The following is a 94,984-nucleotide window of genomic DNA, read 5'->3' as shown; positions in this document are numbered from 1 at the left end:
GTCTCAGCCCCGGCAGACCACCCGGTACCCCCACCGGCCCGACCACGCCCATGCGCCCGGTCCTCCGAGCCGTTCTGAGCCCAAGCCCCAGTGGCATCGGCAGCAGCCGACCGCCGCCCCCGGCGACCGTCCCGCTTGCCGGCTTGGTCGTCCTGCCAGCCGTCCGCGCGAGCACCGAATTCGGCCTCCGGGTCAGCAGCCCGGCGCCGGCCACCCCGGTAGGTGTCCTCGGTCAACTGCTCGAACCCAGCGGTACCGGCCGACGGCGTAGCACCACGCAACGGCGGCATAGCATCGCGTTCCTCGGGCTTGAAGAAGCTGAAGTCGCCGTTCTGCCCGGGAGTTATCGCAGGCGAAGCGGAACGGGCCCGCGCGGCCGCCGCAGCCCGCGCCACGACCGGATCCACCGCCCTCTCGTCCGGAACACCAGAGGCGCCGGAAAGATCCGATTGCACAGAAGGCGCACCACCAGAAGGAGCGCCAGCAGGCGAAGCGGCAGAAAGAGGAGCAGCAGGAACAGCAGCAGAAGGCCACCCCACCCCAGCCGGAGGCTCGAGCGGCCCCCCAGGCACCCCGTCCGAGGTCGCGTCGATGATCCGCGGGATGTACGCCGTTTGCGCATCACCGTCGGGCGCTCGGTGGCGGCCCGAGTTCGCGTTGCCCCCCGTGGGCGAGTCCGGCGCCATTACTCGGTGACCTCGGCGGATCGGAGGTCACTCGACCCGTCGTACGCCCGCACAGTCACGTTCCTCTCGACGGTTTCGGTATAGCCGAGGCCGAAATCGGCTACCGCATCCCGGAACTGCTGGACGCCCTCGGAGGACTCCAACGCCCGGCGCATGGCCGTGGGTTCGCCAATCGCTGTGATCTTGAACGGTGGTGAGAAAACCTGGCCGTGCAGCAGCAGCGTGTTGCCGACACAGCGTACCGCGCTCGTGGAGATCACCCGGATATCCATGATCGACATTGCCTCGGCCCCACCAGCCCAAAGGGCATTTACCACCGCTTGAACGTCACCCTGGTGGACGACAAGATCGTCGTTCTGGGGAGCATCGGCGCCGGTGTCCGTGGGGCGCCGGGACGAGTCGTTGAGGCTCACGGTCAATCCCTCACCGGCCAGCGCCGTGAAGCCCGCGGGCTGACGCATGGTGTCGGCGCGCTGACGGGCTTCCTTCACCGGTCCGTCCACCTCGGCGTACTGCCGGCCCTCGCCGTCGACCTCCGCGCGCAGCTCATTCGCCTGCTTGTCACGCTCAGCAAGACGCTCACGCTTGTCCGTGATCAGCTGCGCGAGCTGCGGGCGGCGATCGTCACGCAGGGCGGTGCCATCGGCCGTAGTGGCCGATGTCGTGAAGAGCAGACCAGCAGCAAGAGCGATCAGCGGTACGCCCACAGACCACCCGCCCCGCCGCTGTCCCTTCCGCCGCGGTCGCAGCCCACGAAGGGCCCGGCGCATGACAAGTCGCCACGAGGGCGTCCCCGTGGTGTACTCCACGTCGGTCTTCCTCCCCGAGCTCATCCGTAAAAACCCACCGGCGGGTGCCTGTTCGCGTGCCGCCTTGACTACGCTAGCTATCGAACAGTATTCGCCAAGGGCAGTTTTCGGTGTCCCCGGAGCCGCTCAGGGGTGGGTTGTTCACCACTTGTTGCCCTCAGGAGAGCGCCGTGCCGAAGTCACAGGTTCGCAAGAAGAAGGTCTACACGCCGCCGACGGACATCCGTCCGGCCTCCGCGGCTGCGTCGAAGAAGCCGAGTCCGGTCTGGCTGCCCATCACGGCTGTCTTCCTGATCGTCTTCGGCATCGCCTGGCTGGTGGTCTACTACCTCTCGGAGCAGCAGTATCCGGTTGAGGCGTGGCGCTACTGGAACCTGCTGGTCGGCTTCGGCTGCATGGTCGCCTCCCTGGGCATCCTGTCCCGCTGGCGCTAGGCCCCGTGCCGCCAGCAGCGCGGTGAGGCGTAACGCCAGAGCGCGGTAACAATCCGACTGCGCACCAAGACCCAGGTGCGCAGTCGGCGCGCATAGGGGCATTACTCACGGGTAACATGGGGCGGCACCCGACGTAGGAGGCACGCACATGGGCGTCGCGCAGATCATCGCCACCGTTCTGGCCGGCGCCATCACCGTGGTGGCCGTCGTGCTCGCGGTACGCGCCGTCATGTTGATGACTGCGGTGATCCGCCAGGGCAAGCCCGACCCGGCTCGCTTCAGCGACAAGGCCACCCGGACCAGGACCATGCTGGTCGAGACGCTGGGTCACACCCGGATGCTCAAGTGGAGCGCAATCGGCGCGGCGCACTGGTTCGTGATGGTCTCCTTCATGATCCTGTTCCTGCTGGTGCTCGAGGCCTACTTCGAGGTCGTCGACCCGGCCGGAGGCTTGCCGCTGGTCGGCCACTGGGTGGTGTACGGCCTGGTCACCGAGCTGATCGGCGTTCTCGGTCTGCTCGGCATCCTGTACCTGGTCTACCGCCGCCAACGCGACCGGCGAGCCGCGAAGAGCCGCTTCACCGGCTCCACCATGTGGCAGGGCTACTTCGTCGAGGCGATCATCGTCGGCGTCCTGATCTGCGGGTTCCTGATCCGCGGCTTCAAGGTCGCCAACGACACCTTCGAGTTCCCGTCCTGGGCGACCCCGGTCAGCCACGGCGTCGGCGCCCTGCTGCCCGCCGCGGCGAACGGGCCCACCTGGGTGGCGCTGGTCAAGCTGTTCATCTCGATGGGCTGGCTGATCACCATCTCGCTGAACGTGACGATGGGCGTGGCCTGGCACCGCTTCCTCGCGTTCCCCAACATCTTCTTCAAGCGCGCCCCGGAGAAGCCCGCCGGCTCCGGCCTGGGTGCCCTGCGGCCGATGATGAGCGAGGGCAAGCCCCTCGACTTCGAGGAAGCCGACCCGGAGAAGGACCAGTTCGGCGTCGCCCAGGTCGAACAGTTCACCTGGAAGGGGCTGCTGGACTTCTCGACCTGCACCGAATGTGGCCGGTGCCAGTCGCAGTGCCCGGCGTGGAACACCGCGAAGCCACTGTCGCCCAAGCTCCTTGTGCTGTCGCTGCGCGATCACGCGTACGCGAAGGCCCCCTATCTGCTGGGTGGCGGTGGAAAAGACCTCACCGGCGAGGAAAAGGCCACCGAAGCCCAACTGGCCCACCTGGACGTGCTCGCGCTTGCCGAGGGGAACCGCCCGCTGATCGGCACCGAGGAAGAACAGGGCGTCATCGACCCCGACGTGCTGTGGTCCTGCACCACCTGCGGCGCGTGCGTCGAGCAGTGCCCGGTGGACATCGAGCACGTCGACCACATCGTCGACATGCGCCGCTACCAGGTGCTCATCGAGTCCAGTTTCCCGGCCGAGGCCGGCGTCATGCTGCGCAACCTGGAGAACAAGGGCAACCCGTGGGGTGCCCCGCAGAACACCCGCGAGGACTGGACGAAGGGTCTGGACTTCGAGATCAAGCGGGTCGGCGAGGACGACTTCGAATACCTGTTCTGGGTCGGCTGCGCCGGGGCCTTCGAGGACCGGGCCAAGAAGACCACCCGCGCGGTGGCCACGCTGCTGCACGAGGCCGGCGTCGACTTCGCCATCCTCGGCGAGGGCGAGACCTGCTCGGGCGACCCCGCACGGCGCATCGGCAACGAGTTCGTCTTCCAGATGCTCGCCCAGCAGAACGTCGAGACGCTGACCGAGGCGAACGTCAAGAAGATCGTTGCGACGTGCCCGCACTGTTTCAACACCCTCGGCAACGAGTACGAACAGCTCGGCCTCAAGGTCGAAGTCGTGCACCACACCCAGCTGTTGCAGCACCTCGTGCAGACCGGCAAGCTCACCCCGGTCCAGCCGATCGACGGCGACGTGACCTACCACGACCCGTGCTACCTGGGCCGGCACAACCGCGTGTTCGAGGCGCCGCGTGAGGTGCTCGGCGCCTCGGCCAACGTCATCGAGATGCCCCGCAACTCCGAGCGCTCGTTCTGCTGCGGCGCCGGCGGTGCTCGGATGTGGATGGAAGAGAAGATCGGCAAGCGCATCAACGTCGAGCGCACCGAGGAGGCCCTGGCCACCGGGGCCAAGACCATCGCGGTCGGCTGCCCGTTCTGCTACACCATGATCGGCGACGGTGTCACCGGCAAGGGCGAGCAGGACAACGTCGAGGTCATCGACGTAGCCAGCGTCCTGCTGCGCAGCATCAAGGGCGACAAGACCCCCGCGTAGGTTTCGGTATCCGTTGAACGGCTCCCCCTGGTACGCCGGCGGGCGCCGTTTAACGATGAGCGGGTGAAGCGTCTGGCCCTGGGCGCGTCTTCGTGATCGACAAGCGGGCAAGCCGCTCAAGGACATCGTGCTGGGCCCGATCACGTGATCACCCGCAACCGGTTCCACGCTCACCTTCTGGGCCGCCCCTGACAACAAGAAACAGCAGGAACCGTCCACAGCACGCGAGCCCGGCCGCTACTCCAGCGACCGGGCTCGTTCGAACTTCGCGGGTGTTGCTCAGTTACCGCCCAGCAGGTCACCAAGGCCCGTGCCCGCGCCAGCGCCGTCACCGCCACCGGAGCCGGGCGGGGTGCCCGCGCTCGGGTCCGTGCTCGGCGTGTCGGAGGGGTCCGGCTGCTCCTGCTTCTGGGCGATGATCGTCAGCGTGATCTGGGTCGACTTCGACCGCTTGGACTGGGCCTTCGGCGACTGGGCGACCACTGTGCCCGGCTCGCCGTCCTCGTCGGTTTCCTCGAACGTGACATTCGTGAACCCGAACGACTTCAGCACGTTCACCGCCGAGTCGCGCTGCTGGCCCTTGACGTCCGGCACCTCCACCAGGTTGCCGCGCGACACCGTCAAAGTGATCTTCGTGCCCGGGGCCACCGCCTTGCCGGAGTCCTCGACCTCCAGCACGATTCCCGCCTGCGAGGAGCTGTCGACCTCGTTGACCACCGGTGTGAGACCGGCTTCTTCCAGGGCCTGCTTGGCGTTGTCGACCTGGTTGCCCTTGAGGTTGCTGGGCACCTTCACCGATTTGGGGTCCCGGCAGAGCTGGATGGTCACCGTCTGGTCGACAGTGATGGACGTGTTGGCCGTGGGCGTCTGCTTCTCGACCTTGTCGTCGCAGTCCTTGGTCTCGATCGCGTCGCCGACCTGGATCTTCGCGAAGCCGGCCTGCTGCAGCGCCAGACGGGCTTCGCTTTCGCTCTTACCGGTCACCTTGGGCACGGGGGCACTCGCCGGGGGCTTGTCGCCCTCGTCGTTGTTGCGGTTGGCCAGCGCCAGGCCGATGCCGAGCGCCACCACCGCGAGCACGCCGAGCGCCGCCAGGGCCGCCATCACCCAGGATGACGTCTTGCGTTCCGGCTGCTGCGGAGCGCGCCCGGGAGCCATGGTCGCGCCCGGGATCTGCCGGGTCATCGCCGCCGGGGCGCCACCCATTGCACCGGTCATCGCCATGGTCTCGGCCTCGGTCATCACCGCGGGGGCCATGACCGGGCGGCCGGCGACGGCGCGCAGGGCGTCGGCGCGCATCTCCTGCGCGCTCTGGTAGCGGTTGAGCGGGTTCTTGGCCAGCGCCTTGAGGACGATCGCGTCCACCTCGGGCGGGACGTCATGGTTGATGTCGCTGGGGGCCCGGGGCTGCTCGCGGACGTGCTGGTAAGCCACGCTGACCGGGCTGTCCCCGACGAACGGCGGGTGGCCGACGAGCAGCTCGAACAGCACGCAGCCGGCCGCGTACACATCGGACCGGGCGTCCACGGACTCGCCGCGCGCCTGCTCGGGCGAAAGGTACTGGGCCGTGCCGATGACCGCGCTGGTCTGGGTCATCGTGGTGGCCCCGCTGGCCAGCGCCCGGGCGATGCCGAAGTCCATCACCTTGACCTGCCCGTTGCCCGTGATCATCACGTTGCCGGGCTTGATGTCACGGTGGATGATCCCGTGCCGGTGGCTGAACTCCAGCGCGGCGCAGATGTCGGCGATGATCTCGAGCGCGCGGCGGGTGGGGATCCGCTGCTGGGCGGCCAGCTCCTCCTTGAGCGTGTGGCCCGGCACGAACTCCATGACGATGAACGGCTGGCGCTCATTGGTCGCGGAGGTCTCCTCGCCGGTGTCGTACACGGCGACGATCGCGGGGTGGTTGAGGGCGGCGGAGTTCTGTGCCTCACGCCGGAAGCGCTCCTGGAACGTGGCGTCCCGAGCAAGGTCGGAGCGCAGCATCTTGATGGCCACGTCGCGGCCGAGCCGCAGATCGCGTCCACGGTGCACCTCGGCCATGCCGCCGTAGCCCAGCAGCTCGCCGACCTGATACCTGCCACCGAGCAGGCGGGCCTGCGCCGTCATAGCGTCTGTCGTCCTTCGGTCGCGGGGATGAGGCTGAGCGGAATGTCAGCCTGCTTCGTAAGACGGTACGACGCCGCCGCAGCGCGTTGATCGGCCGCGCCCAGGGCGGAACTGTTGTTCCCCTCCTTGAGCAGGAAAGAAATCACGCCCGCGCAGAGCAGAACCAGCAGGGCCAGCACCACGGCCAGCACGATCAGCACCTGCCGGCTGCCCGAGTTGTCGGCCGGCTTGGCCGGAGCCATGGGCGGGTGCGTCATGGGCGGTGCGGTGGGGTGCCGGTAGGGCTGTTGCATGGGGGGTACGGACGCCGCGCCGCGAGCACCGGAGACGGGCCTCGGCACCGGCGGGTAGGGCGGCCGGCCCGCGCCGGAACCGGGCACCGGCGGCGCGGAGTTCGGGGCGCTGGAATAGGGCTGGCTGCCCGAGACCGGGGCACCGGAATGGGGACGGTTCATTATCGGGGCGCCGCCGGACTGCGGGCGGATCATCGGGGCTGACCCGTTCGCGGCCGGCTGGTGCACCTGGGTGGTCAGCGAGGCAGCGGCCTGCCGGGCGACGGCGGCCATCGCGGACGCGGTCGGCCAGCGGGCGCCAGGGTCCTTGGCCATGGCCCGGTCGACGATTGCCCGCACCGACGGCGGGATGTCGGCCGGCAAGGGCCGCGGGTGGTCGCGTACGTGCTTCATCGCGATTTCGATCGGGGTGGCCCCGTCGAACGGGCGGTGCCCGGAGAGGCACTGGTAGGCGACCACGCCGAGGGCGTACACATCGGATGCTGCCGTTGCCACGGCCCCGGAAGCCTGCTCGGGGGAGATGTAGGAGGCCGTGCCCAGCACCGAGCCGGCCACGGTCAGCTGGCCCACCAGCGCCGAGCGGGCGATGCCGAAGTCGGTGAGCACCAGGGTGCCGTTGGGACGTACCAGAAGATTTCCGGGCTTGACGTCGCGGTGCACGATCCCGTTCGCGTGCGCGGCCTGCAGCGCGTCCGCCGCCTGCGCGACCAGCGCCATGGTCCGCGCCGGGGTGAGCCGCCCCACCCGGCTGAGCGTGCGCGACAGGGCGTCGCCCTCGACATATTCCATGACGAGGAAGGCGAGCTGCTGGTCGCTGCCGTAGTCGTAGACATCGACCACCCCGGGGTGGTTGATGGTGGCCATCGTCCGGGCCTCGCCGCGGAAGCGCTCGGCAAAGCCGGGCTCGTCCAGCAGCGCCGGGAGCAGGATTTTGACGGCAACCGTCCGGCCCAGCACCTCGTCGGTGCCGCGCCACACGTCCCCCATGCCGCCGCCGGCGATCCGCTCGTCGAGACGGTACCGGCCACCGAGGGTCACCCCAGGGCTGATCATGTCAGTCCCCTCCCCCGCCGGCCGCGGCCTTCATGATGAGCCCGGAGATGCGGGCAGCCTCGGCGCTCGCGTGGCCGCCGGACACGTTCTCCAGCATGACGCACACGGCCGAAACCGCCTCGCCTTTGTCGTTGAACGCGAACCCGATGAACCAGCCGTGCGGGTCGGCGCCCTCGGCGTTCTGGGCGGTTCCGGTCTTGCCGCCCACCTCGTAGCCGTCGATCTGCGCGCGCTGGCCGGTGCCGTTCTTGACGACGCTGAACATCATCTCTTTGAGATCGGTGGCCACGTCGCTGCTGATCGGCGTGCGCAGTTCCTTGGGGTTGGCGTTGTAGATCGGCCGGCGATCCGGGCTGAGCTGCTGCTGCACCAGGTACGGACGCATCTGCTTGCCGCCGTTGGCCACGGTCGCCGCCATCAGGGCGCCCTGCATCGTGGTCATCCGGACGTCCTTCTGACCGATCGACGACTGGGCCAGGGCGGCCTGGTCGGTGGTGCCGTCCGGGTTCTGGATCGCGCCGGTGCGGCTGGCCGCCACGGACAGGCCACCGCCGTCGCTGAGGTCACCAACGGTCAGGTCGTCCTGCTCGAAGCCCCAGTCCTGGGCTTCCTTCTTGATCTTGTCGGCCCCAAGCTCGACGCCGAGCCGGGCGAAGCCGGTGTTGCAACTCTCGGTCAGCGCCTCCTTGAGCGTGACCTGTGAACCCGGGCACGTCTCGGCCTCGGCGTTGTGGATCGGCGCGCCCGAGCCGGGAGCGACGTATTCCGAGCCGGCCTGGATCTCGCTGCTCTGCGTCTTGCCGGCCTTGAGCGCCGCCGCGGAGACGATGACCTTGAACGTCGAGCCGGGCGGATAGGTCTCCGACGTGGCCCGGTTCAGCAGCGGTTTGCCCTTGTCCTCGTTGAGCTTCTTGTACGCCGCCGCGGCCGCCTCGGTGTCGTGGCTGGCCAGCGGATTCGGGTCGTAGCTGGGCATGGAGACCATGGCCTGGATCGCCCCGGTGCGGGGATCGATCGCGACAGCGGAACCCTTCTCCACGCCGCGCTCGTTGTTCGTCATCTGCTTCCAGGCGGTTTCCTGCGCCTTGGGCTTGATCGACAACACGACGTTGCCGCCGCCGCTCTGATCGCCGGTGAACATCGCGCTCACCCGGTCGGCGAACAGCTTGTCACTGGCCCCGGACAGGAACTCGTTCTCGCTGCGCTCGATGCCCGTCTCGGCCAGGTTGACGCCCTTGTAGCCGAGGATCGGGGCATAGACCTGCTTCTTGGGGTACGTCCGCAGGTACTTGTACGTGTCATCGGTCGCCTTGCTCTCGGCAACCGCCTGACCGTCCACCTCGATCACCCCGCGCGGGATCTTGTACTCGGCCACGCGGACGCGCCCGTTGTGATCGTTTGTGCGGTACGCGTCGGCCTTGTAGGCCTGCACCCAGTTGAGGTTGGCGAAGAGCAGTCCGAACAGCACGAAGATGACCACACCGGCCTTGCGCAGAGGTGCGTTCACGGCTTGATCACCTCCGTCATGGCGCCGTGCAGTTGAGCAGGGGGTTGCTTGGGTCCGGCCGGTCCCGCCGGTCCACCCGCTGCGGGGCTGCGGGCGGCGTCGGAGATCCGCAGCAGCATCGCCACGAGCAACCAGTTGGCCATCAGCGACGAACCACCCGCGGACAGGAACGGCGTGGTCTGACCGGTCAGCGGGATCAGTCCCGTGATGCCACCCAGAATGACGAAGACCTGCAACCCCAGGGTGAACGCCATGCCACCGGCAACCAGCTTGCCGAACGAGTCGCGCACCAGAATCGCTGCCCGCAGACCGCGCTCGACGATGAGCAGATACACCACCAGCAGGGCGGACAGGCCGAACAGGCCGATCTCCTCACCCATGCCGGCGAAGATGAAGTCGCTGTGCACCTCGGGCACGAGCCCCGGCGATCCGGCACCGGGCCCGGTGCCGAACAAGCCGCCGGTGCCGAGCCCGAGCAGGCTCTGCACCAACTGGTAGCCCTCCGCGTTGACGAACTGCGGCGCGAACGGATCCAGCCAGATCGACGCGCGGTCGTAGAAGTTGGCGAACGGGCCACCGACGGAGGCGCCGAGGACGTAGGCCAGGTAGACGCCGCCGAAGAACATCAGCAGACCGATGATCAGCCAGCTCGCGCGCTCGGTGGCGACGTAGAGCGTCACCACGAACAAGCCGAAGTACAGCAGCGCCGTGCCGAGGTCCTTTTCGAACACCAGGACCAGCAGCGACAGCAGCCAGACGGTGACGACCGGGCCGAGGTCGCGCCCGCGCGGGAAGTCGATGCCGAGGAAGCGCCGGCTGGCCAGCGACAGCACTTCTCGCTTGCGGACCAGGTAGAACGCGAAGAACGAAACCAGCGCCAGCTTGGCGAACTCACCGGGCTGGATCGAGAAGCCGCCCAGCTTGATCCACAGCTTGGCCCCGTTGATCTCGGACAGGCTGGCCGGCAGCACCGCGGGGATCATCACGAGGACGATGCCGACCAGGCCGAGCGTGTAGGCGTACCGGGAAACGACCTTGTGGTCTCGCACCACGACCAGCAGGATCGCGGCCAGGATCAGCGCACCCAGGGTCCAGGCGAGCTGGCGGCCGCCGATGCCCGAGAAGATGCCCGGCTCCGGCAGCTTCTTCGTGATGGCCCGGGCGATGTCGATCCGGCGCAGGAAGCCGACCCCGAGACCGTTGATCAAGGCAACGGCCGGGATCAGAACCGGATCCGCGTACGGCGCAGTGAACCGAACCACCAGGTGCAACCCCAGGAACAGCACGCCGAGTATCGCGGCCGGCACCCAGAACGAGGCGGTGATCTTGCCGTACTGGTTGGCTTCCACGGTCGCGGCGTAGAGCGCCACGATGATCATGGCGAGGGCAAGCAGCCCAAGCTCCGCGTTGCGACCCGTCCTCGTTCCCGGGACACGTGGCATCTCACCCGTGGAGGCGGGTGTGGGAGCCGGGATGGCGGGCGCGGTCAAGAAAAAATCCCCAGACTTCGGTCGGGCGCGGCGCTCAGTCGACGGGCCGGCACCCGACCGGGTCGTTGGTGACCGGCGGGTTGGTAACCGACGAAGGCTGAGCGTCCGGCGTGATGGCGGGCGTCGAGGCGGGCACCGACGACCTGCTGGTCGGCGCGGACCCTACCGCGGAGGGCGCGGGTGTCCCGGCGGACGGCAGCACTCCCACCGGGGAACTCGGCGCGCACAGCGGCTTGAGGTTCGGGTTGGACGCTTCCTCGCTGGTCAGCTCGAGTAGCCGCGCCTGGGCGTCGGACTTGCTGTCAGCGTGGATGCCCTGCTTGACCCGGTCCTGGGCGACCGAGGTGAGGTCGTCGAGGCGGGCCGTACTTGTCTGGTTGACGCTGGAAAGGTCAAGCCCGGCAATCTGCCCCGGTACGCCCTGGAAGATCGCCAGCTGGCCCTGCTCGGTGGCGCCGACGTAATACTGGTCCTGGGTGTAGCGCCAGCCACCCCACAAGCCGCCGCCGAGCACGGCGAGCAGCAACAGGACAAGCAGGCTGGTCCGGACCGGGTGTCGCTTGGGCCGCGGCTCCGGCTCCTCGCGCTCGTACGCTGCCCCCTCGGGCTGCGCCGGGCGCGGCGGTGCTTGCAGGGCAGCCGCCCGGGCTGCGGCGCTGGAGCTGTCGGCCACTGTCGAGTTGCCCCGATCCCGGGCCGCAGCGCCGCCCACGATGGGCGCCTGCTCGACGATGTCCGCGTCGGTCGCGTCGGCGACCACCACTGTGATGTTGTCCGGCCCGCCGCCGCGCAGGGCCAGCTGAACCAGCCGCTCCACGCACACCTGCGGATCCGGGATGTCGCGCATCGACTCGCCGATGGTTTCGGCGCTGACCACACCGGACAGGCCATCGCTGCAGATCAGGTAGCGGTCGCCCTTGAGCACCTGGCGCACCGAGTATTCGGGATCGATGTCCCGGCCATCCAGCGCCCGGGTCAGCAAGGAGCGCTGCGGGTGGCTGCTGGCTTCCTCGGGGCTGATCCGGCCCTCGTCGACCAGCATCTGGACGTACGTGTCGTCCTTGGTGATCTGTGCGAACTCGCCCTGACGCAGCATGTACGCGCGCGAGTCGCCGATGTGCACCATGCCGATCTTGCTGCCGGAGAACAGCACGGCGGTCAGCGTCGTGCCCATGCCCTCCAGTGCCGGGTTGGCATCCACGGTGTCCCGCAGCGTCTGGTTGGCCGTGCCCACCGCGTGGCGCAGGGCGTCGACCAGCGCATCGCCGGGAACGTCCTCGTCCAGCGGGGCCATGGCCGCGATGACGATGTTGCTGGCGACGTCACCGGCGGCCATGCCGCCCATGCCATCGGCGACGGCAAGCAGCCGCGGTCCGGCGTAGACGGAATCCTGGTTTCCGTCTCGGATCAGACCGCGGTCACTCTGGGCGGCATAGCGCAGGGTCAGGGTCATGGCCGTAACTCGAGGGAAGTGCGGCCGATCCGGATCGGCACGCCAAGGGGGACGGGAGTAGGTCCGGAGACCTTACCGCGATCGAGGTAGGTGCCGTTCGTCGAGCCGAGATCCTCGACGAACCACTGACCGTCCCGCGGGACCAACCGGGCATGGCGGGCCGACGCGAAGTCGTCCGTGATCACCAAGGTGGAATCCTCGGCACGCCCTATCGTGATCTGCGCCTCACCAAGAGTGATCCGGGTGCCGGCGAGTTGACCCGCCGTGACGACCAGTTGCCGGGCCGCCTTCCCACGCTTCGCCTTCGCCGGCCGGTCCGCAGGCGCCATGCCGCCACCCACCCCCCGGGGCGTGGCCACGATGCTCTTGGACCGGACACCGGCGAAGAGATCCTTGCGGATCACCCCCACCACGGTGAATACAAAGATCCACAGCAGGATGAGGAAGCCGAAGCGCGCGACGGTGAGGACGAATTCGGGCAAGGTCGCTAGCCGTCCACTCGGAACGTCAGTGTGGTCGTGCCCAGCTGGATCATGTCGCCCGGGTTGAGCGCCACGGCCGACACCCGCTGGCCATTGACCATGGTGCCGTTCGTCGAACCAAGATCCGTCAGCACGACCTGGCTGCCGTCATAGTCCAGCCGCGCATGGCGACGCGAGATGCCGACATCGGGCAGGCGCAGATTTGCCTGGTCCCCGCGGCCGATCACCGTCGAGCCCATCTGCAGCGGGTAGGTGCGCCCATCGCCGGACACCAGGCCGACGCTGCGCCCGTTGTGCCCATGCTGCTGATAGCCGCCACCACCCTGCTGGTCATAGGGCGAATACGCGGGCTGCGCGTCATAGGCAGGCTGCTGCACCGGAGCGACCTCGCCACCGGTGTACACCTCCGCCGTGACCCGGAACATCCCCGTGTCCAGCCCGTCGCCCCGCTCGATCTCAACGATCACGTCGCCGTAGACCGTCCAGGCCTGCTCACCGATGAACTCCGCCTGCGACTGGGCCAGCTCCTGGGCCAGTGCAGCGGCATACGGCGCCAGCCTGCTGTGGTCATAAGGCGAGAGATCGATGACGTAGCGGTTCGGCACGAGAGTCCGGCCACCGGCGAGGATAGCCTTGTGTGCCTCGGCCTCCCGCTGCATGGCATTCAGAATCTCCACCGGGTGCACGACACCCTTGAACACCTTGGCGAAGGCCCCCTCGACAAGGCCTTCCAATCGCTTCTCAAAGCGCTGCAGCACGCTCACCGGCTCCTCCTCGGGTTCCGAGGACATGATGGTATCCGGCCGCCGCTTGCGCATCTCAGCGACGAGCGGCCGGTAGCTCCTGACCCTCGTATAACGCCCCCCGACGCCGTGCTAGTCTTCTCGGCGTCGCGGGGAAACACCTGCTCGCGATGTAACGAGGGACAGCGTAGTCTGTTCCGGCTAACGCAGTGCCACGGGGATGTGGCGGAATGGCAGACGCGCACGGTTCAGGTCCGTGTGTCCGAAAGGACGTGGGGGTTCAACTCCCCCCATCCCCACGAGTTACCCGAGGGGCTCTCTGTCCGCAAAACGCGCGGACTGGAGGGCCCCTCGTCATGTCTGCTACCGGGGGCCGAGCCCCCGGAGGCCCCACGGTGCGATAGCGGGGCGCTCGCATCGGGGTGCGGGGGTTTGGTTGTTGCGCTGATCACTTCGGTCCGGCGAACGGGTTGGTGCGGGGTGTTTGGGCGCATCGGGGGCGGTTTTGCTCTTGGTCGTGGTTTTTGGGTTGGCTGATCTGTGTCCGTTCAGGCCAGGCGCCTGCGTAGAGCGCTCTGCCGGGCACGCGAGCGCCACCCCCCAACCAGACCGTCACGGGCACGGCTGCCGCCATCGGCCCGGCCCATCCAGATCGGCATGCCCGGCGCTTCAGCCACCGGGCACGCGTACCGCCGCGCACAACGCCTTCGCTGCCTGCAAGACCCTCGGCCTCGCGGCTGAGGACGTCGACCTGCGCCCACGGCGGCGCGCATCCCCCTCTGCAGCCACCTCGCCAGCAGGTCCGGTGGGCGGCGGGCCGGGGCGAGGAAAGAGCTGGGGAGCTGGGTAGGTGGGTCACCTGGGTGGAGGAATTCGGGGTTTGGGCTGCGGGTTGGAGGGTGGGGTTGGGGCGTTATGCTCGCGTCTGTTTTGCAGCCGAGACCTTGGAGATTTCCTCGTGGCCGTTGCTTTGGTAACCGGATCAGGTGGTCTCATCGGGTCGGAGGCTGTCCGGCACTTCGCGGGACTTGGCCTTGATGTTGTTGGGATCGACAACGACATGCGGCAGGAGTTCTTCGGGGCCGAGGCTTCCACCGCGTGGAACGTGCAGCGGCTGAGCGGGGAGCTCGGGGCCGCGTATGAGCACCATGGGGTAGATATCCGGGACCGGGACGCCGTTGGCAAGATCTTCAAGCGGTACGGGTCGGACATCGCTGTGGTGATTCACACGGCTGCTCAGCCCTCACATGACTGGGCGGTTCGCGATCCGTTCACCGATTTTGACGTGAACGCCGGTGGCACGCTGACGATGCTGCAGAACACGCGCGAGCACTGCATCGACGCGCCTTTCATTCACTGCTCCACCAACAAGGTGTACGGCGACACGCCGAACCGGCTTCCGCTGGTTGAGCAGGAGACGCGCTGGGAGCTCGACGCCGCGCACCCGTACTACGAGGGCATCACCGAGGACATGTCGATCGACCACTGCTTGCACTCGGTGTTCGGGGCGTCCAAGGTTGCCGCTGACGTCATGGCGCAGGAATATGGGCGCTACTTCGGGATGAAGACCGCGATCTTCCGGGGCGGCACGCTGACCGGTCCGGCGCATTCCGCGACCGAGCTGCACGGCTTCTTGGGGTACGTGATGCGCGCCAACATGGAGCGCCGGACGTACCGGATCTTCGGCTACAAGGGTAAGCAGGTCCGCGACGCCATCCACAGTCACGACGTGCTCAGCGCGTTCGAGGCGTTCTTCCGCGACCCGGGTTCGGCCAAGGTGTACAACCTGGGCGGCGGCCGGCACTCCAACTGCTCCAACCTTGAGGCCTTCGCGAGCGCCGAGAAGATCAGCGGCACCGAGATGGTCACCGAGTACGTCGAGGACAACCGGATCGGCGATCACCAGTGGTGGATCGGGTCGATGGCCGCGTTCCAGGCTGACTACCCGCAGTGGAAGCAGGTCTACGACGTGCCGATGATCCTGCAGGAGATCCACGACGCGAACGTGGGCAAGTGGGTGCCGTCGGCATGATCGACCGGGGGAAGACGAACGTCCTCGGGGTGCTGGTCGACGCCGTTGACTACGAAGCGGCCACGGCGAAGATCATCCAAGCGGCTCGGGAGCGCCGGCCGTACGCGGTGACTGCTCTTGCCGTGCACGGGGTTATGACCGGGGTGCAGGACAAGGCCCACAATGCCCGGCTCAACTCGTTCGACCTGGTGACGCCGGACGGCCAGCCGGTGCGCGGTGCCCTCAACCTGCTGCACCACGCCGGACTCAGCGACCGCGTCTACGGCCCCGAGCTCACCCTGCGGGTTCTGCGCCAGGCCGCGGCCGAGGGCCTTCCGGTCTACCTGTACGGCTCCACGCAGCCCACGCTGGACAAGCTCGTCCCGGCGCTGGAGCGGATGTTCCCGGCTCTCAAGCTGGCCGGCGTCGAGGCCTCCAAGTTCCGCACCAACCAGCCCGGCGAGAACATCGAGATCGCCGACCGGATCAAGTCCTCCGGTGCGCGCATCGTGCTGGTGGGGCTCGGCTGTCCGCGGCAGGAGATTTGGACGTACGCGATGCGCCCGCTCCTGGATATGCCGCTTTTAGCAGTTGGCGCGGCCTTCGATTATCACGCCGGTCTGTTGAAGAACCCGCCGCCATGGATGCAGAAGTACGCCCTCGAGTGGCTGTGGCGCCTCGGGCTGGAACCCAAGCGGCTCTGGAAGCGCTACGTGCTGCTCAACCCGGCTTACCTGACGCGACTGGCGCTGCAGAAGAGCGGCCTTTGGAAGGCTCGGCCGCCGGCGCCCTCCACCGCGGAAGTTTCCACCTTCGCGGTCTGAACGGCTCAAGCGGGCGGCAACGGAGTGCCGGGACCCCGGAAACACCCAGGGATCCCGGCCGACCTCCCCAGGTCGAGCCCGTCTACGACCCGACACTAGGACACTCGTCACTGCCGCAACAGAGGCCATTGTCCACTTCGCCCGTTGGGCTGAGCGCTCACCGTGATGACCGCGTTACAGCAGGTCAGATTGCGACCCCTACGGGTTGCCGATCCGGTGTTATCCCGGTTTTGTGACTTGCGCTACTGGTGAAGGCTGTCGATGTGAACACCACGACGGACCTCCTCCTCATCGGCGCCCTCGCCGCGGTCTGGCTGGCCGCCGGGCTGCTCGCCGACGCGCTCCCGGATGCCCGCACGGCCCGTGAGCTGAGGCGACGCGCCCGTCGACTGTCCACCCTGGTCGGCACCGGCATCGCGGTGTTCCTGGCCGTACCGGTCGTGACCGCTTTGATCCCCGGTGACAACGCCGCACCGGCCGCCGCGCTGCTGCCGGCCATCCCGGCCATGATCGTGCTCGCCATGACCGCCCGCCGGCTGACCCAGATTCGCCGAGGCGCAGGTACGTTTGCCGCAGCGCCGCTCACCCCCGTGCCGCCGGTGCTGCGAGCCGCCGCCGCGCACCCGTGGGTCGCCGTGCCGGTTCAAGTCACCGGATTGGCCGCGCTGGTCGGCGTACCTGTTGCCGCGGGCTTGATCGAACTGCCTGACAGCAACGTCACCGGCATCGGGATCACGGTCGCCGGTGTTGTGATTCTTGCCCTGGTCATCCGGCACGCCGTCCGGCACAGCCGGCTCAACCTCGCCGTGCTGGCCCCGATCGGCCGGGTACAGCAGGCCTCGGCTCCCCGGGCCAGCGAAAGCTGGACCCCGCTGCCCGACGAGCCCGCCGACCGCACCCTGGCCGCCTGACCGGCTCGCTTACTTGCCGCGCTTGGCCTCCTGCACGTAGAGCAGCTCCAGAATCGAGCGGGCCGCCTCGAACCAGCGGTCCAGCCAGTCCGACGCCGGCATCGTGCCGCGCGGCGGAAGCTCCAGCAGCAGTCCGCGCAGCAGCGGGTGGTCGGCCATCGACTTCGCGGTCGGCGACGGGGTCGAGCTGCCGTCAATCCAGCCGCCCGGCGGGAAAACCGGCTCACTGAGACCCTGCATGTCCAGCGACGGCAACTTGGCTCCGCGGTCAAGGGCACTGGCCGGCTCGATCGGCGTACGAGTCGGCAGCCCGGAACCCGGCAGGCTCGGCCCACCGCCGCGCGACACCAGCTCGCCGTCCCCGTTCTCCGCCGCCAGCGCCGCGTCGCGCCGGGTCTGCCGGTACGCGCTCACTCCCCCGCTGAACCGGTCCTGCGCCGTGGAGGATCCGTTGCTGAGGTTGTCGGAACCGATGGTCATGTGTTCGCCCTGCCTCGCTCTATGAAAGGGCCCCGCCCGCACCGTCACGCGAGGGAGACGGTCAGCCATCCGGGCGACGGCGGTACGTCAGTGCAGTCCGGCCCGCACTTACGGCATTCAACGAGGCTCACCCGCTAGGGCGACGGTACAAATTCGGGCAAATTAGCCTAGGTGGCGATGGGCATCGACGGCGGTTCAAGACGGCTCGGGCCTGCTGGGCGGGCGGTGAGCGGGCGCAAAACGGGCGCGGGGCTCAGGCTCTCGGCTGGGGCCGGTCGGCTCTTGGGCCGACCGGCCAGGGGTTCGGCCCGGCGCGGGGGCCGGGCCGGTTGTTCACACCGGCTGTGTTGGTGCCGGTGGTTTACCGGATGGGTGTCACAGGTCGAACTCGCCGTCCTTGGCTCCGCCCACGAAGGCGTCCCATTCATCCGTGGTGAAGATCAGCGCGGGGCCGGTCGGGTTCTTCGAGTCGCGAACCGCGATCGTCTTGTCGACGAACGCTACCTCGACACAGTTGTCGCAGTTCGGGCCGCTCCGGGTGCTCTTGAACCACTGCGCCCGGCTCAGGTCGACCCGGAAACCCTTGGTTTCGATTTCCACAATGGCTCCTCTGCCAACATTGCGATCATGTTCCTGGACTCCTCCGGGGGGAGGGCCGACGATCGGATGGCATCGAAGATGGAGTTGTATTTGAGCAGCTCGTCCGCCTTCTCCAGAAAAAGCCCGCCGGTTGCGTTCTCCACGAACACCACGTCCGGGTCCTCGGCATCCGGGAAGTCGAGGATTGCGAACGTGCCGTCCATGCCGGCGTGCGCGCCCGCCGCAAACGGCAGGATCTGCAGAGTGACGTTTGGCAGTTCGGCCATTTCGGCCAGACGAAGCAATTGATCTCTCATCACTTCGCCACCACCGACCGGGCGACTCACCACAGCCTCATCGAGCACCACCTGTAGATCGATCGGATCGTCCTGAATCAATAACGCTTGGCGAGCCATTCGGACGCGTACCCGTTGCTCGATTTGTTGGTCGCTGTCACCCACTCGGGCAGCCCCAATCATCGCAATCGCGTACTTGTCGGTCTGAAGAAGTCCCGGAATGACCTGCTGCTCGTACTGGCGGATCGACTTGGCGGCCGCTTCGAGTCCGACATAGGCGCCAGTAAGAACTGTGCTAAATGGGTGCCACCACCCCTTTTGCCGAGCTTCTCGGGCAATTTGGACAAGCTCGTCGGAGACCGCTCCGTCGACGCGATAGATGTCCAACATGTCCTTGACGTCGCGCGGGGTGGCGCTGGTGTGACCGGTCTCAATTCTGGACACCTTGGACGGTGAACAGCCGAGCCGGTCGGCCACGACATCGATGGTCACGCCGGCCGATTCGCGGTATCTGCGGAGCTCAGCACCGAGCCGGCGGCGACGGATGGTGGGGCTTCGACGCGGGTTCACGCTCACCTCCGGGGGTGCGACGGAACCGGCAAGTTGCTCCGCCGTACGGCGTTGTGTCGGTCCCAGTCTGGCGGTTGTTATCTTGATACTTCAAGCGTCGACAGTGATCTCTTCGTCACGGACGGCTGACATGCAACTTGCATCGATTGCGGGCGTGGTGCAATCTTTCGGGTATGGCGCTTGTCACCGCACTTTCGGTGACAGTGCTGGGCCCGGCGACCCGATCACCAAGAAAAGGCGATCTTGGCAAGCCGGCTCCCTACAATTGTCCTACGTGGATTGAATGTCGCGGGGTCCTGGCGGGGGCCGGTCGCGTCGTTACAGCACCGTTGTGATGATTGGCATCTTCACAAGGTTGCTAAGACGTACGAGCCGGGCACACTGGAACATCTGTGTTCACCGGGCGGCAAATCGGTTTTTGCCACCCACTCGGTTCAAGGACAGGAGATGACGTGCTTCCTCGGTCCGGCGATGTCATCCATGTGACGAAGGCGGCGAGCGTCCAATTCTCTTCGCCGATGATTTTCCGGGTCATCCGTGTCCATGACTGGCCGACGTACGAGGGCTGGATCTGGCTGGATGGTTACGAGCTCAACTCGTCCGGTGACGCCGTCGAGCGCCGATCCATCTTCGTACAGGTCAGCGGTCTGCGACAGGTCGGCAAGGCACCCGACCCGCGCACCCGCAACGGCCGCCAGCCCGGCCTCACCTCGGGCGCGATCCAGGCCCGGGCCATGCGTGCCAACCGCTGACTGGCCGCACCTCAGTCCTCGTCGAATTCGCTGGTAGGCGTCGTTGTGGACGTCGGCGGAGTCGTGGTGGCGGTCGGTTCGCTGGCGATTATCAGGTTGACGATGGTGTCATCCGGAACCTGCTGACCCTCGGCTGGATCGCTGCCGATGACGGTTCCCGGCGGTGCGTCGGTGCTGGCCACGTACCGCAATCGGTAGTTGAGGTTCTTACGGTTCAACGCCGTTTTGGCCTCGTCGAGGGAAAGCCCGCGCAACGCCGGAATGGTCACGTCGCTGGGAGAACTGGGCGGCGAGCTGGTGGGCTTGGTTGTTGCCGCCGTCGTGGTCGTCGGCGTCGTCGTGGGTGGCGTTTCCGCAGGTGCCGGCGTAGTGGCCGTAGCAGCAGGCGGTGCCTGAGAAGGGGTCGCGCCCGGGCCGGTCGGGGAATCGCCGTCGTCGCTGGACTGCACGATCAGGTAGATACCCCAGCCCAAAAGGGCCAGCAGAATCAGCGCGACTATGCCCACGAGGATGGGTGTCCACCATTTGCCGCGGGGCTCTTCCGGGGGAACGCCAGCCCAGTCCGTACCGGTGGCGTCCTCTTGCGGTCCTGGGGCTCTGACGCCGGCGCGACCCGCCCAGATCTCATCCTCTTCCGCCCAGGAACGGCCGTCATCAGCCGGCCGGTAAACGGCCGTGGCATCGCCGGAAACCGGCCGCTGAACGGTCGTCGCGTCGCCGGAAACCGGCCGCTGAAGCTGCGTGGCATCGTCCTCGGCGTCGGTCGGCGGCATCATCCGGGTCTGGTCGTCGTCCTTGCGGGGACGCCCGTTCGGCTGGTTTCCGGCCGCATTCTCGTTCTCGTCACGGAACGGGAAGAACTCGCCGGTGTCGTCGGACATCGTCGTCCTCTTCTCCCTCGTCCGGCATCTGCCGAAATCAACTTAACCAATGAGAAGCATTCAGGACGGCGTAGACCGAGGATTGAAGCTGCTGTCACCGGGATCTCGGGGTAGGTCCTGAACACCCTCGATGTTGGGGCCTTCGCTCATCGATTCGCAGGCATCGTCGGGTACCGCTACAGTGCCCGGCATGGCCGCGAAGGGCTGGATGACGCAGGTGGGAGCCGCCGCGGGAGTAGCCGCGGGGACCGGTGCCGCCCAATTGGGCCTGGGCTACGGGCTGGGCGTGGTGGTCTGGCCGACGGCCGCGATCGCCGATGACAGCGTCTGGCTGGGCAGCCTGGGCTGGGCAACGTGGATAGCGGCGAGCGCGACGGTGCTCGGCGCGGTGATTGCCGCGCGCTTGGGTCGCGCCGACGTGGGGCCTTGGCGCTTCGCGTTAGCGGCCTCAGCTGCGGTCGGGGCACTGCTGACGGTCGCGCTCATCGCGCTTCCGGCCCGAGCAGCGGTACGTCCGGACTCCGTCCCACCTCAGACGATAGCGGCCGGCTACGCCCTCATCGGCGTGGTCCTGGGCCTGGTGATCGCCTACTGGGCAGTGGTCTCGCGGCCAGCCGCAGCGAACCTGATAGCAACGGCCACGTGGTTGTGGATCCTGGCCGTCGCCGCAGTGGTCCTCGACGTCTTCTGGCACCGCCCGTCGGCCACCTACCTGGCGAGCTGGCAATTCGCGGCGACCCAGCAAGGCGGCATGATCGGGACCATCTACTGGCCGAGCGCGCTGCTCACGCTGCTGGCGGCGTTCGCGATCGGCGTGCTGGGCGCCTGGGCTGCGGCCCGGCGAAAAGACTTTGGCATCGGTACGGCCGCATCCGGCGCAGTGGGCCCGCTGCTGGTGGCGGGCGCCTTCCTGGTGCTGGCACCCCGGCTGACGAGCACGTCAGGGTCACTCGGAGCGGCATATTTGATTGCGCCGTATGCGGTGCTGGCTGGGCTCGCGGGCTCGGCGCTGACGGTGGCCGTGGTGCGGCGGTGGTCTGCCCGGCGAGCGGTAACAGGTCAGGTGGCGGCCACCGGGCGCGCCAAGGCGCCGACGGTGCCGCAGCCTCGGCCGTCAACGGTGACGCCGCCGCCCAGTAAGCCGAAGATCGCGCAGATCAACCCGCCGGGCGCCGTACCGTCAAGCAATTTCAACGCGACCCCGGCATCGCCTTCTCCCGCGTCGGCGTCTTCTTCGCCGTCCTCCCTGGCTTCGTCTTCCTCCGCGCCTCCGCCTCTTCCTGCGCAGGCTTCCGCTACTTCCGCGCACGCGGCGGCTTCCGGGGTTGCGGCTGTGCCGGCTACCCGCCCGGGAAACGCTTCCCCGCGCAAGGTGGCCTCATCCCGGAAGCCTCCAGAAGACACCGCCTCGCAGACGGTGGCCCTTCCCTTGGAGCCCGCTGTTCCCGCGAAGTCCGCGCCGGCAAAGCGTGCATCTGCCGCAAAACGCCCGACCGCCCGGAAGATTGTTTCGGCCCCGGCACCCGAGCCCGGCGAGGAACCACCCCCGGCACCCGGACCCGCTGAGAAACCACCCGCGGCCCAGTGAAGGCGCCGCCCGGTTTCGGACGGCGCCTTCACGAGGTCGTTCAGCCCTGCCGGATGGCCTCGCCCTCGATTTCGATCTTGACCTTCTTGCCGATCATGACGCCGCCGCTCTCCAGCGCCATGTTCCAGGTCAGACCCCACTCCTCGCGGTCGACTTCGGTGGTCGCGCTGAAACCGAAGACGCTTTGACCGTACGGACTGACGGTTGCGCCCTCGAACTCCACGACCAGCTCGACCGGCTTGGTGACACCCTTGATGGTGAGGTCGCCGTCGAGCACGAACTCGGCGCCCGAGTGAGATTTGATCCCGGTGCTGCGGAAGTTCATCGTCGGGTACTTCTCAGCCTCGAAGAAGTCGCCGGTGCGCAGGTGGTTGTCGCGGTCGACCTGGCCGGTCTGGACGCTGGCCGTGACAATCTCGGCGACGACCGTTGACTGCAGCGGGTCCTCGGCGATCGTGATGGTCGCGGTCGCCTCGGCGAAATTGCCGCGGACCTTGCTGACCATGAGGTGGCGGGCCACGAAGCCGACGCGCTTGTGCGCCGCGTCCAGCTCGTAGGTGCCGGCGGCCGGGATCTGCAGGCCGTCGTAGGGGCGGGTGCCAGCAGCGGTGGACTCGGTCATGACAGTTTCCTCGTCTCTCTGGTAGCGCATCGCACTGGTCGCTCAGGCCTGATCACTGATTTCGCATCGCCGGAGCACTAGTTGTCTGACGGAGCAACAATATGCCGCGCAATATTCCGCGTGTCAATAGAGCGCTGGTAGCATGGCACCTGTGGCAGCTGATTTCGATGACCCCCGATTCACCGCGTTCGGCCTCTTCTCCGAGGCGTTCACCGGGTTGACCAACCGTTTCGCCGCTCAGTTCGACGAACACCGGCTCTCCTCCGTCGAGTTCGAGGTGCTCCTGCGCCTGGCCCGCTCCCCCCAGAACCGCCTGCGCATGACCGACCTGGCCGGTCAGACATCCCTGTCCACCAGCGGCGTAACCCGCGTTGTGGACCGGATGGACCGCGGAGGCCTGATCCGCCGCGAAGCCTGCCCCACCGACCGCCGCAGCTCGTACGCGGTGATCACCAAGGCCGGCATCAAGCGCTTGGAGGAAGTCCTCCCGGGCCACCTCGAGCTGATGCAACGGTGGTTCATCGACCAGCTCTCCCCCGCCAACCTCGACCACATGCTGAACTCTCTCCGCACCATCCGAGACGCCGTAAACCCCTGCGCAACAGCCGGCAGCGACGCTCTCGATGACGAACCAGCCCCCTCGGCCGCCTGAGCAGCGGGCAGCCGGCGCCGGCCCGCACCCGGAAAGCGCTTCCACACCGCGTAATCGCCCAGCAGCCAGCCGGTGAGCATAGATGACACGGGTAGGTGAAAGACCGGCAGAACTACCGGCAGAACCGCCACGCGCCTAGGTCGAAAACCGCCTATCTACGCATTTCCGCAGCTCCCGCCGGATAGGGTGATCTCCGCAGGGGGACGCGACGCGGCCGAGGCCGGGGCGGGGCAAACGGGGGAGCCTTCGTTCTCGCCGCGTGAACTGGGGCGTTGTGACGGCCGGCGTTGTGGGGGGCACGATAGACGCCGGTCGTCCACGCCACCGGACCCCGCGCCTCCGGCCTCGGTCGAGAAAGCGCGTTCTCACTCCCCTATCTGCGCCCGCTCCCGCGCCAGCAGCGAAATACCCCCAACCCGGCATATCTCCCGCAACCTCTCCAGCGCAGCCGCCCGCTTCTTCGCATGCGGTGTACTGCGCACCAACCCGATCAGCGCCTCCACCACATCCCGCGGGTCATAAGCCCCGTCAAAAGCCTCAGCCGCGACAGCGAAGTTCTCCGCCGCCCGGTTCGGCTCACCCAGGCTGAGCGCCACCGCCCCGGCCACGATCGCCGCCGGTCCGTCGATGGCCGGTCCGCGGCGTAGCTCCTCCAGAACCTTGGCCGCCTCCTCGTGCTGGCCCGCGTATGCCAGCGCCTGCCCGACCGTGGCCAGGACCTTGCGCCGGTGGCCGGGATCGCCTACGTCTTCGAGTTCGGCGATGGCGTTGCGGCCCAGGCGAGCTGCTTCCTCGAGGTTGCCGTCGAGTCGTTCCACCTCGGCCAGGTTGGCTGCTGCGACGGCGCGGAGGCGGTGTTCGCCGCATCGGCTGGCCAGGCGGTCGACTTCGGCCAGCCGGGCGCGGGCTGCGGGCAGATCGCCTCGGCGCAGTTCGTGCCAGGTCAGGTTGTTCTCGGCTACAGCCATGTCGCGGATGCGATTGTCGGCGCGGGCGAGGTGGAGGGCTGCTTCGCCGTGGGAGCGGGCGTGGTCGAAGGCTCGGGTGAGCATGTACAGCGCCGCGAGCTGGGTGTGGGCGGTCAGTTGGCCGCCGATGTCGTCGAGTTCGCGGAAGTCGGCAAGGGCGGCCTCGGCTGAGCCGATCTCTTCCGCACCGGAGCCGTGTTCGAGAGCCATCTGGGCCAGTCCGATCTTGGCCCAGGCTCGGATGCTGGGGTCGGCATCGGCCGTACGAGGGTCAGCCAGCAATCGCCGGAGCCACTGACGCCCGCTGACGTCGCGGCCGCGGAACCGCCACCAGCGGGGCAGGCTGGCGGCGATGCGCAGAGCGGTATGGGGATCTTCCTTGGCGGCCCAGCTCAAGGCGGCACCCAGGTCACCGGCCACGTCGTCCAGGCGGCTGGCGGCTTCGGCGAGGTGGGCGCCCTTGAGCTGCGGAGCAATACCGCGCGCGAGGTCGGCCAGCACCTCGGCGTGCCGGCAGCGAGCGGCGAGGAGGTCGCCTTGACTGGCGGCCTGTTCGAGCGCGAAGTCGCCCACCACGTCGAGCAGCCGGAAGCGGAACGCGCGGGCACCACGGGCGCTGAGCAGGCCCAGTTCGAGGAAGCGGTCGAGCAGGTGGACCACGTCGGTGGCCGGGTGGCTGTCGATGATCTGCTCGGCCAGGCCCAGCGACCAGCGATTACGGAACGTTGCCAGGCGGTGCAGAGCCTTCTGTTCCTCGGTGGAGAGCAGGCGGTAGCTGGCTGCCACGGCATCGCGGACGGAGACCACGCCGCCGTCTTCGGGGCGGCCGGACAGGTCGAGAACGCGGTCGCCGTACCGGTCAAGGATTTCTGCGACCGTCAGCACCCGCCCGCGGGCGGCCGCGAGTTCCAGGGCGATCGGCAGGCCGCCCAGACGGCGGACCAGCGCGGCCATGGGCTCCACCTCGTCCTGGTCAAGGGGTGCGCCGCGAACGCGGGTGAGGCGGTCGAGGAAGAGCGCGACCGCGGGGTATCTGGCGATGTCGGCCAGTGCGGGACCGGCCGACGGAGGCGGGGCGATCAGGGGTGCGACCGGCCATACGCGTTCGGCAGGCAGGCCGATGGGGTGTCTCCCGGTGGCCAGGATGCGCAGCGTGGGGTGCTTGGCGAGCAGGTCGACGAGCGTCTCGGCAATCGCTTCCGGGGCGCGCTCGACGGCGTCGATGAGCAGCAGCGCGGCGCGCCCGGCGAAGCGGGGTGACAGGTCGTCGGGGCGACCGGCGCCAAAGACCGCAGCCACACCGCCGAGCACTTCGCCGGTGGTGGAGCCGTCGGTGAGCACGATGCCAGCCACGCCACCGGGGTGCGCCTCGGTGACCCGGTGCGCCACGGTGAGCGCGAGGCTCGTCTTGCCAACCCCGGCCAGCCCGACCAGGGTGATGCCGCGTGGACCCTCGCTGACCGGTTGCGACAGCCGGGTGACCAGCTCGGTCACGTCGGCGTCGCGGCCGATGAGGTCGCTGGCCGGGGGCAAGCGCACGAAGCGGGCCGGGGGTGGTGTGCCGGAGGGCTGGCCGCGGGAGGCCGCCAGGAACGCGAGCCGGTCGGCACCGGTCAGCCCGAGGGCGGCGGCGAGCAGCTCCACCGTGGTGCGTTGCGGGCGGGACGCGCGGCCGCGTTCCAGGTCGCGCACCGTGCGTACGCCGACCACGGCGCGGGCGGCAAGCTCCTCTTGCGTCAGCTTCGCCCGCAGCCGGTAGCTGCGCAGCACGGCGTCGAATCCCGGACCTTCCTGGTCCGCCCCGTGATCGGACGTCATGGTGTGAACCTAGGCAGCCACGTCGATGAATGCCGACTTCACGAGCCGCTTTGTCGACTAACCGACGCAAGCGCCGCCGGTTTTGGCGTCAATCCTGCCGCGGAGTCCAAGATCGTCTACAGCCCGAGCTGACGGGCGATGATCATCCGCTGGACCTCGGAGGTGCCCTCACCGATCTCGAGGATCTTGGCGTCGCGGTAGAAGCGGCCGACCGCCGACTCGTTCATGAACCCATAGCCGCCGTGCACCTGGGTGGCGTACCGGGCGTTGTCGACCGCGGCCTCGCTGGCGTACAGCTTGGCCAGCGCGGCTTGGTGCTTGAAGTCATCGCCGGCGAGCATCCGGGCGGCCGCGTCGTAGTAGGACAAACGCGCGGTGTACGCCCGCATCTCCATATCCGCGATCATGAACTGGACCGCCTGGTAGCCGCCGATCGGGCTGCCGAAGGCCTGGCGCTGCTGCGCGTAGCTGATCGACTCGTCAACGCAGCCCTGCGCGAGCCCGGTGGACAGCGCGGCAATCGCGATCCGGCCCTCATCGAGGATGCGCAGGAACTGGGCGAAGCCGCGGCCCCGCTTGCCGAGCAAGTTGGCAGCCGGCACCCGGACGTCGTCGAAGGCCAGCTCGTGGGTGTCCGAGGCGCACCAGCCCACCTTCGAGTAGCCGGGCGCCACGGTGAAGCCCGGCGTCCCGGACGGCACGATGATCGTGGACAGCTCCTTGTGGCCGTCGGGCGTGGTGCCCGTCACCGCCATGACGGTGACCAGGCAGGTGATGTCGGTGCCGGAATTGGTGATGAACGCCTTGGAACCGTTGATGACCCATTCGTTCGCCGACTCGTCGAGAACGGCGCGGGTGGTGGTACCGCCGGCATCCGAACCTGCTCCGGGCTCGGTCAGCCCGAATGCGGCCAGGGCCTCGCCGCTGGTCAATTGCGGGAGCCAGCGTTCGCGTTGTTCGGCCGTACCGAAACGGTAGATCGGCATTGCTCCGAGCGAGACCGCCGCTTCCAGTGTGATGGCCACGCTGCTGTCTGTTCGGGCCAGTTCTTCCAGGGCCAGGCAGAGGGTGAAATAGTCACCGCCCATGCCGCCGTGCTCCTCGGGGAACGGCAGCCCGAACAGACCCATCTTGCCCATTTGGCGGATGAGGTCGTACGGAAATGTCTTGCGCTCGTAGTGTTCCGCGATCACCGGCGCTACCTGCTCAAGAGCGAACTCCCGAACGCTTTCACGCAGCGCCTCCTGCTCCTCACTGAGCCGGAAGTCGACCATGTCTGTCCCTTCGAGACGATGACCTAGACGGGGGTGACCCCGTGGCGGCGACGGGAGAATGTGCGGTCCTTGCCGCGGGCTGCGGCGAACCGCCGGACGAGCTCGCCGCGCAGGTCGCCGGGCTCGACAATGGTGTCGATGACCAGTTCGCTGGCGAGGTGCAGGATGTCGATGTCGCGTTCGTATTCCGCACGGCGCTGGGCGATGAAAGCGGCGCGTTCTTCCTCGGGCAGCGCCGCGATCTTGTTGGCGTAGACGGCATTCACGGCCGCCTCGGCCCCCATGACAGCGATCTTTGCGGTGGGCAGGGCGATGGTGGCGTCGGGGTCGAATCCGGGGCCGGCCATCGCGTACAGACCGGCGCCGTAGGCCTTGCGGACAACCACGCAGATCTTCGGCACCGTGGCCTCGGAAATCGCGCTGATCATCTTGGCGCCGTGGCGGATGATGCCCTGCTTCTCCACGGCGGATCCGACCATGAAACCCGGAACATCGGAAAGGAACAGCAGCGGTACGTTGAAAGCGTCGCACAACTGCACGAAACGGCTCGCCTTGTCGGCCGAGTCGACGAACAGCACCCCACCCTTGAACATCGAATTGTTGCCGATCACGCCGATGACCTGGCCCTCGAGCCGGGCGAAGCCGATCGTCAGCTCCTTGGCCCAGAGCGCCTGGATCTCGAAGAACGAGCCCTGATCGACAATTCCCTTGATGTAGCGGCGCATGTCGAAGGCCTGGCGCTCGCTTTCCGGCACAAGCCCGGCAAGGTCCACTGTGGCGGCGGCGGTGGACTCGGCTGCGGGTGGCTGCTCGGTGTAGTTCGCGGGCAGATACGACAGATATGACCGTACGACCTCAAGCGCTTCTTGCTCGGTCTTGCAGAGGAAATGACCGACGCCCGACTCGGCGCAGTGCACCCGCGCACCGCCCATCGCTTCCAGCGTCGTGCGTTCCCCGGTCACCATTTCGACCATGCGATCGGAGCCGAGATACATGCTCGCGTTGCCCTCGACCATGGCCACGACGTCGCAGAACGCCGGAATGTAGGCGCCCCCCGCAGCGGACGGCCCGAACAGCGCGCAGATCTGCGGAATCGAGCCGGAAGCGCGTACCTGGGTGTGGAAGATCTTTCCCGCTCCCCGGCGGCCGGGGAAAAGGTCGACTTGATCGGTGATCCGGGCGCCGGCGGAATCGACCAGATAGACCATGGGTACGCCGGTGGCATAGGCGCGCTCGATGATCCGGATGATTTTCTCGACCGTGCGGGCACCCCAGGAACCGGCCTTCACCGTCGAATCGTTTGCCATCAGGCAGACCTGGCGCCCGTCAATGCGCGCGGTTCCGGTGATCACGCCGTCGGCCGGCAAACCCTCGGCCAGGCTGTTCGCGAAGAGGCCGTCCTCGACGAACGACCCCGCGTCGACCAGCAAAGCGACGCGCTCGCGGGCGAACAGCTTGCCCTTGGCGGCGTTGGCAGCGTGATACTTCTCCGCGCCGCCGGCCACCGCCCGCTTGCGGGCCTGCGCCAGCGCCTCCGCGTCGAAAACGTCCGCCACGTCGTATCCTCCCGAACCGTCGCACCTGAACGATCGTTAGGTTAGCGCAATTGCACGGGGCCCGGTAGCGGCTGCGGACATGGGAACGGGGGCCTCGCGACTGCGGAGGCCCCCGTCCGATAGATGCCGGCGCTGTGGAGGAGCACCGGTTATCTCTTCACTACCCGATGCCTTGCGGCACCGTTTCGGATCACGCCCGGGACCGGCGTAATCCGCGTCTCGCGCCGCTCGCCGGATGGCGAGGTGGCATGGGCGCAGGCCGTCCCGGTGGACGCGGGCGGCCGAAGCTTTCGTTCGCTAGTGCTAACGAGGCGAGGTGGCCGCCGGTCACGCGTCCAAGAAAGTCACACCAAGCGGGTTCGAGGACCGGCCCTCAGCACGCCCGAGGGCAACGTGCGGCCGAGCATCTTTTCTGCCATCTCCGCGACACCGATGAGCGCTTCGAGGTCGATTCCGGTGGCGATGCCCAGGTCCTCGAGCATGTGCACGAGTTCCTCGGTGGCGATGTTGCCCGAAGCGCCAGGGGCATAGGGGCAGCCGCCAATTCCGCCGGCGCTGGCATCGAACTCGCGCACGCCGAACTCCAGCGCGGTGAGGACGTTTGCCAATCCGGTGCCGCGGGTGTTGTGGAAATGCAGGAGCTCCGGACGTACCTGGGAAAGCAAGTCCTTGACCCGGCGAGGAGTCGCCATGCCGGTGGTATCCCCGAAAGCCGTGCGATCCGCTCCATCGGAGCGAACCCTTTCCACCATCGACGCCACGCGCGCGGGATCGATGTCGCCCTCGAAGGGACAGCCGAAGCTGGTGGCGATGATGACCTCAAGCGTGGCCCCGGCCTCGTGCACCAGCGGAATGAGCGCGGCGATGTCGTCAAGCGATTCGTCGGTCGAGCGGTTGAGGTTGCGCCGGTTGTGCGTGTCGCTGGCCGAAACGACGACCTCGATCTCGCGGAATCCGGCGGCCAGGGCTCGCTGCGCCCCACGGGTGTTGGGAATGAGCGCGGAATAGCGCACGTCCGGGTTGTGCCAGGCGCGGGTCCATACCTCGTCGGCGTCGGCCATCTGCGGAATGGCCTTGGGATGCACGAACGAAACCGCTTCGATCCGTCGTACGCCGGTGCGCGACAAGGCGTCGATGAGCCGCACCTTGTCGTCGGCGGGAATCGGTTTTTCGTTCTGCAGACCGTCGCGGGGCGCGACCTCGCGAATCGAGACGGCGTCCATCACATCACCTCATCCGGGCCACGATGCCCGTGTCGTAGGCGCCGGACAGGAATTCGTCGTTGTCCAGCAGCTCGGCGAAGAACGGCACATTGTTCTTGGGGCCGGCGATCTCGAACCCGGCGACCGCCGAGCGGGCCTTGGCAATGGCGTCGTCGCGGTCGGTGCCGTAGACGATCAGCTTGGCCAGCAGTGAGTCGTAGAACGGCGTGACCGTGGTGCCCGGGCCGTATCCGGAATCGACGCGCACGCCCTCGCCGGTGGGCTCGACCCAGGTGGTGACCTTTCCGGGACCGGGCAGGAAGCGCTTCGGGTCCTCGGCGTTGATCCGCAATTCAATCGCGTGCCCGCTGGTCGGCCGGGTGACGTCGAAATTGGGTTCCAGGCCGGAGGCGATGCGCAGTTGCTGCTCGACCAGATCGGTGCCGTGAATCAACTCGGTGATCGGGTGCTCGACCTGCAGGCGGGTATTCATCTCCAGGAAGAAGAACTCGCCGGTCGCCGGGTCGAGCAGGCATTCCACGGTGCCTGCATTGCGATAGCCCACGGCTTCGCCCGCTTTCACCGCGGCGGCCAGGAATCGTTCACGTAGCTCGGGACCGACGGCGGGGCTGGGCGCTTCCTCGACGAGCTTCTGGTTGCGGCGCTGCACCGAACATTCCCGTTCGCTCAACGCGATGACCCGGCCGTCGGCCAGCCCGAGAATCTGCACCTCGACGTGGCGCACGCGGGGGAAGTAACGCTCGATCAGCACCGAGCCGTCGCCGAACATCCGCTCGGCAAAGGCCCGGACTTTGTCGTATTCGCCGCGTAATCCGGTTTCACCGGCGGCGACCGCCATGCCCATGCCACCACCGCCGGCCGCGGCTTTCACCATGACCGGGTAGCCGATGGAAGCGGCCGCCTCGATGGCGGCCTCGACGGATTCGGCGGGATCCTCGCTGCCGGGCGCCACCGGCACGCCCGCCGACGCCATCAGATTACGAGCATTGATCTTGTCGCCCATCGCGCTTATCGCATCGGCGCCGGGCCCCACCCAGATCAACCCCTTTGCGTCGACGGTACGAGCAAAGTCCGCATTCTCGCTCAGGAACCCATACCCCGGGTGAATCGCCTGGGCGCCTGTCGAGGTGGCCGCAGCCAGGATCGCGTCGGCGTTGCGGTAACTCTGGGCCGGATTGGCCGGCCCGATACACACCGCTTCGTCCGCCTCCACGACGAACGGCAGGCCCGCGTCCGCCTCGGAGTGCACGGCAATGGACCGGATTCCCAGTCGCTTCGCGGTGCGGATGATCCGGCGGGCGATCTCGCCCCGGTTGGCGATCAGCAGCGACTCGATCATCTTCATGACGCCTTTCAGCGGCCGATCAACGCGTGGACCGTGGCTTCCCGCAGCAGGGCGGCGCGGCGCTCCCGATCAACTTCACCGCCGAGGAACGGGGTGGAGTTCATCAGGCCGAACGCCGAGTGCGCGAGCACGCGCGCCTCACCGGAGTCCAGCTCGGGCCGCAGCGTGGCGAGCACCCCGACCCACTCCTCCACATAGAGACGCTGCAGGCGACGGATCTGCCGGCGCGGCTCCTCAGGCAGGCGGTCGAGTTCGTGCAGGTGCAACGCGATGACGGCCGGGTTGGCCAGCGCGAACTCGACGTGGAAGTCGATCAGGTCGGTCAGCGCGGCCTGGGCGTCGTCGCGGTGCCGGCCGACGCGCTCCTTGCCGCCGTGCAGCAGGCTCTCACTGACCGGGATGAGCGCGGCCACCAGCATTGCCTCTTTGCCGGCGAAGTGGTGATAGAGCGCCGGGCCGGTCACGCCGGCGGCGGAGCCGATGTCGTCCATCGACACCCCGTGATATCCGCGAGATGCGAACAACCCCACCGCGATCTCCAGGATTTCGTCCCGCCGGGAACGCCTCCGGGGGGCGGGTGCCCCGGGACGCTGCTGCTGATCTACCGTCACCCGGTCACTCTATCCCGCTGTCAAGGGGCTACCTTAACGTACGTTCAGTCATCTCGCGTTCCGGGATTCGGACCCACCAGCGCCGCGACAGCATCGCCGCAGCACCGGCCCCCAGCGTGTTGATCAGCACGTCGTCGACGCTCGAAACGCGTCCGATGGCCAGCACCCACTGCAGCACCTCGATGCCGGTCGAGGTCAGCAGCGCGAAGAGCAGCACGCGGGGCACCGAGGCAGCGGCGGCGAAGCGCATCGGCAGGAAGAATCCGAACGCGGCCAGCACCAGCAGGTTGCCGCCCATCTGGGCCACCCCGGTCCCCAGATCACCGGAGATCCAGGACGGCAGATCGTGCAGTGGCACCAGGTCGATCGACCGCGGTGCCGGCTGCGGGGTGAAGAGCATGACCGCCCACGGCAGCGACCCAGCGACGAGCCCCACCTCGGCGATGACCCGCCGGTTGGCCCGCCACCGGCACACGGCAACGGCCAGCACGGGCAGCAGCAGCGCAGCCAGGAGCACGGTCGTCCCGTGTTCCCGCCAGACGGCTTGCATCAGGGCAGCTTGCCCGGCTCCGAACCCTTGGCGATGGGTGCGCGGACCAGGTTGCCCCACTCGGTCCAGGAACCGTCATAGTTGCGCACGTGCGAGTAGCCGAGCAGGTGGTGCAGCACGAACCAGGTGTGGCTCGACCGCTCGCCGATGCGGCAGTACGCGATGATGTCGTCGCCGGTGTCCAGGCCCAGCTCATCGCGGTAGATCTTGGCAAGCTCGTCGGCCGGCTTGAACGTGCCGTCCTCGTTGGCCGCCGCCTTCCACGGCTTGCTCACCGCGCCCGGAATGTGCCCACCCCGCAACGCACCCTCCTGCGGGTACGCCTGCATGTGCGTCAACTCGCCGGTGTACTCCTGCGGCGAGCGCACGTCGACCAGCGGCCGGCCGTCGGAGATGTGGCTCATGACCTGGTCACGGAAGGCACGCAGGGCGCTGTCGTCGCGTACCGGCACCGGATAACCGGCCGGCGGGCGAGCGGTCTTGTCGCGGGTCAGCTCACGGTCCTCGGCGGCCCACTTCTGCCGGCCGCCATCGAGCAGGCGCACGTCGCGGTGACCGAACAAGCTGAAGACCCAGAGGGCGTACGCGGCCCACCAGTTGTTGTTGTCCCCGTAGAACACGATCGTGTCGTCGCGGCCGATGCCCTTGGCTGTGCACAGGGCCGCGAACTGCTGCGGGTCGAGGTAGTCGCGGGTGAGCTGGTCGTTGAGTTCCAGGTGCCAGTCGACCTTCACCGCACCCGGGATGTGGCCGGAGTCGTAGAGCAGCACGTCCTCGTCCGACTCGACGATGACCAGCCGGGGGTGTCGAGGTGGGCGGCGAGCCACTCGGTGGTGACCAGCTTCTCGGGATGCGCGTACGCCTGCAGGGACGGCGCCGGATCGTTGGCAACGGTCATGGCGTTCACGCTATCGCGTCGATCGGGGCGAGTTCGGGTCGCTTGGCGGTGACCTCGTCGCCGGAGGAGGCACCGGCCAGCCGGCGGCGGATCCAGGGCGCCAGGTGCTGACCGGCCCAGCGCAGATCGGCACTGCGAGCGAGCAGCCAGGGCGTGGGCGCGGGGGCCGGCGGCACCAGCAGCCAGTCCTCTTGCATGCCGACGCCGAGCGCACTGAGTACGTGACCAGCAACACGGCGATGCCCGGCCGGCGAGAGGTGCAGCCGGTCCTCGCTCCACATTGCCGGGTGGTGGAAGCCGCCGTCGCCGAACAGGTCGATGACGTAACACCCGTGCCGGGCCGCGAGTTCGGCGGCGCCGTCGTTGAGAACGGCGGCGCGCGGACCCATGATGCGGTTGCCCGGCAGGTGCGAGGTGACATCGGCGAAACGGAAGAGGATCACCTCGGCCCCGGCGTCGCGCAATCGGGCGATCGCGGGGTCGATCTTCCGGACCAGATTCTGGGGTACGACCTTGCGACGCAGGACGTCGTTCCCGCCGGCCGCAAAGCTGACCAGTCCGGGCTTCATCGCGAGAGCCCGGTCCAACTGCTCGTCGAGAACCTGGTCGAGCAGCTTGCCACGGACCGCTAGATTCGCGTATCCGAAGTCCGGTCCGGCGTCGACGGCCAGCCGCGCCGCCACCAGATCCGCCCAGCCCCGGTAGGTCCCGTCGGGATAGGCGTCGTTCATGCCCTCGGTAAAGCTGTCTCCTATTGCGACGAAGTTCGTCCAACCCATGGCCGCCCCCTTTAACGACTCCTCACTTCAAGGTTCAACCGCGAGTTTTCCACCGGTGAGCGCGGTACGGCAGGGTGACGCTGACGACACTGCGACGGTTGCGCTATGGCCGTACGGGTAAGGGATTTACGGGGTGTAATCGGTATGGCAGTTGGTGACGGTACGGGGAGGTACGCGACCATGACGAGAACTGCGGTGGCGGATGTGATGACCAAGCGGGTCGTCTACCTGTCCGGCGACACCCCGCTCGACGAGGCGGCCCAGGCGATGCGGGACCAGGGCATCGGCGACGTCGTGGTGACCAACGGCCCGACGATCGCCGGCATGGTCACCGACCGCGACATCGTCGTGCGGGCCATCGCCGAAGGGATGCCGCCGAAGAGCACCACGCTGGCGGCGATCGCGTCGTTCGAGGTCATCATGGTCGAGCAGTCGGCCACCCCGGAAGAAGCGGTGCAGGCCATGCGCGATCGCGGGGTACGGCGGCTGCTCGTCTGTGACGCCGACCGAAAGGTGGTGGGCATTCTCAGCCTCAGCGACCTGGCCTTGATGCCCACCTCGACGGCTTCGGCCTAAGGTTCTGCTGTGAGTGACATGCCCGCCAAACTGGCCGAGATCGTCGACGAGTTCGCCTCCGCCCCGCGCGAGGTGGTGCTCGAAATGCTGCTGGAGTTCGCCGACGAGATGCCGGCCCTGCCCGCCGAGCTGAAGGGGCACGAGGGCATGGAGCAGGTGCCGGAGTGCCAGACCCAGTTCTTCCTGCGCGCCGAGGTCCGCCCGGATGACACGGTGCAGACCTGGTTCGACTGCCCGCCCGAGGCGCCCACGACCAGGGCATTCGCCGGCATCCTGGCCGAGGGTCTGGACGGCGCCACATCCGGCGAGATCCTCGGCGTGCCCGACGATCTGTACAGCAGGATGGGCCTCGCCACCGCGATCAGCCCGCTGCGCATCCGAGGCGGTTCGGCCATCCTGGCCCGGCTCAAGCGGCAGATCCAGGATCAGGTGGCATGAACATCGAGGTGTGGTCCGACATCGGGTGCCCGTGGTGCTACCTCGGCAAGCACCGCCTCGAAGCGGTCCTTCCACCTGACGCGACGGTGACCTTCCGGGCGTACCAGTTGGCGCCCTTGCCCGCCACCGCGCCTCCCCCGCCGATGTTCGCCTACGCCACGGAGCTGGCCGCGGCCGACGGCTTGACGCTTGACTTCAACCGAGTGGTGCTGGCGGACACGTTCGACGCCCACCGCCTCGTGGCCTGGGCTGCGACTCAAGACCTTCAGCTGATGATGATCGACACCCTGCAACGGGCCCACTTCGCCGAGGGCGTCGACCTGGGTTCGCACGCCGAGTTGGCCCGGCTGGCGGGCACGATCGGACTGGACGAGCAGGCCGCGCTGGCTTACCTCGCCTCCCCCGCCGGCACAGACGCGGTCAACGCGGACTTGGCCGAGGCGCGGCAGTTGGGCATCACGAGCGTGCCGGCCTTTGTCATTGACCGTAAGTACATGGTGCAGGGCGCGCAGGAAAAGGCAGTGCTGCTGACGGCCCTAGAGGAGATCGCCCGGCGGGAATCCGTCGAAGCCCCTCGATGATGTTCCACGTGAAACGTCATCGACAGCCCTGATCATCGCCACTCGCTCGGCCGGGTCAAGGCCGTGCTCAGCTTCCATGCTCATCAGCTCCGTCAGCTCCGGACCGGCCTGGACGATCTCGCTGAACCCCAGGCGGGCGTAGTAGGGAGCATTCCACGGCACCTCCCGGAACGTGGTCAAGGTCAGCGCGGGCAGGTCACACGCCGCCGCCCAGACCTCCACGTGGTCGATCAGGGCGCTCCCGAACCTCTTCCCGGCGTACGCCGGATCGATGCTGACCTGCTCGATATGCGCCAGGCCATCGATCAGGCTGACGAACACAAAGCCGGCCACGGTACCGCCGGAGGTTTCGAGCACCCAGGCTTGACCGGCGTGGACATACCTGATGAGTTCGCTGGCCGGGGGTACGGGGTGGGCGGCGATGTCGGGCTTGCCGACTTGGTGGAAGAGGGCACCCGCACGGTCCTCGAGAGCCCGGACGGGTTCGAGGTCGGCGGGTTGCATCGCTCGGATTCGCACGCCCGCATTCGACCAGGGTGCGGGTACGGCGTCGAGCGATTTAGCATCTCGAAACCTCAGGCCTCTCGAGCCAGCCCTTCAATCACCTGAGCCCCCGGCAACGCGCCCAATGCCGGCCCGGCGATGGCGATCTTGCTGGCTCGCACCCCCGAGCCGATGATCACGTGCGGCATCGCCACCACTCGGGCGTCCACCAGCACCGGCCAGTCCTTGGGTAGCCCGATCGGGGTGATGCCGCCGTACTCCATGCCGCTCAGGCGTACCGCGTCGTCCATCGGGGCGAAGCTGGCCTTGCGGGCGTCGAGGTGCTTACGAACCAGGCCGTTGACGTCGGCTCGGGTGGTTGCCAGGACCACGCAGGCGGCGTACCGGGTAAGTTCTCCGCGCTTGCCCGCGACGATCACGCAGTTGGCCGATTCCTCGAGCCCCACGCCGTACGCCTGGCAGAACTCCGCGGTGTCCGCCAGCGAGCCGTCAATCGGCGCAACCATGATCTGGTCGCCGTCGATGGGGGCGTCGGCGGGCCACACCTCCAGCGCGGCAGCCACCGGCGGGGCCAGGAGGTCGAGCCGGGAGATCGCGGGTTCGAGCTTCAAGTTTCCGATCACGCCGTCATCCTTCCCTGAATCCCGGGCCGGAACCACCCGATGCTCAGCTCGACGGCAATCTTGCCGACTGTCACTGGATGTGAGGGAGAGACGCAGTGCACGGGTGGGGACCGTCAGTGGTCTCGCCCTGCTCGCCGGGGGCACCGCCGTCGCCGCGGTGGCCGGTGGGACGCATTCCGTCTTCGCCACGGTTCTGCTCGGCATGCTCGCGGTCGGCATGGGCCACGCGCTGCTCACTGAGATCCAACGCCAGGCGCGCCGGCGCGGGGTCGGCGGCTGGGCCTCGCAGGACACGGTCAACACAGTGTTGCTGGCGAGCTGGTCGGGAGGCGCGCTCACCGCAACGCTCATGGCCGTCGCTCCGGATTCGGTCCGGGCCGTCGGGCTCCTTCTCTCTCTGGCGTACGCCCTGAGCTGCGCCTATTTCGTCCTGGAGCGCTACCGCACCATCTCGGTAACGCCATCCCCGCTTGAACCCGCCCCCTCTCACTCCAGTGGCAGCGCGACGATCATCGGTGGGATCGGGACCACTCCACTCAACCCGGGCTCCACCTCCGGCAGGGGCACCCAGTCCAGCCCGACCGGCTCGGGTCCGCCCACGTGGGGGCCGAGCTCGGGTTCGCCGTCGGCCACCGTGCACACGAACACCGAGGTCATCCCCGAGGGGTACGGCAAGTCCTGGAGGTAACGGGCTTCCTTGACGACCAGCCCGACCTCTTCGAGCACTTCCCGGCGTACCGCATCCTCGGCAGTTTCTCCGGGGTCGATCCCCCCTCCGGGCAGCGTCCACCATTCCCGCAGGCCCGCCCGCCGGCTCCGCTCGTGCACCATCAACACCCGCCGGTCACGCACGATGATGGCAGCGGCTCGCTTCCGTCCACTCACGAGTGAAGGCTACTCAGGTCGACTCGACCAATGCGTAACGGAACGGGTACGCAGACGCGAAGACTTCACTCAAGCCGTTCTGACACGTTTGGCCACACGGAAGTCGCGCACAAATAGTTCACACCCCGCGCAGCACCGCCTCGAACGTCTCAGGCCGCATCGGCCGGGCATGATCGTGACGGCTCTGCGCGAACGCCTCCAGCACTGTCTGCCGCTCCCGCTCGGACAGAATGCCGGCGAACGGCGAGGTCACGCGCAGCTCCACGGCATACTCGGCAGACGAAGTCAGGGCCTCGAGAACACCCTCAACACCCTGTTCGAGCACGGCATCCCAGCGATCCAGCCACTCCCAGGCTCGCCCCTCAGGATGCATCCGCCGCAGCCGGCGCAAGTTGATCGCCGCCGCCGCCAGGACTGCCCGCGGATCGCGTACGAGCCGGCCCGCCACCGCTCGGTGCAGCCACAACGTCTGCAACTGCTCCCGAGTCATCGACGGCTGAACGAGCGCCTCAACATCACACCTCCGCATCCGCCGCTGACCGTTCATGCGGACGTACGGAAGCAGCCCTCGAAGACAAAGATCCACCACATGAGCCCGCGACGAGCGCAACAAAACCGCGGTCTCCCCCGTCGTCAACCAATTCCGATCACGCATCGCCACACGTGGATATTGGCCCGCCCAACCCCAGCAAGCAACAACCGAACGGTCAATGCCTCTTTCCACCCGGCCGCCTTCCCCTATCGTGCTTGCCATGCCTGCAGCGGACTGGATCGACGACACCCGCACGTCCTACGACACCGTGGCCCCCAGCTATGCCGCTCTTCTCCGCGATGCCCTGGCAACCGAGCCGTTCCAACGCGGCATCCTCGCCCTCTTCGCCGAATTGGTTCATGCCGCCATGGATGCGGGCAGTGCCCCAGTCCCCGGCTTGGTCGCCGACATGGGCTGCGGTCCCGGCCGCCTCACGAGGTACTTGGCAGACCTGGGCTTGGACGCCTTCGGTATCGACTTGTCCCCCGCCATGATTGATATCGCCCGCCGCGACCACCCCGGTCTGCGCTTCGAAGTCGGCTCGATGACAGCCCTCGACCTGCCCGAGCGCTCCGTGACTGGCCTGCTCGCCTGGTTCTCCCTCATCCACGTCCCAGACGCCGAGGTGCCCGCAGTCCTAGCTGACTTCCACCGCATTCTGCAGCCCGGCGGCATTGTGCTCATCGGCTTCCACGCCGGCTCAGGGAGCCATCTCAAAACCTCCGGGTACGGCGACCATCCCATGACGGTGTACGTCCACCGCCGCACCCTTACCCAAACGGCATCCTGGCTGGCCGAGGCCGGGTTCACCATCGACGCCGAGATGACCCACCACGCGGCTCCCGGCATTGAGGGCGGCTTCGTCTTCGCCCGCCGCCCTCATCCTGCTCAGGGGCAAACAACACGATAGCGAGGACGCCGAGGGTCAGGACGATGCCAATCGTCCAGAAACTTCAGAGCATGACGTCCGGACTGCGTTGTTCGCCCAACGTGCTCTTAGCCATCCCGTCCACCGTCGACCCACACATCGTGGTGCGGACATGCCCCAGGGCGCCAAGGTGGAGCGCCCTACTGGACGTACGACCTTGCGCCCTGGGGCATGTCTGCTCGGCTTCGCCTGGATCGATGGTGGACGTGACGCATACCAGATGCCTGAGCGCTCCCGCCGGAGGCTCAAGACGTTTCGATCGCCAAGGCTGGACTGGTCGGTGCGCCAGCCGATCGCAGCCAGCCGCTCCGCGCTCGCGTGGCGCGGCTAGATTCAGATAAGGCTGTTTCGGCAGTTCGTCAGAGCTAGAACTGAAGAGCCAGAGCCACCTACCGCGTCTTGGTCGATACGCCGTCCGCTCGGGCATCCCTCTTGTTTGTGCTTGCCTTGGCCTGATCTTGTTATCGTCGCCGGTAGACAGACCAGGCGATGACCTCGGCGGTTCGTCGGACCGGGTCGATGACCAGGGCGTCAAACAGTCGGCGTAGTTCTTTGACGGTGATCGCGATCAGTCCGTCCGTGCTCGCCGGTGACATCCTGATGCGTGTATTCGACCCCTCCCCATAGAACAATCATGATCGTCTTTATGATGCGCGCATGGAAGATGCGGAGGAGCTGACCTTTCAGGCCCGGATGGATTCGAAGCTGGTGAAGGCGTTGCTAAGGCGTTCCCTACTTCCGGTCGGTACAGGGGCTGCAGTTGCCGCGCTGGCTGTCGCTGTGCTGCTGTACGGGGCCGGCAATCCAGGTGGTTGGGCGCCATTCATCCTTTTTGGCGGCGCTTTCGCAATGCTGTTCACGCTGTTCGCAGTGCCGCAGCAGATCGTGACGCGGGACGCCCACAAGATCGGAGGGCTGGTCGCTTATCGGATCGACGCGGTGGGTGTGCACACCTTTCATGGCTTCTCGACAAACACGCTGCCCTGGTCGGCGATCAAGGCGGTGCGTCGGGCACGCGGCCAAATTCTGCTCTCGCACCACGGGCTCTCCGACAGCAAGCTCCGGATGTCCGGTATCCCGACCGCCGACTTGACCGCGACCGAACAGGCCCGGCTGTTGGCCGTCCTCCGTTCGCGCGGGACGGCGCTCACAAACGTGTCCACCCTTTGAGCTTCCTACCGGTGCTGCTATCAAGCCGCCACCAAAGCCAGCCAAGGTGCGGAGCGAAACTCAGGGAACGGATCTCCTGCTGTAGTGCTAGCTAGTCACTCAAATGCAGCCAAGCTACACAGGGCTGGGTGCCGGGCGCAGGGCTGAGGATCAGCGTAGCGCTCGGCTTCGAAGACGGGGTGCGCTGCTTAGATGCGGAGAATGAGGAATTGCACGTTGTCCAGCAACTGCGGTACTCGCCGTGCGACTACGGCGGCTTCTACCTCAGCGAGCCCAAGAGCGGGTCGTCTGGCACCGTCGACCTGGACCCCATGGTTGCGGACGCACTCCGGCAGCACGTGAAAGAGTTTCCGCTGGTCGAAATCGAAATGCCGGACATCACGGGTGGCCCTCTGGTGCGCCGTACCGTACCGCTGCTGTTCACCACGCCCACGGCAATCCGTTTACGGACCGGACGCGGTCGGCAGAGTGGATCAAATGGCGGCGCAAGGCCGGCTGGCCTGAGGATCACAGCGGCTTCCACGCGCTGCGGCACTTCTTCGCTACGACGCTATTTACGAACCCTTCGGACCCTAAGAAGGTCCAGCGAGCACTACGCCATGCAACGCTTCAGATCACCTTGGAGACCTACGTCCACTTCTGGCCGCGCCGCGAACGGCGTCGTGGAGTCGTCGGCAAGGTTCTTCGCCAGCCCGTTCGGGACCATGCCAAGTCTGGCTGATGTGGGTCCCGATGTGGTCCCAACGATCTTGGCCTTGCGTTCGCCCTGGTCAAAGGGCGGTTACGTGGAGCCCAGGGGACTTGAACCCCTAACCCCCGCCTTGCAAAGGCGGTGCTCTGCCAGTTGAGCTAGGGCCCCGGGATGACCTATCGCAGGTCGGGTGCGGTGGTGGCTTCGTGCCAGAGAGCACGCTCGTCGCTGGAGGCCTTGACCTTCTTGGCGACCAGGGCGGTGGCGCCGACTAGGCCAGCGACGATCAGAAGCTTCTTGAACATGGCCGGTCCCCTTGGCTGTGCGGTGGAGGACTGCGTGGTGGGGCTAGCTGGAATCGAACCAGCGACCTCAGAGTTATCAGCTCTGCGCTCTAACCGACTGAGCTATAGCCCCGCGACAGCGACAATGAAGATTACCGCACCCGGCTCACGCCGCCCAAATCGGGGGCGGACCCGCCCAGCAAGTCGCATCCACCTCCAGCACGGACGCCTGATAAGTCTGGTAAATCCCGCTACGGAAGAAGGCAGCCTCGCTCAGGAACAATGGCGTGGGGACGCGGAGGCTCAAGGGCCCGGGAGACCCGATGGACCCGAGGGACCAGAGGGACGCTTAGGACGCGACGAATCCGACAGCCGATCCAGAATCTCCGGCACAGCCAGCAGCATCCGCCGCTCATCCGCGCTCAGCCGAGTAGTGATTGCCTCAGCCACCCACTGCCGCCGCGCCCCCCGGTCGGCTTCCAGCGCTTCCACCCCCGCCGGCGTCAGCGCGATAAGGAAAGCGCGCCCATCGCTGGGACTCGCCGAACGGCTCACCAAACCGAGCGACACCAGCTCCCCCACCGTACGGCTCATGCTCTGATGCTTGACTGCTCGACCGGCCGCGAGCTGGGCAATCGTCTGCGCCCCCTCGCGGTCAAGCGCGCCGAGCGCGGCAGCGTGGGTCTGCGGCAGGGTGTCCGCCTGTGCCCGCGCCATACGCACGAAGCGGCCGATCGATTGCCGCAGACGTTCGGCGATGTCTTCGTCGGTCACTCGGCTACTATACAGCAGGGCTGTATAGTTTAGTTGTACAGCTCTGCTGCGCATCTGGAGGTTTCATGCATCTGACCAAGCATGCCCACGCCTGCGTGACGTTCACCGAGGGAGGCCGGATGCTGCTGGTGGATCCCGGTGCCTTCACGCCGAACGCAGCCGAGCTCATCGCGGCCGCCGACGCGATTCTGGTGACCCACGACCATTTCGATCACTTTGATGAGGCGGCGCTGGTGGCTGAGCTACGTCGCCGCCCTGAACTGGCCTTGTTCGCCCCGGCGGACATGGTGGCAAAGCTCGGCGGCCGCGGCTCGGCGGTTAGGGACGGCGACCGCATCGAACCGGCCGGCTTCAACGTCAGCGTTCATGGGGAGCGGCACGCTGTCATTCATCCCGACCTTCCGGTCTCCGCCAACGTCGGCTACCTCGTCGAGGGGCGTGTGTTCCATCCCGGCGACTCGTATGGCGCTCCGGGCGTACCGGTGGAGACTTTGCTCGTGCCGACCAGTGGCCCCTGGACCAAGTTCGGGGAGGCCGTCGACTTCGTCCGGGCGGTTGCGCCGGGCCGGACCGTTCAGATCCACGAGCTGATGCTGAGCGAGTTGGGGCAGAACTCCGCGGGCAGGTTCCTCGGCAAGGACGGGCTCACCGGGATCGCCCTGGAGAACCTGGCCTGGGGTGAGTCGACCGAGGTGTGACGGCCAGTTCTGTTTCGCAAGGCGCCGCCGCAGCCCGGCCATCCCCTGCGAAACGGAACCTGGACCCGGACAGCACGAAACCGGGCCCGCTCGGCAAGCGGGCCCGGTCCGGCATATGTCAGTCCCGTTCGGCGAGCGTCAGTTCGACGCCGCCGACCAGGTCGGCGCAGACGTTGTAGATGAAGGCGCCGAGGGTGGCCAGGGCGGTGAACAGGACCACATTGACCGCGCCGATCAACATCGAGGTGCCGATGACTCCCCAGGCGGTGATCCGGAAACCGCCGCCGGTGTTGCCGTCGGTGCCTCCCGACGCGTTCACCAGCGACTGCAGGCTGGTGTTGACCTCGCCCCAGACGCCCATGGCGTCCAGGGCCAGGTAGAGCACCGAGGTGGCGACGACCACCACGATGAACAGGACCACGGAGACGGCGAAGGCAAACTTCATCACGGACCACGGGTCGATCCGCTTGAGGTTCAGCCGGGCGCGCCGCGGGCCGCGGGCAGCGGCCGACGACACCGTCGAGCGCGCCGAGCGGACCGCCTCGGACACCCGAGCGGCGCCCACGGCAGCGGCACCGGCGGCCGGGGCCGACCCGGACGGGCGCTTGGGGGCGTCACCGGGCCGCTGCGGGGCCGTGGCGGGCTTGGCCGGAGGCGGGGTCACGGTACGCCCGACCGGCGCACCTTGAGGACCCGTTCCTCCGCTCTTACCCTTGGTGACGATCGGCACGGTGGCCGACCCCTTTGCGACCGAGGGGCCGCCCGGCCGTTTGCCATCGGCCTGGCTCTCGGTGTCGGCGGCGGGTTCACCCGGCGGCGGGGCCATGCCCGGGGCGCGGGTGAACTTCGGCGGGGACGGGGCTTCCGCGGGGACCGACGCGCGGCCGGCCTCGCGCCCGGTCGATGCGGCGCCGTCCTTCTTCGGCTCCTCATCGACGGGACTGGCCGAAGCCCCCGCCCCCGACTTCGCCTGTGTCTCCGGCATCAACTAGTCCTGTTCGTCAGGCTCGTCGGCATTGCGAGCAAGCGCCACGATGGTTACACCTTCTGGGAGGTCCATCAGCTTGACCCCCATTGTGTTCCGATCCCGCGTGCGCCGTACAGGCTTCACGGGAGTCCGGATGACACCACCATTGCTGGTGATGGCAAACAGTTCATCCTCCGGGTCGATGACAAGCGCTCCGACCAGGCCACCGCGACGCTCGGTGATCTTCGCGGTCAGCACGCCCTTACCGCCCCGCCCCTGCACGGGGTACTCCTCGATCGGCGTCCGTTTGGCATACCCGCCGTTGGTCGCGACCAAAACGTCAAGGCCCTCGCGGACCACTTCCATCGCCAGCAGCTCGTCGGCCTCGCCGAAGCGCATGCCGATCACCCCGGAGGTCGCCCGGCCCATCGGGCGCAGCGCCTCGTCGGTCGCGTTGAACCGGATGGCCTGCGCCTTCTTCGAGACCAGGAGCAAGTCGTTCTCCGGTGCTGCCAGCGTGGCGCCCACCAACTCGTCATCCTCCCGCAGGTTGATGGCGATGATGCCACCGCTGCGGTTGGAGTCAAATTCGGTGAGCCGGGTCTTCTTCACGAGGCCATTCTTAGTGGCGAGCACAAGGTAGGGCTCGACCTCGTAGTTCGGGATCTGGATGACCTGGGCGATGTGCTCGTCCGGCTGGAAGGCGAGCAGGTTGGCGACGTGCTGACCCTTGGCCGTACGGGCAGCTTCCGGAAGTTCGTATGCCTTGGCCCGGTAGACCCTGCCCTTGTTTGTGAAGAACAGGATCCAGGAGTGCGTCGAGATGACGAAGAAGTGGCTGACGATGTCGTCCTGACGCAGAGTTGCGCCGCTCACGCCCTTGCCACCGCGCTTCTGGGAGCGGTACAGGTCGACCTTCGTACGCTTGGCATAACCCGTTCGTGTGATGGTCACCACAACGTCTTCGCGGGCGATGAGGTCCTCCATCGAGACCTCCCCGTCGAACGGGATGATCTGGGTCTTGCGCTCGTCGCCGAAGCGGCTGACGATCTCGGCCAGCTCCTCCGAGACGATCGCCCGCTGCCGCTCGGGCTTGGCGAGGATGTCCTTGAGGTCGGCGATCTCGATCTCGATCTTGCCCAGCTCGTCGATGATCTTCTGGCGTTCGAGGGCAGCCAGCCGGCGTAGCTGCATGTCGAGGATCGCTGTGGCCTGAATCTCATCCACGTCGAGCAGTTGCATCAGGCCCTGGCGGGAGTCCTCGACGGTGGGCGAGCGCCGGATCAGGGCGATCACCTCGTCGAGCATGTCCAGCGCCTTGACCAGGCCGCGCAGGATGTGAGCGCGCTCCTCGGCCTTGCGCAGCCGGAACGCCGTACGCCTGCGGATGACCTCGATCTGGTGATCGACGTAGTAGGTGATGAACTGCGCGAGGTTGAGCGTGCGCGGCACCCCGTCGACCAGCGCCAGCATGTTGGCGCCGAACGTCTCCTGCAGCTGGGTGTGCTTGTAGAGGTTGTTGAGGACAACCTTGGCGATGGCGTCGCGCTTCAGGACCAGGATCAGCCGCATACCGGTACGACCGGAGGACTCGTCTCGGATGTCGGCGATGCCGGTAAGCTTGCCCTCCTTGATCAACTCCGCTACCCGCTCGGCGAGGTTGTCGGGGTTGACCTGGTAGGGCAGCTCGGTGACGACCAGGCACGGCCGGCCCCGGGCGTCCTCCTCGACCTCGACCACCGCGCGCATCCGGATCGATCCGCGACCGGTGCGGTAGGCATCCTGGATCGCCTGCTGACCGACGATCAGGCCCTTGGTCGGGAAGTCGGGGCCCTTGACGATCTCCAGCAGGGCATCGAGCGTCGTCGCCTCGTCGGCCTCGGGGTTGTCGAGGCGCCACTGCACGGCGGCGGCAATCTCGCGCAGGTTGTGCGGCGGGATCTTGGTGGCCATGCCGACGGCGATGCCCTCGGAGCCGTTGACGAGCAGGTTGGGGAACCGCGCCGGCAGGATCGTGGGCTCCTTGGCCCGGCCGTCGTAGTTGTCCTGCATATCGACGGTGTCCTCGTCGATGTCCCGCAGCATCTCCATGGCGAGCGGCGAGAGCTTCGACTCGGTGTAGCGCATGGCGGCCGGCGGGTCGTTACCGGCCGAGCCGAAGTTGCCGTTGCCGTCGATCAGCGGGTAGCGCAGCGACCACGGCTGCCCCATACGCACGAGCGCGTCGTAGATCGACGAGTCACCGTGCGGGTGGTAGTTGCCCATCACGTCGCCGACGACGCGGGCGCACTTGACGTACCCGCGGTCGGGGCGGAAGCCCGAGTCGTACATCGCGTAGAGGATCTTGCGGTGCACCGGCTTGAGACCGTCGCGCACGTCCGGCAGGGCACGCCCGACGATGACGCTCATCGCGTAGTCGAGGTACGAGCGCTGCATCTCGACTTCGAGGCCGACCGGCTCGACGCGCTGGCCGACACCGCCGCCGGTCGCGTCCTGCGGCTCCTCGGCGGGGTTCTCGGGGATATCCGTCACAGTTAACCCTTACTCGCGGGCCAAACCCGACATTCGGGCACTAACGCCGCATCTCGCTGTGGATAACGCTGTGGAAAGCAGTGGAACGCTGTGCATAACCCGAGGTGAGCGGCTTCCTGAGACGCCGCTCACCTCGGACTCAGATGTCCAGGAAACGAACGTCCTTGGCGTTGCGCTGGATGAAGGAGCGCCGCGCCTCGACGTCCTCGCCCATCAGCACACTGAACAGCTCGTCCGCGACGGCCGCATCGTCGAGCGTGACCTGGCGCAGGGTGCGGGTGGACGGGTCCATCGTCGTGTCCCACAGCTCGTGGAAGTTCATCTCGCCGAGACCCTTGAACCGCTGGATGTCGTCCGGCTTGGCATTCGCCTTCTTCTGCTGGCGCAGGGCGATCAGGCCGTCACGTTCGCGGTCGGAGTAGGCGTACTGGGCGTCGTCGCCGCGCTTGTTCCACTTGATCTTGTAAAGCGGCGGGGCAGCCAGGTAGACGTGCCCGACCTCGACCAGCGGCCGCATGAAGCGGAACAGCAGGGTCAGCAGCAGCGTCTGGATGTGCTGGCCGTCGACGTCGGCGTCGGCCATCAGCACGATCTTGTGATAGCGCAGCTTGGCGATGTCGAAGTCGTCGTGGATGCCGGTGCCGAGCGCGGTGATCAGCGCCTGGACCTCGTTGTTCTTGAGCACCCGGTCGATGCGGGCCTTCTCCACGTTGAGGATCTTGCCGCGGATCGGCAGGATCGCCTGGATCTGGCTGTCGCGGCCCTGCTTGGCCGAGCCGCCGGCCGAGTCACCCTCGACGATGAACAGCTCCGACACCCGTGGGTCGGTGGACTGGCAGTCGGCCAGCTTGCCCGGCATCGAGCCGGACTCCAGCAGCGACTTGCGCCGGGCCAGCTTGCGCGCCTGTTGCGCGGCGATGCGCGCCCGGGCGGCCTGCGACGCCTTGGTGATGATCGTCTTGGCCTCGGCCGGGTTGCGGTCGAACCAGTCGGCGATGCGCTCGTTGGCGATCTTCTGCACGAAGCTCTTCATGCTGGTGTTGCCGAGCTTGGTCTTGGTCTGACCCTCGAACTGCGGGTTGGCCAGGGTGACCGAGATGATCGCGGCTAGCCCCTCGCGGATGTCCTCGCCGGAAAGCTTCTCGTCGCTCTTGAGGAATTTCTTCTCGGCGCCGTACCGGTTGATCGTGTTGGTCAGCGCGGCGCGGAAGCCCTCTTCGTGGGTGCCACCCTCGTGGGTGTTGATGCGGTTGGCGAAGGTGTAGACCGACTCGCCATACGACTCGTTCCACTGCATCGCGATCTCGATGGCCATGCCCTCCTCGGGCGAGTCGGCCTCGAACTCGATAACGGACTTGTGCACCGGGTTCTTCGTGTTGTTCAGGTGCCGTACGAAGTCGGCGATGCCGTTCTCGTACATGAAAGTGACTTCCCGGGCCTTGCCCTCCTCGTCGGCGGACTCGGGGCGCTGGTCGGTGAAGTTGATGGTCAGCCCCTTGTTGAGGAACGCCATCTCCTGCAGCCGCCGGTAGATCGTCTGGAAGTCGAACTCGACGGTCTCGAAGATCCCCGCGTCTGGCCAGAACTGCACCGTAGAACCGGTGGTCGTGGTGGTCTCGCCCTTCTCCAGCGGCGAGGGCTTGCTAGCGGTGTACTTCTGCCGCCAGACGAAGCCCGCTTTGTGAATTTCGACGGCCATCTTCGTGGAGAGAGCGTTGACGACCGAGACACCCACGCCGTGCAGACCGCCGGAGACCGCGTACGCCTTGCCGTCGAACTTTCCACCGGCGTGCAGCACGGTCAGGGCAACCTCGACACCCGGCTTCTTCAGCTTCGGGTGCAGGTCGACCGGGAAGCCACGGCCGTTGTCGGTGACCGAAACGCCGCCGTCGGCCAGCAAGACCACGTCGATGGTGTCGCAGTAGCCCGCGAGCGCCTCGTCCACCGCGTTGTCCACAACCTCCCAGACCAGGTGGTGCAGACCACGCTCGCCGGTGGAGCCGATGTACATACCGGGACGCTTGCGGACCGCCTCGAGGCCTTCGAGCACGGTGATGGATTCCGCACCGTATTCCTGCTTGTTCTCTGCCACCCTCGGCCACTTTCTCGCACCGGTCCCCGCAAAGGTCCCGGTCACGGGGTTGTCGGGCGGCCGGCGGACGGCAGGCGCGCAGGACTCTGGCCACAGATGAGCGAGCCGCGGGAAAGGAGGCGGACCACCGGTGGAGCCGAGCGCGCCGGTCGCCGCGGTCGTCCCGCGGATCGTGATCGGCTGGGAAATGCGTAGCGTGACGACAACTGCCGGTGCCACTTCAAGGGCATCGACGCGCAGCCACGGAACCAACTTTCCCGGTCTCCGTCGATTCTACTCCGTCGAAGCGAGTTATCGAGGGTCCGGCACCCTCGTGCGGGCACCTCAGACTGCCATACAGCCGAGAAGGGTCGCTCCCACGAGTCCCCCTACACGGATTGCGGACCGTCCGCAACGGCGAACCATCGGGAGGGTGGCTGTCGCAGCGCGCCTTCCACCGCCCGGCACAACGCACTGCGACACTGCTCCGCGACGACCGCAGCACCGCGACACTGGCTCGCGGCCACGCACGGCAGTGTCGTAACCTCGCCCGCGCGGGCCGGAGGTTGCAGCCGGCAGGTCGAGAAAGGGTGACGCCCTCATGGCTCACGACAAGGGACTGGACAACGTGGCTGTGCACTGGCCGCGGACCAACCGGTTCTACGACCCGGTGGCCCCGGCGGAGTTCGTCGACTTCGGTGCCGTCGCGGACCGGCCGGAGATCGCCGCACCCACCGGTGCCCTCGCGCTGCACATCGCCAAGACCGGCACCGTGCGCGCCACCGCCTACACCGAGCTGGTCGACCTGCTGCTCGGACTCGAAGGTGTGCTCTACGCCACTGACGCCGCGGCCGAGGACGAGGACCCGGTGATCGACCCGGACGGCTGCGCCTGGATCGCTGGCGGCCTGGAACGCTTCGTCGAGGGCCATACGCCGTACGGCGACCTGGTCACCTTTGACAGCGTCGCCGAGGTGATGCGGGCCGCGGTGGCCAACGGGCGCCTCGTCGAGCAGCAACTGCGCTGGCTGGACCACCGGCTCACCGCCCTGCGCGACGACGCGGGAAACGCTCCGCACTGGAGTTTTGCCCGCACCGAGCTTGCCGTGCTGTCGGGCTTCTACCGCCGCTGCGCCGACCGGGGCTTCGCCGTCTACGCCGACTACTAGACCGTGCTCAGCCGTACGTGTCCCGCGGTCCGCGCCCCTGCACCCTTCGCGGTCCCCGGTTCCACGACGGTGCTGCCGGGCCGTGAATGTTGAGTTTCGTCACGACGTTGTGGCCCACCTCGGCCGCGATGCTCTTGAGCAGCTTCGCGGCGAGCAGCCGTAGCTGGGTCGCCCAAGCGGTGGATTCCGCCTCGACCGTCAGCACGCCGCCTTCAAGCTTGACCGGGTTGCTGTGCTTGGCGATGTCCGCGCCGACGACCTTCTCCCACGCGCCGAACACGGTCGCCTCGGCCGCCGGCTTCTGCCAGCCGCGCTGGCGCATGATGCGTTCGAGCACCGCGCCGAACAACTGCGGGTCGCGGGGGTCGGGGCCCGGACCGGAATAGCCGCGCAGGCGTTTTTCGGAGCCTTCGGCGCTTCCGGTACGACGCCTGGGCTGCTGCTGAGCCGCCCGGCGCTTGGCGAGAGCGGCGTCCAGAACCGCGCGGGCCAGCTCCGGACCGGCCACCTGTTGATCATCCGATGGCCCTGCCGGCGCCGCTGACGGCTTTTCGGAGCTGTCCTCAGACACGGGTCACCGTTCCTGGTCCGACGTCGTAGCGGGCGCCCTGGAGGCTTGCCGGGACATCTTCCGGCACGGCGCAGGTCACCAGCAACTGTGCCGCGTCGGCGACCAGGGCGGCCAGCCGTTCGCGCCGCCCGGCATCAAGCTCGGCGAACACATCGTCCAAGATCAAGACAGGTTCGATTCCATCGGTACGGAGCAAGTCGTACGCCGCCAGCCGCAGCGCCAGCGCAAACGACCACGATTCGCCGTGGCTCGCGTACCCCTTCGCCGGCAGTTCTCCGAGCGCGAGGGTCAGATCATCGCGATGCGGGCCGACCAGCGTGACGCCACGCTCGGTCTCCGCCTGACGGCGCTCCTCCAGCGACGCCAGCAGCGCCTTCTCCAGCTCGGCACGGTCCGGCGTCAGCGTGTCACCGAGACGCGACGCATACGCGACAGAGGCGGACCGGCGACCGGCGGCGACCGCGTCATAAGCCTTCGTGACGTGCGGGGCAAGCGCCGCGACCAGCTCCAACCGGCCGGCCAGCAGTTCGGCGCCGTGATGCGCCAGGTGCTGGTCCCAGACGGCAAGCGTCGACAGGTCCTGGCCACGGTTTCCGCCGACCTTGCGGGTCAGATATGCGGTACGGAGCAGAGCATTGCGTTGCTTGATGACCCGGTCGTAGTCGGCTCGTACCCCGGCGTAGCGAGGCTGGCGGGCAACCAGCAGGTCATCGAGGTAACGGCGGCGTTCGGAGGGGTCGCCGCGGACCAGTTCAAGATCCTCCGGAGCGAACAGGACCATGCGCAGAGCACCCAGGATCTCGCGCGACCGTCGTACGGGCGACCGGTTGAGCCTTGCCCGGTTTGCCTTGCCTGGAACGATTTCCAGCTCCACCAGCAGCTCGCGTCCATCGTGGACGACAGCGCAGCGGATCACCGCCGCAGCGGCACCGGCCCGGACCAGCGGCGCATCCGTGGCCACCCGGTGACTGTCCAAGGTGGCCACATACCCGAGGGCTTCGATCAGGTTCGTCTTGCCCATGCCGTTCTGGCCGACCAGCACGGCAACGCCCGGGTCGAGATCAACCGCCACCCGCTCGTAGGAACGAAAGTCGGTGAGCTCGACCCGGCGCACGTACATGGATCAGCGCTTGACGGCGTGGCCGCCGAACTGGTTGCGCAGCGCGGCGATCGCCTTCATGGCCGGCGAGTCCTCCTGCCGCGACTGGAAGCGCGCAAACAACGACGCAGCGATCGCGTTGGCCGGCACGGCGAGGCGCACGGCCTCGTCGACGGTCCAGCGACCCTCGCCGGTGTCCTCGGCGTAGCCCCGGATGTTGGCCAGCTCGGGGTCCTCGTCCAGGGCCCGGTCGAGCAGGTCGAGCAGCCAGGACTTGACGACGCTGCCCTCGCGCCAGCTCTTGATGACCGCCGGCACGTTGTCGACCAGTTCGGCCGCCTTGAGGATCTCGTAACCCTCGGCGTACGCCTGCATCATCGCGTACTCGATGCCGTTGTGGATCATCTTCGAGTAGTGACCCGCGCCGACCTTGCCGGCGTGCGCGAAGCCGAACTCCCCGGCCGGCTTGAGGGCGTCGAAGATGGGCTGCGCCTTGGCGACGTGCTCGGCGTCACCGCCGACCATCAGGGCGTACCCGTTGGTGGCACCCCAGACGCCGCCGGACACGCCACAGTCCAGGTAGCCGATGCCCTGAGCGGCGAGACGCTCGGCTCGCGGGCCGTCGTCGGTGAACTTGGAGTTGCCGCCATCGATGATTACGTCGCCGTCCGACAGCAGGCCGGCCAGCTCCGTGATGGTGTCCTCGGTGATCTTGCCAGCCGGGACCATGGTCCATACGACGCGAGGCGCGGCCAGCTTCTCGACCAGTTCCGCCAGGTTCGCAACGTCAGAGACTTCCGGGTGGTGGTCGTAACCGACCACCTCGTGGCCGGCGGCGCGCAGACGGTCGCGCATGTTGCCGCCCATCCGGCCGAGCCCGATAAGGCCGAGCTGCATGGTGTTCCCCCTAGATGAGTGTTTCTTCAAGCCCAGTATCAGCGAGTTACCCGAATAGGCATGATCAGATAGCGGTATCCGGGCTTGATTTCGCCGTCTTCATCTGCGGGGGAGATCACAGCGGGCTTGAAAGCGTCGACAAATGAGAGTACGGCGGTCGGCGCACCCAGGTTCTGCAAACCGTCGATCAGGTACTGCGGGTTGAACCCGATGGTCAGCGGCTCGCCGGTGAAGGTGGTTTCCATGGCCTCGCTGGCCCGGGCCTCCTCGGTGCCACCGGCCTCCACGACCAGCCCGTCCTCGCTGAAGCTGAGCAGCACGGGAGTGGTGCGCTCGGCGACCAGAGCCACCCGACGGACGACCTCAACCAAGCCGGCCACGCTCACGTTCGCCTGTGAGTTGTGCGACGCCGGGAAGATCGAGCGCACCGGCGGGTAGTTGGCGCCGTCCAGCAGCCGGCTGGTCGTACGCCGAGCTCCTCCGGCGAAGCCGACCATGCCCTCGCCCGCATTGCCCTGCGAGAGCGCCAGCGTGACCGCGCCACCCACCGGTCCCATGGCCTTGGCGGTGTCGTTGAGGGTCTTCGCCGGGATCAACGCGTTCAAGCTGATCTCCGAGTCGTCCGGGGACCACTCCAGCTCGCGCATGGCCAGCCGGTAGCGGTCGGTGGCAAGCATGGTCATCGTCGAGCCGTCAAGCTCGACGCGGACCCCGGTGAGCATCGGCAGCGTCTCATCACGCCCGGCCGCAATGGCTACCTGGGCGACAGCGACGGCGAACGCCTGAGCCTCGACGGTGCCGGCGCTGGACGGCATGTCCGGTAGAGTCGGGTAATCCTCCACCGGCATCACCGGAAGAGTGAACCGGGCGCTGCCGCACACCAGCTCCAGATGCGACCCGACCGCGGCGATGTCCACCGGCTTGGCCGGCAGCGCCTTGGTGATCTCGGCCAGCAGGCGCCCGGAAACCAGAGCAGCACCGTCGGCGTCCGCCTGAACTTCCACACTGACCTGGCTCGAGACCTCGTAGTCGAAGCCGGAGACCTGCAGCTTGCCATCGGTCACGCGGAGCATGACGCCCGCAAGAACCGGCACCGACGGGCGGCTGGGAAGGCTCTTGGCCGTCCACGCCACGGCGTCGGCGAGTACGTCTCGCTCCACCCGGAACTTCATGCCATGCCCTCCGCAGTCGCTTTTCGTGACTTCTAGCTTGGTGCTTCCTCGGCCCTGGCGCTTACTCGGCCTTGGTGCTTCTAGGCCCTGGTGCTTCTATGCCTCTGGTGCTACTCGGCCTTGGTGCTTACTCGGCTGCCCGTGGTGGGCTGCTTCGCTTGGCCGCTTGCTTTCGCTCGGTCCTTACTCGCTTGGCTGGCGCCGGCTGCTTTCGCAAGCCCGCTTTGCACAACCTCGCCGAGCCGCAAGTCCCAGCAGGCCATTCTGACCTGTCGAGCCCCTCGGCTGACAGCCCCGTTCGTGGTTCCTCATGCCGTTCAACCCGCAACGGCTGATCAAGTCACTGGGTCAGTCCTGCTCAACCGGGTCGCTCAACCTACCGGGTAGCGCAAACTGCTGGTTGACGATGGTGGTGCCCTCTGAACTCTATGGCGAGGGGTCGCACGGCCTCTTCCCGACCCCTGGCTGTTTGTCGACGGCTGCGGTCTCTCGCGCTTGTGGTGGTTCTTGCTGCCTTGCGTGGGTCGGCTGGTGCCAGCTCTTGAAGACTTGCTGCTTCGCCGGTCTTACCTGCTCGCCGATCTTGCTGGCTCTTCGGGCTCTTGATGGCCCCTTGGGCTTTGCTGGTTCCGTGGCTTCTAGAAGTTCCTTGGCTCCTGCAGGTGTCTAGCTCTGGACTTCCTTCGCTCCTGCTGCTGAGAAGTTTCGAACCAGGGGTGGATCGGACCGCAAGCGGCTCATCCACACCATCCACAGCCCTGACTATTGATCTTCAAATTTTCCGAGAGAGATAACAGTCGTAATCATCGGTCCTGTGCATACTGTGGATAACTCGAGTTTTCGCAGGTCAACGAGTTATCCACCGGTGATTCACATGTGGGTAACCGGGGTACAAACCCCGGCCGGTGTCCACAGCCGTTCTCTCCACACCGGTTATCCACCGTTGTCCACTGGTTATCCACCGGATAGTCACAGGGTTTGTCCCCCGCCCTGGGGATAACGGCGGGACGATACAGCTACGTTCTCCCCAGATCCTTCAACAGGAAATCCACAGGCACCCACAGCCTGGGGACAATTTTGTAACCGACGGTGATTGTCCACATCGGTTTCCACAGCCTCTCTCCACATCTGTGGGTAGTCAAGCGTAAAGTTGTCCACCGCTGGGGATAACTTCCTGTGGATGCCTGTGGACGAGTGTGGATAACGTTGGCACGAAACCGTCCCGTCCTACCGTTGACAAACCCCTAGTCGCATGCATAGGCCCTCAGGCTTCTCGCGATGATCGCCGCCGCAAGCCTGTGGGTCAACCTGTGGATAACCAGTGGACAAGTTTGTGTTTCCGCAGCTCAACACGCCTGTTACCGCCAACCGGGGCCGTAGTTGCCCACAGAGCGCTTCTGGGCCCTCACCGCGTAGCCCCCGGTCCCGGAGTCAGCTTTTAGTGGCCGCTCGTCCATGCCGAAAGCCTGCAGACCGCTTCGACGCCGACGACCACCCTGACGAGCAGCGCCAGGTTCCGCGGTGACCGAACTAAGCCTCGATGCGTGGGTGGAACGGCGGACTCACTGCCGAGCTAAGCCCAGTCCACTCGGCTCAGGCGCTTATCTTCGGCGGCGCCATGGGCTCGATGCTGTCGGTGGCGGCAGCGTTCCGCCGGCTGCGAGGCAACGCGGGCTCAGCCCACTTGGCCCAGGCTGCGGCTAGCGTTCCGCCGGCGGCAGGGCAACGCGGGCTCAGCCGGCTCAGGTCGGGGCAGTGCTGCATCGGCAGCATGGGTGCGCAGGTTTCATCAGCCGGAGAGCCGTGGTCTGCGGGCGCCGATCCGGCGTGACACGAGCGGTGCAGAAACCCGCCAACAGAAAACGGTGGACACCCGCATCCGCTTAGGCGTGCGCAACTGGTGGCGAGAACTTCCAGCAGCAGCCTGAGTGGCGGCAGAGACAGCAGCCTCAGGTAGAGGCAGAGATAGGAGTCGAAGTATTGGTTCACCGATCCGACCGACTGCACAACCTGGCCGGTGGGGAAGGACACTGGTCGTAGCCACTGAGATCCCGCTCCGCAGCAGGGCCGGGATAGTGCCGGCCCGGCTACCTCCTACTCACGTTGGCGACAACCGTGTCTTCGACTGGGAGCAGTTGCGGCAAGAGGAAGGCAAAGGCCAGCGACGTAAAGCGCGGCTGGACCCGAAGCCAACAGGTGCAAGCCCGTAGCGCTCCAGAACCACTAGTAATAGAGCCAGCAACTAGGCCTGGCCGGCCGACCACCTCGACAATCGGAGGTCAGCACCAAATGTCCATGCCCACGTCATCCGGTGGACAGCCCACCCACGACCAAGCCCGTTATCACCCCTGAAGGCGACAAGCGACAGGCGGGAGCTGTGGGCGTACCGGATGAAGGGTTAGGTGTTCTGTTTGATGCGGTTTGTTAGTTCGGCTATTTGGTTGTAGAGGGAGCGGCGCTCGGCCATGTGCTGGCGGATTTTACGGTCGGCGTGCATGACTGTGGTGTGGTCGCGGCCGCCGAATGCTTGGCCGATCCGGGGCAGGGATAGGTCTGTCAGCTCGCGGCAGAGGTACATCGCTACTTGGCGGGCGTTGACCAGGACTCGGGAGCGGGAATGGCCGCGCAGGTCTTCGAGGCTCACGCCGAAGTAGTCCGCGGTGGAGACCATGATCTGGTCGGCGGTGATCTCGGGGCCGGCGCCGTCGGGCATGAAGTCGCGCAGGACCTCTTCGGCCAGGGAAAGCTGCACGGAGGAACGGGTCAGGCTGGCGAACGCGGTGACGCGGATGAGGGCGCCTTCGAGTTCACGAATCGAGTTGGAGACCCGGCTTGCGATGAATTCGAGCACGTCATCGGGGGCGTACATGCGTTCCTGAGCGGCCTTTTTCTGCAGGATCGCGATGCGGGTTTCGAGGTCGGGGGGCTGGATGTCGGCCAGCAGGCCCCATTCGAAACGGGTGCGCATGCGGTCCTCGAGCGTGGCCAGCTGGCGCGGAGAACGGTCCGAGCTGATGACGATCTGCTTGTTCGCGTTGTGCAGGGTGTTGAACGTGTGGAAGAACTCTTCCTGGGTGCGCTCGCGGTTCTCCAGGAACTGGATGTCGTCAATCAACAGGATGTCGACATCGCGGTAGCGGCGCTGGAAAGCCTGCGTCTTGTCGTCGCGCAGGCTGTTGATGAAGTCGTTTGTGAATTCCTCGGTCGATACATACCGGACGCTGCGAGCGTGCCCGAGGGTCGTGGCGTAGTGGCCGATGGCGTGCAGCAGGTGAGTTTTCCCCAGCCCGGAGCTGCCGTAGATGAACAGCGGGTTGTACGCCTTCGCTGGGGATTCCGCGACCGCGACCGCCGCCGCGTGGGCGAAACGGTTTGACGAGCCGATGACGAACGTCTCGAACATGTACTTCGGGTTGAGACGATTGCCGTCATTACCGCCCGGCCTGGCACTGGCGGGCTGACTTCCCAGCGGCGAACGGCCGGGACCGTTGTCGCCGCCGTGACGCATCTGCATCGTGTCGTCGCGCCGATCCGGTACGGCCATCGCCGGCCGTTCCTCGGAGCGGCGCTGATTTTCGCGCAGGTGGGCCGGCTCGTTGGCCATCCGGTGCCCGGGAGCGTCGTTCTGGCCATCCGGGTAGTGCTGAAGCTGCCGGGGCGCCTCGATTTTCGGCTTTTCCTCGGCGACGGTGCTTTTGGCCGGCTCGGGCTGACCCATGGGTAGCGGCGCGGCGAAAAGAGCCTCCTGAGCGTCGCGCGCTACGGGCACGCCAGGGGCGAACGGCACCTGAGCCGAGCCGGTGGGTCCGTCGTCGAACACGCTCGCTGACGGCTGTGGATAACGATCCAGATACGGCGGGGGTTGAGGGTCCGCATAGTGGGCCGGCGGTTGCGTGGGCGACTCGGGTGGCGGGGTCCCGTACACGGTACCGGGGCGTCCCGAACCGTCCTCGGGTGGCCGTACCGTCACAGCTACCTGAATCGGACGGCCCAGACGGCGCGACAAAGCCTCAGTGATCGCCAGCCGCAGCCGCGACTCGATCACATCGCGGGTGTACGTGTCGGGCACGGACAGCAAGGCCGTGTCTTCGACGATGGCGCGCAGACGCGTCAGCCGCAGGTACGCACGCTGCTGGGCGGACGCAATCTCATCCGCCAGTTCGTCCGTAGCCGCAGCCCAGACCCCGCCAAGGTCCACCGTGTCGGCCACCGCCGCGCCACCCCCATCGCCACCGGAAATCCCCGGAGGCCTTGTTCGGCTTCCGCCCTTGCCGCTATGCCACCCGCACGGGCGACAGACCAGCTTCCCCTCGATCCAGCACTTCGAACGTGCTGAACCCACATGGCGGCACCGGCTTGTCCACAGGTTATCCACAACCTGTGCACGCGTCGGCGGTCGCTCCCCGGCCGGATGGTCGGCAGACTTTCCCGGAGCCTGTGCTGGCGCGGTAGAACAGGCCCACCGTGCCGAACGATTCACTGCCTCGTCCGGTTCCTGTCCAGCCTTTCCGCCCAGTCCCCGGCGGCGGTTCTCGTGCACATCGCTGAAGACCAGCAAACGGGCACGCTAACAGCGCAGCCATCCCGGCATCAACCGGCGGTACCCACCCCAGGGCAGGCTTGGCACGAAAAGATTCACTCCGTGCGCACCAGCACCATCTCGAGTGACGGACGGTACCGCACGCGGCGCGCCGGATTCGGCGCACAGTTGACCAAGGGCGGGGCCCTGCGTAGGGTCGAACGGTTGCTCCGCCGCGCTCTGGTAAAGTGGCGTCTTGCAGCTTGATGCCCCCTGGACGTAGTACGAAGACGGAGTTGACGTGAGCAAGCGCACCTACCAGCCGAACAACCGCCGGCGCGCCAAGACCCACGGCTTCCGGCTGCGCATGCGCACCCGTGCCGGCCGTGCCATCCTTTCCGGCCGCCGCACCAAGGGTCGCGCCAAGCTGTCGGCCTGAGCCGACACTGGCGGGCCGGATGCCCAGGTAGTTGTGCTGGCCGCGGCGCAAAGACTGCGGCGTAGCAGCGACTTCGCCGCAGCGGTCCGTAGCGGCCGCCGAGCCGGTCGCGGCACCGTGGTCGTCCACCTGCTTCTCGACGAGCCGGCGCAAGCCCCCGAGGCACGCGCCGGCTTTGTCGTGTCCAAAGCAGTCGGCAACGCGGTGGTCCGCAACCAGGTCCGGCGCCGGCTCCGCCATCTCGTACGGTCGAGGCTGAGCGATCTCCCCGCGGGCACCTCTCTTGTGGTCCGGGCCCTGCCCGCAGCCGCCTCGGCGTCGTCCGACACGCTGGGCACCGACCTCGACGCGGCGCTGACAGCCGCTCGATCCTCCCGGCGGCGCCGGTGACACCCGTTGCCCGCCTGCTGACCCTTCCAATCGTCGCGTACCGTCGGTATGTGAGCCCGGCACTGCCGGCCCGCTGTCGGTTCTACCCATCGTGCAGCGCGTATGCCCAGGAGGCACTCGCGAAGCACGGCGCGATTCACGGAACCCGGCTGACGGTCTGGCGGCTGCTGCGGTGCCAACCTTTCCACCCCGGTGGGTACGACCCCGTGCCCGACCCGATCCGTCACCGTCCTGCCGATGTGACTGGAGCATGAATTGAGTCTCGACTGGATCTACTACGCGATTTCGTGGATCCTCCTGCGCTGGCATGCCCTCTGGGACGCGATCGGCATTCCTGACGGACCGGTGCTGGGCACCAACTGGGCCTGGATCCTCTCGATCGTCTTCCTCGTGGTGACGCTGCGCGTCATCCTTTTCCCGGTCTTCGTCAAGCAGATCAAGTCCCAGCGGGCCATGCAGGCGCTGCAGCCCAAGGTCAAGGAGCTGCAGGAGAAGCACAAGGGCGACCGCGAGACGCTCCAGAAAGAAATGATGGAGCTCTACAAGACCGAGAAGGCGAACCCGCTCATGGGGTGCCTTCCGATGTTCTTGCAGATTCCGGTCTTCCTGGGCCTCTTCCACGTGTTGAAGCGCCTCAACCCCGATAACCCGGGCAGGACGCTGTACGGCTGGACGGTCGACCAGTTCGACAGCGCCACCCACTCGGCGCTGTTCACGGTCCCGCTCCCGGCGAAGTTCGGCTCCACCGGCGCTGAGCTCTCTCAGCTCGGCTACACCGGCGGCTCGGCCACGGTGAAGATCATCGCCGGCGTGCTGGTGCTGACCATGATGGCGACCACGTACCTCACGAGCCGCCAGATGATCCTCAAGACCGGCTGGGCTGAGGACCCGCAGCAGAAGATGATCCAGCGCTTGATGCTGTACGGCATCCCGCTCTCGCTGCTGGTGTCCGGAACGCTGTTCCCCATCGGTGTGGTCATCTACTGGGTCACGAACAACGCGTTCAGCCTGGCGCAGCAGCAGTGGGTGCTGCGCAAGTTCCCGCCGCCGAAGACCGCCAACAGCAAGGCCGCCTCGGTTGCTGCCCGGCCCGCGACCGGCGCCGCCGCCGCGAAGAACGCCGGCAAGAACCCGGTGCAGCCCGCCCAGCGTGGTCTGTTCGGCCGCAAGCAAGCTGAGCCCGAGCCCACCGGCCCGGTAGTCGACACCAAGGCCCTGGCCCCCAAGCCCGGCGCCAAACCGGTGAACCCGAAGAAGGGCGCCCGACCGGCGACCAAACCCAAGGGATGACGGTGCAGCGGCCCGGCCTGAGAGCCGGGCCGCGCGCGGCCCTACGGGCGGCGACAAAGACTCCCCCGCGACGGCGATGGACCCCGCCGGCACGGGAAACAGCGGACCGCGCAGGTCCGGCCCGAGACAACGGAGATGAAACCGTGACCGACACCAGCACTCCCAGCACCGAGGAGACGGCCCCGGCCGTGACCGCGGAGTCAGCCGGTACCGAGGAGCCCAAGAAGTCGGAGACCGTGGCATCCGACTCCGACCTGTTCCGGCAGAGCGAAATCGCCGCCGACTACGTCGAAGGACTGCTCGACATCCTGGACTACGACGGCGACATCGACGAGCTCGTGTCGGCCGGTCGACCCATGGTCGAGGTCGTAGGCGGCCGCCTGCAGCCGCTCGTCGGCCAGCGCGGCGCCACGCTGGAGGCGCTCCAGGAACTCACCCGCCTCGCGATCTTCCGGGCCACGGGTTCGCCCAGCCGCCTCCTGCTCGACATCGGCGGCTACCGCGCCACCCGCCGCAAGGAACTCACAGCGGTAGCCCGTAACGCCGTCGAGAAGGTCAAGGAGCACGGCGACGCGGTCCGCCTCGAGCCGATGTCGGCTTTCGAGCGCAAGTGCGTCCACGATGTGGTCAACGCCATCCAGGGCGTGGAGAGCGAGTCGGAGGGCGTCGAGCCCAACCGTCGCATCGTGGTCCGGTCGGCCGGCTGACCAGCCCAATGACCAACCCACGCTCAGGCGAGGGACAGAACGGCCCGGGTGCTGAGCCCGGGCCGTCGCTGTCTTCTCCGGTACGTCCACAGCGCACCCCCGCGGTCAAGTCCGGTGGCCGCCGGGGCGGTGTGCCGTTGCGGGGCTTTCCTGGCCGCTCCGGTGCGGCCTCTCCTGCTGCGGCGTCCTTCGCGCCGGAGTCCTCAGACGCGGCGTCTTCCGTGCCCGAGGTCCCCGGGCCTTTGTCCGCGGTTCCTGAAGCCTCCCCGGCGCCCTCCGTTACAGAGTCTCCTGCGCCCGCGTCACCGTCCTCTTCCTCCGAGCGCGTGCCGGGCGAGTCTGCGTTTGCGCCCCCACCGGAATCCCTAGCGGCAGCGCAGCAGGTTTTCGGCGACCGCCTCGAGCTGGCCGGGCGCTACGCCCAGCTGCTGGTCACCGACGGCGTAGTGCGCGGTTTGATCGGTCCTCGTGAGGCTCCGCGCATCTGGGAACGCCACCTGATCAACTGCGGTGTTATGTCCGAAACAATCCCTTACGGTGCTTCGGTGATTGACGTGGGGTCTGGTGCCGGTTTGCCCGGTATCGTGCTCGCAGTGGCCCGGCCGGATCTGCGCATCACACTGGTCGAGCCACTGGCACGACGTACCGCATTCCTGTCCGAAGCGGTGACAACGCTCGACCTCGACCACGCTGTCACGGTCGTCCGGGGTCGCGCGGAAGACCTAGCCGGTGGGCCCCCCGCCCCCGTCGACGTCGTCACCGCCCGCGCAGTGGCACCCCTCGACCGGCTCGCCGGCTGGTGCCTCCCGCTTGCCGCGATTGGTGGCCGGCTGGTGGCCCTCAAAGGTGCCTCAGCCGCGGAAGAAGTGGCAGAGCACCGCGAGGCGATCAACCGGCTCGGCGGCGGGGATCCGGTAGTCCGGCTCTGCGGGGCCGGCGTGATCGACCCGCCCAGCACGGTCGTCGAGATCGTGCGGGAACGCGACGTCGTGGCACCACGGCCAGGGTTGTCCCAGCGGACGACCACCCCGGGCCGCTCCGCCGGCAACTCCGGCGGCCGCGGACCCGATAAGAGGAGATCGCGGAGGAACTGATGGCCAGGCGGGGCGCGCGGAAACGTACGGCAAAGCTTCCACGCACCACTCCCCCGCCCGGCAATCCTCAGCGGCTGTCCCTCGACGCCGCCGGCACCTCCGACCCGGATGCCGAGCTTTCTGGCAGTGAGCCTTCGGCGGGCAAGACCGCCGAAGCGGAATCGCGCAGGACCTTGGGTCCCGGACCTACCAGGCTTAGCTTGGGTTCGCATAGTGCAGGGATCCCGGAAGTCGGTTCGGCCGTAGGTGCCGAAGCCGGGCACGACGCGGTCAAGGATTCCGGCGCCCGGGGCGGTACGGCCTCGGGCTCAGCCGCCGGACTATATGGGGCCTCGGGTTCTATGGGCCGAACCAGCTCGACGGCGGGTGCCTCTGCCGGATCGGGCGCAGCTACCGGTTCCCACGCGGAGTCTCAACCCGCCGTAAGTCCCATGCTTGGAGGCATCCCCTTGGCCTTCGACGTGGATGTCCAAATTGGCTCGGCCGAAGGTACCGGTCCACTCCCCGCCCCTTGGTCGGATGCCACCTCTTCCTTCTCCAGCAGCGCTCGATTCGCCGAGCCGCACCTTGCCCTCGGAGTGCCGAACCCGACGCACACGCCCCAAAGCGTGCTCACCACCGAGCGTGCCTCTGCTCCGACCTCCGTCGAGGAAGCCGTTTCAGCCCCTTCCGTTAAAGGCGCCGATGATCGATCGCCTGCGCAGCACCCCCTACCCGGGGCGCCTTCGAAGGCTCTTTCGAGTGACCTCCCACACCGGACCCCCGCCAGCACTTCAGAAGGCGGCGTCGCAGGTTCTGGACTGCGGAGGTCGCCGTCGGAGGTTGGGTGGCCTTACGGGAGAATGATTCGGTACGGCGGTCGACTGCGGCTTGTAGCTGGATTCATGACCTTCGAGTCCGATAGTCGTCCGTCGGGCGCAACTCAACTGGCGGACAAGCGTGGCATGGCTCGCTCTACGGCCGTAGGCTGGCCGCGCGTCGATAGTGTGGGCCGGATGGCGGGCGCGGGTGACGCGCCGCCGCTTCCTGCCGGACCGCACGTTTGCGGTGCCGACTCCATCCAACCAGGCAGGGACAAAACGGTGCATGAGTATGGCAGGGGGCCCGACGGCGACTCTGGCTGGGACGGTGTTTCACGTGAAACCGAGCCCCATGCCGACCCCGATCGGAGCGTGAGCTTGACCGTGACCTTCAACAGTGGCGAACAGGGTGTTCCGCAGCCGCGAGCCGGCCAGGGGCAGGTGTACGGCACGCCGGTGAATGCGCCGGATGGGGGCACTGATGTACGGCGTCCAGCTCCGGCTCCGCGTTCGGCGCCGCCCGCTCCGGTAGCGGCCTCTGCTCCGGTCTCGGGTGCGGCTCCGGCTTCCGGGGGCGCACCGATTTCGGAGCGTCGGCCTGGGTTTGAAAGCACCGAAGCGGAGCCGGAGGCCGCCGCCGCGCGCGATTCGGATACGGCTTACACCTTGGCAGCCCCGGTTTCGGGTGCTGGAGCGGTAGGGGCGCAGAGCTCCGACCCGGGTATCGCTGCGGGTGGGTCTGGTTCGGGGGCTGTGGACGTACCCCCATCGGGGGCTTCGGAATCTGCCGTTGAGACGGCTCCGGATGGATATGCCGCTCAGCCGACCTCGGCGCCGGCGGATGAAAGCGATGGTTCGGCGGCGACCGAGCATGTTTCACGTGAAACGCCGACGCAGGATGAGGACGATCCACCCTTGGCCATGGAAGCGTTGCGAGCTGTGCAGATCCTCAACCCGAGCGGCGACATTCAGATGCCGCGACCCGATCACCCTCGGGTGCTGTGCGTCGCGAATCAGAAGGGCGGCGTCGGTAAGACGACGACGACGGTGAACCTCGCAGTTGCGCTCGCGCTGCACGGAAACCGGGTGCTGGTGGTCGACCTGGACCCGCAGGGCAACGCCTCGACCGGCCTCAACGTGCCGCATCACGCCGGCGTCCCTGATGTCTACAACTGCTTGATCGACAATGAGCCTCTGGCCGACGTCGCGCAGCAAGTCGAGGGCATCCCGAACCTCTTCTGCGTGCCGGCCACGATCGACCTCGCCGGCGCCGAGATCGAACTCGTATCGGTAGTAGCGCGTGAGTCCCGCCTCGCCCGTGCGATCGCCGCGCACCCGGAAAAGTTCGACTACGTCTTCATCGACTGCCCGCCCTCGCTCGGCCTGTTGACGGTCAACGCCCTTTGCGCGGCGCAGGAAGTGCTGATTCCGATCCAGTGCGAGTACTACGCGCTTGAGGGACTCAATCAACTGATCAACAACATCAATCTCGTACGGCAGCACCTCAACCCGACGCTCGACGTCTCGACGATCCTGCTGACCATGTACGACCGCCGGACCCGCCTTGCGGACGCCGTGGAGCAGGACGTGCGGAATCACTTCGGTTCCAAGGTGCTCGAGGCGGTGATTCCTCGAAATGTCCGTGTGTCGGAAGCACCAAGCTATGGCCAATCTGTGATGACCTACGATCCGGGTTCGCGGGGCGCCACGAGCTACTTCGAGGCTGCGCTGGAGATTGCGATGCGCGGGGTCAACACGGGAGGCACGGCATGAAGAACCGTCCACGGGGTGGCCTCGGCCGCGGATTGGGGGCGCTGATTCCGACAGCGCCGCCAGCACCAGCTACACCCCCGGCAGCCGCTCCAGCCCCGCCCGCGACTGCTCCAACGCCTGCGGTGCCTGCCTCTGAGGTGCCTGGGCCTGCGAGGCCTGCACCGTCTGAGCCGCCTGCGGATTCTGGGTCTCGTGCGGACTCTGAGTCTCCTGCCGACTCTGCTTCGCCCGCGGGTTCGGGGTCTCCTGCGCCTTCGGATGCGGGCGCTGTAGCCGAGGCGGTTCCTTCGGAAGGGCTTGCGCCGGTGCCGGGGGCGCGGTTCGCGGAACTTCCGGTCACGGCGATCGTGCCCAACTCCAAGCAGCCTCGTCACGTGTTCGATGAGGAGGCGCTGGAAGAGCTGAAGACGTCCATCCAGGAGGTCGGGTTCCTCCAGCCCATCGTCGTACGAGATGCCGGCGACGGTACGTACGAGCTGGTTATGGGTGAACGTCGGTGGCGAGCAGCCCAGGCAGTTGGCAAGGAAACCATCCCCGCGATCGTCCGCGAAACTCGCGACGACGCCATGCTCCGCGACGCCCTGCTGGAAAACATCCACCGCGCCAACCTCAACCCGCTGGAAGAGGCGGCCGCGTACCAGCAGCTTCTTGAGGAGTTCGGTGCCACCCACGAGGAGCTAGCGCGGCGCATCGGCCGGAGCCGCCCGCAGATCTCGAACACCATTAGGCTGTTGAACCTGCCGTCGCCGGTGCAGCGCCGGGTGGCCGCTGGCGTTCTGTCGGCCGGACATGCACGGGCACTGCTCAGCCTCGACGACCATGACGCGCAGGAGAAACTCGCGCTCCGAATCGTGGCTGAGGGCCTTTCGGTACGCGCAACCGAGGAACTCGTAAGCCTCGCGATCGCCGACGGCCCAGCCAAGAAGGCGGCTCCCACCCGACGGGCCAAGGTCCACGCCCCGGCCCTGAACGACCTGGCCGACCGGCTGTCGGACCGCTTCGATACCCGGGTCAAGGTCGACATCGGCCGGAACAAAGGCAAAATCACCATCGAGTTCGCAACAGTGGACGACCTCGAACGCATCGTCGGCATGATCGGCGTGGAGGAAGAGGGCGCGGGGTCCCCTGCTGAATAGGTTCGATCATCAGCGATGAGCGACAGGCACGTGATGCGGCGGATCACGTGCCTTTTCCTTGCTCTCGCTTGGGTCGCGGTATGTCAGTTGTGGACGAGTGCTCGCTGTCGTCCTCGTTTGGTTCTTCGTCCGTCCTGCTTTGCGCCTAGCTGCTTGGGTTCCTCAGAGAACCGACATGGGCGTTCGTGTTTGAGCGCGGTCTCTTCACTTGGCGGGTTGTCGGTGTCCTCTCCGCTCAGGCCTTTTCTCAAATTTCGCTAGCTCGGTTGATACTCCGCGGTTGGGCCGGCCGGGGTCGTCTTCGGTTTGACCGTTGTAGAGGTTGGCCTGCAGGTTCCTGGTTTTGGCCTTTTCGTGTGGCGGGGAAGACAGATCACTTGGGGCGTCGAACATCATCGCGCCCCAGGGTCAGCTCGGTTGACCCAGATTTTGGTTAGCTAGTTGCTCAAGAGTCGGCGCTCTTGGCGGCGCCTTCGTCTGGGCTTGGACTACCCTCGCTCCGGAGTGGCTGCTTTGTTCGGGGTGGCGGCTTCGCCCGGGTGTGGCAGCTTTGCGCCCCGGGGGTGGTGGCTTCGCTCGGTGGTGGCTTCGCTCGGGTGGTGGTTGGCTCGGTGGGGGGGTTGGTTCGGGTGGCGGTTGGCTTCGCGGCTGCAGCCACGTCGCGTAACGTCGAGGACCGGTGGAGCCGCATAGCAGCCTAGGGATGGGTCAACCCAACGTTGCGAGGGACTTACATTACGACGACTAATGTGACTAGCCCTCATCCCTGGGCGAGATTTCGGTTCTGTCAGAACGATTCTCCTGGGATTTCTGATCTCCAAGAGTTGGAGTTGGCCCGGTTCGGAAAGCCCCTTTTCGCCTGCTTTGACTCACCGGTTGTTTAGTGAAATCCATTGGACGCGGAGAAGCCGACTTGGGACCTACTTTATTGGCCGATAACGAACCCACCTCGTGACATAGCAATGTAGATACCTTTGGGTTTGGGCGCAGCCTGTCATCGCCTCACCCGCGCAGATCTACCCGGGCTCTGATGCTGGTCTCTTAGCTAAGCAAGAAGACCGTCCCGAACAAACCGCGTCGAGTTGCCCTATGCGAGCATGCCGGAAAGATCACTGACCGCTGGCGGTCAGCCGCCTTTCCTTCGCCAGTCCGCGACGTTCGATATCGGCAGCGGGCGTGGTAGCGCAGCGTTAATCGAGGGCAAGTGTCGATGCTGACCGCTGGGTCCTATCGCAGAGCTATCAGCTGAGTCGCTGTCTGCGAGGGTGCCTTCGTTGATAGGTCGAGCGTTGTCCAGCTAACGATGGTGCTCCGCCTTCACTCTCTCTTCAAAGTGGTTAGGCGGGTCCGCTCCTCAAGCCGGCCGCTGGACTCAGCCCAGGTTGGTAGGCGCCATGCCATGAACCCTTGCACGACCCCGCTGTATCCCCACCCCTTATCTGTCGCGAAGAGCCCCGACACTCGATCGCGCGGTCTGTCGGACTAGCCATCGATGGCACCCCACCGCTCTAGCCAACCCGCTCCAGCACAAGCTTCACCTACGCTTCAGGAGCTTGAGTCGCGGAACTGCATCCGGTGGTCAGCTCGGTTTCCCTAAGCAGCCCACCTCCTCCAAGTCCTCTCCCTCGCTCTTAGGGGGATGAGCGGTCTTCTTCAATCTATAAACGCATGCCTCTCCGAACCATTCAAATGGCTGTGACTCCTTGGTTTCACGTGAAACAGCCCCTACGCTTTCGGAGCCCGGAGCCCGGAGCCCGGAGCCCGGAGCCCGGAGCCCGGAGCCCGGAGCCCGGAGCCCGGAGCCCGGAGCCCGGAGCCCGGAGCCCGGAGCCCGGTTTCACGTGAAACGAGAACACGTCCAGTGGGTGGCTCGGCGGGTGGGCATGCGCCGCCGAAGTCTTACGTTATTTCGAGAAGCGCACACTCGCAGGCGGGCTCGAATGGCGCCAGTTGACCGATCTCCTTCCTTGACGTCTAACGAATTGCTCGTGCTTCTCGAGGGCCGAGGGCGCGGGGCATCCACGTCCAGCACACCACGGGCGCGCAGGCCTATGCCGCCACCTCCAAAGCGGCCGCCTAACCGAACGCGCAAGCTCATTTGTTCGTCGAACTCCGCAGCCTCTCGAAATCTGCGAACGAACAGTCGTCACCAGATTGATAAGGGCACACGTACACCATCCGACACGTGACCCGCTTGTAGCAATCGGGCCCGCCCTGACGAGCGAGGCAGCCCTGTCCCGTTTCACGTGAAACGGCCGTCGACACCGGCGGGCACGACCGGCCAGGCCGAGCTCCTGCCCATCGGTGACGTCCACTACGGGCGTAGGCGAAGAAGCGGCTAAAAAGTCGGAACAGCGTGCTCTGGATCCTTGCGTCCGCTGACCGCCACCGTAAGCATCACCGGAACCCAGTTGCGATGAGAGCCGGTCAACGGGTTATCTCGTTCTGCGCGTCATCCATAGACAGCCGGAACGAACGACCGGTTAGGGATTCGGGGTGGTTGCCCCCTTTAAACCAGGAGATGGTTAAAGGGCGGTGCCTCATCAGAACCCCTCTGCGAGCACGGCGGCCCCACGGCCACTCGTTCACCAAGCCACCAGGGCCCCCGCTGAGAACCCTGGAGCCCCGCCGGCTCGGGACCAAGTCGGGTCGGCGGATCATGAGTCCGACCGAAAGTTCGTTGAAGCGTTCACCTCGTGTGCGATCAGCAGGTCGCCGGGAAGAAGCCTCGTCTGATGCGCGATCTCGAACCTACATACGAGGTAACGGCAATTGAGGAACTGGCCGAAGGAGTGCTGGCAACCCCGGTCGTTCGGCGCGGCATTCCTAGGCCGTCAAGCAGCTTCATTGGGTAGTACGCACGACCTCTACGACGGGCGGCTGCACAAGGATCGGAGCGACTAAGGCGGCCCGGTGGATCCAATGCCAAGGGATCAGAGATTCTCTCGGCGGAGGATGGTGAACCTCGTATTCGAATCCTAGGTTTGCCTATGCCAACTCGACCCTCGATGCGTGGCAGCCACGTCGTTGACTAATGACTATTCGGCCGTACATCCGACCGCGCAAGAGCAGTTAGGTACAGGCCCCCAAACTGAACTAACCAGGGACGCGCCAACTTGGCCGTCTATAACGCCCTGCCGAGTCGGCGGCGCCCGAGGCCGGGATCGCTTTCCGGTGGCCGAGGTTCTAGGAAGGAACGGCGGTAAGAGGCGCGCCGGATCTGCAAAGGCCGGCGGCAAGAGACGACCGATTCTTCAAGGGAAGCTCCGACTAGGACACAGCCCTGACGAAGTACGCGGTGGATGTGACTCCGTTGCGGGATGGCCATCTGCGGTGACGGCGACCGGTACCCCATATCGCCCACGAGCTGGCGTGAACTTTCGGAGGGACATCTCGATCGCCGAGACGGGCAAGAGGCCGCGGGGCACACCACGAGTGGCTCGATCGCTCGCCGCGATGGTTGCCTCCCACACCCCGCTTACCGACGCCTCCTTTGAGCGCCGTGAACAGGGTTGGCACAGAGGGATGCACGGCGCATTGTCGACGCCCTGGAGCGACGGTTGGGGGGCACTTAGAGCGCCGGACCCACAACCGCGTGGCCATCACCGCCGACTACCGAAGCACACCCGACAATGCTCCGCACTCTCTGCGGGGTACGGCTGAGAGGTTGAGCGGTAACCCCCTCAACCCGTCACGCGGACGAGTGGGAGGAGTAACCCTGGCTTGGCTTGAACCATGGGACAAGGATTTCGTATGCATGCGCCGCCAGACCGGCCGACCTGAAGCTCCATGACAAGGCAAGTCCAAGAAATACTTGAACCGGCCCTGTGGTGACCACTCCTCGGGAACGGGCCCAGCGACTGGGAGATGAACGGGCCCAGCGACTGGGAGACCGACGGTAAGCCCGGAGACGAACAGTGAGCCACAAAGACGGACGGCAACTCAGGCCCACTGGCGGTCATGCAGGTCGACCTTCAAAGAGTCGGGGCATGACCGAGCAGAAACACGGCTGTGATGAGGCGGTGAGGTCAGGGTTCCAGTTGTCGAACATCTCAAGGCGAAGCTGGCAAAAACAGCGTCGACACGATCGCAGTTGTGGCCATAAGCCCCCTGACACCCACCCTAGAGCAGCGATGACCGCGGGCGGACGTCCCAGGGCTGACGAAGGTGTCACCTTGTGAAGAGAGCGCCAACCCGGATCAGAGTCCATCCGGGCTGGTGGCCGGAAGTCGGCACCAACGCGGCGCCCATACCGCCGGCATAGCTGATTAGCCTCTCCCCCCACCTAGCCGTCCCAGCCTGAACGCCAAACTCCCCCGACTTACGTCTTTGAGACCACTGCCTACGTAGCCCGCCCATTGCATGCCGCTAGGCCATCCAGATGCCTTAGCTGAAGCTGTAGCGGGACTAAGCATGGGAACCGCCGTAGCATCACCTCGAACCTAATTGCGGTAGCAGCTCGTACGCTTACCTGCCATCGACCTAGCAGTAGGAGCAACGAACGCTGCTAAGCAATCTTGGGCACGCAACGAGTAAGTGAGCATCTCTCACGAGCTACGAGCAAGGTCTTCATCTACGAAAGTGGCGGGCACTAAGCGCCAAGGCATTGGTGAGAAGCACTATCCACAACCTGTGCGCAACGCTTGTTGACGACGGTCTGCCCGCCGTTTCACGTGAAACAGGGCCAATGGACCAGAGTTGTGCACGGCAGTATCCACAGGGTGCGCAGCGCTGCGACGTCGTGTTTCACGTGAAACGGCGGCACCTGTGGATAACTTCTGTGGATAACTTTGGACTGTGGGTGGGCACCTACCCGCGGTGATCACGTCCGGTCTTGCTTGACGATTAGCTAGTTGTCCACAGGCGGAAAATTGACCCACGACATGGCCGTCTACCTGCACTAGGGTCAGCGTCGTGCTCGACGAAACGCATCCACTTCCCGACTTCACCCGCTGGCCGTCCTTCCCGTTCGAAGGCGACATGCGCGTCAAGCCCCTTCACCCGCCCGTGGATGTCGAGCCGGCTCGCAGTGGTGAGGACCCCGCCGACTGTGTCGCCTGCAACACGCCCGATGACTCGTACATCTGGGTCAGCGAACGGTGGCGGGTCCGCGGCTTGGACCGTCCGACTGGCCTGCCGATCGTCCTGATCCTTGAGTGCCGCTCGCATCTCGATCTTGGAGATTTGCCCAATCTTCTGGCGGCAGAGCTGGGAGTTATGACGGTACGACTAGAGCGCGCCATCCGTTCCCTCGACGGTGTCGCCAGGGTCCATGTGAACCGGTGGGGCGACGGCTCAGCCCACCTCCACATGTGGTTCCTCGCCCGCCCTCAAGGCCAGCTCCAACTGCGCGGAACGTTCCTCTCCCTGTGGGACGACATCCTCCCCGTCATCCCCGAAGAGCAGTGGCTCGACAACCTAGCCCTCGTGGCCGCCTGGTTAGCAGGGTTCGGCGGCCGAGCAATCGCCGAGCCAGCCCATATCCAATGGGAATCCCCGGCGACCTTCGACATCAACCCGCCAGCCCCCGCTGGCCCATCACCCGCCGATACCCGAGGAGCTCCTGCCGCCTCGGCGGCCATGGACGACCCCGCGACTTCGGCCAGCTCCTCAGCAACCGGCTTGCCAGCGACAGTAGCCGTCCATCACGCAGGTCCCGACGCCATCAAGGACGTCGTCGACAGCAGCCGGGAGAACAACGAAGCTGTAAGCGGTTGGGGCTCGGTGTACGCCTCAGCAAGCCAGCGCCCTGAACCCGCCGATGCGCCGGAACCCTCAGAAACCCCCGAGGCGACAACGGCGTCGGCTGAGGAAGCCGCGACGGCGGCGAACGACGAAGACACTCACGACCTCAGGAGCAGGGCGACTGCTCATCCCGGCGAGAAACATTCAACAGCCGCTAGCGGGCCGACTACGCATGTCCGCGAGGACACCCAAGGTCCCAGCCCTGAGGACGCTACAAGCTAAGACTGTAGTGACGCGCAAGCCTGCGACGGAGAAACCGCGGAACCCATGAACGCGGGGACTGGAGCCGCGGAGCCGCGGGGACTGCATTGGCGTCAAAGCTGTGGCACGGAACGCGGCAGCCGGCGACTGGCGAGGTCGGACGCAAGCCAGGCGGCGATCGCGCGAGCGAAGTCCACAGGCCGACGTTCACCTGGTCGTGAAGTGCACAAAGGCAACAGCGAGCCCCACAGCAGAAGCCGGTCCCACGGCAAGACGCAGCAAAGCCCCGATCCGCCGTTCCAAGGCCACCCAGCTCACGCTTCAAACAGCCCCAGCCGAGCGCAACCTCCTACCAGGCCCCCCGCTCCACGGCCAGCCGAACCAATTCCCCCAGCACCTTCCCGAACTCCAACCCCCCGGCCTGAACAGCCAAAGGCAGCAGCGAAGTCTCAGTCATCCCCGGCGATACATTCACCCCGAGCACGTGCGGCTCCCCCTCCGCGTCCACGATCAGGTCGACCCGGGCCAGATCCTTCAACCCCAGCGCCCGGTACGCACCCAGCGCCCGCCCAGCCACAGCCGAAGCAATCGCTGCCGGCAGTCGCGCCGGGGTATGCCACGTTGTCAGGCCGGCCGTGTACCGGGCCGCGTAGTCGTACACCCCGTTGCGCGGCACGATCTCTACGGCCGGGAGGGTGAACGGGCCCTCCCCCAGGTCGAGTACCGACACTGCCACGGACGTCCCGGTCACGTACTTTTCCACCAGGGCCGTGGAGTCGTAGGCGAAGCAGCTGACCATGGCGGCCGACAACGCGGTGGACTCGCGGACCACCGATGCACCTAGCCCTGAGCCGCCTTGAGCCGGCTTGACCATCAGCGGCAAGCCGAGGCGCTCCTCGATGCGGGCCAGCACTGCCACAGCCCCGAGCTCGGAGAATCGATCGTGGGGCAGGGCTACCCAGTCTGGTGTGAGGATTCCCTCTTCCCTCAGTCTGGACTTGGCTGACGGCTTGTCCCAAGCGAGGCGGGCTGCCGCGGCTGGGGAGCCGACGTAGGGGATGCCGCAGAGGTCGAGCACGCCGCGCAGCGAGCCATCCTCCCCGGTTGCACCGTGCAGGGCGATGACCACCGCGTCTGGGGGGTCCTCCTGAAGCGTGGGCAGCAGGGCGACGTCGGCGTCCCGAAGTTCTGCGGACAGGCCGGTGGCGCGTAAGGCGTCCAGGACGCGGCGGCCGGAGCGCAGGGATACGTCGCGTTCGTAGGAGAGGCCGCCGGCCAGGACGAGGATGTGTGGCTCTGTGGACGTACCCATGGAATTGATCATGCCAAGTCGGGGCCGGGGGTGTCCGCGGCGGCCGGACCACGACGGCGCTGGGGGGTGGTTGGGCCGAAGACCGCGCGCAGGGCTAGTTCCTGCTCCATCACGCCGGCGAGCCTGCGGATGCCTTCGCGGATGCGGTCGGGCGGCGGGAAGGAGAAGTTGAGCCGCATGTTGCTCGTGCCGGTGCCGTCGGCATAGAACCCGGTGCCGGGCACATAGGCAACCCTGGCGGCGATCGCGCGCGGCATCATGGCCTTGGAGTCCAAGCCATCAGGAATGGTCGCCCAGACGAACAGGCCACCGTTGGGACGGGTCCAGGTGGTGCCTGCGGGCATGAGGTCGCGCAGAGCATCAAGCATGGCGTCGCGCCGGTCCCGATAGATTTCCCGATACGTTTTCAGCTGCTCCCGCCACGGCATCGTCGCCAGATATTGCGTCACGGCGGACTGCGCGAACGCGCTCGGGCACAGGATGTTCGCCTCGGAAGCCATGACCAGCTTCTCGCGTACGGCATGAGGGGCCAGAATCCAGCCGACCCGCAGCCCCGGCGCAAACGTCTTGGAGAAGGTGCTCAGGTAGAACACGCCTTCCCGGCGCCGGGCCCGCAGCGGACGCGGGGTCTCCCCTTCGAAGCTGAGCATGCCGTACGGATCGTCCTCGACCACCAGCAGCCCGTGCCGCTCGCAGATGTCGAGCACCTGCTCGCGGCGTTCCTCGGTCAGCGTGACACCGGCCGGGTTCTGGTACGTCGGAATCGTGTACAGGAACTTCGCCCGGCCCCCGGTGGCCACGATGGCCTCCTCGAGTGCTGCCGGGATCAGGCCGTCCGCGTCCATTGCCACGTGCCGGACCTGTGCCTGGGCAGCTTGGAACACGCCGAGTGCGCCGACGTAGGTCGGCCCCTCGGCGAGCACCACGTCACCCGGGTCCAGGAACAGCCGTGCCACCAGGTCGAGCGCCTGCTGACCGCCGACGGTCACCACCACGTCATCCGGCGACGCACCGGTGATGCCGGACAGCTCCATGACCTGACAGATGTGCTCGCGAAGCTCGATGGTGCCCTGGCCGATGCCGTACTGCAGGCTCGTGGTGCCCAGGTCGGCCCCGACCTTGTTCATCATCTCGCCCACCGCGTCCAGCGGCAGCGCAGCGATGTAGGGCTGGCCGCCGGCCAGCGACACCACCTCGGGACGGCTGGCCACGGCGAACAGGGCGCGGATCTCGGAGGTGGTCATCCCCCGTACGCGCCGCGCGTAGCGGTCGGTGTAATCGTCTTGAGTCGTGCCGGTCATGCGGCTTCACCCCTCGATGCGGCTGGTCACAAGTGGGGTCCATGCTAGACGCGTCCGACCATGTGCCAACGGGGTTGACCACCGAGCGGGACACCCGGCCGAGTCCGATCCGCTGCCGTTCACGGCGATTGCGGCGTAGGATCCACTGCGAAAATCCACACCTTCTCAAGGGGCCCGCCGATGTCGCGACGCCTGGTCAACCTGACCCTCGACACCCTCGAGGACCTGCCCCGGCCCTGCCGCGGGTGCGTCTACTGGGAGCTCGATCCGGTATCCGCCGAGCGCGCCTGCGCCTCCGGCGACCCGGGTTTGGAGAAGGAGGCCTGGGTCTCGCAGACCCTGCTGGAGTGGGGTTCCTGCGGCAAGCTGGCCTACGTCGACGGCATGCCGGCCGGGTTCGTCATGTTCGCACCGCCGGCCTACGTGCCGCGGTCCATGGCGTTCCCCACCTCACCGGTCAGCGCCGATGCCGCTCTGCTGATGATCGCGCATGTGGTGCCGGCGTTCGCCGGTGGCGGGCTGGGCCGGATGCTCGTGCAGGGCGTGGCCCGCGACCTGACCAAGCGCGGCATCAAGGCCATCGAGGCGTTCGGCGACCAGAAGTTCGGCGAGGCCGGCGAGGGCGAGGAAGGCTGCGTCGCGCCTGTCGACTTCTTCCTGTCGGTCGGCTTCAAGACAGTCCGGCCGCACCCGCGTTATCCCCGCCTGCGGCTGGAGCTGCGCACCGCCCTGTCCTGGAAGTCCGACGTCGAATACGCGTTGGAGAAGCTGCTCGGCTCGATGAGCCCGGAGACGTTGCTGCGACCGGTGCGCCCGGTCACAGCAACGACGTCAACGGAGAGCTAGCCGCCGTCAGGCGTTGCGAGACGCAAGCGCCAGACGCAGCTGGCGCACGTCGATCGAACCCGTGGGCACATCGGCCTCCACCGGGAAGTACATGCGCTGGACGGCGGCCAGGACGGCCTCGACGATCTGCTCGCGGAACAGTGGATCCACCAGCCGCTCGCGGTCCACGGGCGACGACAGATAACCGAGATCCACCCGTACGGCGGGCATGCGCGTCAGCCGCAACAACTCCCACGTCTTGGCGTGGATCCGGCAGTCCCGCATGCCCGTGCGCACGACGACTTCGCGCTGCACCAGGTTGGCCAGCCGCTCCCCCACTGTCGAGGTGAGCCCGTTGCCGGTGCCGTAGTGGTAGGTCGCCACACCATCGGCGGCCGGGGTCTCCTGGCCGTCCAGGTGCAGCGAGATGAGCAGGTCGGCGCCGAGGCTGTTGGCCAGCGCAGCGCGCTCCTGCCCGGTCATCGACGGCTGGGCAGGAGCCGGGCCGCGGGTCAGGTGCACGCGCATCCCGGCCGCGGCGAGCCGGCCCTCAAGCCGGGTGGCGATGTCGAACACCAGGTCCGCCTCGGTCCACCGCAGCTGCCCGTCGGGTACGACCACGCCCAGGTCGTCGGCGCCGCCGTGACCCGGGTCGATCACAATCGTCTTGCCGACCAGGCTGGAGCCGGACTGGCGGAACGCCTCGGCCTCGCGCAGCCAGTTGGGGCGGCCGCCGACCACCTTGCGGCCGAGCCGGCGCAGCGCCTTCATCGTGTTCGGGCCGCATGAGCCGTCCGGGATGAGGCCCACCTCGCGCTGGAACTGGGCGACCGCGCGAGCCGTGCGCGGGCCGTAGATGCCGTCCGCCCGCCCGGTGTCAAAGCCCATCTCGAGCAGCCGCTCCTGCAGCGTGCGCACGTCCTCGCCGACCAGGAAGGTGGGCACCGAGTGGAACAGCGTGCGAGCGCCGAGCTTCCAGCGGGCGCCGTCCAGCGCCGACCAGGTCTCCGTGCCGACCAGCCCGTCCACGCCGAGGCCGCGGCTCTGCTGGAACGCGCGGACCGCGGTCTCGGTGGCGTCGTCGAAGTCGGTCCCGCCATCGGCCAGCAGCTCCAGATCCACCAGGATCGACCGGATCTCCTCGACGGCCGGACCGGTGTCTCCACGTCGGATCGATCGCACGCGCGGCTCCTAAGAACTGAGGGGGACGTACCAGGGGCAACTCACGGGAGCGTACTCCGTGGTGGGAAGCACGGCTTTAGCGCCGCAAAGGACAACGCCTCGCACCCGTGCGGATGCGAGGCGTTGCGTGAAGCTGCTTACAGGGCCGACTCGATGAAGTTCACCAGGGCACCCTTGGGCTTGGCGCCGGCCACGGAGTTGACCGGCTCGCCGCCCTTGAACAGGGTCAGCGTCGGCACGGACATCACCCGGTAGGCGCGGGCGGTCTCCGGGTTCTCATCGATGTTGAGCTTGACGATCTCCACCTTGTCGCCCATTTCCTTGGCGATCTCGGCGAGCAGCGGGTCGACCTTCTTGCACGGCGCGCACCATTCGGCCCAGAAGTCGACAAGGACCACCTTGTCGGACTGCAGCACGTCACTCGTAAAGGTGGCGTCGGTGACGGCCTTGGTTGCTCCCACTAGGACCTCCTGGTTGGACTGCTCTGCCGGTGTTCCTACAGCTTTAGAGTTCGACGAACGAGGCGATGAAGCGCTCGGCGTCCAGGGCGGCGGAACAGCCGGTGCCCGACGCCGTGATGGCTTGACGGTAGGTGTGGTCGACCAGGTCACCCGCGGCGAACACGCCGGGCACGTTGGTGCGGGTGCTCGGGGCGTCGACCTTGACGTAGCCCTCATCGTCCAGCTCGACCTGGCCCTTGAAGAGCTCGCTGCGCGGGTCGTGGCCGATCGCGACGAACACGCCGGTCACGTCGAGCACCTTGGTCTCGCCGGTCTTGAGGTTCTTGATCCGCGCGCCGGAGACCTTGCCGTCCTCGCCGAGGATCTCCTCGACGGCGGAGTCCCACTCGACCTTGATCTTCTCGTTGTTCAGCGCGCGAAGCTGCATGACCTTGCTCGCCCGGAACGAGTCGCGGCGGTGCACGATCGTCACGGTCTCGGCGAAGCGGGTCAGGAAGGTGGCCTCTTCCATCGCGGAGTCGCCACCGCCGACCACGATGATGTGCTGGTTGCGGAAGAAGAAGCCGTCACAGGTGGCACACGACGAGACGCCGTGGCCCAGCAGCTCCTGCTCGCCGGGGATGCCCAGCGGCCGCCACGCGGAACCGGTGGACAGGATCACCGCGCGGGCGAAGTATTCCTTCTCGCCCACCCAGACAGTCTTGAGGCCTTCGGTGCCGGCCTCGGTCGGCTTGTCGCCGAGCTCGACGCGGGTGACGTCATCGGTAATGAACTCGGCGCCGAACTTCTCGGCCTGCGCGCGCATGTTGTCCATCAGCTCGGGACCCATGATCCCGTCGCGGTGCCCAGGGAAGTTCTCGACCTCGGTCGTGGTCATCAGCGCACCACCGGACTGGACGCCCTCGATGACCAGCGGCTTCAGATTCGCGCGAGCCGCGTACAGCGCCGCGGTGTAACCGGACGGCCCCGAGCCGATGATGATCAGATTGCGGACCTCGTCCACTGCCGACTCCTCAGTCTGGTTCGCCGTGATCCGGCGACATCGCACGCTAGAACGCCATGGTAGAAGAGCAACATTCCCGTGCGGCACGGCTTGTGGGCCGCAGCATAGGTGGGCGGCCTCACAACGATGAAATATCCGTTCAGCCTACCTGTACGGAAGCCAGCGCACCGCTGCCCGTCCCGGGTGTGCCGCACTCCGGTCCCACCGCCCAGACCCAGGCCCCGGAGGTCGCGCTGAAGTGCACAATCAGCGCCGGAGAGCCCTGGAACCGGGCGTAATCGACGGTCTGCACGGTGATCGGCGCGGCCCCGCTTTCGGCGTTGATGGCTTCGATGCAGGCATGCAGCGCCTCGACCAGCCGGAGCCGGCCCAGCGCCCCCTCGGTGGTGCTCGCCTTGCTGGTCGCGACGTCGGGGGAACCCTCCCCGTAGGCGCGCGCGTCCTTGGAGCCGAGCAGCGTGCGCGACACCGCCTGATCAAGGGTCTGCCGGGTGTAGTCGATGCCGCTCTCGGTCTGCGCGGGCAGGGCCGCCAGCGTCGCCGCCTCGGGCACCGAGGCAGCACTTGACAGGGAGTCGCCGGAGGAGTCCGACGAACCGAGGTCCGGGCCGAAGCCGAGGAACGCCAGAGCTGCGGCCGCCACACCGAGCGGAGCAGCCCACTTCAACCGGCGTACCCGCTTCGACCGGCGGCTGACAACCGGTCGGTCACCGTCGCTGCTGACCGGCCGATTGCCGGTGCTGGTGACCGGCGGGTCGTTGGGGACGGCGACGAGGCGGGGCGGCGGTGGGGCGGCCAGCGCGGCTTCGACCCGCTCGGCCACATCGGCGGGCATCGGCTCGGGCTCGCGTCCCCAGGCCTTGAGGGCGGTGGAGACCGCGCCGGACCCGGCGGACAGCTCGACGAAGGCCTCCTGCCAGGCCGGATCATCGGCAATGCGACGGGCAACGAGAACCTCGTCCGGGGTGCCGTCCAGCGCGCCGCCGACGAAGTCGGCCAGCAGGTCGATGTCGACCCCGCTGAACTCTGCCCCGGTCACGGCCGTTCCCCTCTGTCACCCGGGCCAGGAACCGGCCCGGTCGCACTCGACCCGGATGAGACGCGCCCGCCCGCGCTGGGGTTCCCGGGCTCCGAGCCGTCCTTCAGGTGCTTCAACGCCAGGGCGAGCCGGGCCCTTCCCCGCGCACACCGGCTCTTGATGGTGCCTTCGGCCACCCCGAGAATCTCCGCGGCCTCGACAACGGCATAACCCTGCACGTCCACCAGGACCAACGCGGCTCGCTGCTCAGCGGGAAGATTGGCCAGCGCCGCCCGTACCACCAAAGCGGTGTCATGGTCTTGGACCGGTGCCGCCGGTTCCGGACCACCACCGGCGGTGTGGCTGCCATCGGGCAGGGGCACGGTTGGATGAGCCTGCCGGCGCCGGATGCGGTCAAGGCAGGAATTCACCACAATCCGGTGCAACCACGTGGTGACCGCGGACTCCCCGCGAAAACGAGCGGCCGCGCGATGAGCCGAAAGCAGAGCATCCTGTACGGCGTCAGCCGCCTCTTCGCGATCCCCGATGGTCCGCAGCGCCACCGCCCAGAGCCGATCCCGATGCCGCCGGACCAGCTCGTTGAACGCCTGGGTGTCGCCGTCGACGTGTGCCCGCAGCAGCTCGGCGTCGCTGGGCTCCGGGCCCGCGCCGCTGCTGTCGCCGCCAGTGGTCACGCGTGCAATCTAGCCGAGCAGATACAGCTACGTCCCGCCCCGCCCAGCGCGGAACGCAACTGATCAGTTGCCGTAGACCTCGACGCTGGACATCTCCATGCGGTACTTGCCGTCGTTGTCGAGGGGCAGTTCGGTGACCCACACCAGGATGTACTGGTACTTGGTCTGCGCGTCGAACACGTTGAAGAGCGTGTTGGTGCCGTCGGTCTTCTCGGTGTCGCCGTCGCCGAGCTTCTTGAAGTCCTTGGCAACCTTCGCGTCCCCGGAAGAGCTGTCGCCCGGGTCGCTGGTGCCGGTCCGGATGTCCATCCCGATCCCCGGGGACGTCGTCTCGACGCGTACCTCGGAGATCGTGTGCGGAGCGCCCAGGTTGATCAGCAAGCCCATGCCCGGCTTGTTGTAGAACTTCGCCTCGTTGAAGCCCTGGGTCTTCCAGACGGTGTCCTTGTCGTTATCCACGACGTTCTTCGCCTCCGGGCCGTCCTGCCGGCTGCCTTCGGGCGGGTCCACGATGCGTACCATGTCGGCCGTCAGCGGGATCTTCTTCGGCGCTGTAGTGGCGGTGTCGCCCCCGCTGTTCGGGTCAGAACCCTGCGTCGAGCCGTTGCCACCACCGTTTTGCGGAGCCGAGTTGGCCTGCGTGGTGCTGGGGTTCTGGTCGCCCCCGGAGTCGCTGATGGCGCGGATGCCGAAGACCAGGCCGAGGATGGCGATCACGGCGAGGGCCGCCACGCCGATCACGATTTTGCGGGTGCTGCGGACCGGTTCCGCCGAGGTGCCCTGGGTGAAGCGCAGCGGGCCGACTTCTTCGTAGTCGTCGTCGGCGGAGGAGTCGAGGCGGGACAGCTCGGCGGTCAGGGCCTCGGCTTCCGGGGCGGCAACGCGCTTGTCGAGCAGGTCCATCGTCAGGTCGTCGAGATAGGCCGGGACGCCGGCGCGCACCTGACGGGGGGTGGTGACCGCGCCGGTGTTGTCGCGGGTGGCGTCGGGCAGGGCGGACGCGGCGATCTCGGCGTGCGGCCAGTGGCCGGTCAGCGCGTAGTAGAGGATGCCGCCAACCGAGCGGACGTCCATCTCGGCGCTGTCGGCGGAGTCGGCTCGGGCGTCGGCCAAGACCACGCGGCCGTCGTCGCCGATGAGCGTCGTTCCGGGATGGACATTGCCGTGCACCATCCCGGTTGCGTGCACTGCGGCCAGCGCGTCGGCCAGCGCGTGGGCGATGGCGGTGGCGCGGCGCGGGTCGAGTGGTCCCTCCTGGGTCACCAGCTCGCGCAGGGACTCGCCGTCGACCCACTCGCGCACCACGTAGGCGCGCTCCCCCTCGTCGATCGCGTCGTAGACGCCGACCAGGTTGGAGTGGATCACGCGGCTCGCGTCGACCGCCGCCTGCAGCATCTCGGTGGCGGAGTCGCCGCCAGGGTGCCGCAGCACGACCGCGACGGGCCGCCGGAGAATGACATCGATGCCCCGCCAGACCTGCCGGCCAGCACTGTCGTTGTTGACGTGCTCCTCGAGCTGGTACCGCTCGGCCAGGATCTCGCCGACGGTGGGCGCACCGAAGGTCATGACCGGTCCGGCCTCGTCGGCCGCGGTCTCGTGGCCTTCGCCGACCTGGGTCACCCGTCCTCCCTCGGTGAGTCCGCTCGTGTCGCCCCCGACCTTACCCGTACGGGGCCAAGGTCCTACAGGTCATCCCTGGGCGCGGCACTCGTCCGAGGCCGCCCGCCAGCACCGTTTAGGCCGCTCGGAGACTAAGAATCAACTGTTCAGCGCAGGTAGTGAAGAGATGCGTCACATCAGCGACCAAGTTTGCGACGCACCATGCCGACGACCTGACTGACTTCCTGGACCTTCAGCAGCGTAGCGGCCACGAGGTAGCTCGTAACGATCACCCCGCCGCCGACAATTACCTGCAAAAGCGCCGGAATGCGGCCGGGCGTGTCGCCGCCGGGCAGGATTTTGACCACCAGCAGGCCGGCCACCGCGGCTGTCGCGGCGGCAATGATCACCCGGATCAGGGCGCGGCCGACCGAGCCGAGGTTGAGCCGGCCGATCCGGCGGCGCAGCAGGGAGAGCGAGATGACCGCCGATAACAGGTACGAGACCGCGTTGGCCGCCGTCATCCCCGCCGCGGTCAGCGACTTGGACATGACCTCAGCGACGAAGAAATAGCCGGCGATCCGTACGGCCACAACCGGCAAGTTGATCAACGCGACCGTCTTGTTGCCCTGCAGCGCGTAGAACGCGTAGTTGCAAAGGTAGCTGATGGACAGCGGGATGACGGCGAATGCCGCGATGATCAGCACATTGCCGGTGGCGAACGCCTGGTCGTACTTGAGCGCACCACCCTGGAAGAGCGTCACCGCGATCGGTACGCCGAGCACTCCGTAGATCACGCAGATCGGGGCCAGGGCGGTGGTGGTGAGCCGAATGCCCCGGCTGAGGTCGGCGCTCACGTCGGCGAACCGGCCCTCGTCCGCGGCCGCGCTCATCTTGGGCAGCAACGCGGTCATGACCGAGACGCCGATGATGCCGTGCGCCATCATCGTCAGCAGGAAGACGTTGTTGAACGCGAGCAGGCCGGCGTTCTCGTCGCCGCCACCGACGCCGCTGAGCATCCGGGCGAGCACCGAGACCGCGATCTGGTTGGCGGCCACCCACAGCAGCATCCAGCCGGCCAGCGGGCCGACTTCGTTGAGGCCAAGGGCGCGCGGGTTCCACTGCCAGCTCCAGCTGAAGCCGACCTTGCGCAACGCCGGCACCAAGCCGATGGCCTGCACGATCATGCCCAGCAGGGTGCCGCCACCGATGAGCGCGATCTCGCCGGGGGACATGTCGCCCGGCTTGAGGCCCGACGCGGTGCCGTAGAACAGCACGAAGGCGCCGCAGGTGGCGATGACGACCAGGTTGTTGAGGATCGGGGCCCACATTGGCGCGGCGAAGTGACCGCGGACGTTGAGCACGGCGCCGATCAGCGCGGACAGGCCGGTGAAGAAGATCATCGGCAGGATCCAGTAGGACAGCGAGGTGACCAGGTCCCGGTAGGCCGGGCCGGCTTTGTCGTCCGCCTGGATCACGGTGATCACCGGAGCCAGCACGGTCACGATCAACGCGGCGGCGCCGAGGGAGACCACAGCCAGCGTCAGCAGCCGCTGGGTGAAAAGCTGCCCGCCGTCCGGCTCGGCCTTGCGCTTACGGACCAGCAGCGGGATGAGCACGCTGGTCAGCACCCCGCCCAGCAGCAGCTCGTAGATCTGGTTGGGCAGGAACGTGGCGCTGGTGTACGGGTCGCCGATCGCCTTGCCCAGCGTCATGCCGATGAGCATGTTGCGCACGAAGCCGATGATCCGGCTGACCAGGCTGCCAGCCGCCATGACGGCGCTGTTGCCGAGCGTGCTGCGCTTGACCGCGGGTTGCTCTTCCACATCCTCGGCAACGGCGGGGCGCCCGTACACGGTTCCTGCCGGTGTGGGCGGAATCACTTCGGGTGGCAACGGCTGATCGGACGCCGCGGTGGGCAGCGTGGCGGTGCTGTCGACAGCGACGAAGAACGTGCCCTCATCGGGTCGGTCCGGCTCGTCGCCGGGCACGGCGTTCACGCTGCGGTAGATGCCGCCGCTCACCAAGACCTCCCCAGGTACCCCAACACAGACGCCACCCTAGCTACCGGGTGCTTCAGACGTGTCGGCGCACGAGGGTGCCCGGTACGGCGCCGGCCAGCGTCTCGACCATCCAGCACGCTTCGAGCGGGACCAGGGGCTCGCTGAGCGCATCGAGCACTGTCGGATGGTCGCAGCCGGCCTCGGTCAGCACGTTGAGCAGGTGGTTGACCGTGCGTAGGTCACCGGTGGCGGCGATCTGGCGGGCGAGCGGGCGGCTTTGGTCGTACACCTTCTCCTCAGGCACTTGGGAGAGCCGGCGCGATGCCCGCCGTACCAGGTCGAACAGCCCTTCTTGGGGAAAGCGGGAGCTGTCACGGACCTGCAGGCGCGGCACGGAGGGTGAGGTGTACGCCGCGATCGCGGCCTCGTCGAGCACTTGCGGTGAGGGCTGCGGCGGCTTCGGCCACCACGTGTCGCCCGTGAACAACGGCAGCGGGGCCTGTTCGGGGCCCGATGGCGCAGGCGGCGGAACCTCGCGGCGCAAGGATCGGTAAGCGGCCTCACGCACCGCCTCGACCGTGCCCTCGTCATCCTCGGCGGTGGTCGGAGCGAACGGCCCGAGCAGCGCCACGACCAGGCCCGGATGCGGCAGGGTGGGATCCTCCAGGGCAATCACCCGGGCGAACAGATCGAGTTCGTCCCAGCGCAGCGCGGCCGGAAACGGGCGGCCCGGCGCGACCCAGCCCAGCTGCACCGGCTCGCTCGTCGCGGGTTCGCGCAGGCCCAGCGCCTGCTCACCGGTGGTCAAGCCGATGTCGAGCACCAGGCCATAGCCGCCGGTAACCGGCAGCGAGACCCTGAGTTCGGCCTGCTCGGGATCGGGGATCGCGCCGCCCTCCGCCCGCAGCAAGGACCAAAAATCCGGTTCTTCGCTGAGGCGTCGCAGCGCCTCGGGTACGGGCACGACGTCTATCCTGCCCGCTGCGCTCGGGGACTGCCACGACCGATACCCTGGTAGTCCCATGTCTGTGTTGAACTCGGCCCAGCGCAACGCCGTCCAGGAGCTGTTGCGGGTCTCCCCCGTCGCCGACGAGCTGGGGCGCCGTTTCGGTGCCGCCGGCCATGAGCTGCACCTGGTCGGCGGCTCGGTGCGTGACGCCTTGCTCGGCCGGCTCGGCGACGACCTCGACTTCTGCACCGACGCTCGCCCGGAGCAGACGCTCGCGCTGGTCAAGGGGTGGGCCGACGCGATCTGGGAGACCGGGCGCGAGTTCGGCACCATCGGCGTGCAGAAGAACGGGCTGCGGCTCGAGATCACCACCTACCGGGCCGAGTCGTACGACGGCGTCACGCGCAACCCGACGGTGGAGTACGGCGACAACCTGCTCGATGACCTGCGCCGCCGCGACTTCACGATCAACGCGATGGCCGTCAGCCTGCCGGGGCACGTGTTCACCGACCCGCACGGCGGCCTCGAGGACCTGGCGCAGAAGATCCTTCGTACGCCGTCGCGGCCCGAGGAGTCGTTCGGCGATGATCCACTTCGGATGCTGCGGGCCGCCCGGTTTGCGGCGAAACTCCAGTTCACAGTGGATCCTACGGTGCTCACGGCGATCAAGGCGATGGCCACCGACCTGGACCGGATCACCGCCGAGCGGATCCGCGACGAGTTCACCAAGCTGCTCTGCGGCGCCGACCCCATCGGTGGCCTGCGCCTGCTGGTCGACACCGGACTGGCCGACCGCTTCCTGCCTGAGCTGTCCGGTCTCAAGCTGGAGATCGACGAGCACGCCCAGCACAAGGACGTCTACGAGCACACCCTGATCGTGGTCTCCAACGCCGTTCGCCTCGAAGGCGACACCGGCCCCGACTTAATCCTGCGCATGGCCGCGCTGATGCACGACGTCGGCAAGCCGGCCACCAAGGCGGTGGGCCGCGACGGCCGGGTCAGCTTCCATCACCACGAGGTCGTCGGCGCGCGCCTGACCAAGCAGCGCATGAAGGCCATGAAATACCCCAAGGACGTGACCACCGAGGTGGTCCAGCTGGTCGCCTTGCACCTGCGTTTCTACGGGTACGGCCGCGGCGAGTGGACGGACTCGGCGGTGCGCCGCTACGTGACCGACGCCGGTCCCCTGCTGTCCCGGCTGCACAAGCTCACCCGCTCGGACTGCACGACCCGCAACAAGCGCAAGGCGGCTGCGCTGGCGGCTGACTACGACGCGCTCGAAGAGCGGATTGCGCGGCTCGAGGCCGAGGAAGACCTGGCCCGGGTCCGCCCTGACCTCGACGGCAACGCGATCATGGAGCTGCTCGGCGTGCCGCCCGGCCCGATCGTGGGCCAGGCGTGGCGCTTCCTGAAGGAGCTGCGCCTGGACCGCGGGCCGCTGCCGCGGGACGAGGCCGAGATCGAATTGCTGCGGTGGGCCCGTGAGCAAGGCCACATTTCATAAGCGCCTACCACTAGGCCGGTCCGGCGCTGAGGCGGTAGTTGTCGAGCTGCGTCGCCCGGCCACCTCCATCCTTGTAGACGCCGGCGTGGCCCGGATGCTTGCATCACGTCATGAGGTTGGTGGTCGACGCCCCGATTGGGCCGCTGGGCGTGGAACTGGACGGGGACACCGTGGTTGGCGTGCGCTTCGGTGCGGCTCTTCCGACGAGTTCGCACGATCATCCGGTGGTCGCCGAGCTGGCCGGCTACTTCACCGGGACGGTGACAGATTTCACGGTGCCGGTCGACGTGCGGGGCGGCTCGGCGTTCGAGCGGGCGGTGTGGGAGCAGATCGCGCTGATTCCGTACGGCGAAATGCGCACTTATGGTGCTATCGCCACCGCGCTCGGTGAGCCCGGAGCGGCTCGGGCAGTCGGTACTGCCTGCAACCGCAACCCGGTGCCGGTGCTCGTGCCCTGTCACCGCGTGGTCGGGGCGGGCGGCAAGATGGTCGGCTTCGGCGGTGGGCTGGAACGCAAGCGGATCCTGCTGGAACTCGAAGCTCGCGTCAGCCTGGCCCAGAGCTGGGGCTTGTCATGACCGAGGCCCGGACCGCACTGCGATCCGGGCCTCGTCGGTGCTACTCGGCTCAGCGCTCGATGTCGCCCTTGATGAAGTCCTCGACGGCCGCCTTGGCGTCGTGGTCGTTGTACTGCACCGGCGGGCTCTTCATGAAGTATGAGCTCGCGGACAGGATCGGGCCGCCGATGCCGCGGTCCTTGGCGATCTTCGCGGCGCGCACGGCGTCGATGATCACGCCGGCCGAGTTCGGGGAGTCCCACACCTCGAGCTTGAGTTCGGCGTTCAGCGGGGTGTCGCCGAAGCTGCGGCCCTCGAGCCGGATGTAGGCCCACTTGCGGTCGTCGAGCCACGGCACGTGGTCCGACGGGCCGATGTGCACGTCGCTCTTGACCATCTCGTGCGGGATCTGGCTGGTCACCGACTGGGTCTTCGAGATCTTCTTCGAGACCAGGCGCTTGCGCTCCAGCATGTTCATGAAGTCCATGTTGCCGCCGAAGTTCAGCTGGTACGTACGCAGCAGCTCGACGCCCCGGTCTTCGAACAGCTTGGCCAGCGCGCGGTGCACGATCGTCGCACCGACCTGGCTCTTGATGTCGTCGCCGACGATCGGCAGGCCCGCGTCCTCGAACTTCTTCGCCCAGACCGGGTCGGAAGCGATGAAGACGGGCAGCGCGTTGACGAACGCGCAACCGGCGTCGATCGCGGCCTGCGCGTAGAACTTGTCGGCCTCTTCCGAGCCGACCGGCAGGTACGCGACGACGACGTCGACCTGCGCGTCACGCAGGGCCTGCGCCACGTCGACGACCTCGGCCGACGACTCCTCGATCATCTCGCGGTAGTAGGTGCCGAGCCCGTCGAAGGTCGGTCCACGCTGGACGCTGACGCCGGTCGGCGGCACGTCGGTCAGCTTGATGGTGTTGTTCTCACTGGCATTGATCGCCTCGGCGAGGTCCATGCCGACCTTCTTGGCGTCCACATCGAACGCCGCGACGAACTCCACGTCCGAGATGTGGTAGTCGCCGAAGGTCACGTGCATGAGACCCGGGACGCGGTCGTTGGGGTCGGCGTTGCGGTAGTACTCCACGCCCTGCACGAGGGACGAGGCGCAGTTACCCACACCGACGATGGCGACGCGGACGGAACCCATCGCGTTTGCCTCCTTGTTCATCACGGCCGGTCCAAGTGCGGAGCCGGTGTTACGGGGGGTGTTTCCACTGCCGGGCCGGCGGCGGAAGAGGGGTTGTTTCTGTCAGGACTGCGGCCGGAGCGCTCGTTGGTGATGAGCTCCTCCAGCCAGCGGACCTCGCGTTCACAGGCGTCCAGGCCATGGCGCTGCAGTTCGAGGGTGTACGCGTCGAGCCGGTCCCCGGCGCGCGCCATCATGTCGCGCAGGCCTTCCCGGCGTTCCTCGATGCGACGCCGGCGGCCCTCGAGGATGCGCAGACGGGTCGCCCGGTCGGTGCGCGAGAAGAAGGTGAAATGCACACCGAAGCCCGCATCGTCGTACGTCTCGGGGCCCGCCTGGGCGAGCAGATCGGCGAAGCGCTCCTTGCCTTCGGCAGTGATCTTGTAAACAATGCGGCCCCTTTTGCTGGTCATCGGGGGCACGATGCTGGTGCTGGCGGCCTGTTCGCTGATCCAACCCGCGGTGTTCAGCCGCTTGAGGGTCGGATAGAGGGTGCCGTAGCTGATCGCGGCGCGCAGGGTGCCGAGCTTGGCGGCTAGTTCCTTACGCAGCTCGTACCCGTGCATCGGCGCTTCTTGGAGCAGACCAAGGATGGCCATCTCAAGCATCCGGTCCCTCCCTTGTTCGCGATGTATCGGGCCGATACATCTTCACCGTAGACCGGGTCTCCCGAAAAGAGCAAGATCGTGATGCGGTGCGGTCGCCACGCCACGCTGCGTGATGGCGGTCGCCCTTCGCGAGCGGACCGCGTACTCTCGTCGCCATGCGCACGCAGCGGCAGGTCGTCGACTACTCGCTTCAGAAGCGAGCGCTGCTGCGTGACGTGCACAACGGCAAGATCGGGACTCTTGAGGTCTGCGATGCTTCGCCGTACCTGAAAAACGCAGCTAGGTTCCACGGCGAGCCGACGGACGAGCGTTGTCCGATCTGCCGCCGCGACAACCTGACTCTGGTGCACTACATCTACGGCGACGAGCTCAAACAGTCCGCCGGCCAGGCTCGCAAGCTCGCGGAGCTGCCGGTCCTGGCAATGACGCTGCGTGAGTTTCAAGTCTTCGTGGTCGAGGTGTGCCAATCCTGCGCGTGGAACCATCTGATCGAGCAATACCTGCTCGGCCGGGACGCGCTCACTGCCGACGAACTGGACAAGGGCGCGGCTGCAGTCGCTGCGTCCGCCTCGGGCCGCCACCGCGAGACAGGATCGTCGTCACATCGCCGGGAGGGCAGACAGTGATCGCCCTCAACGTCGCTAACGTTGACTCGATCCGGACCGACACGGGCATCCAGCGCCGCAATCGGTCATTCTTGACATCCGACAGGGCGGCTGCGCGGATGCAGCCCACAACGTCCGTCCGTGGCGATGCCCCACCGAACCCCTCCAGGGTTCCGCAGGCGTGCCACCGCGACCGGTAGGTGTAACCGAATGAACTCGTACGGCGATTCGCAGTCTGCGCGTGCCCGGGCCAGCGTGCCCGGGCCGTCCGCTGCTTCCACGCCTGACGACGATCCGTCCGGCTACGACGATCGTCCCGCGCCCGACGCGTACCGGCGCCCCGCCGGTGGCCGCGCGAGCGTGAGCGGATCCGTGCCGCGTGGTGCCGCCTCGGTGGGGTCGGCGTCGGTCGGATCGGCGGCAGCGGGCGGACGCGCCTCCGTGGCTCCGGGCCGGGCCTCAGTGGGCGCAGGCACAGGCTCCGTGGGTGGCCGTGCAGCCGTCGGCGGTCGAGCCTCGGTCGGGTCGGCGGCTGCGTCCGGTGGCCGCGCCTCGGTTGCGCGCGCGGCCGTGCGTCCGGTGTCCCCGGCGGCAGGCGGTGCGGGCCTCGGTCCCGACGAGCCCGGCGGCAAGCGCGGCGGCGCGGCCAAGATCCTCAACAAGGCGGCCAAGAAGCGCCGGCGGGCCAACATCCTCACCGCCGCGGCCGCCGTCCTGGTCATCCTGGCCGGCGGCGGCGTGGTCGTGGGCACCTGGTTCTTCGACGGTGTCGACCTGCCCGCCCCGAAGACCGAGAACCAGACCAACAAGATCCTCGACGCCAAGGGCCAGGTGCTCGCCAAGACCGGCGAGGACCTCACGCTGGTGCCGATCAAGAGCGTCAACCTGTACGTGCAGCACGCCGTTGCCGCGGCCGAGGACAAGAACTTCTACGACCACAACGGCATCGACATGAAGGGCATCGTCCGCGCCGCGTGGAACAACTTCACGGGTGGCAGCCAGCAGGGTGCCTCGACGATCACGCAGCAGTACGCCCGGCACGCTGCTGACCTCAAGGAGATCAGCTACAACCGCAAGCTGCGCGAGGCGGTGATCGCCCGCAAGCTGGAGTCGAAGTACTCCAAAGACGAGATCATGGGGTTCTACCTCAACTACATCTACCTGGGCGAGGGCCGCTACGGCATCGAGGCCGCCGCGCAGGGTTACTTCGGCAAGTCGGTGCTGACCCCGCCGGGGCAGAAGAACGCGATCACGCCGTACGAAGCAGCGGTGCTGGCCTCGATCATCAAGCAGCCGGAACTGGACTCCAAAACCGGGCACAAGGGTTTCGACCCGAACGTGAACCTCCCCGACGCCAAGGACCGGTGGGAGTACACGATGAAGAACATGCTCGAGATGAAGTGGATCTCGCAGGCGGAGTTCGACGCCCGCAAGTACCCGGAGAACATCCGGAAGAAGACCACCGACTCGTGCAAGACGTGTGCCGCTGACAAGCCGGTCGGCATGATCATGCGCCACGTCAAGGCCGAGCTGGCCGCCATGGGCATCTCCAACGACGAATACCAGCGCGGCGGTCTGTCGATCACCACCACGATCGACCCTGACGTGCAGAAGGCGGCCGAGGCAGCCGGATCCCGCAACAGCAAGACGTCGCCGCTCAACGGCCGCGACAAGAAGTACCAGGCGGCGGTCATCGGCATCGACCCCGGCACCGGGCGCGTCCTCGGCTACTTCGGCGGTGACAATCCGCAGGGCATCGACTTCGCGAGCTACATGAAGGGCGACGGCAGCGGGTTCAGCGGCGTCGGCAAGTCGCCCGGCTCGACGTTCAAGATCTACACGCTGGCCGCGGCGCTGAAGGAAAACGTCTCCTTCAAAACGACGTGGGACGGCAAGAAGAAGAAGGCCAACGGCGACGCGATCAGCAACGCGGGCGCCGATGACAACGCGGTCTGCAACGGCAAGATCAGGTACTGCGATCTGGAAACCGCGACGATCAACTCCTACAACTTCCCCTTCTACCAGATCACCCAGGGCATCGGTGTCGACAAGGTGATTGCGGCCGCGCGTGACGCCGGCATCAAGCACATGTGGACCAACGAAGGCAAGATGATCGACCTGACCAAGCCCAATGCCGACCTGTCCGGCTTCGACAACGAAGTGGGTTTCGGTCAGTACGCGGTGTCGCCGCTTGAGCACGCCGAGGGCGTCGCCACGATCGTCAACGGCGGAGTGCGTCACGACGTGCACTTCATCAAGACCGTCAAGAAGATCGACCAGAACACCGGCAAGCTGGTCAACTACAAGAGCGAAAAGCTGGCCGGCAAGCAGGTCTTCCCCGAGGACCAGATGTCCAACCTGCAGGGCGTCATGTCCAAGATCCCGGCGCACGCGAAGAACACATTGCGCAACGGCCGCGAGTCGATCGCCAAGTCCGGCACCTGGGAGTGGGACGACGGCAAGGACAGCCACGTCGGTTCCGGCGACACCTGGTTCGTCGGGGGCATTCCGCAGCTGGCGGCGACGGTCTGGGTCGGCAGCAACCAGAACCCGTTCGAGCTCAAGGAGCCGAAGTCGCAGGGCGGCGGCGACATGTTCGGCTCGGGTACCCCCGCGCAGATCTGGGAAGACTTCATCAACGCCGTCACCAAGGCAAAGACCCTCAAACAAGAGGACTTTCCGCCGCGCCAGGAGACCGGCGACCCCAACAGCGAGTTGCAGACCGGTCAGGTGCCCCCGCCCCCGGCGCCGACGCCAGACCCCCAGCCGCAGAACCAGAACCCGACTTGCGTGCTGTTCCCGGAGCAGTGCGAGAACGGCCAGCCCAAGAACAACGGTGGGAACAACGGCGGCGGCAACAACGGCGGCGGCAACAACAACGGCGGCGGCAACAACGACGGCGGCGGCGGGAACAACAACGGTGGCAACAACAACGGCAACGGAGGGATCACCTTCCCCGGCACCGGCGGCAACCAGAACACGCCGCAGAACAACACCGAGAACGAGGGTGGCTGAGCCTTTCCGCCTTGGTCATTGAGCAGCGCCCGCGGATCTTCGCGGGCGCTTTCTCGTTGACTCGCACGCCGGTTTGGCCGAGCTGAACGACCGCAGCCAAGGTTGATGCGGCATGATGCCAAGTCATGAGCGCGCCATCGCCGGAGACCGAGCGGACCGACCAGCCGGCCAAGTCGGACGGCTTCGTCCGCGGGCTGTCGCAGATGATCGGCGGACCGGTCGGCAGTCACGCCGTCCCGCCGGGCGCGCGTCGCGGCCGGTTCTGGACCGCGCCGCGCATCATCATCGCGCTGGTCTGCCTGACGCTGGCGTTCAGCTGGGTGCAGAAGTCGCCCTGTCAGGACGGTGACTGGCAGAAGAACGTCCAGTACACCCGGTTCTGCTACACCGACGTGCTGGCGCTCTACTACGCCGAGGGGCTCAACGACGGCAAGGTCCCCTACAAGGACCACGCTGTCGAATACCCGGTCGTCACCGGCTACTTCATGGGCGCGCTGGGCTTGCCGGTGCACGCGCTCGGTCAGAAATACCCGGAGATCAACCAGGGCAAGTGGTTCTACAACGCGAATGCCCTGGTCCTGTCCATCCTGGCGGTGGCCTCGGCGGCGGTGATCCTCGCGCTGCGCCGACGCCGGCCCTGGGACGCCGCTATCTTTGCGCTGTCACCGATCTTGCTGGTCACGGCGACTGTCAACTGGGACTTCCTGGCCATCGGGCTGGCCATGTTCGGCCTCTACGCCTGGGCCCGCCGTCAACCGCTGGTCGCGGGGCTGCTGCTCGGCCTGGGCGGTGCGGCGAAGCTGTGGCCGCTGTTCATCCTCGGGCCGCTTTTTGTGCTGGCGCTGCGCTCCAAACGGATGCAGGCGTTCGCGCTGGCGCTCGGTGCTGCGGTCTTCGGCTGGGTGGCAACGAATCTGCCCGTCTTCCTGCTGTACCGGGAAAGCTGGAACCGCTTCTTCGAACTCAACGACACCCGCCCGGTCGACTGGGGCACACTCTGGTACATCGGCCGCTTCCTGGACTCCAAGTGGAACAGCGGCGCCGCGGGTGATCAAGGGCCGTTCCAGTGGCTCAGCGATCACATCCCGACGCTCAACCACCTCTCGTACGCCTTGACCGTGCTCGCCTGCGCGGCGATCGGCGTGCTCTGCCTGCTCGCCCCGCGCCGGCCCCGGCTGTCGCAGATCGCGTTCCTCGTGGTGGCGGCGTTCCTCATCTTCAGCAAGGTGTGGTCGCAGCAGTACGTGCTGTGGCTGCTCCCGCTCATCGTGCTGGCCCGGCCGCGCTGGGGTGCGATCATCGCCTGGTCGGTGGCCGAGATCGGCTACTTCACGGCGTTCTACGCGGAGCTGCTCGGTGCGGGCGGCAAGCCGGTCATCCCCGAGGGCACGTTCGTGCTCGCGTCGACGCTGCGCCTGATCACCGTGGCGGTGCTGTGCGGCCTGGTGATCCGCGAGATCTGGCGGCCCGAGCTGGACGTCGTGCGCACCTCGTACGACCAGGACCCTGACGGCGGCATGCTCAACGACCACGCGGACGCGCCGTGGACCGTGAACCTGCGCCAGCGGCTGGGCCTGGAACGCCGTCCTACCCCAGTTGAAACAGCACCGAGTCCTCATCCAGATCCCGTCGGGTGATGTTCAGCGAGTCGACGGGTATGTCGCCGGAGCGCTCCCACGGCGTACCCGTCACCTCGGACCGCAGCAATAACACCGTGCCCACACCCAGCGCCCGCAGATACTGAATGCTCGCGGCGTCCGGAAATGAAGCCACCGCCTGGCGTAGCTCGGACTGACGCTGCGGCGCGAAGCCACCGCTGCCGTTGGCCATCTGCTGGAAGCCCGAGGTGGACCACAACATGATCGTCTGATCCGCCAGCGCCGTTGTCGGAAGCACCAGCATCGGCCCCTGAGCCGTGCGCATGGCCGCGGGCTGATCCGGCACCACGGGATGAGCGGTCGCGTTCCAACTTTCCAGAAGCACGAGCAGCAGCGGTACGAACGTAGCGAGCCGAAGCCACGGACTCGGCCAGGGCTGCCGCCGCGCCGCAGCCAGCCCCTCAGCCCGCCGGACGAACTCGGCCACCGCTCCGGCCGCCAGGATCGCCAGGAACAAGGTCACCCACAGCATGAGCCGCCCGGGAATGCGCACCCCGAACGAGGCCGGCAGGTGACCGAAGAGCGGGAGGTACGTCCAGCGCCCCTCGAAGAACGTCGTGCCCAGCGCGAAGATGGCGCTGATCACCGCGCTGGCCAGCAGCACCAGCCGCTGCCACACCCGCCAGACCGAGAAGAGCAGACCGGCCAGCGCGAGCGCGTACAGCACGAAGCCGGGCAGCAGGCTCATCTCGGCCGGCCAGGCCAGCGAGGCCCGGGCCACAGCGTGCGGCGCCCCCCAGATCCGCGACTCGGCCGGACCGATGAGCAGGCTTCGTACCGGGGAAGAGAAGAAGGAAATCTCCTCAGCCGCCGGACCGGTCGCCGGCACCCGGAAATAGGGAAGCGCGATAAGCGCCCCCACACCCGCAAGAATCAGCGCGCCCAGCAAATCGGTGACCAGCAACCGCCACCCGAAAACGGCCCCCTGCCTACGCCGCCGCAACCGCTGGACCAGCACCGCAATGCCAACGGCAACAATCAGCGCGCCCAGCACATAGGCAAAGGGAAGGCTCAGCGAAAAGCCGAGACTCACCTGCCAGGTCGCAACAACCCACCCCGCAACCGCCCATCCAATACGCCGCCGCCCGGCCCGATACCCGTACCGCAACGAATAGCCGTGCCCCCGCGCCAACATCGCCAAAGCCAGCGGAATCCCCCCCGCCGAAACAATGTCCAGATGCCCTTCCTGTGCCAACCGCCATGGCGCATAGGCAAAGGCGAGCGCCCCCAGCACCGCCCCGGTCCGGCCCGCCCCCAGTTGGCGAACCAACGCATACCCGCCCACCGCCAGCAAGGCATGAGCCAGCACAAACAGCAGGTTGTACCGCAGCACCGCAGCCAGCGGCCCCCCACCAAGCATCCCGGCCGGCGCATACCCGAGCAGACTGTCACCGAAGGCAAAGCTGTAGTGCTCAGGGAAGAAGGCGTTGGCCTGCCACAACCGCGCCGGCTCAGTGAGCAGCACATGCCCGGCCCAGGCCACCTGCCAAGCCTGCCTAGCCGGATCCCAGACATCCTGCGGAACGGTGTGCAGCGGATACCGCAACGTAGGCCAGGTCAACGCCGCGGCGAGGATCAAGGAGCCATAGACGACGAGGGCGTACTCGTGCCTGAGCGCCCGTCCGGTCCTGTGTAACGCTCGGGTCAGGCGGCCGGGTTCCCGCTCAACCGGCGTCTCGGCAAAGGCGGTCCAAGGATCGGGCGGGGCGCCGGG

The 94,984-nt window shown here is 67.1% G+C and carries 80 protein-coding genes, 3 tRNA genes and 2 pseudogenes; 32 read left to right on the top strand and 53 right to left on the bottom strand.

All coding sequences use genetic code 11. From position 1 onward, the window contains the following. Both TFC3_RS38940 and TFC3_RS00400 read right to left on the bottom strand, forming a co-directional pair. Positions 1-407 (bottom strand): hypothetical protein (locus TFC3_RS38940; protein ID WP_236717909.1); only part of this gene is annotated, 407 nt, incomplete at its 3' end. 278 nt (positions 408-685) lie between these two features. Next, the gene (locus TFC3_RS00400; protein ID WP_067494009.1) at positions 686-1,495 is read right to left on the bottom strand and encodes a DUF881 domain-containing protein; all 810 of its coding nucleotides are present in this window, start codon (positions 1,493-1,495) and stop codon (positions 686-688) included. A gap of 170 nt (positions 1,496-1,665) precedes the next feature. On the opposite strand from TFC3_RS00400, the gene TFC3_RS00395 reads away from it, so the two are divergent. Both TFC3_RS00395 and TFC3_RS00390 read left to right on the top strand, forming a co-directional pair. Then, a complete protein-coding gene (locus tag TFC3_RS00395) occupies positions 1,666-1,929 on the top strand; it encodes a cell division protein CrgA (protein ID WP_067494007.1) in 264 nt (87 codons plus the stop codon). Positions 1,930-2,077: 148 nt separating this feature from the next. Beyond that, a complete protein-coding gene (locus TFC3_RS00390; RefSeq protein ID WP_067494004.1) occupies positions 2,078-4,213 on the top strand; it encodes a (Fe-S)-binding protein in 2,136 nt (711 codons plus the stop codon). Between the two features lie 279 nt (positions 4,214-4,492). Here the strand turns inward: TFC3_RS00390 and pknB are convergent, their stop codons facing one another. The 7 genes from pknB to TFC3_RS00355 all read right to left on the bottom strand — a co-directional run bounded on the left by pknB (position 4,493) and on the right by TFC3_RS00355 (position 13,391). Further along, positions 4,493-6,322, bottom strand: a complete 1,830-nt coding sequence (gene pknB, locus TFC3_RS00385; protein ID WP_067494001.1) for a Stk1 family PASTA domain-containing Ser/Thr kinase — start codon at positions 6,320-6,322, stop codon at positions 4,493-4,495. Continuing rightward, entirely contained in the window at positions 6,319-7,668 is a 1,350-nt protein-coding gene (locus TFC3_RS00380; RefSeq protein WP_067493999.1) for a serine/threonine-protein kinase, read from the bottom strand. The genes pknB and TFC3_RS00380 overlap by 4 nt, the downstream gene beginning before the upstream one ends. 1 nt (position 7,669) lies before the next feature. Further along, on the bottom strand, positions 7,670-9,175 hold the full coding sequence (locus TFC3_RS00375) for a penicillin-binding protein 2 (RefSeq protein WP_067493995.1): 1,506 nt from the start codon (positions 9,173-9,175) through the stop codon (positions 7,670-7,672). Continuing rightward, on the bottom strand, positions 9,172-10,617 hold the full coding sequence (locus TFC3_RS00370) for an FtsW/RodA/SpoVE family cell cycle protein (protein WP_236718334.1): 1,446 nt from the start codon (positions 10,615-10,617) through the stop codon (positions 9,172-9,174). Before TFC3_RS00370 ends, TFC3_RS00375 begins: the two co-directional genes overlap by 4 nt. Before the next feature lie 82 nt (positions 10,618-10,699). Further along, a complete protein-coding gene (locus TFC3_RS00365; protein WP_067493990.1) occupies positions 10,700-12,118 on the bottom strand; it encodes a protein phosphatase 2C domain-containing protein in 1,419 nt (472 codons plus the stop codon). After that, positions 12,115-12,600 (bottom strand): FHA domain-containing protein, encoded by a 486-nt coding sequence (locus tag TFC3_RS00360; protein WP_067493987.1) that lies wholly within the window; start codon positions 12,598-12,600, stop codon positions 12,115-12,117. Before TFC3_RS00360 ends, TFC3_RS00365 begins: the two co-directional genes overlap by 4 nt. A gap of 5 nt (positions 12,601-12,605) precedes the next feature. Then, positions 12,606-13,391, bottom strand: coding sequence for a DUF3662 and FHA domain-containing protein (locus tag TFC3_RS00355; protein WP_067505625.1), 786 nt, complete (start codon positions 13,389-13,391; stop codon positions 12,606-12,608). Between the two features lie 168 nt (positions 13,392-13,559). Here TFC3_RS00355 and TFC3_RS00350 point away from each other — a divergent pair. From TFC3_RS00350 to TFC3_RS00335, 4 genes are all read left to right on the top strand, one after another. Next, a tRNA-Leu gene (locus TFC3_RS00350) sits at positions 13,560-13,642 on the top strand. Positions 13,643-14,301: 659 nt separating this feature from the next. Continuing rightward, a complete protein-coding gene (locus TFC3_RS00345) occupies positions 14,302-15,375 on the top strand; it encodes an NAD-dependent epimerase/dehydratase family protein (RefSeq protein WP_067493984.1) in 1,074 nt (357 codons plus the stop codon). Beyond that, the gene (locus TFC3_RS00340; RefSeq protein ID WP_082772332.1) at positions 15,372-16,178 is read left to right on the top strand and encodes a WecB/TagA/CpsF family glycosyltransferase; all 807 of its coding nucleotides are present in this window, start codon (positions 15,372-15,374) and stop codon (positions 16,176-16,178) included. The genes TFC3_RS00345 and TFC3_RS00340 overlap by 4 nt, the downstream gene beginning before the upstream one ends. Positions 16,179-16,441: 263 nt before the next feature. Beyond that, positions 16,442-17,089, top strand: a complete 648-nt coding sequence (locus TFC3_RS00335; RefSeq protein WP_067493976.1) for a hypothetical protein — start codon at positions 16,442-16,444, stop codon at positions 17,087-17,089. Positions 17,090-17,098: 9 nt separating this feature from the next. On the opposite strand, the gene TFC3_RS00330 is transcribed toward TFC3_RS00335, so the two are convergent. The 3 genes from TFC3_RS00330 to TFC3_RS00320 form a co-directional block, all read right to left on the bottom strand. Next, on the bottom strand, positions 17,099-17,569 hold the full coding sequence (locus tag TFC3_RS00330) for a hypothetical protein (RefSeq protein WP_067493974.1): 471 nt from the start codon (positions 17,567-17,569) through the stop codon (positions 17,099-17,101). Between the two features lie 375 nt (positions 17,570-17,944). Next, positions 17,945-18,163 (bottom strand): DUF397 domain-containing protein, encoded by a 219-nt coding sequence (locus TFC3_RS00325; protein WP_067505623.1) that lies wholly within the window; start codon positions 18,161-18,163, stop codon positions 17,945-17,947. Beyond that, a complete protein-coding gene (locus TFC3_RS00320) occupies positions 18,133-19,014 on the bottom strand; it encodes a helix-turn-helix transcriptional regulator (RefSeq protein WP_067505620.1) in 882 nt (293 codons plus the stop codon). Before TFC3_RS00320 ends, TFC3_RS00325 begins: the two co-directional genes overlap by 31 nt. Before the next feature lie 452 nt (positions 19,015-19,466). Here TFC3_RS00320 and TFC3_RS00315 point away from each other — a divergent pair, with 452 nt between their 5' ends. Continuing rightward, positions 19,467-19,766, top strand: coding sequence for a hypothetical protein (locus TFC3_RS00315; RefSeq protein ID WP_067493972.1), 300 nt, complete (start codon positions 19,467-19,469; stop codon positions 19,764-19,766). 11 nt (positions 19,767-19,777) lie between these two features. Here the strand turns inward: TFC3_RS00315 and TFC3_RS00310 are convergent, their stop codons facing one another. Further along, a complete protein-coding gene (locus tag TFC3_RS00310) occupies positions 19,778-20,647 on the bottom strand; it encodes a PASTA domain-containing protein (RefSeq protein WP_067493969.1) in 870 nt (289 codons plus the stop codon). 190 nt (positions 20,648-20,837) lie between these two features. On the opposite strand from TFC3_RS00310, the gene TFC3_RS00305 reads away from it, so the two are divergent. Next, positions 20,838-22,235: a hypothetical protein gene (locus TFC3_RS00305; RefSeq protein ID WP_082772331.1), complete on the top strand. Its 1,398-nt coding sequence runs from the start codon at positions 20,838-20,840 to the stop codon at positions 22,233-22,235. A 40-nt stretch (positions 22,236-22,275) separates the two neighbouring features. Here TFC3_RS00305 and TFC3_RS00300 read toward each other — a convergent pair whose 3' ends face one another. Next, on the bottom strand, positions 22,276-22,857 hold the full coding sequence (locus TFC3_RS00300) for a YceI family protein (protein ID WP_067493962.1): 582 nt from the start codon (positions 22,855-22,857) through the stop codon (positions 22,276-22,278). 151 nt (positions 22,858-23,008) lie between these two features. Between TFC3_RS00300 and TFC3_RS00295 the strand changes: the two genes are divergently transcribed. After that, on the top strand, positions 23,009-23,509 hold the full coding sequence (locus tag TFC3_RS00295) for a MarR family winged helix-turn-helix transcriptional regulator (protein ID WP_236717908.1): 501 nt from the start codon (positions 23,009-23,011) through the stop codon (positions 23,507-23,509). Between the two features lie 365 nt (positions 23,510-23,874). On the opposite strand, the gene TFC3_RS00290 is transcribed toward TFC3_RS00295, so the two are convergent. The 9 genes and pseudogenes from TFC3_RS00290 to TFC3_RS00250 form a co-directional block, all read right to left on the bottom strand. Continuing rightward, a complete protein-coding gene (locus tag TFC3_RS00290; protein WP_067493955.1) occupies positions 23,875-26,295 on the bottom strand; it encodes a helix-turn-helix domain-containing protein in 2,421 nt (806 codons plus the stop codon). Between the two features lie 116 nt (positions 26,296-26,411). Then, a complete protein-coding gene (locus TFC3_RS00285) occupies positions 26,412-27,569 on the bottom strand; it encodes an acyl-CoA dehydrogenase family protein (RefSeq protein WP_067493951.1) in 1,158 nt (385 codons plus the stop codon). A 23-nt stretch (positions 27,570-27,592) separates the two neighbouring features. After that, positions 27,593-29,125 carry an acyl-CoA carboxylase subunit beta gene (locus TFC3_RS00280; RefSeq protein WP_067493948.1) on the bottom strand — a complete coding sequence of 511 codons (1,533 nt, stop codon included), beginning with the start codon at positions 29,123-29,125 and terminating at the stop codon, positions 27,593-27,595. 344 nt (positions 29,126-29,469) lie between these two features. Next, positions 29,470-30,348 (bottom strand): hydroxymethylglutaryl-CoA lyase, encoded by an 879-nt coding sequence (locus TFC3_RS00275; RefSeq protein WP_067505617.1) that lies wholly within the window; start codon positions 30,346-30,348, stop codon positions 29,470-29,472. Between the two features lie 4 nt (positions 30,349-30,352). Beyond that, a complete protein-coding gene (locus TFC3_RS00270) occupies positions 30,353-31,687 on the bottom strand; it encodes an acetyl/propionyl/methylcrotonyl-CoA carboxylase subunit alpha (RefSeq protein ID WP_067505612.1) in 1,335 nt (444 codons plus the stop codon). Positions 31,688-31,701: 14 nt separating this feature from the next. Next, positions 31,702-32,304: a TetR/AcrR family transcriptional regulator gene (locus tag TFC3_RS00265; RefSeq protein ID WP_067493945.1), complete on the bottom strand. Its 603-nt coding sequence runs from the start codon at positions 32,302-32,304 to the stop codon at positions 31,702-31,704. A gap of 28 nt (positions 32,305-32,332) precedes the next feature. Then, entirely contained in the window at positions 32,333-32,854 is a 522-nt protein-coding gene (locus TFC3_RS00260; RefSeq protein WP_067493943.1) for a VanZ family protein, read from the bottom strand. After that, positions 32,854-33,752, bottom strand: a pseudogene (locus TFC3_RS00255) (sulfurtransferase). Before TFC3_RS00255 ends, TFC3_RS00260 begins: the two are co-directional and overlap by 1 nt. Positions 33,753-33,757: 5 nt before the next feature. Next, a complete protein-coding gene (locus tag TFC3_RS00250; protein WP_067493940.1) occupies positions 33,758-34,531 on the bottom strand; it encodes an SGNH/GDSL hydrolase family protein in 774 nt (257 codons plus the stop codon). Positions 34,532-34,711: 180 nt separating this feature from the next. Between TFC3_RS00250 and TFC3_RS00245 the strand changes: the two genes are divergently transcribed. Genes TFC3_RS00245 through TFC3_RS00235 form a run of 3 tightly spaced genes read left to right on the top strand, consistent with a single transcriptional unit; the run spans position 34,712 to position 36,126 of the window. After that, positions 34,712-35,107, top strand: a complete 396-nt coding sequence (locus tag TFC3_RS00245; RefSeq protein ID WP_067493937.1) for a CBS domain-containing protein — start codon at positions 34,712-34,714, stop codon at positions 35,105-35,107. 9 nt (positions 35,108-35,116) lie between these two features. Next, positions 35,117-35,545, top strand: a complete 429-nt coding sequence (locus TFC3_RS00240; protein ID WP_067493934.1) for a SufE family protein — start codon at positions 35,117-35,119, stop codon at positions 35,543-35,545. Continuing rightward, on the top strand, positions 35,542-36,126 hold the full coding sequence (locus tag TFC3_RS00235) for a DsbA family protein (RefSeq protein WP_067493931.1): 585 nt from the start codon (positions 35,542-35,544) through the stop codon (positions 36,124-36,126). The genes TFC3_RS00240 and TFC3_RS00235 overlap by 4 nt, the downstream gene beginning before the upstream one ends. Here TFC3_RS00235 and TFC3_RS00230 read toward each other — a convergent pair. From TFC3_RS00230 to TFC3_RS40285, 5 genes and pseudogenes are all read right to left on the bottom strand, one after another. Next, positions 36,082-36,645 carry a GNAT family N-acetyltransferase gene (locus tag TFC3_RS00230; protein WP_201787105.1) on the bottom strand — a complete coding sequence of 188 codons (564 nt, stop codon included), beginning with the start codon at positions 36,643-36,645 and terminating at the stop codon, positions 36,082-36,084. The two genes, TFC3_RS00235 and TFC3_RS00230, sit on opposite strands and share 45 nt — an antisense overlap. Before the next feature lie 56 nt (positions 36,646-36,701). Then, complete coding sequence (locus TFC3_RS00225) at positions 36,702-37,250, bottom strand: YbaK/EbsC family protein (protein WP_067505608.1); 549 nt, start codon at positions 37,248-37,250, stop codon at positions 36,702-36,704. 489 nt (positions 37,251-37,739) lie between these two features. Then, positions 37,740-38,138, bottom strand: a complete 399-nt coding sequence (locus tag TFC3_RS35170) for an NUDIX domain-containing protein (RefSeq protein ID WP_082771781.1) — start codon at positions 38,136-38,138, stop codon at positions 37,740-37,742. A gap of 118 nt (positions 38,139-38,256) precedes the next feature. Beyond that, positions 38,257-38,628 (bottom strand): hypothetical protein, encoded by a 372-nt coding sequence (locus TFC3_RS00215; RefSeq protein ID WP_236717907.1) that lies wholly within the window; start codon positions 38,626-38,628, stop codon positions 38,257-38,259. A gap of 18 nt (positions 38,629-38,646) precedes the next feature. Then, a pseudogene (locus TFC3_RS40285) lies at positions 38,647-38,793 on the bottom strand (helix-turn-helix domain-containing protein); the annotation flags it as partial. Positions 38,794-38,890: 97 nt separating this feature from the next. On the opposite strand from TFC3_RS40285, the gene TFC3_RS00210 reads away from it, so the two are divergent. The 3 genes from TFC3_RS00210 (at position 38,891) to TFC3_RS35165 (ending at position 41,489) form a co-directional block, all read left to right on the top strand. Then, entirely contained in the window at positions 38,891-39,580 is a 690-nt protein-coding gene (locus tag TFC3_RS00210; RefSeq protein WP_067505606.1) for a class I SAM-dependent methyltransferase, read from the top strand. 675 nt (positions 39,581-40,255) lie between these two features. Then, positions 40,256-40,768, top strand: coding sequence for a YcxB family protein (locus TFC3_RS00205; RefSeq protein WP_067493919.1), 513 nt, complete (start codon positions 40,256-40,258; stop codon positions 40,766-40,768). 241 nt (positions 40,769-41,009) lie between these two features. Then, positions 41,010-41,489 (top strand): tyrosine-type recombinase/integrase, encoded by a 480-nt coding sequence (locus TFC3_RS35165; protein WP_236717906.1) that lies wholly within the window; start codon positions 41,010-41,012, stop codon positions 41,487-41,489. Between the two features lie 65 nt (positions 41,490-41,554). Here the strand turns inward: TFC3_RS35165 and TFC3_RS00200 are convergent. The 4 genes from TFC3_RS00200 to TFC3_RS00190 form a co-directional block, all read right to left on the bottom strand. Beyond that, positions 41,555-41,627, bottom strand: a tRNA-Ala gene (locus tag TFC3_RS00200). 8 nt (positions 41,628-41,635) lie between these two features. Further along, positions 41,636-41,764: a DLW-39 family protein gene (locus tag TFC3_RS38935; RefSeq protein ID WP_236717905.1), complete on the bottom strand. Its 129-nt coding sequence runs from the start codon at positions 41,762-41,764 to the stop codon at positions 41,636-41,638. A gap of 35 nt (positions 41,765-41,799) precedes the next feature. After that, a tRNA-Ile gene (locus TFC3_RS00195) sits at positions 41,800-41,876 on the bottom strand. Positions 41,877-42,046: 170 nt separating this feature from the next. Further along, positions 42,047-42,517, bottom strand: coding sequence for a MarR family winged helix-turn-helix transcriptional regulator (locus tag TFC3_RS00190; protein ID WP_067505603.1), 471 nt, complete (start codon positions 42,515-42,517; stop codon positions 42,047-42,049). 65 nt (positions 42,518-42,582) lie between these two features. Here TFC3_RS00190 and TFC3_RS00185 point away from each other — a divergent pair, with 65 nt between their 5' ends. Further along, a complete protein-coding gene (locus tag TFC3_RS00185) occupies positions 42,583-43,215 on the top strand; it encodes an MBL fold metallo-hydrolase (protein ID WP_067493916.1) in 633 nt (210 codons plus the stop codon). Between the two features lie 118 nt (positions 43,216-43,333). Here TFC3_RS00185 and TFC3_RS00180 read toward each other — a convergent pair whose 3' ends face one another. The 3 genes from TFC3_RS00180 to gyrB all read right to left on the bottom strand — a co-directional run bounded on the left by TFC3_RS00180 (position 43,334) and on the right by gyrB (position 48,806). Further along, the gene (locus TFC3_RS00180; RefSeq protein WP_067493913.1) at positions 43,334-44,200 is read right to left on the bottom strand and encodes a DUF3566 domain-containing protein; all 867 of its coding nucleotides are present in this window, start codon (positions 44,198-44,200) and stop codon (positions 43,334-43,336) included. Between the two features lie 3 nt (positions 44,201-44,203). Further along, on the bottom strand, positions 44,204-46,714 hold the full coding sequence (gene gyrA / locus TFC3_RS00175; protein ID WP_067493910.1) for a DNA gyrase subunit A: 2,511 nt from the start codon (positions 46,712-46,714) through the stop codon (positions 44,204-44,206). Between the two features lie 139 nt (positions 46,715-46,853). Beyond that, positions 46,854-48,806: a DNA topoisomerase (ATP-hydrolyzing) subunit B gene (gene gyrB / locus TFC3_RS00170; RefSeq protein ID WP_067493907.1), complete on the bottom strand. Its 1,953-nt coding sequence runs from the start codon at positions 48,804-48,806 to the stop codon at positions 46,854-46,856. A 580-nt stretch (positions 48,807-49,386) separates the two neighbouring features. Here gyrB and TFC3_RS00165 point away from each other — a divergent pair. Beyond that, positions 49,387-49,953 (top strand): hypothetical protein, encoded by a 567-nt coding sequence (locus TFC3_RS00165; RefSeq protein WP_067493904.1) that lies wholly within the window; start codon positions 49,387-49,389, stop codon positions 49,951-49,953. Positions 49,954-49,960: 7 nt separating this feature from the next. Here the strand turns inward: TFC3_RS00165 and TFC3_RS00160 are convergent, their stop codons facing one another. The 5 genes from TFC3_RS00160 to dnaA form a co-directional block, all read right to left on the bottom strand. After that, a complete protein-coding gene (locus TFC3_RS00160) occupies positions 49,961-50,461 on the bottom strand; it encodes a DciA family protein (RefSeq protein WP_153040043.1) in 501 nt (166 codons plus the stop codon). 55 nt (positions 50,462-50,516) lie between these two features. Next, entirely contained in the window at positions 50,517-51,644 is a 1,128-nt protein-coding gene (gene recF, locus TFC3_RS00155; protein ID WP_067493897.1) for a DNA replication/repair protein RecF, read from the bottom strand. Positions 51,645-51,647: 3 nt separating this feature from the next. Next, complete coding sequence (gnd, locus tag TFC3_RS00150; protein ID WP_067493894.1) at positions 51,648-52,520, bottom strand: phosphogluconate dehydrogenase (NAD(+)-dependent, decarboxylating); 873 nt, start codon at positions 52,518-52,520, stop codon at positions 51,648-51,650. Between the two features lie 38 nt (positions 52,521-52,558). Next, positions 52,559-53,692, bottom strand: a complete 1,134-nt coding sequence (gene dnaN, locus TFC3_RS00145) for a DNA polymerase III subunit beta (protein ID WP_067493892.1) — start codon at positions 53,690-53,692, stop codon at positions 52,559-52,561. Positions 53,693-56,090: 2,398 nt separating this feature from the next. Beyond that, on the bottom strand, positions 56,091-57,890 hold the full coding sequence (dnaA, locus tag TFC3_RS00140; RefSeq protein ID WP_369819659.1) for a chromosomal replication initiator protein DnaA: 1,800 nt from the start codon (positions 57,888-57,890) through the stop codon (positions 56,091-56,093). Positions 57,891-58,512: 622 nt separating this feature from the next. On the opposite strand from dnaA, the gene rpmH reads away from it, so the two are divergent. The 9 genes from rpmH to TFC3_RS35155 all read left to right on the top strand — a co-directional run bounded on the left by rpmH (position 58,513) and on the right by TFC3_RS35155 (position 71,807). Continuing rightward, complete coding sequence (rpmH, locus tag TFC3_RS00135; protein WP_067493886.1) at positions 58,513-58,650, top strand: 50S ribosomal protein L34; 138 nt, start codon at positions 58,513-58,515, stop codon at positions 58,648-58,650. 33 nt (positions 58,651-58,683) lie between these two features. Beyond that, on the top strand, positions 58,684-59,040 hold the full coding sequence (rnpA, locus tag TFC3_RS00130; RefSeq protein ID WP_067493883.1) for a ribonuclease P protein component: 357 nt from the start codon (positions 58,684-58,686) through the stop codon (positions 59,038-59,040). Next, positions 59,037-59,294 carry a membrane protein insertion efficiency factor YidD gene (gene yidD / locus TFC3_RS35160; protein WP_236717904.1) on the top strand — a complete coding sequence of 86 codons (258 nt, stop codon included), beginning with the start codon at positions 59,037-59,039 and terminating at the stop codon, positions 59,292-59,294. Before rnpA ends, yidD begins: the two co-directional genes overlap by 4 nt. A 1-nt stretch (position 59,295) precedes the next feature. Continuing rightward, positions 59,296-60,330, top strand: coding sequence for a membrane protein insertase YidC (yidC, locus tag TFC3_RS00125; protein ID WP_067493880.1), 1,035 nt, complete (start codon positions 59,296-59,298; stop codon positions 60,328-60,330). A 143-nt stretch (positions 60,331-60,473) separates the two neighbouring features. Beyond that, positions 60,474-61,037 carry a R3H domain-containing nucleic acid-binding protein gene (locus TFC3_RS00120; RefSeq protein ID WP_067493877.1) on the top strand — a complete coding sequence of 188 codons (564 nt, stop codon included), beginning with the start codon at positions 60,474-60,476 and terminating at the stop codon, positions 61,035-61,037. 326 nt (positions 61,038-61,363) lie between these two features. Next, on the top strand, positions 61,364-62,131 hold the full coding sequence (gene rsmG, locus TFC3_RS00115) for a 16S rRNA (guanine(527)-N(7))-methyltransferase RsmG (RefSeq protein WP_067493874.1): 768 nt from the start codon (positions 61,364-61,366) through the stop codon (positions 62,129-62,131). 1,523 nt (positions 62,132-63,654) lie between these two features. Next, positions 63,655-64,704, top strand: coding sequence for a ParA family protein (locus TFC3_RS00110; RefSeq protein WP_369819658.1), 1,050 nt, complete (start codon positions 63,655-63,657; stop codon positions 64,702-64,704). Beyond that, positions 64,701-65,840, top strand: a complete 1,140-nt coding sequence (locus TFC3_RS00105; RefSeq protein ID WP_067493870.1) for a ParB/RepB/Spo0J family partition protein — start codon at positions 64,701-64,703, stop codon at positions 65,838-65,840. Before TFC3_RS00110 ends, TFC3_RS00105 begins: the two co-directional genes overlap by 4 nt. A 4,914-nt stretch (positions 65,841-70,754) precedes the next feature. Continuing rightward, positions 70,755-71,807: a hypothetical protein gene (locus tag TFC3_RS35155; protein ID WP_082771778.1), complete on the top strand. Its 1,053-nt coding sequence runs from the start codon at positions 70,755-70,757 to the stop codon at positions 71,805-71,807. 328 nt (positions 71,808-72,135) lie between these two features. Here the strand turns inward: TFC3_RS35155 and TFC3_RS00095 are convergent, their stop codons facing one another. Together TFC3_RS00095 and TFC3_RS00090 are read right to left on the bottom strand one after the other, a co-directional pair. Further along, complete coding sequence (locus TFC3_RS00095) at positions 72,136-73,110, bottom strand: D-alanine--D-alanine ligase (RefSeq protein ID WP_369819551.1); 975 nt, start codon at positions 73,108-73,110, stop codon at positions 72,136-72,138. Next, entirely contained in the window at positions 73,107-74,399 is a 1,293-nt protein-coding gene (locus TFC3_RS00090) for a PLP-dependent aminotransferase family protein (protein WP_067493865.1), read from the bottom strand. Before TFC3_RS00090 ends, TFC3_RS00095 begins: the two co-directional genes overlap by 4 nt. 180 nt (positions 74,400-74,579) lie before the next feature. Here TFC3_RS00090 and TFC3_RS00085 point away from each other — a divergent pair, with 180 nt between their 5' ends. After that, on the top strand, positions 74,580-75,245 hold the full coding sequence (locus TFC3_RS00085; protein WP_067493863.1) for a GNAT family N-acetyltransferase: 666 nt from the start codon (positions 74,580-74,582) through the stop codon (positions 75,243-75,245). A 6-nt stretch (positions 75,246-75,251) separates the two neighbouring features. Here the strand turns inward: TFC3_RS00085 and TFC3_RS00080 are convergent, their stop codons facing one another. The 8 genes from TFC3_RS00080 to TFC3_RS00045 all read right to left on the bottom strand — a co-directional run bounded on the left by TFC3_RS00080 (position 75,252) and on the right by TFC3_RS00045 (position 84,149). Next, on the bottom strand, positions 75,252-76,406 hold the full coding sequence (locus TFC3_RS00080) for an N-acetylmuramoyl-L-alanine amidase (RefSeq protein WP_067493860.1): 1,155 nt from the start codon (positions 76,404-76,406) through the stop codon (positions 75,252-75,254). Between the two features lie 137 nt (positions 76,407-76,543). Further along, positions 76,544-76,867 carry a thioredoxin gene (trxA, locus tag TFC3_RS00075; RefSeq protein ID WP_067493858.1) on the bottom strand — a complete coding sequence of 108 codons (324 nt, stop codon included), beginning with the start codon at positions 76,865-76,867 and terminating at the stop codon, positions 76,544-76,546. Between the two features lie 43 nt (positions 76,868-76,910). Beyond that, positions 76,911-77,870, bottom strand: coding sequence for a thioredoxin-disulfide reductase (trxB, locus tag TFC3_RS00070; protein WP_067493856.1), 960 nt, complete (start codon positions 77,868-77,870; stop codon positions 76,911-76,913). Positions 77,871-78,009: 139 nt separating this feature from the next. Beyond that, positions 78,010-78,909 carry a hypothetical protein gene (locus tag TFC3_RS00065; protein ID WP_067493853.1) on the bottom strand — a complete coding sequence of 300 codons (900 nt, stop codon included), beginning with the start codon at positions 78,907-78,909 and terminating at the stop codon, positions 78,010-78,012. Beyond that, the gene (gene sigM, locus TFC3_RS00060) at positions 78,906-79,583 is read right to left on the bottom strand and encodes an RNA polymerase sigma factor SigM (protein ID WP_067493851.1); all 678 of its coding nucleotides are present in this window, start codon (positions 79,581-79,583) and stop codon (positions 78,906-78,908) included. Before sigM ends, TFC3_RS00065 begins: the two co-directional genes overlap by 4 nt. Positions 79,584-79,646: 63 nt before the next feature. Then, the gene (locus TFC3_RS00055) at positions 79,647-81,203 is read right to left on the bottom strand and encodes a protein kinase family protein (protein ID WP_067493848.1); all 1,557 of its coding nucleotides are present in this window, start codon (positions 81,201-81,203) and stop codon (positions 79,647-79,649) included. 176 nt (positions 81,204-81,379) lie between these two features. Continuing rightward, positions 81,380-83,206 (bottom strand): murein biosynthesis integral membrane protein MurJ, encoded by a 1,827-nt coding sequence (gene murJ / locus TFC3_RS00050; RefSeq protein WP_067493845.1) that lies wholly within the window; start codon positions 83,204-83,206, stop codon positions 81,380-81,382. Between the two features lie 52 nt (positions 83,207-83,258). After that, positions 83,259-84,149, bottom strand: coding sequence for a hypothetical protein (locus TFC3_RS00045; protein WP_082771777.1), 891 nt, complete (start codon positions 84,147-84,149; stop codon positions 83,259-83,261). Positions 84,150-84,207: 58 nt separating this feature from the next. Between TFC3_RS00045 and TFC3_RS00040 the strand changes: the two genes are divergently transcribed. Then, positions 84,208-85,638, top strand: a complete 1,431-nt coding sequence (locus TFC3_RS00040) for a CCA tRNA nucleotidyltransferase (RefSeq protein ID WP_067493837.1) — start codon at positions 84,208-84,210, stop codon at positions 85,636-85,638. A gap of 110 nt (positions 85,639-85,748) precedes the next feature. Beyond that, positions 85,749-86,216 carry a methylated-DNA--[protein]-cysteine S-methyltransferase gene (locus TFC3_RS00035; protein WP_067493828.1) on the top strand — a complete coding sequence of 156 codons (468 nt, stop codon included), beginning with the start codon at positions 85,749-85,751 and terminating at the stop codon, positions 86,214-86,216. Between the two features lie 49 nt (positions 86,217-86,265). Here the strand turns inward: TFC3_RS00035 and TFC3_RS00030 are convergent, their stop codons facing one another. Further along, a complete protein-coding gene (locus tag TFC3_RS00030) occupies positions 86,266-87,345 on the bottom strand; it encodes an inositol-3-phosphate synthase (protein ID WP_067493826.1) in 1,080 nt (359 codons plus the stop codon). A 20-nt stretch (positions 87,346-87,365) separates the two neighbouring features. After that, positions 87,366-87,992: a PadR family transcriptional regulator gene (locus tag TFC3_RS00025; protein WP_067493823.1), complete on the bottom strand. Its 627-nt coding sequence runs from the start codon at positions 87,990-87,992 to the stop codon at positions 87,366-87,368. 155 nt (positions 87,993-88,147) lie between these two features. On the opposite strand from TFC3_RS00025, the gene TFC3_RS00020 reads away from it, so the two are divergent. The 3 genes from TFC3_RS00020 (at position 88,148) to TFC3_RS00010 (ending at position 93,249) form a co-directional block, all read left to right on the top strand. Next, positions 88,148-88,618, top strand: coding sequence for a DUF5318 domain-containing protein (locus tag TFC3_RS00020; protein WP_067493820.1), 471 nt, complete (start codon positions 88,148-88,150; stop codon positions 88,616-88,618). A gap of 558 nt (positions 88,619-89,176) precedes the next feature. After that, positions 89,177-91,612, top strand: coding sequence for a transglycosylase domain-containing protein (locus tag TFC3_RS00015; RefSeq protein WP_067505600.1), 2,436 nt, complete (start codon positions 89,177-89,179; stop codon positions 91,610-91,612). 125 nt (positions 91,613-91,737) lie between these two features. Continuing rightward, complete coding sequence (locus TFC3_RS00010) at positions 91,738-93,249, top strand: glycosyltransferase family 87 protein (RefSeq protein WP_067493817.1); 1,512 nt, start codon at positions 91,738-91,740, stop codon at positions 93,247-93,249. Here TFC3_RS00010 and TFC3_RS00005 read toward each other — a convergent pair. After that, positions 93,200-94,984 (bottom strand): hypothetical protein (locus TFC3_RS00005; RefSeq protein WP_082771776.1); only part of this gene is annotated, 1,785 nt, incomplete at its 5' end. The two genes, TFC3_RS00010 and TFC3_RS00005, sit on opposite strands and share 50 nt — an antisense overlap.

The sequence above is a fragment of the Actinoplanes sp. TFC3 genome (genome assembly GCF_001553785.1).
Classification (GTDB): Bacteria; Actinomycetota; Actinomycetes; order Mycobacteriales; family Micromonosporaceae; genus Actinoplanes.
Note: the sequence above shows the minus strand (reverse complement) of the source record. Positions and strands in the feature narration are given on the sequence as shown.

Bases quoted from the DNA above. Each gene is read 5' to 3' on its own strand.
- TFC3_RS00390 (WP_067494004.1), top strand. From the start codon at position 2,078: ATGGGCGTCGCGCAGATCATCGCCACCGTTCTGGCCGGCGCCATCACC.
- pknB (WP_067494001.1), bottom strand. From the start codon at position 6,322: ATGACGGCGCAGGCCCGCCTGCTCGGTGGCAGGTATCAGGTCGGCGAG.
- TFC3_RS00380 (WP_067493999.1), bottom strand. From the start codon at position 7,668: ATGATCAGCCCTGGGGTGACCCTCGGTGGCCGGTACCGTCTCGACGAG.
- TFC3_RS00370 (WP_236718334.1), bottom strand. From the start codon at position 10,617: ATGCCACGTGTCCCGGGAACGAGGACGGGTCGCAACGCGGAGCTTGGG.
- TFC3_RS00365 (WP_067493990.1), bottom strand. From the start codon at position 12,118: ATGACCCTGACCCTGCGCTATGCCGCCCAGAGTGACCGCGGTCTGATC.
- TFC3_RS00355 (WP_067505625.1), bottom strand. From the start codon at position 13,391: ATGTCCTCGGAACCCGAGGAGGAGCCGGTGAGCGTGCTGCAGCGCTTT.
- TFC3_RS00340 (WP_082772332.1), top strand. From the start codon at position 15,372: ATGATCGACCGGGGGAAGACGAACGTCCTCGGGGTGCTGGTCGACGCC.
- TFC3_RS00330 (WP_067493974.1), bottom strand. From the start codon at position 17,569: ATGACCATCGGTTCCGACAACCTCAGCAACGGATCCTCCACGGCGCAG.
- TFC3_RS00310 (WP_067493969.1), bottom strand. From the start codon at position 20,647: ATGTCCGACGACACCGGCGAGTTCTTCCCGTTCCGTGACGAGAACGAG.
- TFC3_RS00305 (WP_082772331.1), top strand. From the start codon at position 20,838: ATGGCCGCGAAGGGCTGGATGACGCAGGTGGGAGCCGCCGCGGGAGTA.
- TFC3_RS00300 (WP_067493962.1), bottom strand. From the start codon at position 22,857: ATGACCGAGTCCACCGCTGCTGGCACCCGCCCCTACGACGGCCTGCAG.
- TFC3_RS00290 (WP_067493955.1), bottom strand. From the start codon at position 26,295: ATGACGTCCGATCACGGGGCGGACCAGGAAGGTCCGGGATTCGACGCC.
- TFC3_RS00285 (WP_067493951.1), bottom strand. From the start codon at position 27,569: ATGGTCGACTTCCGGCTCAGTGAGGAGCAGGAGGCGCTGCGTGAAAGC.
- TFC3_RS00275 (WP_067505617.1), bottom strand. From the start codon at position 30,348: ATGGACGCCGTCTCGATTCGCGAGGTCGCGCCCCGCGACGGTCTGCAG.
- TFC3_RS00270 (WP_067505612.1), bottom strand. From the start codon at position 31,687: ATGATCGAGTCGCTGCTGATCGCCAACCGGGGCGAGATCGCCCGCCGG.
- TFC3_RS00260 (WP_067493943.1), bottom strand. From the start codon at position 32,854: ATGCAAGCCGTCTGGCGGGAACACGGGACGACCGTGCTCCTGGCTGCG.
- TFC3_RS00250 (WP_067493940.1), bottom strand. From the start codon at position 34,531: ATGGGTTGGACGAACTTCGTCGCAATAGGAGACAGCTTTACCGAGGGC.
- TFC3_RS00245 (WP_067493937.1), top strand. From the start codon at position 34,712: ATGACGAGAACTGCGGTGGCGGATGTGATGACCAAGCGGGTCGTCTAC.
- TFC3_RS00235 (WP_067493931.1), top strand. From the start codon at position 35,542: ATGAACATCGAGGTGTGGTCCGACATCGGGTGCCCGTGGTGCTACCTC.
- TFC3_RS00215 (WP_236717907.1), bottom strand. From the start codon at position 38,628: ATGACTCGGGAGCAGTTGCAGACGTTGTGGCTGCACCGAGCGGTGGCG.
- TFC3_RS00210 (WP_067505606.1), top strand. From the start codon at position 38,891: ATGCCTGCAGCGGACTGGATCGACGACACCCGCACGTCCTACGACACC.
- TFC3_RS00205 (WP_067493919.1), top strand. From the start codon at position 40,256: ATGGAAGATGCGGAGGAGCTGACCTTTCAGGCCCGGATGGATTCGAAG.
- TFC3_RS38935 (WP_236717905.1), bottom strand. From the start codon at position 41,764: ATGTTCAAGAAGCTTCTGATCGTCGCTGGCCTAGTCGGCGCCACCGCC.
- TFC3_RS00185 (WP_067493916.1), top strand. From the start codon at position 42,583: ATGCATCTGACCAAGCATGCCCACGCCTGCGTGACGTTCACCGAGGGA.
- TFC3_RS00180 (WP_067493913.1), bottom strand. From the start codon at position 44,200: ATGCCGGAGACACAGGCGAAGTCGGGGGCGGGGGCTTCGGCCAGTCCC.
- TFC3_RS00165 (WP_067493904.1), top strand. From the start codon at position 49,387: ATGGCTCACGACAAGGGACTGGACAACGTGGCTGTGCACTGGCCGCGG.
- recF (WP_067493897.1), bottom strand. From the start codon at position 51,644: ATGTACGTGCGCCGGGTCGAGCTCACCGACTTTCGTTCCTACGAGCGG.
- gnd (WP_067493894.1), bottom strand. From the start codon at position 52,520: ATGCAGCTCGGCCTTATCGGGCTCGGCCGGATGGGCGGCAACATGCGC.
- dnaN (WP_067493892.1), bottom strand. From the start codon at position 53,692: ATGAAGTTCCGGGTGGAGCGAGACGTACTCGCCGACGCCGTGGCGTGG.
- TFC3_RS00105 (WP_067493870.1), top strand. From the start codon at position 64,701: ATGAAGAACCGTCCACGGGGTGGCCTCGGCCGCGGATTGGGGGCGCTG.
- TFC3_RS00095 (WP_369819551.1), bottom strand. From the start codon at position 73,110: ATGATCAATTCCATGGGTACGTCCACAGAGCCACACATCCTCGTCCTG.
- TFC3_RS00090 (WP_067493865.1), bottom strand. From the start codon at position 74,399: ATGACCGGCACGACTCAAGACGATTACACCGACCGCTACGCGCGGCGC.
- TFC3_RS00085 (WP_067493863.1), top strand. From the start codon at position 74,580: ATGTCGCGACGCCTGGTCAACCTGACCCTCGACACCCTCGAGGACCTG.
- TFC3_RS00040 (WP_067493837.1), top strand. From the start codon at position 84,208: ATGTCTGTGTTGAACTCGGCCCAGCGCAACGCCGTCCAGGAGCTGTTG.
- TFC3_RS00035 (WP_067493828.1), top strand. From the start codon at position 85,749: ATGAGGTTGGTGGTCGACGCCCCGATTGGGCCGCTGGGCGTGGAACTG.
- TFC3_RS00030 (WP_067493826.1), bottom strand. From the start codon at position 87,345: ATGGGTTCCGTCCGCGTCGCCATCGTCGGTGTGGGTAACTGCGCCTCG.
- TFC3_RS00025 (WP_067493823.1), bottom strand. From the start codon at position 87,992: ATGCTTGAGATGGCCATCCTTGGTCTGCTCCAAGAAGCGCCGATGCAC.
- TFC3_RS00020 (WP_067493820.1), top strand. From the start codon at position 88,148: ATGCGCACGCAGCGGCAGGTCGTCGACTACTCGCTTCAGAAGCGAGCG.
- TFC3_RS00010 (WP_067493817.1), top strand. From the start codon at position 91,738: ATGAGCGCGCCATCGCCGGAGACCGAGCGGACCGACCAGCCGGCCAAG.